The organism is Buchnera aphidicola (Panaphis juglandis) (genome assembly GCF_964059065.1).
Classification (GTDB): domain Bacteria; phylum Pseudomonadota; class Gammaproteobacteria; order Enterobacterales; family Enterobacteriaceae; genus Buchnera_L; species Buchnera_L aphidicola_AM.
Window position 1 is genome coordinate 1 of sequence record NZ_OZ060378.1, and the last position, 115,343, is coordinate 115,343.

At 23.8% G+C, this 115,343-nt stretch carries 104 protein-coding genes, 8 tRNA genes, 1 other RNA gene and 2 pseudogenes (1 of these 115 running past the window's edge); 61 read left to right on the forward strand and 54 right to left on the reverse strand.

The window, feature by feature from the left end:
- Window positions 1–475 precede the first annotated feature (475 nt).
- The 9 genes from mnmG (at window position 476) to atpC (ending at window position 9,003) form a co-directional block, all read left to right on the forward strand.
- The gene (mnmG, locus tag AB4W46_RS00005) at window positions 476–2,353 is read left to right on the forward strand and encodes a tRNA uridine-5-carboxymethylaminomethyl(34) synthesis enzyme MnmG (protein WP_367678511.1); all 1,878 of its coding nucleotides are present in this window, start codon (window positions 476–478) and stop codon (window positions 2,351–2,353) included.
- 133 nt (window positions 2,354–2,486) lie between these two features.
- A complete protein-coding gene (gene atpB, locus AB4W46_RS00010; protein ID WP_367678512.1) occupies window positions 2,487–3,308 on the forward strand; it encodes a F0F1 ATP synthase subunit A in 822 nt (273 codons plus the stop codon).
- A 26-nt stretch (window positions 3,309–3,334) separates the two neighbouring features.
- The gene (atpE, locus tag AB4W46_RS00015; RefSeq protein WP_367678513.1) at window positions 3,335–3,577 is read left to right on the forward strand and encodes a F0F1 ATP synthase subunit C; all 243 of its coding nucleotides are present in this window, start codon (window positions 3,335–3,337) and stop codon (window positions 3,575–3,577) included.
- A 51-nt stretch (window positions 3,578–3,628) separates the two neighbouring features.
- The gene (gene atpF / locus AB4W46_RS00020; protein ID WP_367678514.1) at window positions 3,629–4,099 is read left to right on the forward strand and encodes a F0F1 ATP synthase subunit B; all 471 of its coding nucleotides are present in this window, start codon (window positions 3,629–3,631) and stop codon (window positions 4,097–4,099) included.
- A gap of 14 nt (window positions 4,100–4,113) precedes the next feature.
- Window positions 4,114–4,647, forward strand: a complete 534-nt coding sequence (atpH, locus tag AB4W46_RS00025) for an ATP synthase F1 subunit delta (RefSeq protein ID WP_367678515.1) — start codon at window positions 4,114–4,116, stop codon at window positions 4,645–4,647.
- Window positions 4,648–4,667: 20 nt separating this feature from the next.
- The gene (gene atpA / locus AB4W46_RS00030; RefSeq protein ID WP_367678516.1) at window positions 4,668–6,215 is read left to right on the forward strand and encodes a F0F1 ATP synthase subunit alpha; all 1,548 of its coding nucleotides are present in this window, start codon (window positions 4,668–4,670) and stop codon (window positions 6,213–6,215) included.
- Window positions 6,216–6,259: 44 nt separating this feature from the next.
- Window positions 6,260–7,135, forward strand: a complete 876-nt coding sequence (gene atpG, locus AB4W46_RS00035; protein ID WP_367678517.1) for an ATP synthase F1 subunit gamma — start codon at window positions 6,260–6,262, stop codon at window positions 7,133–7,135.
- Between the two features lie 43 nt (window positions 7,136–7,178).
- The gene (gene atpD, locus AB4W46_RS00040; protein WP_367678518.1) at window positions 7,179–8,573 is read left to right on the forward strand and encodes a F0F1 ATP synthase subunit beta; all 1,395 of its coding nucleotides are present in this window, start codon (window positions 7,179–7,181) and stop codon (window positions 8,571–8,573) included.
- A gap of 19 nt (window positions 8,574–8,592) precedes the next feature.
- Window positions 8,593–9,003 carry an ATP synthase F1 subunit epsilon gene (atpC, locus tag AB4W46_RS00045; protein WP_367678519.1) on the forward strand — a complete coding sequence of 137 codons (411 nt, stop codon included), beginning with the start codon at window positions 8,593–8,595 and terminating at the stop codon, window positions 9,001–9,003.
- Window positions 9,004–9,061: 58 nt separating this feature from the next.
- Here the strand turns inward: atpC and gyrB are convergent, their stop codons facing one another.
- Both gyrB and dnaN read right to left on the reverse strand, forming a co-directional pair.
- A complete protein-coding gene (gene gyrB, locus AB4W46_RS00050; RefSeq protein WP_367678520.1) occupies window positions 9,062–11,476 on the reverse strand; it encodes a DNA topoisomerase (ATP-hydrolyzing) subunit B in 2,415 nt (804 codons plus the stop codon).
- 127 nt (window positions 11,477–11,603) lie between these two features.
- Window positions 11,604–12,704, reverse strand: a complete 1,101-nt coding sequence (gene dnaN / locus AB4W46_RS00055) for a DNA polymerase III subunit beta (RefSeq protein ID WP_367678521.1) — start codon at window positions 12,702–12,704, stop codon at window positions 11,604–11,606.
- Between the two features lie 401 nt (window positions 12,705–13,105).
- Here dnaN and rpmH point away from each other — a divergent pair, with 401 nt between their 5' ends.
- The 4 genes from rpmH to mnmE all read left to right on the forward strand — a co-directional run bounded on the left by rpmH (window position 13,106) and on the right by mnmE (window position 16,696).
- Complete coding sequence (gene rpmH, locus AB4W46_RS00060) at window positions 13,106–13,255, forward strand: 50S ribosomal protein L34 (RefSeq protein WP_367678522.1); 150 nt, start codon at window positions 13,106–13,108, stop codon at window positions 13,253–13,255.
- The gene (rnpA, locus tag AB4W46_RS00065; RefSeq protein WP_367678523.1) at window positions 13,252–13,605 is read left to right on the forward strand and encodes a ribonuclease P protein component; all 354 of its coding nucleotides are present in this window, start codon (window positions 13,252–13,254) and stop codon (window positions 13,603–13,605) included. Before rpmH ends, rnpA begins: the two co-directional genes overlap by 4 nt.
- Window positions 13,606–13,684: 79 nt before the next feature.
- On the forward strand, window positions 13,685–15,301 hold the full coding sequence (yidC, locus tag AB4W46_RS00070; RefSeq protein ID WP_367678524.1) for a membrane protein insertase YidC: 1,617 nt from the start codon (window positions 13,685–13,687) through the stop codon (window positions 15,299–15,301).
- A 33-nt stretch (window positions 15,302–15,334) separates the two neighbouring features.
- Window positions 15,335–16,696, forward strand: coding sequence for a tRNA uridine-5-carboxymethylaminomethyl(34) synthesis GTPase MnmE (gene mnmE / locus AB4W46_RS00075; RefSeq protein WP_367678525.1), 1,362 nt, complete (start codon window positions 15,335–15,337; stop codon window positions 16,694–16,696).
- 34 nt (window positions 16,697–16,730) lie between these two features.
- Here mnmE and AB4W46_RS00080 read toward each other — a convergent pair.
- A tRNA-Phe gene (locus AB4W46_RS00080) sits at window positions 16,731–16,803 on the reverse strand.
- A gap of 240 nt (window positions 16,804–17,043) precedes the next feature.
- On the opposite strand from AB4W46_RS00080, the gene AB4W46_RS00085 reads away from it, so the two are divergent.
- From AB4W46_RS00085 to AB4W46_RS00095, 3 genes are all read left to right on the forward strand, one after another.
- Window positions 17,044–17,337, forward strand: coding sequence for a co-chaperone GroES (locus AB4W46_RS00085; RefSeq protein WP_367678526.1), 294 nt, complete (start codon window positions 17,044–17,046; stop codon window positions 17,335–17,337).
- A 52-nt stretch (window positions 17,338–17,389) separates the two neighbouring features.
- Window positions 17,390–19,033, forward strand: a complete 1,644-nt coding sequence (gene groL, locus AB4W46_RS00090) for a chaperonin GroEL (RefSeq protein WP_367678704.1) — start codon at window positions 17,390–17,392, stop codon at window positions 19,031–19,033.
- 100 nt (window positions 19,034–19,133) lie between these two features.
- Complete coding sequence (locus tag AB4W46_RS00095; protein ID WP_367678527.1) at window positions 19,134–19,709, forward strand: elongation factor P; 576 nt, start codon at window positions 19,134–19,136, stop codon at window positions 19,707–19,709.
- Window positions 19,710–19,723: 14 nt separating this feature from the next.
- Here the strand turns inward: AB4W46_RS00095 and AB4W46_RS00100 are convergent, their stop codons facing one another.
- Together AB4W46_RS00100 and rsmD are read right to left on the reverse strand one after the other, a co-directional pair.
- Window positions 19,724–20,455, reverse strand: a complete 732-nt coding sequence (locus tag AB4W46_RS00100; RefSeq protein ID WP_367678528.1) for an ATP-binding protein — start codon at window positions 20,453–20,455, stop codon at window positions 19,724–19,726.
- Window positions 20,456–20,507: 52 nt separating this feature from the next.
- Window positions 20,508–21,068 carry a 16S rRNA (guanine(966)-N(2))-methyltransferase RsmD gene (rsmD, locus tag AB4W46_RS00105; protein WP_367678529.1) on the reverse strand — a complete coding sequence of 187 codons (561 nt, stop codon included), beginning with the start codon at window positions 21,066–21,068 and terminating at the stop codon, window positions 20,508–20,510.
- A 223-nt stretch (window positions 21,069–21,291) separates the two neighbouring features.
- Between rsmD and ftsY the strand changes: the two genes are divergently transcribed.
- The 3 genes from ftsY to metE all read left to right on the forward strand — a co-directional run bounded on the left by ftsY (window position 21,292) and on the right by metE (window position 25,695).
- Window positions 21,292–22,230, forward strand: a complete 939-nt coding sequence (gene ftsY / locus AB4W46_RS00110; protein WP_367678530.1) for a signal recognition particle-docking protein FtsY — start codon at window positions 21,292–21,294, stop codon at window positions 22,228–22,230.
- A gap of 129 nt (window positions 22,231–22,359) precedes the next feature.
- Window positions 22,360–23,211 (forward strand): RNA polymerase sigma factor RpoH, encoded by an 852-nt coding sequence (gene rpoH / locus AB4W46_RS00115; RefSeq protein WP_367678531.1) that lies wholly within the window; start codon window positions 22,360–22,362, stop codon window positions 23,209–23,211.
- Window positions 23,212–23,418: 207 nt separating this feature from the next.
- Window positions 23,419–25,695 carry a 5-methyltetrahydropteroyltriglutamate--homocysteine S-methyltransferase gene (gene metE / locus AB4W46_RS00120; protein WP_367678532.1) on the forward strand — a complete coding sequence of 759 codons (2,277 nt, stop codon included), beginning with the start codon at window positions 23,419–23,421 and terminating at the stop codon, window positions 25,693–25,695.
- 81 nt (window positions 25,696–25,776) lie between these two features.
- Here the strand turns inward: metE and purH are convergent, their stop codons facing one another.
- Window positions 25,777–27,405, reverse strand: a complete 1,629-nt coding sequence (gene purH / locus AB4W46_RS00125) for a bifunctional phosphoribosylaminoimidazolecarboxamide formyltransferase/IMP cyclohydrolase (protein ID WP_367678533.1) — start codon at window positions 27,403–27,405, stop codon at window positions 25,777–25,779.
- Between the two features lie 124 nt (window positions 27,406–27,529).
- Here purH and AB4W46_RS00130 point away from each other — a divergent pair, with 124 nt between their 5' ends.
- Complete coding sequence (locus tag AB4W46_RS00130; protein ID WP_367678534.1) at window positions 27,530–28,030, forward strand: TIGR00645 family protein; 501 nt, start codon at window positions 27,530–27,532, stop codon at window positions 28,028–28,030.
- Between the two features lie 148 nt (window positions 28,031–28,178).
- Here the strand turns inward: AB4W46_RS00130 and rpoC are convergent.
- From rpoC to AB4W46_RS00190, 12 genes and pseudogenes are all read right to left on the reverse strand, one after another.
- Window positions 28,179–32,300 (reverse strand): annotated as a pseudogene (rpoC, locus tag AB4W46_RS00135) (DNA-directed RNA polymerase subunit beta'); the annotation flags it as partial.
- A gap of 68 nt (window positions 32,301–32,368) precedes the next feature.
- Complete coding sequence (gene rpoB, locus AB4W46_RS00140; RefSeq protein ID WP_367678705.1) at window positions 32,369–36,391, reverse strand: DNA-directed RNA polymerase subunit beta; 4,023 nt, start codon at window positions 36,389–36,391, stop codon at window positions 32,369–32,371.
- 253 nt (window positions 36,392–36,644) lie between these two features.
- Window positions 36,645–37,013, reverse strand: a complete 369-nt coding sequence (gene rplL / locus AB4W46_RS00145; protein WP_367678535.1) for a 50S ribosomal protein L7/L12 — start codon at window positions 37,011–37,013, stop codon at window positions 36,645–36,647.
- A 68-nt stretch (window positions 37,014–37,081) separates the two neighbouring features.
- Window positions 37,082–37,585 carry a 50S ribosomal protein L10 gene (gene rplJ, locus AB4W46_RS00150; protein WP_367678536.1) on the reverse strand — a complete coding sequence of 168 codons (504 nt, stop codon included), beginning with the start codon at window positions 37,583–37,585 and terminating at the stop codon, window positions 37,082–37,084.
- Between the two features lie 62 nt (window positions 37,586–37,647).
- Complete coding sequence (gene rplA / locus AB4W46_RS00155; RefSeq protein ID WP_367678537.1) at window positions 37,648–38,367, reverse strand: 50S ribosomal protein L1; 720 nt, start codon at window positions 38,365–38,367, stop codon at window positions 37,648–37,650.
- Window positions 38,368–38,796 (reverse strand): 50S ribosomal protein L11, encoded by a 429-nt coding sequence (gene rplK / locus AB4W46_RS00160; RefSeq protein ID WP_367678538.1) that lies wholly within the window; start codon window positions 38,794–38,796, stop codon window positions 38,368–38,370.
- Window positions 38,797–38,844: 48 nt separating this feature from the next.
- Complete coding sequence (gene nusG, locus AB4W46_RS00165) at window positions 38,845–39,393, reverse strand: transcription termination/antitermination protein NusG (protein WP_367678539.1); 549 nt, start codon at window positions 39,391–39,393, stop codon at window positions 38,845–38,847.
- A gap of 1 nt (window position 39,394) precedes the next feature.
- Window positions 39,395–39,775, reverse strand: coding sequence for a preprotein translocase subunit SecE (locus tag AB4W46_RS00170; protein ID WP_367678540.1), 381 nt, complete (start codon window positions 39,773–39,775; stop codon window positions 39,395–39,397).
- Between the two features lie 96 nt (window positions 39,776–39,871).
- A tRNA-Thr gene (locus AB4W46_RS00175) sits at window positions 39,872–39,946 on the reverse strand.
- Window positions 39,947–39,960: 14 nt separating this feature from the next.
- A tRNA-Gly gene (locus tag AB4W46_RS00180) sits at window positions 39,961–40,032 on the reverse strand.
- A gap of 24 nt (window positions 40,033–40,056) precedes the next feature.
- A tRNA-Tyr gene (locus AB4W46_RS00185) sits at window positions 40,057–40,139 on the reverse strand.
- Between the two features lie 6 nt (window positions 40,140–40,145).
- A tRNA-Thr gene (locus tag AB4W46_RS00190) sits at window positions 40,146–40,218 on the reverse strand.
- Between the two features lie 185 nt (window positions 40,219–40,403).
- Here AB4W46_RS00190 and AB4W46_RS00195 point away from each other — a divergent pair.
- Window positions 40,404–41,300, forward strand: a complete 897-nt coding sequence (locus tag AB4W46_RS00195; protein WP_367678541.1) for a methylenetetrahydrofolate reductase — start codon at window positions 40,404–40,406, stop codon at window positions 41,298–41,300.
- A gap of 420 nt (window positions 41,301–41,720) precedes the next feature.
- On the opposite strand, the gene AB4W46_RS00200 is transcribed toward AB4W46_RS00195, so the two are convergent.
- The gene (locus AB4W46_RS00200) at window positions 41,721–41,891 is read right to left on the reverse strand and encodes a hypothetical protein (protein WP_367678542.1); all 171 of its coding nucleotides are present in this window, start codon (window positions 41,889–41,891) and stop codon (window positions 41,721–41,723) included.
- A gap of 260 nt (window positions 41,892–42,151) precedes the next feature.
- Here AB4W46_RS00200 and AB4W46_RS00205 point away from each other — a divergent pair, with 260 nt between their 5' ends.
- Complete coding sequence (locus AB4W46_RS00205) at window positions 42,152–43,363, forward strand: argininosuccinate synthase (RefSeq protein ID WP_367678706.1); 1,212 nt, start codon at window positions 42,152–42,154, stop codon at window positions 43,361–43,363.
- Between the two features lie 94 nt (window positions 43,364–43,457).
- Window positions 43,458–44,846 (forward strand): argininosuccinate lyase, encoded by a 1,389-nt coding sequence (gene argH, locus AB4W46_RS00210; RefSeq protein ID WP_367678707.1) that lies wholly within the window; start codon window positions 43,458–43,460, stop codon window positions 44,844–44,846.
- A 94-nt stretch (window positions 44,847–44,940) separates the two neighbouring features.
- On the opposite strand, the gene rpoD is transcribed toward argH, so the two are convergent.
- From rpoD to rpsU, 3 genes are all read right to left on the reverse strand, one after another.
- Entirely contained in the window at window positions 44,941–46,740 is a 1,800-nt protein-coding gene (gene rpoD / locus AB4W46_RS00215) for an RNA polymerase sigma factor RpoD (protein WP_367678543.1), read from the reverse strand.
- Window positions 46,741–46,850: 110 nt separating this feature from the next.
- Complete coding sequence (gene dnaG / locus AB4W46_RS00220; protein ID WP_367678544.1) at window positions 46,851–48,575, reverse strand: DNA primase; 1,725 nt, start codon at window positions 48,573–48,575, stop codon at window positions 46,851–46,853.
- Between the two features lie 95 nt (window positions 48,576–48,670).
- Window positions 48,671–48,886, reverse strand: a complete 216-nt coding sequence (gene rpsU / locus AB4W46_RS00225; protein WP_367678545.1) for a 30S ribosomal protein S21 — start codon at window positions 48,884–48,886, stop codon at window positions 48,671–48,673.
- 106 nt (window positions 48,887–48,992) lie between these two features.
- Between rpsU and tsaD the strand changes: the two genes are divergently transcribed.
- Window positions 48,993–50,036, forward strand: coding sequence for a tRNA (adenosine(37)-N6)-threonylcarbamoyltransferase complex transferase subunit TsaD (gene tsaD / locus AB4W46_RS00230; RefSeq protein WP_367678546.1), 1,044 nt, complete (start codon window positions 48,993–48,995; stop codon window positions 50,034–50,036).
- Here the strand turns inward: tsaD and ribB are convergent.
- The 4 genes from ribB to AB4W46_RS00250 form a co-directional block, all read right to left on the reverse strand.
- On the reverse strand, window positions 50,005–50,649 hold the full coding sequence (gene ribB, locus AB4W46_RS00235) for a 3,4-dihydroxy-2-butanone-4-phosphate synthase (RefSeq protein ID WP_367678547.1): 645 nt from the start codon (window positions 50,647–50,649) through the stop codon (window positions 50,005–50,007). The two genes, tsaD and ribB, sit on opposite strands and share 32 nt — an antisense overlap.
- 206 nt (window positions 50,650–50,855) lie before the next feature.
- Window positions 50,856–51,356: a PTS glucose transporter subunit IIA gene (gene crr / locus AB4W46_RS00240; RefSeq protein WP_367678548.1), complete on the reverse strand. Its 501-nt coding sequence runs from the start codon at window positions 51,354–51,356 to the stop codon at window positions 50,856–50,858.
- Between the two features lie 39 nt (window positions 51,357–51,395).
- On the reverse strand, window positions 51,396–53,114 hold the full coding sequence (ptsI, locus tag AB4W46_RS00245; protein WP_367678549.1) for a phosphoenolpyruvate-protein phosphotransferase PtsI: 1,719 nt from the start codon (window positions 53,112–53,114) through the stop codon (window positions 51,396–51,398).
- 160 nt (window positions 53,115–53,274) lie between these two features.
- A complete protein-coding gene (locus tag AB4W46_RS00250) occupies window positions 53,275–53,532 on the reverse strand; it encodes an HPr family phosphocarrier protein (protein WP_367678550.1) in 258 nt (85 codons plus the stop codon).
- 363 nt (window positions 53,533–53,895) lie between these two features.
- Here AB4W46_RS00250 and ligA point away from each other — a divergent pair, with 363 nt between their 5' ends.
- Window positions 53,896–55,923 (forward strand): NAD-dependent DNA ligase LigA, encoded by a 2,028-nt coding sequence (ligA, locus tag AB4W46_RS00255; RefSeq protein WP_367678551.1) that lies wholly within the window; start codon window positions 53,896–53,898, stop codon window positions 55,921–55,923.
- Between the two features lie 9 nt (window positions 55,924–55,932).
- On the opposite strand, the gene AB4W46_RS00260 is transcribed toward ligA, so the two are convergent.
- Both AB4W46_RS00260 and AB4W46_RS00265 read right to left on the reverse strand, forming a co-directional pair.
- Window positions 55,933–56,005, reverse strand: a tRNA-Lys gene (locus AB4W46_RS00260).
- Window positions 56,006–56,017: 12 nt separating this feature from the next.
- Window positions 56,018–56,090 (reverse strand) — tRNA-Val (locus AB4W46_RS00265).
- A gap of 137 nt (window positions 56,091–56,227) precedes the next feature.
- On the opposite strand from AB4W46_RS00265, the gene gltX reads away from it, so the two are divergent.
- Window positions 56,228–57,637 carry a glutamate--tRNA ligase gene (gene gltX / locus AB4W46_RS00270; protein ID WP_367678552.1) on the forward strand — a complete coding sequence of 470 codons (1,410 nt, stop codon included), beginning with the start codon at window positions 56,228–56,230 and terminating at the stop codon, window positions 57,635–57,637.
- Window positions 57,638–57,660: 23 nt separating this feature from the next.
- Here gltX and AB4W46_RS00275 read toward each other — a convergent pair whose 3' ends face one another.
- Window positions 57,661–57,942 carry a hypothetical protein gene (locus tag AB4W46_RS00275; protein WP_367678553.1) on the reverse strand — a complete coding sequence of 94 codons (282 nt, stop codon included), beginning with the start codon at window positions 57,940–57,942 and terminating at the stop codon, window positions 57,661–57,663.
- Between the two features lie 175 nt (window positions 57,943–58,117).
- Here AB4W46_RS00275 and AB4W46_RS00280 point away from each other — a divergent pair, with 175 nt between their 5' ends.
- From AB4W46_RS00280 to AB4W46_RS00320, 9 genes are all read left to right on the forward strand, one after another.
- Window positions 58,118–59,617: a hypothetical protein gene (locus AB4W46_RS00280; protein ID WP_367678554.1), complete on the forward strand. Its 1,500-nt coding sequence runs from the start codon at window positions 58,118–58,120 to the stop codon at window positions 59,615–59,617.
- Window positions 59,614–60,600, forward strand: coding sequence for a FliG C-terminal domain-containing protein (locus AB4W46_RS00285; protein ID WP_367678555.1), 987 nt, complete (start codon window positions 59,614–59,616; stop codon window positions 60,598–60,600). Before AB4W46_RS00280 ends, AB4W46_RS00285 begins: the two co-directional genes overlap by 4 nt.
- A 1-nt stretch (window position 60,601) precedes the next feature.
- Window positions 60,602–61,246 (forward strand): FliH/SctL family protein, encoded by a 645-nt coding sequence (locus tag AB4W46_RS00290; RefSeq protein ID WP_367678556.1) that lies wholly within the window; start codon window positions 60,602–60,604, stop codon window positions 61,244–61,246.
- Entirely contained in the window at window positions 61,227–62,579 is a 1,353-nt protein-coding gene (locus AB4W46_RS00295) for a FliI/YscN family ATPase (RefSeq protein ID WP_367678557.1), read from the forward strand. The genes AB4W46_RS00290 and AB4W46_RS00295 overlap by 20 nt, the downstream gene beginning before the upstream one ends.
- A gap of 60 nt (window positions 62,580–62,639) precedes the next feature.
- Complete coding sequence (locus tag AB4W46_RS00300) at window positions 62,640–62,876, forward strand: hypothetical protein (RefSeq protein ID WP_367678558.1); 237 nt, start codon at window positions 62,640–62,642, stop codon at window positions 62,874–62,876.
- Window positions 62,877–63,201: 325 nt separating this feature from the next.
- Window positions 63,202–64,485: a FliM/FliN family flagellar motor switch protein gene (locus AB4W46_RS00305; protein ID WP_367678559.1), complete on the forward strand. Its 1,284-nt coding sequence runs from the start codon at window positions 63,202–63,204 to the stop codon at window positions 64,483–64,485.
- 110 nt (window positions 64,486–64,595) lie between these two features.
- On the forward strand, window positions 64,596–65,555 hold the full coding sequence (gene fliP / locus AB4W46_RS00310) for a flagellar type III secretion system pore protein FliP (RefSeq protein WP_367678560.1): 960 nt from the start codon (window positions 64,596–64,598) through the stop codon (window positions 65,553–65,555).
- 32 nt (window positions 65,556–65,587) lie between these two features.
- Window positions 65,588–65,854: a flagellar biosynthetic protein FliQ gene (locus AB4W46_RS00315; protein ID WP_367678561.1), complete on the forward strand. Its 267-nt coding sequence runs from the start codon at window positions 65,588–65,590 to the stop codon at window positions 65,852–65,854.
- 3 nt (window positions 65,855–65,857) lie between these two features.
- Window positions 65,858–66,619: a flagellar biosynthetic protein FliR gene (locus AB4W46_RS00320; protein ID WP_367678562.1), complete on the forward strand. Its 762-nt coding sequence runs from the start codon at window positions 65,858–65,860 to the stop codon at window positions 66,617–66,619.
- A gap of 115 nt (window positions 66,620–66,734) precedes the next feature.
- Here AB4W46_RS00320 and rpmG read toward each other — a convergent pair whose 3' ends face one another.
- The 5 genes from rpmG to rsmI form a co-directional block, all read right to left on the reverse strand.
- Window positions 66,735–66,902, reverse strand: coding sequence for a 50S ribosomal protein L33 (gene rpmG / locus AB4W46_RS00325; RefSeq protein ID WP_367678563.1), 168 nt, complete (start codon window positions 66,900–66,902; stop codon window positions 66,735–66,737).
- 26 nt (window positions 66,903–66,928) lie between these two features.
- The gene (rpmB, locus tag AB4W46_RS00330) at window positions 66,929–67,138 is read right to left on the reverse strand and encodes a 50S ribosomal protein L28 (protein ID WP_367678564.1); all 210 of its coding nucleotides are present in this window, start codon (window positions 67,136–67,138) and stop codon (window positions 66,929–66,931) included.
- Window positions 67,139–67,219: 81 nt separating this feature from the next.
- Window positions 67,220–67,759, reverse strand: a complete 540-nt coding sequence (gene ppa / locus AB4W46_RS00335) for an inorganic diphosphatase (RefSeq protein ID WP_367678565.1) — start codon at window positions 67,757–67,759, stop codon at window positions 67,220–67,222.
- A gap of 749 nt (window positions 67,760–68,508) precedes the next feature.
- An RNA gene (gene rnpB, locus AB4W46_RS00340) (RNase P RNA component class A) lies at window positions 68,509–68,880 on the reverse strand.
- 22 nt (window positions 68,881–68,902) lie between these two features.
- Window positions 68,903–69,748 (reverse strand): 16S rRNA (cytidine(1402)-2'-O)-methyltransferase, encoded by an 846-nt coding sequence (rsmI, locus tag AB4W46_RS00345; protein WP_367678566.1) that lies wholly within the window; start codon window positions 69,746–69,748, stop codon window positions 68,903–68,905.
- 145 nt (window positions 69,749–69,893) lie between these two features.
- Here rsmI and AB4W46_RS00350 point away from each other — a divergent pair, with 145 nt between their 5' ends.
- The 4 genes from AB4W46_RS00350 to dapE all read left to right on the forward strand — a co-directional run bounded on the left by AB4W46_RS00350 (window position 69,894) and on the right by dapE (window position 75,367).
- Entirely contained in the window at window positions 69,894–71,096 is a 1,203-nt protein-coding gene (locus AB4W46_RS00350) for a beta-ketoacyl synthase N-terminal-like domain-containing protein (protein WP_367678567.1), read from the forward strand.
- Window positions 71,097–71,180: 84 nt separating this feature from the next.
- Window positions 71,181–72,131, forward strand: a complete 951-nt coding sequence (gene tal / locus AB4W46_RS00355; protein WP_367678568.1) for a transaldolase — start codon at window positions 71,181–71,183, stop codon at window positions 72,129–72,131.
- A gap of 34 nt (window positions 72,132–72,165) precedes the next feature.
- Complete coding sequence (gene tkt / locus AB4W46_RS00360) at window positions 72,166–74,163, forward strand: transketolase (protein ID WP_367678569.1); 1,998 nt, start codon at window positions 72,166–72,168, stop codon at window positions 74,161–74,163.
- Window positions 74,164–74,233: 70 nt separating this feature from the next.
- Window positions 74,234–75,367 (forward strand): succinyl-diaminopimelate desuccinylase, encoded by a 1,134-nt coding sequence (gene dapE, locus AB4W46_RS00365; protein WP_367678570.1) that lies wholly within the window; start codon window positions 74,234–74,236, stop codon window positions 75,365–75,367.
- Window positions 75,368–75,451: 84 nt separating this feature from the next.
- Here dapE and dapA read toward each other — a convergent pair whose 3' ends face one another.
- Window positions 75,452–76,333, reverse strand: a complete 882-nt coding sequence (gene dapA / locus AB4W46_RS00370; protein WP_367678571.1) for a 4-hydroxy-tetrahydrodipicolinate synthase — start codon at window positions 76,331–76,333, stop codon at window positions 75,452–75,454.
- Window positions 76,334–76,829: 496 nt separating this feature from the next.
- Complete coding sequence (aroC, locus tag AB4W46_RS00375) at window positions 76,830–77,906, reverse strand: chorismate synthase (RefSeq protein WP_367678572.1); 1,077 nt, start codon at window positions 77,904–77,906, stop codon at window positions 76,830–76,832.
- A 258-nt stretch (window positions 77,907–78,164) separates the two neighbouring features.
- On the opposite strand from aroC, the gene smrB reads away from it, so the two are divergent.
- The 11 genes from smrB (at window position 78,165) to metG (ending at window position 89,191) form a co-directional block, all read left to right on the forward strand.
- Window positions 78,165–78,713 (forward strand): endonuclease SmrB, encoded by a 549-nt coding sequence (smrB, locus tag AB4W46_RS00380; RefSeq protein WP_367678573.1) that lies wholly within the window; start codon window positions 78,165–78,167, stop codon window positions 78,711–78,713.
- Window positions 78,714–78,865: 152 nt separating this feature from the next.
- Window positions 78,866–79,765, forward strand: a complete 900-nt coding sequence (hisG, locus tag AB4W46_RS00385; RefSeq protein WP_367678574.1) for an ATP phosphoribosyltransferase — start codon at window positions 78,866–78,868, stop codon at window positions 79,763–79,765.
- A gap of 4 nt (window positions 79,766–79,769) precedes the next feature.
- The gene (hisD, locus tag AB4W46_RS00390) at window positions 79,770–81,083 is read left to right on the forward strand and encodes a histidinol dehydrogenase (protein WP_367678575.1); all 1,314 of its coding nucleotides are present in this window, start codon (window positions 79,770–79,772) and stop codon (window positions 81,081–81,083) included.
- Window positions 81,055–82,143 carry a histidinol-phosphate transaminase gene (gene hisC / locus AB4W46_RS00395; protein ID WP_367678576.1) on the forward strand — a complete coding sequence of 363 codons (1,089 nt, stop codon included), beginning with the start codon at window positions 81,055–81,057 and terminating at the stop codon, window positions 82,141–82,143. Before hisD ends, hisC begins: the two co-directional genes overlap by 29 nt.
- A gap of 24 nt (window positions 82,144–82,167) precedes the next feature.
- Window positions 82,168–83,235 carry a bifunctional histidinol-phosphatase/imidazoleglycerol-phosphate dehydratase HisB gene (hisB, locus tag AB4W46_RS00400; protein WP_367678577.1) on the forward strand — a complete coding sequence of 356 codons (1,068 nt, stop codon included), beginning with the start codon at window positions 82,168–82,170 and terminating at the stop codon, window positions 83,233–83,235.
- Window positions 83,235–83,825 carry an imidazole glycerol phosphate synthase subunit HisH gene (hisH, locus tag AB4W46_RS00405; protein WP_367678578.1) on the forward strand — a complete coding sequence of 197 codons (591 nt, stop codon included), beginning with the start codon at window positions 83,235–83,237 and terminating at the stop codon, window positions 83,823–83,825. The genes hisB and hisH overlap by 1 nt, the downstream gene beginning before the upstream one ends.
- A gap of 4 nt (window positions 83,826–83,829) precedes the next feature.
- On the forward strand, window positions 83,830–84,585 hold the full coding sequence (locus tag AB4W46_RS00410; RefSeq protein ID WP_367678579.1) for a 1-(5-phosphoribosyl)-5-[(5-phosphoribosylamino)methylideneamino] imidazole-4-carboxamide isomerase: 756 nt from the start codon (window positions 83,830–83,832) through the stop codon (window positions 84,583–84,585).
- Window positions 84,549–85,325 (forward strand): imidazole glycerol phosphate synthase subunit HisF, encoded by a 777-nt coding sequence (gene hisF, locus AB4W46_RS00415; RefSeq protein ID WP_367678580.1) that lies wholly within the window; start codon window positions 84,549–84,551, stop codon window positions 85,323–85,325. The genes AB4W46_RS00410 and hisF overlap by 37 nt, the downstream gene beginning before the upstream one ends.
- Window positions 85,319–85,939: a bifunctional phosphoribosyl-AMP cyclohydrolase/phosphoribosyl-ATP diphosphatase HisIE gene (gene hisIE, locus AB4W46_RS00420; RefSeq protein ID WP_367678581.1), complete on the forward strand. Its 621-nt coding sequence runs from the start codon at window positions 85,319–85,321 to the stop codon at window positions 85,937–85,939. Before hisF ends, hisIE begins: the two co-directional genes overlap by 7 nt.
- A 78-nt stretch (window positions 85,940–86,017) precedes the next feature.
- Entirely contained in the window at window positions 86,018–87,421 is a 1,404-nt protein-coding gene (gndA, locus tag AB4W46_RS00425; protein WP_367678582.1) for an NADP-dependent phosphogluconate dehydrogenase, read from the forward strand.
- A gap of 144 nt (window positions 87,422–87,565) precedes the next feature.
- Window positions 87,566–89,191, forward strand: coding sequence for a methionine--tRNA ligase (metG, locus tag AB4W46_RS00430; protein WP_367678583.1), 1,626 nt, complete (start codon window positions 87,566–87,568; stop codon window positions 89,189–89,191).
- On the opposite strand, the gene tilS is transcribed toward metG, so the two are convergent.
- Window positions 89,160–90,488, reverse strand: a complete 1,329-nt coding sequence (gene tilS, locus AB4W46_RS00435; protein ID WP_367678584.1) for a tRNA lysidine(34) synthetase TilS — start codon at window positions 90,486–90,488, stop codon at window positions 89,160–89,162. The two genes, metG and tilS, sit on opposite strands and share 32 nt — an antisense overlap.
- Before the next feature lie 67 nt (window positions 90,489–90,555).
- A tRNA-Val gene (locus AB4W46_RS00440) sits at window positions 90,556–90,629 on the reverse strand.
- Window positions 90,630–90,761: 132 nt separating this feature from the next.
- On the opposite strand from AB4W46_RS00440, the gene AB4W46_RS00445 reads away from it, so the two are divergent.
- A complete protein-coding gene (locus AB4W46_RS00445) occupies window positions 90,762–91,376 on the forward strand; it encodes a riboflavin synthase subunit alpha (RefSeq protein ID WP_367678585.1) in 615 nt (204 codons plus the stop codon).
- 116 nt (window positions 91,377–91,492) lie between these two features.
- Window positions 91,493–92,758, forward strand: a complete 1,266-nt coding sequence (gene tyrS / locus AB4W46_RS00450; protein WP_367678586.1) for a tyrosine--tRNA ligase — start codon at window positions 91,493–91,495, stop codon at window positions 92,756–92,758.
- 13 nt (window positions 92,759–92,771) lie between these two features.
- Here tyrS and AB4W46_RS00455 read toward each other — a convergent pair whose 3' ends face one another.
- Window positions 92,772–93,134: a HesB/IscA family protein gene (locus AB4W46_RS00455; RefSeq protein ID WP_367678587.1), complete on the reverse strand. Its 363-nt coding sequence runs from the start codon at window positions 93,132–93,134 to the stop codon at window positions 92,772–92,774.
- A 390-nt stretch (window positions 93,135–93,524) separates the two neighbouring features.
- On the opposite strand from AB4W46_RS00455, the gene AB4W46_RS00460 reads away from it, so the two are divergent.
- The 7 genes from AB4W46_RS00460 (at window position 93,525) to pheT (ending at window position 101,343) form a co-directional block, all read left to right on the forward strand.
- Window positions 93,525–94,571 carry a 3-deoxy-7-phosphoheptulonate synthase gene (locus AB4W46_RS00460; RefSeq protein WP_367678588.1) on the forward strand — a complete coding sequence of 349 codons (1,047 nt, stop codon included), beginning with the start codon at window positions 93,525–93,527 and terminating at the stop codon, window positions 94,569–94,571.
- 160 nt (window positions 94,572–94,731) lie between these two features.
- On the forward strand, window positions 94,732–96,645 hold the full coding sequence (gene thrS, locus AB4W46_RS00465; protein ID WP_367678589.1) for a threonine--tRNA ligase: 1,914 nt from the start codon (window positions 94,732–94,734) through the stop codon (window positions 96,643–96,645).
- Between the two features lie 22 nt (window positions 96,646–96,667).
- Window positions 96,668–97,207, forward strand: a complete 540-nt coding sequence (gene infC, locus AB4W46_RS00470) for a translation initiation factor IF-3 (RefSeq protein WP_367678682.1) — start codon at window positions 96,668–96,670, stop codon at window positions 97,205–97,207.
- A gap of 31 nt (window positions 97,208–97,238) precedes the next feature.
- Window positions 97,239–97,436 (forward strand): 50S ribosomal protein L35, encoded by a 198-nt coding sequence (rpmI, locus tag AB4W46_RS00475; RefSeq protein ID WP_367678590.1) that lies wholly within the window; start codon window positions 97,239–97,241, stop codon window positions 97,434–97,436.
- Between the two features lie 52 nt (window positions 97,437–97,488).
- Entirely contained in the window at window positions 97,489–97,854 is a 366-nt protein-coding gene (gene rplT / locus AB4W46_RS00480) for a 50S ribosomal protein L20 (protein ID WP_367678591.1), read from the forward strand.
- 97 nt (window positions 97,855–97,951) lie between these two features.
- A complete protein-coding gene (gene pheS / locus AB4W46_RS00485) occupies window positions 97,952–98,956 on the forward strand; it encodes a phenylalanine--tRNA ligase subunit alpha (protein ID WP_367678683.1) in 1,005 nt (334 codons plus the stop codon).
- Entirely contained in the window at window positions 98,956–101,343 is a 2,388-nt protein-coding gene (gene pheT / locus AB4W46_RS00490; protein ID WP_367678592.1) for a phenylalanine--tRNA ligase subunit beta, read from the forward strand. Before pheS ends, pheT begins: the two co-directional genes overlap by 1 nt.
- Before the next feature lie 41 nt (window positions 101,344–101,384).
- On the opposite strand, the gene glyS is transcribed toward pheT, so the two are convergent.
- Window positions 101,385–103,454 carry a glycine--tRNA ligase subunit beta gene (gene glyS, locus AB4W46_RS00495; protein WP_367678593.1) on the reverse strand — a complete coding sequence of 690 codons (2,070 nt, stop codon included), beginning with the start codon at window positions 103,452–103,454 and terminating at the stop codon, window positions 101,385–101,387.
- Between the two features lie 33 nt (window positions 103,455–103,487).
- Entirely contained in the window at window positions 103,488–104,369 is an 882-nt protein-coding gene (locus tag AB4W46_RS00500; RefSeq protein WP_367678594.1) for a glycine--tRNA ligase subunit alpha, read from the reverse strand.
- A gap of 172 nt (window positions 104,370–104,541) precedes the next feature.
- Here AB4W46_RS00500 and rplY point away from each other — a divergent pair, with 172 nt between their 5' ends.
- Window positions 104,542–104,829 carry a 50S ribosomal protein L25 gene (gene rplY / locus AB4W46_RS00505; protein WP_367678595.1) on the forward strand — a complete coding sequence of 96 codons (288 nt, stop codon included), beginning with the start codon at window positions 104,542–104,544 and terminating at the stop codon, window positions 104,827–104,829.
- A gap of 135 nt (window positions 104,830–104,964) precedes the next feature.
- On the opposite strand, the gene AB4W46_RS00510 is transcribed toward rplY, so the two are convergent.
- On the reverse strand, window positions 104,965–105,597 hold the full coding sequence (locus tag AB4W46_RS00510; RefSeq protein ID WP_367678596.1) for a DedA family protein: 633 nt from the start codon (window positions 105,595–105,597) through the stop codon (window positions 104,965–104,967).
- Between the two features lie 138 nt (window positions 105,598–105,735).
- Between AB4W46_RS00510 and rsmA the strand changes: the two genes are divergently transcribed.
- On the forward strand, window positions 105,736–106,545 hold the full coding sequence (gene rsmA, locus AB4W46_RS00515) for a 16S rRNA (adenine(1518)-N(6)/adenine(1519)-N(6))-dimethyltransferase RsmA (protein ID WP_367678597.1): 810 nt from the start codon (window positions 105,736–105,738) through the stop codon (window positions 106,543–106,545).
- A gap of 564 nt (window positions 106,546–107,109) precedes the next feature.
- On the opposite strand, the gene AB4W46_RS00520 is transcribed toward rsmA, so the two are convergent.
- The 12 genes and pseudogenes from AB4W46_RS00520 to ileS form a co-directional block, all read right to left on the reverse strand.
- On the reverse strand, window positions 107,110–107,232 hold the full coding sequence (locus AB4W46_RS00520; protein WP_367678598.1) for a hypothetical protein: 123 nt from the start codon (window positions 107,230–107,232) through the stop codon (window positions 107,110–107,112).
- A gap of 282 nt (window positions 107,233–107,514) precedes the next feature.
- On the reverse strand, window positions 107,515–108,402 hold the full coding sequence (locus AB4W46_RS00525) for an ATP-grasp domain-containing protein (protein WP_367678599.1): 888 nt from the start codon (window positions 108,400–108,402) through the stop codon (window positions 107,515–107,517).
- Window positions 108,374–108,538 (reverse strand): hypothetical protein, encoded by a 165-nt coding sequence (locus AB4W46_RS00530; RefSeq protein ID WP_367678600.1) that lies wholly within the window; start codon window positions 108,536–108,538, stop codon window positions 108,374–108,376. The genes AB4W46_RS00525 and AB4W46_RS00530 overlap by 29 nt, the downstream gene beginning before the upstream one ends.
- A gap of 150 nt (window positions 108,539–108,688) precedes the next feature.
- Entirely contained in the window at window positions 108,689–109,195 is a 507-nt protein-coding gene (locus AB4W46_RS00535; RefSeq protein ID WP_367678601.1) for a hypothetical protein, read from the reverse strand.
- An 80-nt stretch (window positions 109,196–109,275) separates the two neighbouring features.
- The gene (locus AB4W46_RS00540) at window positions 109,276–110,058 is read right to left on the reverse strand and encodes a hypothetical protein (RefSeq protein WP_367678602.1); all 783 of its coding nucleotides are present in this window, start codon (window positions 110,056–110,058) and stop codon (window positions 109,276–109,278) included.
- 24 nt (window positions 110,059–110,082) lie between these two features.
- On the reverse strand, window positions 110,083–110,325 hold the full coding sequence (locus tag AB4W46_RS00545) for a hypothetical protein (protein ID WP_367678603.1): 243 nt from the start codon (window positions 110,323–110,325) through the stop codon (window positions 110,083–110,085).
- Window positions 110,326–110,367: 42 nt separating this feature from the next.
- Window positions 110,368–110,508, reverse strand: a complete 141-nt coding sequence (locus tag AB4W46_RS00550; RefSeq protein ID WP_367678684.1) for a glutamine amidotransferase-related protein — start codon at window positions 110,506–110,508, stop codon at window positions 110,368–110,370.
- 52 nt (window positions 110,509–110,560) lie between these two features.
- Window positions 110,561–110,850 (reverse strand): annotated as a pseudogene (locus AB4W46_RS00555) (hypothetical protein).
- A gap of 223 nt (window positions 110,851–111,073) precedes the next feature.
- Window positions 111,074–111,457, reverse strand: a complete 384-nt coding sequence (locus tag AB4W46_RS00560) for a carbamoyl-phosphate synthase domain-containing protein (RefSeq protein ID WP_367678604.1) — start codon at window positions 111,455–111,457, stop codon at window positions 111,074–111,076.
- 72 nt (window positions 111,458–111,529) lie between these two features.
- The gene (gene dapB / locus AB4W46_RS00565; RefSeq protein WP_367678605.1) at window positions 111,530–112,348 is read right to left on the reverse strand and encodes a 4-hydroxy-tetrahydrodipicolinate reductase; all 819 of its coding nucleotides are present in this window, start codon (window positions 112,346–112,348) and stop codon (window positions 111,530–111,532) included.
- 109 nt (window positions 112,349–112,457) lie between these two features.
- Window positions 112,458–112,898, reverse strand: coding sequence for a signal peptidase II (locus AB4W46_RS00570; protein ID WP_367678606.1), 441 nt, complete (start codon window positions 112,896–112,898; stop codon window positions 112,458–112,460).
- A protein-coding gene (ileS, locus tag AB4W46_RS00575; RefSeq protein WP_367678685.1) for an isoleucine--tRNA ligase crosses the window boundary here: on the reverse strand, window positions 112,873–115,343 show its 3' portion. Its footprint extends 340 nt past the window's final position; only the last 2,471 of its 2,811 coding nucleotides appear in the window; its start codon lies beyond the right edge, outside the window; it ends in the stop codon at window positions 112,873–112,875. Before ileS ends, AB4W46_RS00570 begins: the two co-directional genes overlap by 26 nt.

Consider the following 115,343-nt stretch of genomic DNA (forward strand, 5'->3'; position numbering starts at 1 on the left):
TATTTCCATGCAACTCCGGTGTTACATATAACACAAAAACAACATCTTTGTCAATTTAAGATCTAACAACAATAACTCAAAGGAAAAGCAATCTTATTTCCATGCAACTCCGGTGTTACATATAACACAAAAACAACATCTTTGTCAATTTAAGATCTAACAACAATAACTCAAAGGAAAAGCAATCTTATTTCCATGCAACTCCGGTGTTACATATAACACAAAAACAACATCTTTGTCAATTTAAGATCTAACAACAATAACTCAAAGGAAAAGCAATCTTATTTCCATGAAAATCTAGTTTTGAATATAAAAATATGAAATTTTATTAATTTAATATTTAATATATATTTTAATGAATTTTTATTTTAATGAATTAAATTTTATAATTTAATTTTTTAAGATAATCTTTTATTATATTTAAAAATTTTTTCATTATAATTTATAAATTATAATTGTTAAAAGGTATATTTTTATGTGTACATATCGAGTTTTTTGTGATGTTATTGTAATTGGAGGTGGACATGCTGGTACAGAAGCAGCATTAGCTTCTTCAAGAATGGGATATAATACTTATTTATTAACTCAAAAAATTAATACACTTGGATCTTTATCATGTAATCCATCTATTGGTGGAATTGGAAAAGGTCATTTAGTTAAAGAAATAGATGCTTTAGGTGGAATAATGGCAATTGCATCAGATATTTCTGGTATACATTTTCGTATTTTAAATGCTACTAAAGGTCCTGCAGTTCAATCAACAAGAGTTCAAGTTGATAGAATACTATATAAAAATTTTATTTTTCAAACTTTATTTCAACAAAAAAATTTAAATATTATTGAAGATGAAGCGTATGATTTAATTATAAAAAAAAAAAGTATTATTGGAGTTAAAACAATAAAAAATATTTATTTATACTCTAATTCTGTTGTTCTAGCTACAGGTACTTTCTTAGGTGGTAAAATTTATATAGGAGATAAAAATTATAATGGTGGAAGAATCAATGATTTTTCTTCAATAAAATTGTCGAATACATTAAAAAATCTTTCAATGAAAATAAAAAGACTAAAGACTGGAACACCACCTCGATTAGACATAAAAACTATTGATTTTAGTAGATTAAAAATACAATTAGGAGATAACCCAAGACCTGTTTTTTCTTTTATTCATGGTATTAAAAAATATCCAAAACAAACCTTATGCTATATTACATCAACTAATTATAAAACACATGATATTATTAAAAGAAACCTACATAAAAGTCCAATATTTTCAGGAAAAATATCAGGAATTGGACCGCGTTATTGTCCTTCTATTGAAGATAAAATTGTAAGATTCCCTAATAAAAATAGTCATCAAATATTTGTAGAACCTGAAGGTTTGAATTGTAATGTAATGTATCCTAATGGTATTTCAACAAGTTTACCAATTAATGTTCAACAAGAATTCATTAATACTATTCAAGGTTTTAAATATTCAAAAATTATTCAACCAGGTTATGCAGTAGAATATGATTTTATTGATCCAATAGGATTACAGCCAACATTAGAAAGTAAGATAATTAAAGGTTTATTTTTTGCAGGTCAAATTAATGGAACTACAGGATATGAGGAAGCTGGAGCTCAAGGACTATTAGCAGGATTAAATGCTGGTTTATATTCTTCATCCAGTAATAGTTGGTATCCAACAAGAAATGAAGCATATATAGGTGTATTAGTAGACGATTTATGTACTAAAGGAACAAAAGAACCATATCGAATGTTTACTGCACGTGCTGAACATAGATTAATTTTAAGGGAAGATAATGCTGATCTACGATTAACAAAAATTGCTAAAAAACTTGGTTTAATTGATAAATTAAGATGGTTAATATATAATAAAAAAATTAAACAAATTGAAATAGAAAAAAAAAGAATACAAAAAATTCAGATTAAATATCATTCTAAAGAATGTAATGATTTAAAAAAAATTTTTAATATGAATATAAAAAATGATATTAATGGTGTTGAATTATTAAAAAGAACAGAAATTAATGTAAATAATATTTATCAATCAAAGTTATTATTTCCAAAAAATTCTAATAGAAATGCATTGAAAGAAGTACTTACTCAAATAAAATATGAAGGATATATTATTAAACAGAATAGAGAAATTGAAAAATATCAAAAATATGAAAATATAAGTTTACCAAAAAAATTTGATTATTGTAATATTATTGGATTATCTAATGAAGTCATTATAAAACTTAATCGATATCAACCAGTATCGATTGGTCAAGCATCTAGAATATCTGGAGTAACTCCGGCTGCAATATCAATTTTATTAGTTTTTTTTAAAAAAAAAATATTTTAAATATTTTATAGAAATGATATTTTAATAAATAATTGATTCATTTAAAAATTATTAAATTAAAATAAATTTTTATTACTTTATAACATGAAATATTTTTAATTAGAATTTTATCTATACTAGGATAATAAATAACATGATATTTGAAAAAATATTAAATCCAATAAATTATATTCATCATCATTTGAAACACTTAAAAATCGATATTAGAAATTTTCATTTTATCAATAATAATACTACACCTTCATTTTGGATATTAAATATTGATTCAATAATTTTTTCTTTTATTTTAGGTGTTTCATTTTTATTTTTTTTTTATATAATTTCAAAATCAGTTTCTATAACTCAACCTGGAAAATATCAAATTTTTATTGAATTAATTATAGAATTTGTTAACAATAATGTAAAAGACATATATTGTAAAAAAAATAATTTTATTGCATCATTATCCTTAACCGTTTTTATATGGATATTATTAATGAATTCAATGGATTTAATTCCAATAGATTTTTTACCATATTTTTTTCATTTATGTTTTGGAATTAAATATTTAAGAATTGTTCCATCTGCTGATATTAATGTCACTATTGCAATTTCATTTGTGATTTTTTTATTGGTTATTTTTTATAATATTAAATATAAAGGTATTATTGGATTCATTAAAGAATTTATCATGCATCCTTTTGATCATTATATTTTTTATTTTATAAATTTTTTATTAGAATCAATTTCATTATTATCTAAACCTATTTCTCTGTCATTACGTTTATTTGGTAATATGTATGCAGGTGAAATGATTTTCATTTTAATTTCAGGTTTTTTACCATGGTGGTTGCAATGGATATTGAGTGTTCCTTGGTCTATTTTTCATATCTTGGTGATATTTTTACAAGCATTTATTTTTATGACATTAACCATTGTATATTTATCTCTAGCATCTAAAAAGGTAAATAAATAATAAATATATTAAAAAAAGGATAAGAAATGAATCATATAAATTTAGATATGTTGTATTTATCTGCTGCAATCATGATTGGATTGGCTGCTATTGGTGCGGCAATTGGAATTGGAATTCTTGGTGGTAAATTTTTAGAAGGTGCAGCACGACAACCAGATTTAATTCCAATATTACGTACTCAGTTCTTTGTTGTAATGGGTTTAGTAGATGCGATTCCAATGATTGCTGTTGGTTTAGGTTTATACATGATTTTTTCATTTTCAAAATAATTATTAAATATTTTAGATTAAAATATTTTAATCTTAGGAGGAACAGATCTTATGGATTTAAATGCTACAATATTTGGTCAAAGTATTTCTTTTATTTTATTCATATGGTTTTGCATGAAATATGTTTGGCCTAAATTAATTTCAACTATAGAAATAAGAAAAAAAAAAATTATTCATGAGTTTTGTACAATTGAAAAATCAAAGAAAAAAATTCATTTGATGAAAATAGAATCTCAAAATATTCTTGATATTTCCAAAAAACAAGCATTAGAAATCATTGAAAATGCTAAAAATGAAAAAGCATTAATTCTAGAAAAAGCTAAAATTTTAGCACAAAATGAAAAAAAAAAAATTATTTTACAAGCTCATGAGGATATAAAAATAAAAACTATAAAAATTCGCGATGATTTAATAAAGGAAATTAGTTATTTAGCTTCCATTATGGCTCAAAAATTAATACATGATGCGATAAAAAAAGAAAATACACAATATAATATTGATCACATAATAAATCATTTATAATTTTGAGGTATATTTTGCAAAAAAAAATTAATATAGCACGAATGTATTCAAAATCTATATTTGATATTGCGATACAGCACAATACATTGTGTCAATGGAAAAAAAATTTATTAAAACTTTCTAAGATTTCTAAAATTAATAGTGTTAATGTTTTTTTTAATGATATATATTCTGAAAAAACAGTATTAATGATTTTTAATCTTATTTATGATGGTAAAATTAATCAATATACTAAAAATTTTATTAAAATATTAATTCAAAATAAACGTTTAAGTTTAATAGATATGATTTTAAAATATTTTTTATTATTATATAACAAATATTATAATATTATTGATATAGAATTAATTACTTCAAATGAATTAAATGAACATCAAAAAAAAACCATTTCTATCGAAATGAAAAAAAAAATTAAAAAAAAGATTAATTTTAAATTTAAAGTAGAACAAAAGATTTTGTATGGATTTATTTTACGATTACATGATTTTACAATTGACCATTGTCTTTTGAGTCGGTGTCAAGAATTATATAATTTTATAAGATCTTAAATCAAGAGAAAAAATAATATATGCAATTAAATTCTAATGAAATTAGTGAAATAATAAAAAAAAGAATTGAAGATTTTAATATTTTAAAAAAAATCAATAATGAGGGTATTATTACTTCTGTAAGTGATGGAATCATACGTATTCATGGCATTACGAATGTAATGTTTGGTGAAATGATTTTAATTCAGGATAATTTATACGCATTAGCTTTAAATTTAGAACAAGATATTACCAGTGCGGTTGTATTGGGGAATTATATTAATATTTCTGAAGGAATGCGTGTATATTCTACGGGTAAAATGTTAGAAATTCCAGTAGGAATGCATTTATTGGGTCGAGTTATTAATGCTTTAGGAGAACCTATTGATGGTAAAGGTAAAATTATTAGTGAATCATCATTTCCAATAGAACAAGATGCTCCTGGAGTTATTGAACGCATTTCTGTTACAGAGCCATTATATACTGGTTATAAATCAATAGATGCTATGGTTCCAATTGGTAAAGGACAGAGAGAATTAATTATTGGAGATCGTCAAACAGGGAAAACTACATTGGCGATTGACACAATTATTAATCAAAAAAATTCTAATGTATTTTGTATTTATGTAGCGATTGGTCAAAAACAATCCACAATATTAAATGTAGTACAACAATTGGAGAAATATCAAGCATTATCTAACACAGTGATTGTAAATGCATCAGCTTCAGATGCTCCAGTTATGCAATATTTATCACCATATTCTGGTTGTGCAATTGGTGAATATTTTAGGGATCGTGGAGAGGATGCTTTAATTGTATATGATGATTTATCTAAACACGCAATTGCATATCGTCAAATTTCTTTATTATTACATCGACCACCTGGTAGGGAGGCTTTTCCTGGTGATATTTTTTATTTGCATTCCCGTCTTTTAGAAAGATCTTCTAGAATAAATATTGAAAGTGTAAAAAAAAGAACTAAAGGAAAGATTCATAATAAAACAGGATCATTAACAGCAATTCCAATTATTGAAACACAATCTGGAGATGTTTCATCTTTTATACCTACTAATGTTATTTCTATTACAGATGGTCAGATTTTTCTAGAATCGAATTTATTTAATATGGGTATTAGACCAGCAATTAATCCAGGAATATCTGTATCAAGAGTTGGAAGTGCTGCACAAATAGAAATAATTAAGAAATTATCTTCTACTATTAGAACATCACTAGCTCAATATCATGAATTAGCAGCTTTCTCTCAATTTTCATCTGATTTAGATGATATTACAAAAAAAAAACTTAATTATGGTCATAAAATTACAGAAATTTTAAAACAAAAACCTCATCACCCAATGTCTGTAGCAGAACAAGCTATTGTTTTTTTTTCTGCTGAACACGGTTTTTTTGAAGATGTTGATATTAATAAAATTTCATTATTTGAAAAATCTTTATTAGAATATTTTTATCATCATCATAAAGTTTTTATGAATCAATTGAATTGTTTAAAATCATATGATTTGAATATTAAAAAAAGAATAAAAGAAAAAATTGAGTTATTTAAATCTAATGTATTTATTAATTGTTAATTTTATGTATAAAGATTAATATTTTATATTATAAGGAAGTATGAGTGGCTAATACAAAAGTAATACGGAATAAAATATTGAGTATTACGAATACTAAAAAAATTACAAAAACCATGGAAATGGTTGCAATTTCAAAAATAAAAAAAATAAAATCTCGACTACTAGTTAGTCAACCATATTTATTTCACATAAAAACTTTAATTTCACATTTTTTTAATCGGAAAAAAAAATACTCGCATATTCTTTTGAAAAAAGAACGTGAAATTAAAAATATTGGAATATTGGTTGTTACGTCTAACCGTGGTTTGTGTGGTAATTTAAATCATAATGTTTATAAAAAAATTTTTAACATTATGAAAACAAATCATAAGGATGTTGTTTATCACTTATATATTTTTGGTTTAAAAGGAATAAGTTTTTTTAAACAAAAACGAAATATATATATAAAAAAAATGATTAATACAGATGATAATATTAAATATCAACAATTAATACCGTTTATAAAATTTATAATACAAGAATACGAAGAGAATCGTATTGATAAATTATTGATTGTTAGTAATCATTGTCAAAATCAAATTTTACAAAATTCTCACATTATTCAATTATTACCATTAAAAGAAGAGATTTTTTTTGACCAAAAATATACAAAATATTCTCGATGGGATTACATATATGAATCCAAAGAAAAAATAATTTTAGATACTGTATTTCAAAGTTATATGATTTTTCAAGTTTTTCAATTAATTTTAGAAAATATTCTTAGTGAGCATTCAGCTCGTATGATAACCATGAAAACTGCTTCAGATAATAGTGAAAATATTATTAAAGAATTAGGTTTATTGTATAATAAAACTAGACAGTTTAGTATTACACAAGAACTTACAGAAATCATATCAGGATCACCTGTTTTTTGTTAATATTAATCCAAGTTTATAAAATTTATTCTTGAGGGAAAGAATTATGAAGACAGGTAAAATTGTACAGATTATTGGAGCTATTATAGATGTTCAATTTGAACAACCATATATTCCAAAAATTTATTATGCTTTGGAAGTATTAAATCACAATATGAATGTTGTTTTAGAAGTCCAACAACAATTAGGTTCCGGTATTGTCCGAACTATTGCTCTTGGTTCTTCATATGGTTTAAGAAGGGGTTTAATAGTCACTAATCTTGGTCATTATATTAAAGTACCAGTTGGAGAATGTACACTTGGACGTATTATGAATGTTTTAGGACATCCAATAGATATGAAGGGTCCAATAGGTGGTGAAAAAAAAAATATAGAGCACTGGGAAATTCATCGTAAACCACCTATTTATCAAGAACAATCTACTTCTCAAGAAATATTAGAAACTGGTATTAAAGTTATTGACTTAATATGTCCTTTTTCTAAAGGTGGAAAAATTGGTTTATTTGGAGGAGCTGGGGTTGGAAAAACAGTAAATATGATGGAATTGATTCGTAATATTGCAGTTCAACATTCTGGATATTCAGTATTTACTGGTGTTGGTGAAAGAACAAGAGAAGGTAATGATTTCTATTATGAAATGAAAACATCAAAAGTGTTAGATAAAGTTGCATTAATATATGGTCAAATGAATGAACCACCTGGAAATCGACTACGAGTTGCATTTACTGGATTAACAGTAGCAGAAAAATTTCGAGATTCGGGTAAAGATGTACTATTATTTATTGATAATATATATCGATATGTATTAGCTGGAACGGAAGTTTCTGCATTACTTGGAAGAATTCCATCGGCAGTTGGTTACCAACCAACACTATCTGAAGAAATGGGAATTTTACAGGAGCGAATTACTTCAACAAAAAAGGGTTCTATTACATCCATACAGGCTGTATATGTTCCAGCGGATGATTTGACGGATCCAGCACCAGCAATTACTTTTTCTCATTTAGATGCTACAATTACATTAAGTCGTCAAATTGCTTCTTTAGGGATATATCCCGCAGTTGATCCTTTAAATTCTACAAGTCGACAGTTAGATATTGAAATTATTGGAGAAAAACATTATAATACTGCACGTGGTGTTCAGGCAATATTACAAAAATATGAAGAGTTAAAAGATATTATTGCAATATTAGGTATGGATGAGTTATCTGATCAGGATAAATTATTAGTTTCTAGAGCTAGAAAAATTCAAAGATTTTTATCTCAACCATTTTTTGTTGCTGAAGTATTCACGGGTTTTCCAGGAAAATATGTTTCATTAAAAGAAAATATTCGAGGATTTCAAGGTATCATTGATGGTAAATTTGATGATGTCCCAGAACAAGCATTTTATATGATTGGAACAATTGATGAGGCTATAGAAAAATCTAAAACATTATAAATAACAGGATAAGTAATTTATGTATTGTTTTTTAAATATTGTGACTTATGAAAAGTTATTATTTTCTGATAATGTTAAAAAAATATATATTACGAGTATAAAGGGAGTTTTAAATATTTATCCTGGACATTCTCCATTATTAACTATGATTCATCCAGGACTATTATTGGTACTTAATAAAAAAAATAAAAAAATTCATTTTTATGTTGAAGACGGAATACTAGAAGTACAACCAAAAAAAATTATTGTTCTATCTTCATTTGCAATTTTAGTAAAAGATTTAAACTATAGCGTTTTAATAAAAAAAAAAGAAGAATTAAATATTAAGATTGAACTTTGTAATGATAAAAATAATATTGTTAATTTAAAACATGATCTTTTTTTGGTTATGAAACAATTAAGTATTTTAAAAATGATCCGAAAAAATTAAAATATATTTAAAAATGAAAAATTTAATTTTATGGTTTTTGTTATAGTATTTAAAATTATTAAATATCGATATTTTCTACCATTAATGCGTTTTTTTCAATAAATTTTTTTCTTGGTTCTACTAAGTCACCCATTAATGTATTAAATAATTTATCTGCTGAATAAGCATCCTTAATAGTAACTTGTAGCATATTTCTTGTATTTGGATTCATAGTTGTCTCCCATAATTGTTCTGGGTTCATTTCTCCTAATCCTTTGTATCTTTGTATATGAATTTCTTTTTGTGATTCTTGTAGAAGCCAGTGTATTGTGGATTGTAAATTAATAATGGTTTTGATTTTTTCTCCTTTTTTTATAAAATCTCCTTCACTAATTAAAATATCCCATTGATATTTTAAATATTTAATTTTTTGATATATAGGATGTATTAAAAAATTCTGTGTAATATAGTAAGTTTTGTTTTTTGAATTTAATTTATCATATTCAAAAATAATAGGTTCAAATATTTTTTTTTCAGTACTTTCTTTGATTTTACTAGAATATTGAATATATTTTGAGTATTTATTTAATTTTATGATAATTTTTTGTATCCAATTTTGAACTTTATTCTTGATTTCTAAGTTGTTTAATATAGGTTGATGTATTAGTTCATTTAGAATAATATCAGAAAAATTGAATTGTTGTTGTTTTAATCCAATTTTTATTTTTTGATATTCTAGGATTATTTTTTTAAATTTTTCAGTATGGTTATTTTTTTGATTTTGGTTTTTTTTTTGAAAAATTAAGTTTTTTAAAGAGATTTGTATTTGTTTTTTATACATATCATTTTCATTTTTAATATATATTGAAGATTTTCCTTGTTTGATTCTATATAATGGAGGTTGAGCAATATAAATATGGCCCCTTGATATGATATCACGCATGTGTCGATAAAAAAATGTTAATAATAATGTTCGAATATGTGATCCATCGATATCAGCATCTGTCATAATAATGATGTAATGGTAACGTAATTTTTCTGGATTATATTCTGTTTTTCCAATTCCACATCCTAATGCAGTAATTATTGTTCCAATTTCTTGAGAAGCAATCATTTTTTCGAATGTTGCTTTTTCAACATTCAGGATTTTTCCTTTTAGAGGTAATACAGCTTGGTTTTTACGATTTCTACCTTGTTTTGCTGATCCTCCAGCTGAGTCTCCTTCTACAAGATACAATTCTGAAAGTTTTGGATTTTTTTCTTGACAATCTGATAGTTTTCCTGGTAATCCGTGTACATCAATGGTGTTTTTTTTTTTACTAATGGCTCGGATTTTTTTAGCTGCTTCTCTGATTCGTGCTGCTTGAAGTATTTTATTAATAATGATTTTTGAATCTTTTGGATTTTCTAGTAAAAATTCTGAAAAATATTCTGTAATAATAGATTCTATTGGTGATTTTACTTCTGAAGATACGAGTTTTTCTTTTGTTTGAGATGAAAATCTTGGATTCTGCATTTTAATTGATATAATTGAACTGAGACCTTCACGTGTATCATCTCCAGTAGTTTGCGTTTTATTTTTTTTATTATATCCCTCTTTTTGAATATAACTATTAAGTGTTCGTGTAATTGCCGTTCTAAATCCTGAAAGGTGTGTTCCTCCATCTTTTTGGGGTATGTTATTGGTAAAACAATAAATTTTTTCTTTAAAAGAATTACTCCATTGCATTGCAATTTCTACTGTAATGTTATTTTTTTTAGATTTAAAATATATAATTTGTGTATGCAATGGTTGTTTATTTTTATTTAAAAATTTTATAAATGCTTTAATACCTCCTGAGTATGAATATATATTTTTTAAATTTTTTTCAGTATCTTTTATAGAAATTCTGATGTTAGAGTTTAAGAATGATAGTTCTTGTAATCGTTTTGATAATGTATCATATTGGAAATGAGTAACATTTGTAAAAATTTTATAGCTTGGCCAAAATTGTATTTTTGTTCCTGTTAAATTCGTTTTTCCTGTCATAATTAATGGTTTTTCTGGTTTACCGTTTCTATAAGTTTGTTGGTATATTTTTCCATTTCGATATATTGTTAATTGCAGTTTTTGAGATAAAGCATTAACAACAGATACACCCACACCATGTAATCCACCTGAAATTTTATACGTATTATTATCAAATTTTCCTCCAGAATGTAACATGGTTAAAATTACTTCTGCTGCTGATATTCCAGCTTCAGGATGTATTTCTGTTGGAATTCCCCTTCCATCATCTTGTATAGTAATTGATTGATCGATGTGAATGGTTATTTTAATATTTTTGCAATATCCTGCTAAAGCTTCATCAATTGAGTTATCTACTACTTCAAATACCATATGATGTAAACCACTTCCATCATCTGTGTTTCCAATATACATACCAGGTCTTTTTCGAACTGCATCCAATCCTTTTAAAATTTTAATACTTGATGAATTATACGTATTAGACATGTTTTACCTTATTCAATATTTTCATGTAATGAGTTCATTTTTTAATGCTGAAAAATATTGTACAGTTTTAAAAATTATATACTTTTATATATAGAATGTGGATAATGTGTGATGATTGTTCTTATTTTTATAAAATTAATGGCATAATTATATAAAATGAATGACATTGTTTTAAATGTTGAATATATATACTATCATTTTTTTTGCTGAGTAAGATAGTAATAACATCATTATCAATAACATTGATTACATCTAAAAGATAATTAATATTTATTGTTAATGTTATTGATGGTTCATAGTACTCTATTTCAAATGTTTCTAAAATTTCTTCTTCATATTCGTTTTTAGAGTGTATGTTACATAAACCTTTATGAAATTTTATTCTGACACCCTGAAAGTTTTTATCTGTAATAATCGCAGATCTATTTAAAGCTTGTTTGATTTTTTCTTTTGGTATTTTAATTTTATTATCAAAATCTTGAATCAATAAATTTTTGTAATTTGGAAAATTGTGATCAATCATTCTACTAGAAATAGTATAATTATCTAAAATAAATTTAATACTTTTTTCTCCAAAATTTATTGTTATTTTTTTTTCAACATTGTTTAATAATTTTAATATTTCAAGAATAGTTTTTCTAGGTATAATAATTGATAATTTTTTTTTAAAATTTACATTATTAAATTCAGATATTGCCATTCGATAACCATCGGTAGCAACAGAAATAATTTTATTTTTATTAATTATGATATTTATACCATTTAAATAGTGACGTATATCGTTTTTTGACATTGAAAAATAAGTGTTTTCAATTATTTTTTTTAATATGTTTTGCTGAATATGAATATTATATGTATCTTTTTCAGTGATATATTTTGGAAAAATATTTGATGTAAGTGTTTTTAACATGAAACAAATATTTTTATACTTAATCTTCATGATTTCTTTTATTATTTCAATTTTAATTTCTGTGTTGTTTGGAAAACTTCTGATAACATTTAAAATTTTTTTACCAGATACAAGAATTTTTCCTGGTTTTTCAATTTTTATATTATAAATTGTATCAATTAATTCTAATTCAATATTAGTACTGAAAAATGATGCATGATTTTTATGAATATCTAATAAAATATTTTTAGTTGCTTCATTTTCATGAGTAATCGAAATAATGCTGTTTAATTTTTGTAAAGATTTTAAAAATGTTTTTTTATTTATAGTAAATTTCATGTGTATCACAATTTATACAATATTATAATTAAGTTAAAGATTATTAATCATTTTAAAGATTTTTCAAAAATTTTTTATGATGATTTTTGATATCATTTAAAATTTTATTAATTATTTTGTTAATAATATAGTTTTTATTATTTTAAATAAAATTATTATATTTTATATTTTATAAAATAATTAATATATAAATATGGTTTTATGATGTATAATTAAATATATTTTTATTTGTTTTTTATTTTTTTTGATATCATAATTTTTATATAGAATATTTTTATATTTTAAATATTGCATATAATTTTTTATGTAATATTATGTTTTGTATAATATATGAATTTATATTATGAATATTTTAAATATTGTTTATTTATAATTTAATATTTTATAAATATAAGGAAAATATGAAACGTACTTTTCAACCATCATTAGTGAAGCGTAATAGGAATCATGGTTTTCGATCAAGAATGTCAACTAAATCTGGTCGAGCTATTTTATCACGTCGAAGAAATAAATTAAGAATTCGATTAACGGTTTCTACAAAAATTATATGAATAATAATCAGGTTTTTTGTTTTAAAAAAAAATCACGTCTATTAACATTTCAAGATTTTCATCATGCATTTAGAAATTCTCATAAAAAAAATACATCGTTAGCTATAGTTTTAACAGTAATAAATAAATTATATTATCCTAGGTTAGGAATTATTGTATCTAAAAAAATTTCTCGATACTCTTATAAAAGAAATTTGATTAAAAGAATTATTAGAGAAAGTTTTCGATTAATTAAGACTTATCTTTTAAATTTAGATTTTGTAATTATTGCAAAAATATCGTGTTTAAAAGTATGTAGAAAAAAATTTAGAGATTTTTTAAATATTTTATGGATGAAATATTATCAATAAAATTTTATTATAGTATTTTAATTTGATATAACAATTTTTACTTAATGAAGAAGTTTTGAAAATAAAGAGAATATTTCACATGGGTGTGAGACGTGTTTTATGGATTATTTTATTGGTATTATTTTCATGTATATTATGGAAATGCTGGTATTTAAAAGTACATCATGTAAAAAACATAGAAATAAAAATACAAAATCAACAATATCGTCCTGTATTAAATTCAAAAAAAAATAAAAGATTTTTACATATTAAAAGTGATGTTATTGATTTTACTGTAGATTTATATAGCGGTGAAATATGTGAAAGTAGGTTATTAAAATATCATTCTACTTCACAGTCATTTCAAAAACTTAAGTTGTTAAATTGTAATAATCATCATTATGAGATTATGAGTGGAATAATAAATAATCATAATGATATATTTAAAAATAAAAAACAATTTTTTTATACAACATCGCATTGTAATTTTTTATTATTAAATGGGCAAAAGATATTATTTGTACCTATTGTATCTATAAAAAGTAATGGAATTCGTATTGTAAAAACGTTTATTATTCAAAAAGGATCATATAATATCGGTATTGATTATAAAATTTGTAATTTTAATAAATATTCATCATCATGTTCAATTTTTGGTGCAGTAAAAAAAAGTTTTTATATAAAAAAATCCATTTTTCATATTTATAAAAATGCATTAACGAATCAGTTTTCAAATATTGCATACTCTAATTGTGATAAAAAGTATCATAAACTTTCTTTTTCAGATTTAAAAAAACATCATAATTTTTATTTAAATTCACACTATAGTTGGATTTCTATTTTTCAAAAATATTTTTCTATTTCTTGGATTTTAAATACTTGTGATAAACACATAGTTTATACTCATCTCAACAACAGTAATGCGTTGACTGTAGGTTATATATTAAAATGCACTATACCATCTTACTCTTCAAAAATTATTCGGGTAAATTTATGGATGGGACCTAATATTCCATATAAAATGAAATTAGTAGCTCCTAATTTTGATTTAATAATAGATTATGGTTGGTTTGGATTTATTTCAAGACCATTATTTTGTTTCTTAAAAATATTAAATTTATTATTTAATAATTGGGGTTACTCAATTATCTTTATTACAATTATTATGCGTATCATTACTTATCCTTTACTAAAATCACAGTATATTTCTTCAATTAAATTGAAAATTTTACATCCAAAAATTAATGAAATAAAACAAAAATTTAAAGATAATAAAAAGAAAATTAATTCAGAAACATTGAATTTGTATAAAAAGTATCAAGTTAACCCATTTAGTGGTTTAATTCCTGTATTAATTCAAATGCCGATTTTTATTGCTCTATATTATATGCTAGTTAATACTATTGATTTAAGGCATGCTTCATTTATATTTTGGATTCATGATTTATCCGACAGAGATCCATACTATGTTTTACCAGTATTTATGGCATTAACGATTTTTTTTATGCAAAAAACAGCTGTAGTGCGTTCATTACCTAAATTTATTAATTTAAAATTCATGTATTTAATACCAGTTTTTTGTGTTTTTTTCTTTTTATGGTTTCCATCTGGATTATTATTATATTATTCTTTTAGTAATATTATGACTGCATTGCAACAATTATTTATTCAATATAATATTAAAAAAAATAAAAAATATAAGTTTTTAAATGAATAATAAAGACGGAAAATAAAAAAGATAATTACCATGATGAATGATACAATTATTGCACAAGCGACTCCTTATGGTAGATCTGGAATTGGGGTATTGAGAATATCGGGTACAAAATCTGAATATGTTTCAAAGAAAATTTTAAGTAAAGTTCCAGTAGCAAGATATGCATGTTATACAGATTTTTTAAGTTTTTCTGGAGAAGTTATAGATCATGGAATTGCATTATGGTTTCCAAAACCATTTTCATTTACTGGTGAAGATGTATTAGAATTACATACACATGGAAATCCTGTAATTTTAGATTTAATTATAAAAAATATTTTATTGATTCAAAACGTACGTATTGCACGACCTGGAGAATTTTCTGAGCGTGCGTTTTTAAATGGTAAAATAGATTTAATACAAGCTGAATCTATTATAAAATTAATTAATGCAGATTCTGAATTACACGTAAAATCAGCATTACGGTCTTTAAATGGTTTTTTTTCAAAACAAATTAAAGATATAATTTTTCAAGTTACCTGTATTCGTATTGAAGTTGAAGCATCTTTAAATTTTCCTGAAGATGATATTAATTTTTCTAATCATGATATAGATAGTAAATTAGATAAGATTTTTTTAATTGTAAAAAATATTCTTTGTTCCGCAAAATTAGGATCCATTATTCATGAAAGACCTAAAGTTGTTATTGTTGGTCCAACAAATGTAGGAAAATCTAGTATTTTTAATGCGTTAACATTAAATGATACCGCAATAGTTACTGAAATTCCAGGAACAACGAGAGATATTTTGAATGAATACATTAATATTAATGGAATGATTTTTCAAATTACTGATACCGCTGGTTTTAGAGAAACAAAAAATATTATTGAAAAAATTGGTATTAATAAAACATTAGAACAAATCAATTCTGCACAACATATTTTTTTTGTTCTTGACAGTACTTTTTCTTTATATAAAAAGAAATTTTTGATTTCTAATTTTTTAAAAATTATTAATACAAATACTAAATTTACTATCATTATTAATAAGATTGATCAGACTAAAGAAGAACCAAGAATTAAGAAATACCGAGGTGGAAATACATATATTTTTATATCTGCAAAAACTGGTTTTGGAATTGAAATTTTAAAAAATCATTTATATTTTTATTTTACTGGTAATGATAATTGTAATTCGGAGACGGTTTTTTTATCACGGCGTCGTCATTTAAATATTTTAAATCATGTAAAATTATGCATTCTAGATATTATAAAAAATTGGTCACAAGAAAATAATGTTGAATTTTTAGCAGAAGGTTTAAAAAACGTTCAAAATTTATTAAATGGTATTACAGGTGCAGTAACATCTAAAGAAATTTTAAATTCTATTTTTCAAGAATTTTGTATTGGAAAGTAGAAAATATAAAAAATTAAATATTATCAGAAGAACTTGCCCGAAGGCGGAATTGAACCACCGACACGGGGATTTTCAGTCCCCTGCTCTACCAACTGAGCTATTCGGGCAAGTTTAATTATTATTAAAACATATAATTGATGTTACTGTCAATAATTTTATTTGTAATCAGAATCAATATTTTTTATTTTATTATTAAAAATAAAAATTTTATTTTATTGTTGAAAGTTTTTATATGTATCTTTATAATTAAAATAGAAAGGTATTACTTTTATTTTTATAATACATACATTAATATAAAATTCACTGTTACGAAACTAATTTCAAGGGATTAAAAGGGGTATTATTGTATGAAACTTCGACCATTACATGATCGTGTTATTATTAAAAAAAAAGAAGTTGAATTAAAATCATCAGGCGGTATTTTTCTTACTGGTTCTTCTGCCGGTAAATCAACCCAAGGAACAGTAATTGCTGTTGGAAACGGACGAATTCTAGATAATGGAACAATTAAATCATTAGATGTGAAAGTCGGTGATGTTGTAGTTTTTAATGAAGGTTATGGTGCAAAAATTGAAAAAATAGATAACGAAGAAGTATTAATTTTAACTGAAAGTGACATTTTAGCAATTGTTGAAAAATAATATATTCTTTATAAATTTTTAAAAATATATTTTTATTTTAAGGAATATGAAAATGGCAGCTAAAGATGTAAAGTTCGGTAATGAAGCTAGAGTAAAAATGCTAAGAGGTGTAAACGTATTAGCAGATGCTGTAAAAGTTACTTTAGGTCCTAAAGGTCGAAATGTAATTCTAGATAAATCTTTTGGAGCTCCTAGTATAACTAAAGATGGAGTATCTGTAGCTCGTGAAATTGAATTAGAAGATAAATTCGAAAACATGGGTGCTCAAATGGTTAAAGAAGTTGCATCAAAAGCTAATGATGCTGCTGGAGATGGTACAACAACTGCAACTTTATTAGCTCAAGCAATTGTTAATGAGGGATTAAAAGCGGTTGCTGCTGGTATGAATCCTATGGATTTAAAAAGAGGAATTGATAAAGCAGTAGTAAGTGCTGTAAAAGAGTTAAAAAATATGTCAGTTCCTTGTTCTGATTCTAAAGAAATTACACAAGTTGGAACAATATCAGCGAATGCTGATGAAACAGTTGGTAAGTTAATTTCTGAAGCTATGGAAAAAGTAGGAAATGATGGTGTTATTACAGTGGAAGAAGGAACAGGTTTACAAGATGAGTTAGAAGTTGTAAAAGGTATGCAATTTGATCGTGGATATTTATCTCCTTATTTCATTAATAAATCTGAAACTGGAATTGTAGAATTAGATAATCCTTATATTTTGATGGCTGATAAGAAAATTTCTAATATTCGTGAGCTTTTACCATTATTAGAATCTGTTGCAAAATCTAGTAAGCCTTTAGTAATTATTTCTGAAGATTTAGAAGGCGAAGCGTTAGCAACTTTAGTAGTAAATTCTATGAGAGGGATTGTTAAAGTTGCGGCTGTTAAAGCTCCAGGTTTTGGTGATCGTAGAAAATCTATGTTACAGGATATTGCTATTTTAACTTCTGGTACGGTTATTTCTGAAGAATTAGCAATGGAACTAGAAAAATCAACCTTAGAAGATTTAGGTCAAGCAAAACGTGTTGTCATTACCAAAGATACAACTACAATTATTGGTGGTATTGGAAATAAGAGTGACATTAAAAATCGTATTAAGCAAATTCGTCAACAAATACAAGATGCAACCTCAGAATATGATAAAGAAAAATTAAATGAGCGCTTAGCTAAATTATCTGGTGGTGTTGCGGTATTAAAAGTCGGAGCTGCAACTGAAGTTGAAATGAAAGAAAAAAAAGCTCGTGTTGAAGATGCATTACATGCAACTCGTGCAGCAGTAGAAGAAGGCGTAGTTGCTGGTGGTGGAGTAGCTTTAGTTCGTGTTGCTGGAAGAATTTCTAGTTTATCTGGACAAAATGAAGATCAAAATGTTGGGATCCGTGTTGCATTACGTGCAATGGAAGCTCCTTTACGTCAAATTGTTTCAAATTCTGGTGAAGAACCATCCGTAGTAGCAAATAATGTAAAAGATGGAAAAGGAAATTATGGTTATAATGCTGCTACAGATCAATATGGTGATATGATTAATTTTGGAATATTAGATCCAACTAAAGTTACTCGTTCTGCTTTACAATATGCAGCATCTGTTGCTGGATTAATGATTACTACAGAATGTATGGTTACAGATCTACCAAAAGATGAAAAAACAGATATTACTCCTCCTGCTCCTGGTGGAATGGGTGGAATGGGCGGTATGATGTAGTTGATATTTTTTTGAGAATATTAATAATTACCCTAATGAAACCCAGTGTTATATAACAACATAGGGTAATTATTAAAAAAAGTTATGAAGAATAAAATTTATGATATTATATTATATTAATCAATTTAAATCTGGTTTAAAAGTTTTGCTTGATAAACAACCTTGTGAAATCGAAAATGTTGAATTTGTTAAACCTGGTAAGGGACAGGTGTTTTCGCGAGTTAAATTAAGAAAATTATTAACGGGTCAACTAATTGAAAAAACGTTTCGTTCAACGGATTACTTGTGCAGCACAGATATTATAGATGTTAAAATGATGTATTTGTATTGTGATTTTCAATTTTGGTATTTTATGAAAAGAGATACTTTTGAGCAATTTGAATTAAATAAATATGTTATACAAAATAAAAATAAATGGTTAATAGAGCACAAAGATTATAATGTTACATTATGGAATGATCAACCAATTTCAATATCAGTAGGGAAATTTGTTGATTTAAAAGTTATATCTAATATTTCGAATCTTAAGTGTAATTTTATTATGAGTGATGCACGATTCAAGTTGTGTAAATTAAATACTGGTGTTGTTATGAAAGTTCCTTTATTTATTAAAATTGGTGATATCATAAAAATTAATACCATAACTGGTAAATATCATTCTCGAATTAATAAATAGATTTTAATTTAAATCTAATAGTTTATTTTTTTTCGAAAACTTTTCCAGTTAAAATTCAACCATAAACTATTTCCTGATTTCATTCTATCAATAATTCTCTCCCCAAGTAGTTTTTTGATTTCAAAAAAATTTAAATTAGATAACATACCAGTTGATTTTTTTGAAGAAGATCGTGTTTCAATAATTTGATTAATAATCAAGTTTTCGTATCTTGAATGTTTTTGTATTCCTATTCCATCTAATATTAATAAATCTATTGTTGTGAGATACTGTATAAATTTTTCAACATTATATTTTTTGTCAATACTATTAAATTGTGATTTAATTTTTAACATTAAATCTGAAATCGTTATAAGAAGAACTTTTTTTTCATTTTCTATTAAATGATTGCTAATAGCACATGCTAAATGATTTTTACCAGTTCCTGGTTTTCCTAAAAAAATAAAATTTGATGGATGTTGGTTAAATTTTTTAATGTAATTTTTAGATAATAATAGAACTTGTTCATGACCCTTGTGTTCTATTTGATAGTTTTGAAAAGAACATTTTTTATATAATTCTTTAATTCCAGAGTTTTTTATGATATTTTGAATTTTATTTTTTTTGTTGTTTTTTATTATGTATTTTGAAAATATTTTTTCTTGTTTTTTTTTCCATATTAATAAATCGATTTCATTTTTAAATTTTGGTATAATGTGATTTGGAATAATATTTTTTAGTTTTTGAATAATTTTTATATTTTGCATGATGCAACCTTATTATAAACATATAGTGCACAAAATTTTTAATTTCTATTATTTATTTTAATTGATATTTACATAGATATAATTGATAATGAATGTTAGAAGTATATTTATCCTTTAATAGTAACCAATGTTTTGGACATTGTATTTTGGTATTTCGCTGCATTTCAATATATATATATCCATTATTTTTAATAATTTTATTTTTATTAATTAAAATAATTGTTTTTTGTAAAATATTATCATAATATGGAGGGTCTAAAAAAATTATATCGTACTGATATATCGATTTTTTTATCCATACTAAAGTATTAGTATGTATAATATGAGCATTATTAATTCTTAATCGAAAAATATTTTTTTTTAAATTTTTAATGATAATTCTATTTTTTTCTAAAAATGTTGTTTGTATTGCGTAACGAGAAATAGCTTCAATACCTAAACTACCGCTTCCAGAAAAACTATCAAGACATTTTGAAAATGGTAATTTATTAAATATCCAGTTAAATAGTGTTTCTCTTATTCTATTGGTAGTTGGACGTAAATTTCGATGATTAATGGTTTGAATAATTTGTCCTTTTAAATATCCAGAAATAATTTTTATTTTTTTATTCATTTATTATTTAATGGTATGAAATTGATATTTTTGTTATAATATTTGATTATATAATATTTTTAACCTTACATTTATAGAATAATTTTTTGTAAGGCAATATTTTATTGTTTTAATAATGTTATATTTTATATAAATCTTTTAATATTGTTGTAAATGTAAGAGTTTCATAAATATATTACATCATTAAAACAGTATCACAGATTTTTCTATTAGTATTGTTGATATGAATATTTTTAAAAAAATTGCTTTTGGTTTTAAAAATACTAAAAATAATTTTCTTTATAAAATAAAGAAGATTTTTTATAAAAAAAATATTGATAATGATAGTTTTAAAAAACTAGAAAAAAGATTATTAAAATTTGATTTTGGATTTTTAACCACTAAAAATATCTTGAAATATTTAATTTCTCAAAAAGAAAATAACAAAATTTCTGAAGAAAAAGATATATATTTAGAATTAAAACGTTTTTTATTAAAAATTTTGAATACTCATAATAAAAAGGTTTATAATATTACTTCTAAAATAAATAAGATACCTTACATTATTTTATTAGTTGGTGTCAATGGAGTTGGAAAAACTACAACTGCTTTTAAATTAGCTTATTTATATAAGCAATTAGGAAAATCTGTATTATTATCCGCTAGCGATACTTTTCGATCTGCTGCAATCGAACAATTAAAAACATTAGGTTCAAGAATTTCTGTTCCTGTTTTTCATAAAAATTATGGAGTTGATTCATCTTCTGTAATTTTTGATGCAATTAATTTTTCTCAAAGTAATAATTTTGAAATATTAATTGTTGATACTGCTGGTCGATTACATAATAAGTCTTTTCTTATGGAAGAATTAAAAAAAAATGTTAGAGTGATTAAAAAAAAATGTTCTTATGCTCCAAATGAGGTTTTACTAGTATTAGATGCATGTAATGGTCAAAATTCTATGCAACAAGTTCATGTTTTTCATGAAGAATTAAAAAATTTGACAGGTATTGTTATCACGAAAATGGATGGTACGGCTAAAGGAGGAATTATATTTTCGATTTTAGATCAATTCTCAATTCCTATTCAATACATTGGAATAGGTGAAAATATGAATGATTTACATGATTTTCATTCTGAAGATTTTGTTGAAAATTTATTTTTAGAAAAGTATAAATTATAATTTTATTCATTATTAAATATAGTAAACATTTTCATAAATCGTTAATTATGTATAAATATTTTTATATCATGAATCAATGATGATGTTGAATATATTTTTAAAATGTTGATTGATTTAGGAAAATTAATCATGCATAATATACAGTTTTTGAAGACACTTTCTTTGAAAGATTTGAGTTCTTATATTTATACTGTGAATTCTTGGAAATTATTATCTCATGATGAAGAGCGTATTTTAATAAAAAAAGTGTATTATAAATCTGATTATGAAGCTGCAAAAATGGTTATTTTATCTAATTTAAAATTTGTAATACATATTGCTCGTCATTATTCAGGATATGGATTGTCACAATCAGATATTATTCAAGAAGGTAATTTGGGTTTAATGAAAGCATTACGTCGTTTTAATCCTAATATTAAAGTTCGTTTAATATCATTTGCGGTATATTGGATTAAGTCGGAGATACATGATTACATACTTCGTAATTGGAGAATTGTAAAAGTTGCAACTAACAAGGTTCAAAGGAAATTGTTTTTCAATTTAAGAAAAATAAAAAAAAAATTAGGTTGGTGTAATAGTGATGAATTAGAGATTATTGCTAGAGAGTTAGGTGTTACTAGTCGTGATGTTCAAGATATGGAAAAAAAAATTTTTGTTAGAGATATTCATTTACATAAAGAAGATAAACAGTATCAATTTTTTCCAGTATCGAACAATATTATTTCATTTTTAACAGATGTTAAATCAGATTTTGCATTGAAATTTGAGAATAAAAATTGGAACAAATATCAGATAAATAAATTGCATAATGCAATATTAAATTTAGATGAACGAAGCAGGGATATTATTAAACAACGGTGGTTAAATAAAAATAATAAAGTTACTCTTCAAAATATAGCAAATATATATGGAATTTCTGCAGAGCGTGTTCGTCAATTAGAAAAAATTGCAATTATGAAATTAAAAAAAGAGATTATTTAATAATAACTTATTATTAATTATGATATTTTTTTAAAATTTTTATGAGATTAAATATTATTTATAATTGTATTTAAAGATTTATTGAGATAATTTTTAATATTTATACAATTAATCTTATAAAATTTGATTATAGTATAATTGATATTTATATGATATAATAATTCTAGGATTAGAATAATATTTATTATACATATAGGATATATTTTTATGATTGTTTGTAATCATACATTAGGATTTCCAAGAATAGGTGCTCGTCGAGAGCTAAAAATAGCTCAAGAAGATTATTGGTCTGGTAAAATTTCCAAAGTTCAGTTGTTAAACGTTGGAAGAAAATTACGTTTAAAACACTGGGAACAACAAAAAAAACTTGGAATTGATTTATTACCTGTAGGGGATTTTTCTTGGTATGACCATGTTTTAACAACAAGTATGTTATTAGGAAATATTCCAAATCGACATTATAATAAAAATGATACGATTGATATAGATACTTTATTTTATATTGCTCGTGGTATTTCAAAAAAAAAAAAACCAGTTTTAGCATCTGAAATGACAAAATGGTTTAATACAAATTATCATTATATTGTTCCAGAGTTTGTAGAGGATCAAAGTTTTAGTTTGACATGGAATCAATTATTTGAAGAAATTGACGAAGCTTTAAACCATGGTTATAAAGTTAAACCAGTAATTTTAGGACCAATGACGTATTTATGGTTAGGAAAAACTAAAGGTAAATTATTTAATCGACTAAATTTATTAAAAAAATTATTACCAGTATATAAAGAAATATTATTAAAAATAAAAAAAAAAGGTATTGATTGGATACAAATTGATGAACCAATCCTATCATTAGAATTGCCTGATGAATGGCTAAAATCTTTTCATCAAACGTATGAATATTTATCGAGTGATAATAAAATATTATTAACAACTTTTTTTGAAAGTATTGAAAATAATATAAACACAATTATCAATCTACCAGTTCATGGTTTACATGTTGATGCAGTAGATGGGAAATATGATTTATTAAGATTAAATGAAACAATACCTAAATCGTGGACGCTTTCTTTGGGTATTATCAATGGTCGTAATATATGGAAAACAGATTTAAAATATTGGTTTAATGTTATTTCTCCAATTATGAAGAATCGTGAATTATTATGGATCGGACCATCATGTTCTTTTTTACATTGTCCAGTTGATTTAGATATTGAAACAAAATTAAGCTTAGAAATTAAAAATTGGTTTTCTTTTGCGTTACAAAAATGCTATGAAATTAATTTATTAACGAAGGCTTTAAATAATCATGATTCTTCAATATTAGAGGATTGGAGTAATTTATTATATACGCATTCTTATTCAAATTATGTAAATAATCAAACAGTACAGGATAGAATTAATAATATTAAACATAATGATGATAAGCGTTTAAAACCATATTCTCTAAGATCAAAAATTCAAAAAAATAAATTGAATTTGCCATTATTACCAACTACAACTATCGGTTCATTTCCTCAAACAAATGAAATTAGGAAATTACGTTTAGATTATAAGAATCATAAAATCAGTTTTGATGATTACCAAGTTGCTATTAAAAAACATATTAGTCATATTATTTTACAACAAGAATTGTTGGATATTGATGTTTTAGTGCATGGTGAATCTGAAAGAAATGATATGGTAGAATATTTTGGAGAGAATTTAAATGGATTTATATTTACAGATTTTGGTTGGGTACAAAGTTATGGTTCAAGATGTGTAAAGCCTCCTATCATTGTTGGAGATATTTATCGTTCTAAGATGATTACTGTTGAATGGTTAAAATATGCGCAATCTTTGACAAAGAAACCGGTTAAAGCAATGTTAACTGGACCGATTACAATTTTATCATGGTCTTTTTTAAGAGAAGATTTACCAAAACAAATTATATCTAATCAAATTGCATTGGCACTTCGTGATGAAGTTTCAGATTTGGAAGATTCAGGTATACATGTTATACAAATTGACGAACCAGCACTAAGAGAAGGTTTACCACTCAAAAAATCTCACTGGAGTTCATATTTATCTTGGGCTACTAGAGCATTTAGATTATCATCCTCACATGTAAAGGATATAACACAAATTCATACACATATGTGTTATTGTGAATTTCAAGATATTATGGATGCTATTGTACAATTAGATGCAGATGTAATAACAATTGAAACTGCTAGATCTGATATGGAATTATTAAAGTTTTTTAAACAATTTAAATATCCGAATGAAATTGGTCCTGGAGTTTATGATATTCATTCACCAAATATTCCTAGCGTAGTAGAAATTGAGAAATTATTGATTGAAGCAATAAAATATATATCAATAGATCGTTTATGGGTTAACCCTGATTGTGGTTTAAAAACAAGAAATTGGAATGAGACAAATTTATCATTAACAAATATGGTCACTGCTGCAAAAAATATACGGAAAAAATATATAAAAATATAATTGAAGCTTTTAATGAACAAAAGGGATAAGCATGCCCTTTTGTTGTTCTAAATATTAATTTTAATATTTTACATATTAATTTTAGTGTTTAAAAATTCTTTTTTTTGTAAATATCATACAAATATTATACTGATTTACAGCATCAATAACTTCATTATCTCTAATTGATCCTCCTGGTTGAATAATACAAGAAATTTGATTATTGTTTTTCATACATTCATCAATACTATCTCGAAATGGAAAGAATGCGTCTGAAGTCATAATAATATTTTTATTTTTTATTTTTAATCGATTTACATTTAATTGATATTTTTGATTTGCAATTTTTACTGCTTCTATTCGATTCGTTTGTCCAGATCCAATACTAATTATATTATATTTATGGGTATATACAATTGCATTGGATTTAACAAATTTTGAGATTTTCCAACTAAATTTTGCATATTTTTTTTCTTGTTCTGTTGGTTTTTTTTTACTTACAACTTCCCAATTTTGATATTCTTCTTTTTGATTATTAACTTCTTGTATCAGCAAACTATTATTAATACTCTTTATTTCTATTTTTGAAACATTCTTTTTTTTATAATTTCCGCAAATTAATATTTTTATATTTTTATTTTTTTTAATATAATTTAATGCATCTAGATTAATTTCTGGACCAATAATTAATTCCACAAATTGATTTTTTATGATTTTTATTATAACATCTTTGTTAATTATTTTATTAAAACCAATAATACCTCCAAATGCTGAAACTGGGTCACTATTATATGCATTACTATAAGCATCAGTAATATTATTTGAAATAGAAGCTCCACATGGATTTCCATGTTTAATGATTACACATGATGGCTCATTAAATTGATTTACACAATCATATGCTATATTAGCATCATAAATGTTGTTATATGATAAATCAGTTCCATTCAATTGTTTGAAATTATCAATATTTCTGTTTTTATTATTTTTTTGAAAATATAATGCTGATTTTTGATCCGGGTTTTCTCCATATTTTAAATTTTGTTTTTTATGATATTTTATGTATAGTTTTTTTGGTAATAGATCTTGATTTTTACCTTCTATAGTATTTATTTTTTTATTGAACATTTTTAATGCTAGAAATTCGTAATTTAAAGTATATTCAAAAGCTTTTTTAGCAAATTTTAATCGTTCCATGATAGTAAATGAATGAGTAGTATTTATGACATTTAAAATATAATCGTAATCAGAAATATTAGTTATTATAATTGTGTTCTTATGATTTTTTGCTGCAGCTCGGACCATCGCAGGTCCTCCAATATCAATATTATTTTCAAATTTAATGTGATTTTCTATGTTTTCTAATGGGTAGAAATTAATTACTATCAAGTCAATTATGGGGATATTGTATTGTTTTATGGTGTTATGATTTTCTTTTCTATTTCCTAAAATACCAGCAAATATTTTTGGGTGCAATGTTTTTATTTTGCCATTCAATATTTCTGGATATTTTGTAATTTTTGATACATTAGTTGTGGTAATATTGTTTTTTTTTAAAAAATTTTCAGTGTTATTGGTGGTAAATATTTCTATATTTTTTTTTTGTAACCCTTGAGCAAGTTCTACAATTTTTTTTTTATTATATACACTTATCAGTGCAGTTTTTATTTTTTTATGATCATTTGTCATTTCTTTATTCAGTAAAATATATTGTTCATACCATATGAACATGTTTGTTTAATAAAATTATAATTATAAATATATTTCCATATTATTTAAATTTAATATAGTGTTGTGATTTTTTTAAAAATAATATTTTATGAATATAGTATAGTTTTTATATGAGGTTACAAGTATGGAAGAAAAAATTGAGATTATTATATATTCATCACGATGGTTAATGTTTCCTGTTTATATTGGTTTATCTTTAGGTTTTTTATTATTAACAATAAAATTTTTTCAGCAGATTTTATCTGTTATTCCAGAAATTTTGATTATGTCTGAATCAGGTTTAGTTTTAATAGTGTTATCATTAATTGATATTGCTTTAGTTGGAGGTTTATTGGTTATGGTTATGTTTTCAGGTTATGAAAATTTTATTTCTAAAATGGATGTTAATGATAATAAAAATAGACTAGGTTGGATGGGAACTATGGACGTTAATTCCATTAAAAATAAAGTTGCTTCTTCAATTGTTGCTATTTCTTCTGTTCATTTATTACGATTATTTATGGAAGCAGAAAAAATTTTAGATGATAAAATTATGTGGTGTGTAGTGATTCATTTAACTTTCGTATTATCTGCTTTTGGAATGTCTTATATTGATAAAATGAATAAAAAAAATATTCATATTTAAAAAATTTAAATGCAAATATAATTTTTATATTAAGAATTATCTTTGTGATAGCTTTTTAAGAATATAGTTATCACAAAATTATTATTGATTATTTTTTAAAGGATATAGTTTTATATTAATTTTTTTTTTTTATTTTTTTTTTTAGTTTTTTTTTCTTTAATCGATTTTGATGATATGTATATCCTGTTCCAGATGGAATTAATCTTCCAACAATAACATTTTCTTTCAATCCTCGTAATTCATCTCTTTTACCAGAAATTGCTGCTTCAGTTAATACACGAGTAGTTTCTTGAAATGATGCTGCAGATATGAATGATTCGGTTGCTAATGATGCTTTCGTAATACCTAATAAATTTCTAGAAAAGCTTGCTGGAATTTGTTTGAGTTTTTTTAATTTAATATTATACATTTTAATTCGAGAATATTCAACCTGTTCACCATTTAAAAAATTAGAATGACCAGGATTTATAATTGTTACTTTTCTTAACATTTGTTTTAGGATGACTTCAATGTGTTTGTCATTTATTTTGACTCCTTGTAGTCTATATACTTCTTGTACTTCATTGACAATATATTTTGTCAGTTCTGGTACTCCTTTTAAACGTAAGATATCGTGAGGAGATTCTAAACCATCTGATATTATATCTCCTTTTTTAACTAATTCTCCTTCAAAAATATTAAGCTGTCTCCATTTTGGAATCATTTCTTCATGTTTATTTTTATTATCTTCGGATGTAATAATAAGTCGTATTTTACCTTTTGTTTCTTTTCCAAAAGAGATGAATCCACTTATTTCGGCTAATATTGCTAGTTCTTTTCCGTATCTGGCTTCAAATAAATCCGCAACTCTTGGTAAACCACCTGTAATATCTTTTGTTCCTCCAGTAGCGTGTGGGATTTTAGCAAGAGTATCTCCTGCATTAATTTTATTACTATTATTGATTTGTATAATGGATTTTCCAGGTAAAAAGTATTGTGCTGGTGTATCAGTTCCAGGAATAAAAATATCTTCTTCATTTTCTGTAACAATTTTAATTGTTGGTCTGAGTTCTTTTCCTAGATTTGTTCTTTCGGATGTATTTAATACCACCATAGAAGATAATCCAGTAAGATCATCGTGTTGTTTGATAACACTCTGTCCTTCAATCATATCAATAAATTTTATATATCCTGATACTTCAGTAATGATTGGGATTGTATGAGGATCCCATTGCGCTAGCGTTTCTCCAATATTGACTTGATCTCCATTTTTTTTTTCTAGTACTGCACCATATGGTATTTTATAACTTTCCTTAACTGAACCTGTTTTATCTAATATATTGAGTTCAGATTTTTTAGATATGATTATCCATTTTTTATAAGAATTCATTACGGTTTTTGCGTTATTTAAACTAATAATTCCTGTATTTTGAATTTCAATGCTTGATTCTTTTACTGATCTTGAAGCTGCTCCTCCAATATGAAATGTTCTCATTGTTAATTGCGTTCCTGGTTCACCAATTGATTGAGCTGCTATGACACCAATTGCTTCTCCTTGTTTCACTAATTTCCCTCTTGCTAAATCATATCCATAACAACGAGCACAAACTCCAAAGTTTGTTTCACAATTTACTACAGATCTTACATGCACAGAATCAATTAAATATTTTTCTAATATTGTGCATTCGTATTCGTTTAATAATGTATTATTTGGAATTAATATTTTTTCAGAATTTGGGTATAATATATTTTTTGATGTAACACGACCTAATACTCTGTCTCGGAGAGGTTCTGTGGTTTCACTACCTTCAATAATTGCATGTAGTATGATTCCATTCTGTGTTTGACAATCATTTTCTGTAATGACTAAATCTTGTGCAACGTCAACTAGTCGACGAGTTAGGTATCCAGAATTCGCAGTTTTTAATGCAGTATCAGCTAATCCTTTTCGAGCTCCATGTGTAGAGATAAAATATTGTAATATATTTAATCCCTCACGGAAATTTGCTGTAATTGGTGTTTCAATAATAGATCCATCTGGTTTTGCCATTAAACCTCGCATCCCTGCTAATTGTCTAATTTGTGCTGCAGAGCCTCTTGCTCCAGAATCTGCCATCATGAAAATATTGTTAAATGATTTTTGTTGTTGTTTTTTTCCGTTATTTTTCAATACATCTTCTGTCGATAAATTGTGCATCATAGCTTTTGATACGTTTTCATTAGAATTAGACCATACATCGATAATTTTATTGTATCTTTCACTTGCTGTAACCAATCCTGATTGAAATTGTTCTTGTATTTCTAATACTTCTTTTTCTGCATCAGAAATAATTTTAAATTTTTGTTTTGGTATAATCATGTCATCAATACCAACAGAAACTCCAGATATTGTTGAATATTTAAAACCGGTGTACATGATTTGATCCGCGAATAATACTGTTTCTTTTAAATCTAAGGTGTGAGAGCATATATTTAAAATATTAGTAATGGATTTTTTATTCAACGTTTTATTAATTAATGTAAATGGTAAACCTTTTGGTATAATCATCCATAAAATTGCTCGACCTACACTTGTTTTAGTTGTTTGAGTGGTTTTTTTAAATGTGTTATTTTTTTTTTTTTGATATTCTTTAATTTTTACATATATTATTGCATGTAGATCTATTAATCCCATTTGATATACTTTTTCTACTTCTTTAGGGTTTTTAAAGAGTGATCCCTCTCCTCTGCTGTGAATTTTGGTTCTTGTCATATAATACAAACCTAATATTACATCTTGTGAAGGAATAACAATAGGTTCTCCATTTGCAGGAGATAAAATATTTTTGGTAGACATCATTAAATTACGTGCTTCATATTGTGCTTCAATAGTTAATGGTATATGTATAGCCATTTGGTCGCCGTCAAAATCTGCATTATAAGCAGCACACACAAGTGGATGTAATTGTATTGATTTACCTTCAATTAATATTGGGTCAAAAGCTTGTATTCCTAATCTATGTAATGTAGGTGCTCGATTCAATAAAATTGGATGATTTTGAATCATCTTTTCTAATATATCCCAAACAATTGGTTCTTCTGATTCTACCATTCTTTTAGCAGCTTTTATAGTATTCGCGAATCCTTGCTGTTCAAGTTTTCCAAAAATAAATGGTTTAAAAAGTTCTAGTGCCATTTTTTTTGGTAAACCGCATTGATTTAGTTTTAAATATGGGCCAACAGTAATGACGGATCGTCCAGAATAATCTACACGTTTTCCAAGTAGATTCTGTCTAAATCTACCTTGTTTACCTTTAATCATATCAGCTAATGATTTTAAAGGTCTTTTGTTTGACCCTAAAATAGCTTTTCCTCGTCTTCCATTATCTAATAATGCATCCACTGCTTCTTGTAGCATTCTTTTTTCGTTTCTTACAATAATTTCTGGTGCGTATAATTCTAAAAGTCTTTTTAATCGATTATTACGATTAATAACTCTTCTGTATAAATCATTCAAGTCTGATGTTGCAAATCTACCACCATCTAATGGTACTAATGGTCTTAAATCAGGGGGTAATATTGGTAATACGGTTAAAATCATCCATTCTGGTTTATTTTCTGATAATATGAATGATTCTAACATTTTAATACGTTTTGTGAGTTTTTTTTTTTTATTTTCTGAGTGTGCATCTTTTAATTCAGAATGTAGTTTTTCATGTTCTTCAGATAAATCAATCTCTTTGAGAAGTTTTTGGATAGCTTCAGCTCCCATATGTGCATCAAATTCATCACTAAATTCTTCTAATGCATCTAAATACTGTTCTTCAGTTAATATTTGTTTTTTTTTAAGATTCGTCATTCCTTCTTCTATTACTACATACGATTCAAAATATAGAACTCGTTCTATGTCACGTAATGGAATATCAAGTATTAAACTAATTTTTGAAGGTAAAGATTTTAAAAACCAAATATGTGCTGTTGGTGAAGCCAATTCTACATGACCCATTCTCTCTCTTCGAACTCTTGTTGTTGTAACTTCTACACCGCATTTTTCACATATTACTCCTCGATGTTTTAATCTTTTGTATTTTCCACATAAACATTCATAATCTTTAATTGGTCCAAAGATTTTTGCACAAAATAAACCATCTCTTTCTGGTTTAAAAGTTCGGTAATTTATGGTTTCTGGTTTTTTCACTTCACCAAATGACCATGTACGAATTATATCTGGTGACGCTAATGAAATTTTTATAGAGTTGAAATCTTCGACGTTGCTGTTGTTGTGTTTTAAGAATTGAATGACATCTTTCACAAATACTCCATTGTTTTAAAAATTTTTATTAAATAGTTGTGAAGATAACTATATTATATGATTGATTTTTATTCATCATCTAGTTCAATATTAATACCTAAGGATCGAATTTCACGCAATAGAACATTAAATGATTCAGGCATACCAGGATTCATATGATAGTTACCTTTTATGATATTTTTATACATATTAGTTCTACCATTTACATCATCGGATTTTACTGTTAACATTTCTTGTAATGTATATGATGCACCATAGGCTTCTAGAGCCCATACTTCCATTTCACCAAACCTTTGACCACCAAATTGTGCTTTACCACCAAGAGGTTGTTGTGTAATTAAACTATATGAACCAGTGGAACGTGAATGAATTTTATCATCAACTAAATGGTTTAATTTTAGCATATACATATATCCTACAGTAATTGGTCTTTCAAATTTTTCTCCTGTTCTTCCATCAAATAAATGAATTTTTCCTGATTTTGGAAATCCACTTAAACATAATAAATCTTTTATTTCTTTTTCATTTGCTCCATCAAATACTGGGGTTGAAATTGGTAATCCATTTTTGTAATTTTTAGCTAAAGTTAATATTTCATCATCAGAAAAATTATCAAAATTAATTTTTTGTCTAATATTTTCTCCTAAATTAAATGCTTGTTGTATAAATTTTCTGATATTTTGAATAGATTTTTGTTGTTTAATCATATTATTAATCTTATCTCCTATACCTTTTGCTGCCATTCCTAAGTGCGTTTCTAAAATCTGTCCAATATTCATACGTGATGGTACGCCTAATGGATTTAAAACGATATCGATTGGTATTCCATTTTTATCATATGGCATATCTTCTACGCAATTAATTTTTGATATTACTCCTTTGTTTCCATGTCTTCCTGCTATTTTATCACCTGTTTGGATTTGTCTTTTAACCGCTAAATATACTTTAATAGTTTTAAGAACACCTGGAGCTAAATCATCACCTTGAATTATTTTTTTTGTTTTAAATTCAATGTTTTTTTCTAGTTCTTTTTTTAAAGTTTTATATTGTTTAAATATTTTTGATATTTGTTTATTTTTTTTTGGATTTTTAGTATGAATACTATTCCATGAATCATTTGGAATGCCATTTAAATATGTTTCTAATATGCCTTCAGTAATTAATATACTTTTAATCCTTTCAAATAAATGGTATTTAAATATATTAAATTCTTCAGTGAGTTCTTTAGTTATTTTTTTAATTTGTTCTTCTTCGATTTCTAATGTTCGTGTGTCTTTTTCTACTCCATTTCTAGTAAATATTTGAACATCAATTACTGTTCCTGATATTCCACTAGGAACACGGAGTGAAGAATCTTTAACATCTGATGCTTTTTCTCCAAAAATTGCTCGTAATAATTTTTCTTCTGGAGTTAATTGACTTTCATTTTTTGGTGAAACTTTTCCTACTAATATATCTCCTTCAGTAATTTCTGCTCCAATGTATACAATTCCTGATTCATCTAATTTAGATAGAGAAGATTCGCTAATATTTGGTATATCTGAACTGATTTCCTCTGGTCCTAATTTTGTATCTCTTGCCATACAGGATAATTCTTGAATATGAATGGTTGTAAATTGATCTTTTTGAATCACTTTTTCGGAAATTAATATTGAATCTTCGAAATTATATCCGTTCCATGGCATAAATGCCACTCTCATATTTTGTCCTAGAGCAAGCTCTCCTAAATCTGTTGCTGGTCCATCTGCTAATACGTTATTTTTTTTAATTTTTTCACCTAATTTAATACATGGTACTTGATTTATGCAAGTATTTTGATTAGATCGATTGTATTTTATTAAATTATAAATATCGATTCCAGATTCTTCTACTTCCATATCATTTTCATCAACTTTAACAATAATTCGAGCAGAATCTACATATTGCACTATTCCATTTCTTTTTGCAAGCACAGTGACTCCTGAATCGATTGCTACTGATCTTTCCATTCCAGTACCAACTAATGGTTTTTCAGATTTCATGGTTGGTATCGCTTGTCTTTGCATGTTGGCGCCCATTAGTGCACGGTTTGCATCATCATGTTCTAAAAATGGAATTAATGAAGCCCCTACAGAAACTATTTGTTGAGCAGAAACATCCATATAATGGATTTTATTTTTATGAAATAAATGTGATTCACCTTGATATCTACACATCATTAAATCTTGTATTAATTTTCCTTCTTTATCAATGCTTGTATTGGCTTGTGCAATAATATAATTATTTTCTTCAATTGCTGATAAATAGTTGATTTCGTTTGTTAAAATACCATCCTTTATTTTACGATATGGTGTTTCTAAGAAACCATATTTATTAATTTTTGAATAAATTGCTAGAGAATTAATCAAACCAATATTAGGTCCTTCAGGGGTTTCAATAGGACAGATTCTACCATAATGTGTTGGATGAACATCTCTAACTTCGAATCCTGCTCGTTCTCTTGTTAAACCTCCTAATCCAAGTGCAGAAATTCTTCTTTTATGAGTAATTTCAGATAATGGATTATTTTGATCCATAAATTGTGATAATTGGCTAGATGTAAAAAATTCTTTTACAACCGATGAAATTGGTTTTGAATTGATAATATCCTGAGGCATTAATGTTTCTAAATCCCCTACAGATAATCTTTCTTTTACTGTTCGTTCTACTCTAATTAGTCCAATTCTAAATTGGTTTTCGATCATTTCACCAATAGATCTTATGCGTCTGTTACCAAGATGGTCAATATCGTCGATAGTATCTTGACCATTACGGATTTTAATTAATTTTTTAATTACACAAATGATATCTTTTTTACTTAAAATATTCGAACCCACATTTTTTTTACGATTCATTGATTTATTAAATTTCATTCTTCCAATAAATGATAAATCATATCTATCTTCTGAAAAAAATAGATTAGAGAATAAGTATTCTGAAGCTTCTTTTGTTGGTGGTTCTCCAGGTCTCATGATTCTGTATATTTCTATTAATGCGCTAGTTGTATCTGAGGTAGAATCTATTTTCATTGTTTCAGATATGTATGGTCTATTATCCGAATCATTAATAATAATTGTACTTATATTTTTAATTTGTTTTTTTTGGAATTTTTTTATATGTTCCAATGTTATTTCTTCGTTAGCTGTGATGATTATTTTTTTTTTATCATCAAAATAATCCTTACAGGAAATAGATCCAATTAAGTGATCTATTTTTACTTCTGTGTAATTTATTTTTTTTTTTTTTAATATTTGAATTTTTTGATCAGTAATTTTTTCTCCTTTTTTTGTATACATAATATTATTATGAATAATATCAAAGTTTATTTTTTTATTTTTTAGTTTTTCAGGTATAAAATTAATATAAATTTTATTTTTAATAAATTGATAATGATTTTTTTTAAAAAATAAATTTAAAATTTCTTCTGAATTATATCCTAATGCACGTAAAATAATACTGATTGGTATTTTTCTTCTTCGATCAATACGAGCAAATAGATGGTCTTTATGATCAAATTCAAAATCTAACCATGATCCACGATATGGTATAATTCTTGCATTGTATAGTATTTTTCCAGAAGAATGAGTTTTTCCTTTATCGCTATCGAAAAATACACCTGGACTTCGATGTAACTGAGATACTACTACTCTTTCTGTTCCATTAATTATGAATGTTCCATTATTTGTCATCATGGGAATTTCTCCCATATATACTTCTTGTTCTTTAATTATTTTTATGTTTTTATTAGTATTATCATTTTCATATACTACTAATCTTAATGTAGATTTTATTGACACAGAGTATGTTGCTCCTCTCATGTGACAATCTTTAGCACTTAACGTTGGCTTTCCAATACTATAATTAATATATTGTAGCTCTGCATTATTGTAGCTTTTAATAGGAAAAATGGATTGAAATACTGCTTCTAATCCTCTTTTACCTAATTTATCTTTCTTAATAAATTTATTATAAGAATCTATTTGTACAGAAAGTAAGTATGGGATTTTTAGAATAGTAATATATTTCCCAAAATCTTTCCGGATTCGTTTTTTTTCAGTCTTGGAATACACTATTAAATTCCTAAATTTAATTTAATTAATATATATAAATTAAACAAAATTTAATTGTATATAAGATTAGTTATAAAAAAGTAAAAATTATTTGAAAATAATATTTTTTAATTTTAAATTATTTCTTCACAGATTATATAAAATTATATTAATATATATAATTTTTGTATAATTTTTTAATTATATTCAGCTGGTGATTATATTTTTCACCAGCAGTATATGTTCAATATACCAATAAATATAATAATATCAAACTTTATTTCATTTCTATTATTGCACCAGATTTTTCCAAGAGGTTTTTTAAAGATTCAGCATCTTTTTTGCTAATTTTTTCTTTTAAAATTGTTGGAGCTGATTCTACTAAATCTTTTGATTCTTTTAAACCTAATCCAGTAGCACTACGTACAGCTTTAATGACAGATATCTTATTACTTCCAATTTCTTTTAGAATGATATCAAATTCTGTTTTTTCTTCTTTTTGTTCTTTTTCTGTATTTACATTTTGTGTAATATTTGAAATTGCAGAGACTCCAAATTTTTTTTCCATCATATTGATTAGATCTACAACATCTATCACAGACATTTGTGATACTGCTTCGATTATTTTTTCTTTTGTCATTACCATTATTCAATTTTCCTAACTACAATAATAACTTATATTTCACGTTATTTTTTATTGTACTACAGTCATATTTATTTTTTAAGTGTTTCTTTTTTTTTTTTTATATTTAATAATAATAATAAAAATTTTCCTATTGCTGCATGCTTCATAGTGTACATGAAGCTCATGATTGCTTCTTTTAAAGAAGGTAAATTTGCAAAATAATTAATTTCTTGTTTAGATAAAATCCTTCCTTGATACGCAGCGGTAATAATTTTTATTTTTTTATTATTATTTTTAAAATTTTTAAATATTTTTTCTGCGTTACCTGGATTTTTCATTGAAAATCCAATTAATGCTGGTCCTTTTAATTGATCATTTAAACATGATAAATGTGTATTTTGAAACGATAATTTTAGAAGTGTATTTTTTACAACATGTATTTCTACATTTTCTGATCGGCTATTTTTTCTTAATTGTGTAATATCATTTACACAAATATTATTATTTTCTGCAATAATTGCAGATAATGATGAATTAGCAATTTTATTGATTTTACAAACAATATTTTTTTTTTGTTGTAAATTTAATGCCATATTATATTCCTAATTATTTTATTATAATTATATATGGTATAATAATTTTATAATAAAATTTATTATTTTGGAGATATTTTTTGTTGTATTTTGTTGATATTTTCTATATTAATCATGATTCCAAAACCCATAGTAGTTGACAAAAATATTTTTTTTATAAATGTTCCTTTTGAGTTTTTTGGTTTTAATTTTTTTATTTCATTCATCAGTGCAGAAAAATTATTTTTTAATTGTAAATTTGTGAAATTGATTTTTCCAATAGTAACATGTATGATACCATTTTTATCATTTTTATAACGTACCGGTCCTTTTTTAAATTTTTTTACTGTTTTTGCAATATTTTCTGTTATTGTTCCTGTTTTTGGGTTTGGCATAATTCCTTTTGGACCTAAAATTGGGCCTAATTTACTCACTATATGCATAGTATCTGGTGATGCAATGACAATATCAAAATGATTTTTTTTATTTTTTAATTTTGGTATAATTTCACTTCCTCCAACTATATCTGCTCCATTTTTCATAGCTTGTTCAATATTATCACCTTGTGTAAATACAGCAATTTTGATATTTCGACCAATTCCGTGTGGAAGAACTGTAATTCCTCGGATATTTTGATCAGTTTTTTTAGGATCAATACCAAGATTAATGCACACGTCAACACTTTCATTAAATTTTTTATTTTTATAATGTTTCATTAAATTAATTGCATCTTCAATATTATATTCTTTTTTAAAGTTTATATTTTTTATGATTTGTTGTTTTTTTTTTGTAATTTTAACCATTTAATCCTCTATTGTGATTCCCATGGATTTTGCAGTACCTTTTATACAATTTTTTATTTTTTTAATATTTGATCCGGTCATATCTGTTAATTTAATTCTAGCAATTTCTTCAATATGATGATTTTTAATAATACCAACTTTTTCTGTGTTAGGTTTACTGGATCCTTTTTTAATATTAGAGTATTTTTTTAATAAAAATGATGCTGGTGGAGTTTTAGTAATAAATGTAAAAGATTTATCAGTATATACAGTAATAATAACTGGAATTGGCATACCTTTTTCTAGGTCTTTTGTTTTTTGATTAAAAATTTTACAAAATTCCATAATATTTACACCTTTTTGTCCTAATGCAGGACCAATTGGTGGGCTTGGGTTTGCTAGGCCAGATTGAATTTGTAATTTTATATATGATTGTATTTTTTTAGCCATAATATTTTTACTTTTTTTTTTAATTTTTATAATGTTTTTACATTACTGTTATGTATTTTTTTCAACTTGACTGAAATTTAATTCAACAGGAGTTGATCTACCAAAAATTGATACTGATACTTTAAGTCTGTTTTTACCATAATCTACTTCTTCGACAATTCCATGAAAATCAGAAAATGGTCCATTTTTAACACGTATTTCTTCACCTGTTTTAAATAAAATTTTAGGTCTTGGTATGTGACCTAATGTTTTTATTCTTTTATTAATTTTTTCAATTTCTGAATTACTAATTGCTTTTGGTTGATCTGAAATACTACCTATAAAACCGATAAGCTTTGGTATACTTTTTATTAAGTACCAAGTTTTTTCATTCATGTACATATTTATTAAAATGTATCCAGGGAAAAATTTAAATTCACTATTTTTAGTTTTTCCAAATTTTATTTCTACTACTTTTTCTCCTGGAACCATAATTTTACCAAATAAGTTTCGAATTTCACTAGATTGGATTTTTTCTTTTATTTTTTCTACTATACGATTTTCCAATCCTGAGAAAGTTTGTAGAATATACCAACGTTTTCTTTCAGTATCGTACATTTTAAAACCTTATATGAATAATAGTTGATATTATAAAAAATATTGTTTTATCTAAAATCCATAATACTGTAGATAATATTATACTACTGATAAAAATAAGTGTTGTTATTTTTAATGTTGATTTTTTATTTAACCAATTTATTTTTTTTATTTCTAGGTTTGTTATTTTTTTTTTTTTAATTATTTGAATTAATTTTTTTATTATAAATACATTAAATATTAGAGTAATAATGATAAAAATATAAGCAATATTTATTTTTTTGATATTTATTAAATATAGTATACCAATAGTTATTATCACAATAAATATTTTTAATATGTTTTTTTTGTAAAAATTTATTTTTTTTTTTCTTGTTTTTTTTTTTTTTTTATCGTTTTTCATTTTAAGTTTAAATTATAATATTTTGGTTTTTTATTTTAAAAATATTTTAAGTTTTTTATGAATTCTATAAATTATAACAGAAATTATTTAATCACTTGCTGACACCCAGATTCGAACTGGGGATCTCACCCTTACCAAGGGTGTGCTTTAACCGCACTAAGCCATGTCAGCATTTTTATTTTTTTAGCGGACAGCGGGAATCGAACCCGCATATTTAGCTTGGAAGGCTAAAGTAATAACCTTTATACCATGTCCGCATAATATTTTTGATTCCACATATTTGGTGGAGGAAGGATTCGAACCTTCGAAGTCGTTCGACGGCAAATTTACAGTCTGCTCCCTTTAACCACTCGGGAACTCCACCTATTTTTGCCGGCTACCGGAATCGAACTGGTGACCTACTGATTACAAGTCAGTTGCTCTACCTTCTGAGCTAAGCCGGCGATAAAGTTTTTCTATCTTCTATATTACTTTTAGATAACGAATTATGCAACCTTAAATTTCATTTTTTTTTATTTTTTTTAAGTTTTTTAAATATTTTTATGGTTTTAATTTTAATCATGGTATTATTTATAATATATTTAAATATTTTATTAAATATTTTAGTTATTAATTTGGAAATCTTATTATGAATTCTATTAATCAGTATCATGATCAATTGTATCAAAATATATTTAATATTAAATCTAGAATTAAATTTTCTTTTGAATTTTTTCCTCCTATTAATTATTCTGACCCTCAGGGTAAGTTTTTGTCTTCTATTAAAAAATTAAGTATTTTTAATCCAAATTTTATATCTATTACTTGTACTTCTAAAAACAATATTGAAGATTATACATATCAATCAATTCAAAAAATACCAAAAAAATTAAATTTAAATATTGCTCCACATATGATTTGTGCAAATTTTAGTAAAAAATATATTCGAGATCTTGCTAAAAGATATTGGGATGATGGTATCAAAAGTATTGTTGCATTAAGAGGGGATAGTTTACACAATAAAAATTCTTTAAAATTTTATGCATCTGATTTAGTGTATTTATTAAAACAAGTTGCTGATTTTGATATTTCTGTTGCAGCATATCCCGAGAAGCATCCAGAATCTAAAAATATAAAAGATGATATTAATAATTTGAAAATGAAAATCAATTGTGGTGCAAATAGAGCAATTACACAGTTTTTTTTTGATGTCGATAAATATTTAAAATTTCGAGATAATTGTTTAAAAGTAGGTATTTCAGTAGATATTATTCCAGGGATTTTACCAATTGTTAATTTTCAACAATTAAAAAAGTTTGTGAGTATGACAAATGTTCATATTCCAAAATGGATACATAATATTTTTCAAAACGTTAGTCATGAAGATATATATATAAATAAGATGGTTGGTTTATTAATATGTGTTAATATTATTCAAAAATTGTGTTCAGAAGGAGTATCTAGTTTTCATTTTTATACTTTAAATCACTTTGATACAATTTACACTTTATGTACTCTTTTACAACAAAATTCTAGTTTTGAATAGAAAACAATATTAATTTTTAATAATTAATTGTTTTTAATACATATTAATTGAATATTGACACATGAAAAATATACTGATGATAAAATTCGGTGGAATTTTATTAAGAAGTGATGCTGTTATAAATAAATTTTTTAAAATATTAAATATTTTTCATAAAACTTCTAATCAAAAATAGTAATTATACATGGTGATCAGTTTTGGTTCAGAAGTATCTTTAATGATATATCAATCATATCAAAAGATAAATTTTTATGTAGTATGGAATATTCAAATTATAATAATAATTATTTGAAAATTGGTATTTTCAGTTATTATTAACAATTTTATTTTAAAACACTCAAAATTTAATAATATTAATTCATTTGGTTTATTTTGTAGTGATATGGACATCATTACTTTAAATTTACAAAATACTAAAAATTATTTTAATTCATCTTGTAATTCATTGGGTTTTATTAAATATCTTTCATCAAATAATATGATTCCGATTATTAATTCTTGTGGTATTAATACAGATAATTTATGAATGCATATAGATTCTGATATTATTGCTATATTGTTATCAAAGTCTCTTAATGATCGTTTAATCATATTAACTGATGTAATCGGTGTTTTGATAGAAAAGGAAACATAATTCCTGTATTTAAATATTTTATATTTTAATTAATTACTTAATGAAGGTTTTATTAATAGTGGGATGTTAATTAAAGTTCAAACAGCAATTAGTTTTGCTCAACATTTAAATCAATTATTGAATATTTCTTCTTGTTTAAATTTTAAAAATTAAAAGAAATATTATATGGTGATTATTTACAAACATCTATTATGGGAAAAGGATAAAAATAATGATAATTGTTAATAAACATTCTAAAAAAGTTGTTTTAGCATATTCTGGAGGTTTAGATACTTCAGCAATTATTCCATGGATTAAAGAGAATTATGAAATTGAAGTTGTAGCTTTTGTTGCAGATATTGGACAGTCAAGAAATGATTTAGATGGAATTAAAGAAAAAGCAATGCAATCTGGAGCATGTGATTGCTATATTATGGATTTAAGAAAAGAGTTTATTAAAAATTATGTTTTTCCTGTATTAAGTACCGGGGCATTGTATGAAGGTAATTATCTTTTAGGAACAGCTATGGCTCGTCCATTAATTGCTAAATCACAAATTAAATTAGCTAAAAAAATTAATGCTGTTGCTGTATGTCATGGAGCGACCGGAAAAGGTAATGATCAAGTACGATTTGAGATGGCTTATGCTGCTTTAAATCCAAAATTAAAAGTATTATCACCATGGAGACAATGGAAATTTTCATCTCGTGAAGATTTGATACAATATTTAAAAGATAAGAATATTTCTACAATAATTACAAAAGAAAAAATATATAGTAGAGATGAAAATATTTGGCATATTTCTACAGAAGGAGGAAGATTAGAAAATTTATGGAATGAAACAAATAAAGATTGTTGGTTATGGACGAATGACCCCATTGATGCTCCTGATAAAGCAGAATACGTAACTTTAACTTTTAAAAATGGTTATCCAATATCTTTAAATAATAAAGATATTTGTTTAGTAAAATGTTTGGAAATATTAAATGATTTGGGTTCTAAACATGGAATTGGTCGTGTTGATATTGTTGAAAATAGATTAATAGGAATAAAATCTCGAGGTTGTTATGAAACTCCAGGAGGTACTATTTTGATGGAAGCTATACGATCTATTGAACAATTAGTTTTGGATCGTAATAGTTTTCATTGGAGAGAAAAACTAGGTTTAGAAATGTCTAGAATTGTATATGATGGTTTGTGGTTTTCTCCAATCCGAAAATCTATACAAAATTCTGCTCGAGTATTTTTTGAGATGATTACTGGAAAAGTAGTATTGAAGTTATATAAAGGTAATGTTGTTGTAACACAAAAAAAATCTAAATTTTCTTTATATTCAGAAGAATTTGCTACTTTTGGAGAAGATACTGTTTATGATCATCATGATGCAGAAGGATTTATTAAATTATTTTCGTTATCATCTCGTCTTCGAGCACTTAATAACAACAAGTGATATTATTTTGCATCATCGTATTTATTAAAGAATTTTAGAATTAATATAATTTTATTTTTATAAATATTTTATGGGCTTAATTATGAATTCAAGTATAAAATTATGGGGGGGTAGATTTTTAAAAAAATCTAATCCATTATTTCAGAATTTTAATAATTCTTTGCATACTGATTATCAATTAGTAAAATATGACATCTTAGGTTCAATTTCTTGGTCTAAATCATTATTAGAATGTAAGGTATTAACTATATTTGAACAGAAAAGTATTGAGAATGCATTGAAAATTTTATTAAAAAAGGTTTCTCATAATCCAAAATTGATGTTAAACAGTGATTCAGAAGATATTCATAGCTGGGTGGAGTTTGAGTTGGTAAATATGATTGGTGTTTTAGGTAAAAAATTACATACTGGACGTAGTAGAAATGATCAGGTTTCAAATAGTTTAAAACTTTGGTGTAAAAATATTATTTATAAATTAATTGAAGATTTAAAAAAAATACAATATACACTAGTTTTACAATCTGAAGTTTCTTATAAATGTATTATGCCTGGTTATACTCATTTACAACGTGCTCAACCTATTACTTTTGCATATTGGTGTTTAGCATATATTGAAATGTTTAAAAGAGATGAACAAAGGTTAAAAGATTCTTTATTGAGAATTAATAGCAGCCCACTTGGTTCAGGAGCTTTATCTGGAACATTTTGTAATATTAATCGTAATAAATTAGCTATGGATATGGGTTTTTTAACTGCAACAAATAATAGTTTAGATTCTGTTTCTGATAGAGATTATGTTATTGAATTTTTATCCATTGCATCGATTAGTATGATGCATTTATCTAGATTGTCTGAAGACTTGATTTTTTTTAATTCTGGTGAAGTAAGTTTTGTTGAATTATCTGATTTGTTTACTTCAGGTTCTTCTTTGATGCCTCAAAAGAAAAATCCAGATGCATTAGAATTAATTCGAGGTAAAACTGGTATAGTTTATGGATCTTTAATTAGTATTTTAGTAATATTAAAAGGATTGCCTTTATCGTATAACAAAGATCTTCAAGAGGATAAAGGAGTTTTATTTTCTACGGTTAATATTTGGAGAAATAGTTTGAAAATTGCTGAATTAGTATTAAAAACACTTAGAATACAACGTTTTAATTGTTTAAAATCAGCTTATAAAGGTTATGCTAATGCTACAGAATTAGTTGATTATTTAGTAAATAAAGGTTTAGCATTTCGTGATGCTCATCATATTTCTGGTAAAATTGTTTTAGAAGCGATAAAAAAAAAGTGTTTTTTAGAAAATTTAGATATTAATATTTTTAAAAAATATAGTGATTTATTTGAATTAGATGTTTATAATAAATTAGATATTGTATCTTGTATTGATAACAAGTCATCGAAAGGTGGAGTATCTTTTAATCAGGTACTAAAATCAATTAAAAATATTAAAAATAGTTTATATTTTTCTTGTATTAATTAAAATAATTATATATTTTTAAGATTTATTTATATAAATTAGCTTTCCATTTTAAAGGAAATGCTTTTTTATATAAAAATTTATTTTAATTTTCATATTAGTCGTCTAAAAAATTTTTTAAGATATCAGCACGGCTTGGATGTCGAAGTTTTTTTAATGCTTTTGCTTCTATTTGTCTAATTCGTTCTCTAGTTACAGAGAATTGTTTTCCCACCTCTTCTAGTGTGTGATCAGTATGCATGTCAATCCCAAATCGCATACGTAGTACTTTTGCTTCTCGTGCTGTTAAGGCAGATAAAATGTTACATGTAGCAACTTTTAAGCTTTCAGTTGTTGCTAGATTAATTGGAAGTTCTAGATTAGTATCTTCTATAAAATCACTGAGCTGTGAATCTTCATCATCCCCAACAGGGGTTTCCATGGATATTGGTTCTTTAGCGATTTTTAAAACTTTTCTAATTTTTTCTTCTGGAATGAACATTCGTGTTGATAATTCTTCTGGAGTTGGTTCTCTACCGATTTCTTGTAAAATTTGTCTTGAGATTCTGTTTAATTTATTAATAGTTTCAATCATATGTACTGGAATTCTAATTGTTCTAGCTTGATCTGCAATAGATCTTGTAATTGCTTGTCTAATCCACCATGTTGCATATGTAGAAAATTTATATCCTCTTTGATACTCAAATTTATCTACTGCTTTCATTAATCCGATGTTTCCTTCTTGTATTAAATCCAAGAATTGTAGTCCTCGATTAGTATATTTTTTTGCAATAGAAATTACTAATCTTAAATTTGCTTCAATCATTTCTTTTTTTGCTCGTTTTGCTTGTGTTTCGCCAATTACCATTCTGCGATTGATGTTTTTAATTTCATCAATACTGATTCCTGTTTCTTTTTCAATTTGTATTAATTGTTTTATTATTAAGAATATTTTTGATTGAAATTTATTTAGTTTTTTTGACCATATTTTATTCATGCTTTTAGCAATATAAAACCAATTTTTTTTAGTTGCATTACCCATAAATAATTGTAGAAAAGTTTTTTTTGGAATTTTACATTTTTCAATACATACTTTCATAATTAATCGTTCTTCATTTCTAATTCTTTGAATCACGTTACGCATGTTTTGTATCAGGTATTCAAATTGTTTTGGAACTAATTTGAATTGTTTAAATATTTTAGATAACTTATTAATTTCATTTTTGGAATCTTTATGATGTCTGTGTTTTTGTTGTATAATGCTGTTAGTTTTAATATATTGTTTTTTTAATTTTACAAAAGTTCGTTTTGCGAGTTCGATATCAATATTATATTCTTCTATCAGTAATTGATTATTTTTTTGGTTTATTTGATTTTTTTTTAATTTTTGATTTTTTTTTTTTTTTTTTCTTTTTTTATTAATATTCATGCATCCTGAAATGATATCAGATAATCGAATCTGACCGGATTTTACACGTTCATACTGATTAATAAGATATACAACAGCTTCTGGAAATTCTGAAACCGAAGATTGTATTTGATATAATCCTTCTTCGATTTTTTTTGCTATATTAATTTCTCCTTCTCTTGTTAATAGAGAAACAGTTCCCATTTCACGCATATACATTCGTACAGGATCTGTTGTTCTTCCAAAATCTGTTTCTGATTCAGAAGTAGAAGGATTATTTTCTAATGTGTTTTCTGAATTTATGTGATGGTTTTTTTTTTTAAGTTTTTTGTTTGTTTTATCAATTATTTGAATTCCCATATCATTAATCATTTGAATAATGTCTTCAATTTGTTTAGAATTAATAATTTCTTTAGATAAAAAATTGTGAATATCCATGTAAGTTAAATATCCTTGATTTTTACCGTGTATAATAAGCATTTTAATTTGTAATTGAGAGTTATATTCCATAATATGAATACCATATTTGATTGATTGTGAGTGAATTGTACATGATTTTTCAAATATTATTATACTATAATTATGTGACAATTTTTATTATATTTTTTAATGATATCATACTACATTGATAAAATGATATGAATTTTCCATAACATTTTTTTTTGTTTTAGATTAATTTTTTTAAATCGATAATTCCACATTAATTGATGATACCTGTTATCTAGTATTTTTTTATACATTTTTTCTATTAAATCAATGAATACATATTTTATTTTTTTTTTATCAATCATATTTTCCCAGCATGATAATTTATAAATATTATTTTTATTTTTTTTATTTCGATACAGTTCTAATATTTGTCCAGTATTTATATTTTTATATTTTTGACATAATTGAAAAATTTGTATAAATAAAGATAATCCTTCTATTTTTGATATTTTTAAATCATTTATAGGATATGGAATAATTTTAATTAAATCTGGGTTTTGTATAATTAAACTGATTAAAGTTCGAATATTATTGAGAGAAATATGGTGAGGATTTTTTTTGGGTTTTTTTATTTCAAAAAGTATTTTTTCTAACTGTTTTGTATCATTTATTCCTATGATATATCCAATTTTTTTCTTTAAAAAGTTTTTTTTATATTCACTAGGTATTTTATTTATTAAAGGTATTGCTTTATTGATCATTTGCATTGTTTTTTCTATGCAGGATAATATTTTTATAGGGAATAGAAATTTTATTAAAACATCAAATATATGTATTGATTTTTTTATGCGTTGTTCAAATTTTTTTTTTCCTTCTTTATGAATGATACTATCAGGGTCCTCACCGTTTGTTAAGAATATGAATTTAATACTTTTAGTATCATCCAAATATGATATGATAATTTTAATTGTTCTCCATGCTGCTTTTTTTCCTGCATCGTCTCCATCGTAACAAAAAATAATTTGATTTGTAAATTGAAAAATTGTTTTTATTTGATACTGAGTAATCATTGTTCCTAATGGTGATACTACATTTTTAATTTCATGTTGAGTAAGTGATATTACATCAAAATAACCTTCTACTACTAAAATATATTTTTTTTTTTTATTTTTTTCGAGGTAATTAATACCGTATAATTGATATCCTTTGTTAAAGGTTTCGTTTTTAGATGAGTTAATGTATTTAGGTAATTGTTTATGTATTGATCGACCTCCAAAACCTGTGATATCTCCGAATTGATTAATAATAGGGAAAATAATTCTGTTTTCGAAATAATCGTAATAACCATATGTTGTTTTTTTAATTATTTTAATATCTATTAAATGATTAAAATAATTTTTATCTTCTTTTATGATTTTCATATACCAATATTTGTAGGAAAATCCAATATAAAATTTTTGAATCATATTATTATTAATATTTCTTTTTTTTAGGTATTTTTTAGCCTGATATGAATGATTTAATTGAAGGTTTTTATGATATAATTTTGATGTTTTTTTTGTGAAATTATATATTTTTTGTTTTTTTGTGTATTGAATATATTCAATATTTTGTTCTTTATTTTGTATTTTAATATTAGTAATTTTAGATAATTCATAAATACTTTCTATAAAAGTAATTTGATTATATTTCATTAAAAAATCAATACTATTTCCATGAGTATTACAACCAAAACAATAAAAATATTGTTTTTCTTCGTTTACGAAGAACGAAGCATGATTTTCGTTATGAAAAGGGCATAACGCATAGTATTTGTTTCCTTTTTTCTTTAACTGTATGTATGTTTTGACTATATTAATAATATTTACTTGTTCGAGTATTTTTTTAATGATATTTTTTGGTATAAAAGAATGCATAGTTTTTACTTTATAGTGGATTTTCAATAAATAGAAACGACCGTGATAAAATTTTCATGACGGTCTGTATGTGTTAAGAATACTTTTTATGTTTTTTAATACATTCTTGTACGTCGAGCGTTTTCTCTGGATAATTTTTTAATTAATCTTTTTACAGCTGATGCTTTGGCTCGTTTTCTTTTTGTAGTTGGTTTTTCATAAAATTCTCGTCTTCTAATCTCAGAAAGTATTCCTGCTTTTTCACATGCTCTTTTAAATCTTCGTAATGCAACATCAAATGGTTCGTGATCTTTAATTATAATTATTGGCATGATTCATTTCCCTTTTATTTTATTTAATGATCTTGATACTTATTATATGTATTATATAATTATATTTTCAAGATTAAAAAATAAAAAATAAACCTATGGATTTTTTATGCGTATTTTAGGAATTGAAACATCTTTTGATGACACTGGAGTTGCTATTTATGACAGTGACTTAGGATTATTAATAAATAAATTATTTCATCAGTCCAATATACATTATAAATATGGTGGTGTAGTTCCAGAATTAGCTGCAAGAGAATATGTACATCAAGTAGCTCCATTAATTAAATCTATTTTACAAAAAGAAAATATTTTAAGTAGTATTGATGGAATAGCATACACTGGAGGTCCAGGTTTATCTGGTTCAATTTTAGTTGGAGCTGCAGTAAGTTGTTCCTTGGCTTATTCATGCAATATTCCTTCTATTCCAATCCATCATATGGAAGGTCATTTACTTTCTGTAATGCTAGAAAAACGTAAGCCTCAATTTCCTTTTGTAGCATTGTTGGTATCAGGAAAACATACACAATTAATTGATGTTTGTTCATTTGGTGATTATAAAATTTTAGGAGAAACTTTAGATGATGCTGTGGGTGAAGTTTTTGATAAAGTTGCTCAGAAATTAAATTTAGGATATCCAGGAGGAGCTTTATTATCACAATTTGCTAAAATTGGAAAATTAAGAAATTTAAATTTTCCAAAACCGATGAAATATCATATGAATTTAGACTTTAGTTTTTCTGGATTAAAAACATTTACAATGAATTTAATTCATAAACATTTCAATGATAAAAATATTTTACATGATATTGCTTTTGGTTTTGAAGATTCGGTATTTGATGTATTATCATATAAGTCATTTCAGGCATTAAAATTAACGGGATATAACAAATTAGTAGTTGCTGGTGGTGTAAGTTCAAATCAAAAATTAATTTTTAAATTAAAAAATATGTTAAAAAAATATAATAAAAAACTATATTTTTCACGATCTGAATTTTGTACTGATAATGCAGCAATGATTGCATACGTTGGTATGTTATATCTTAAAAGGGGTTGGCCAATAACAAATAATATTTTTGTAAATCCAAAGTGGTCAATTTTAGATATAAAAAAAACATATTCTAATTTTTATAATGTGTCAGATATTTTATAATATCATCGATTTTTAATATAGGCATATCATATGATTTAGAAAAGTTTATGATATCATTTATTTTTGACATGCTTCCATCTTCATTAGTTAACTCACAAATCACACTTATTGGTTTTAATTTTGCTAAATTCATGATTTCAATAGATGCTTCTGTGTGACCTGGTCTTGATAATACACCACCTGAATGAGCGCACAATGGGAAAATATGACCGGGTTTATTCAAATCAGATTCTTTTACGTGATTTTTAGAAGCAATTTTTATTGTTTTTAATCGGTCTTTTGCTGATACACCTGTTGATATTCCTGAAGCTGCTTCAATACTAATTGTAAATCCAGTTTGATATTTGCTAGTATTTTTTTTTACCATCATTGGTAATTTTAATTGCTGTCTTTTTTTTTCAGTGATACATAAACACACGATTCCACTACCATTACGAATAGTTAGTGCCATTTGTTCTATTGTCATGTGTTCTGCAGAAAATACTAAATCACCTTCATTTTCACGATTTTTATTATCTATAATAATTATTCCTTTTTTTGATTTTATTGCATGAATCGCTTTTTTTATTCTATTCTCAAAGTTTTCAAATTCAGATAATAAATATGGTTTCATAAAATCCTTCATGGAATTATATAAGATTTATTTCTATGTATTTTAATTTTTATTTTTTTATTTTTTTATTTAATATTGTACAATATGTATTGTTTAATTCAATCATATAATTTTTATTTTTATATAAAATATAAGATTTTATTAATATTTTTTATTATTTTATAAAACGGCACTAAATTTACATGTACCGTTTTAAATGTATGAAATTATTTGATGATACTCATAATTTTTGTTTTTCCAGAAAAAACTTTACCAGAATATTTTGTGAGTTTTTTAATATGTTTCATGTTTGAGATTACAATGGGTGTTAATAGAGACTTTGTTTTTTTTTCTAAAAATTTTAAATCATATTTAAGTATTACATCTCCGATTTTAACTTTTTGTTTTTCTTTTGCGTATTGTTTAAAACCTTTACCTTTTAATAGAATTGTATCAATTCCAAAATGTACAAATATTTCTATATTATTTTCTGTTACAATAGAAAATGCATGCATTGTTTTAAATATTTTACCAATTATACCAGAAACAGGAGCAACTATTTTCCCCCCTGATGGTTGAATTGCTACACCATCTCCAATAATTTTTTTTGAAAACACTTCATCAGGAACAGATTCGATATCCACGATTGTTCCAGAAATTGGAGAAATAATTTCAGTAATTTTTGGTGTTTTTTCTTTTTTTTTAAAAAATTTAGAAAATAAATTCATGTTGTATTCCGAATTTTGATTTTTACTTCTTGTTTCATGTTATATTGATGAATTAAATTCATTTAATAAAGTTATGATTTTTTTTGTAGTATTTTGCTTTAAAATTAATTTTGATAATATTTGTGCATCATATAAGTTTGTTTTTCGAATAATATTTTTAATTTTAGGAATGAATGATGGATTCATGCTAAGTTCATCTAATCCCATACCAATTAATAGTACTGTTACTGTTTCATTACTTGCAAGTTCCCCACATATTCCTGTCCATTTATTGTATTCATGTGATGCATCTACTACTTGTTTCATTAATTGTAAAACTGATGGATGTATTGGGTTATATAAATGAGCGATAAGTTTATTTCCACGATCTACCGCTAGTGTGTATTGTGTTAAATCATTTGTTCCAATGCTAAAAAAATCTACTTCTTGTATTAAATGATGAGCAATAATAGCAGAAGAAGGTGTTTCAATCATGATTCCAATTTTGATATCTTGATCAAATGATATTTTTTTTTTTTTTAGTTCATATTTTATTTTTTTTATTTCGTTTTTAAGTTTTTGAATCTCTTCTATTGAAATAATCATTGGAAATAGAATTTTTAATTTTCCAAACGCAGAAGCTCTTAGAATTGCTGTAATTTGCGTTTGAAAAATCTCTTTCTTATCTAAGCTGATTCTGATTGCTCTCCATCCTAAAAAAGGGTTTTCTTCTTTAGGAAAATTCATGTATGGAATTTCTTTATCACCTCCAATATCCATTGTTCTAATGATAACACTTTTATTACTCATCATAAGAGCAGCTTTTTTGTATTCCTGAAATTGCTCTTCTTCAGAAGGTAATTCTGTTCGTTGCATGAATAATAATTCAGTACGATATAATCCGATAGATTCTGCTTTATATTTCTTTGCATTCAATATATCATGAGTATTACTAACGTTTGCACTGATTTCAATTTTATGTTTATCGATTGTGATTGCTGGCAAATGTTTTAGTTTTTTGAGCTGTTTTTGATTTTTTAAGTAAATATTTTTTGTTTTTTGAAAATCATCAATTTTACATTGTGTAGGATTTATTACAATTTGATTTTTTATACCATCAAGTATAATGAAATCTCCATTTTTAACTTTTTTTGTGATGTTTCCTGTTCCAACAATTGCTGGTATTTCTAATGATCTTGCCATGATTGATGTATGTGCTGTTGAACCACCCATGTTTGTAATAAAACCTAATATATATTTAAAATTCATTTGAGCAGTTTCAGATGGTGTTAAATCATGTGCAACTAGTATGACTTTTTCTGTTATATTTTTTAGGTTAATAGTATTAATATTTAGTATATTTTTTAAAAGTCTATTTTTAATATCATGTATATCGATAGCTCGGTTTTTTAAATATTCATTTTTTATGTTTTGAATTTTTTTTATTTGTTTTGATAAAATAAATTCTATGGCATAAGCTGCACTATTTAAGTTATTTGTAATATCGAATATGATTTCTTTTTCAAATTCCGAATCTTCTAAAATCATGATATGACCAATAAATATATTTTCTTCGTTTTTTTTAAATTTTTTTTTAGAATTTTTTTGTATTTTTTGTATTTGTTTTATGGTTTTTTCTTTAGCTTTTATAAATTTGTTTATTTCAGATGGAATATTGTATTGGTAAATTTTTTTCTGATTGATAGAAATGTTTTCTGAATTTAATAATAATATTTTTCCAAAAGCCATTCCTGGTGAAGCTAAAATGCCTGAAATCATAATATGACCTTTAATTTTTTAATATAAGAATATCATTTATTGTAATTTAAGATATATTTCTGGTGTCAGGCAAGTATATTTGTTAATAAAATTATCTTAATTTTTCAGAGATATTTCTATTTAAAGAAATAAATGATAGTGATTTATATTAAATATTTGATTATTTAATATTTTTTAAAAATTTTACAAGGTGTTCTACTGCTTTTTTTTCATCTATTCCGTTTGCAGAAATTGTTAAACATGTGTTCTGTGTTAATTCTAAAGTTTGTAGTTTAAATAAACTTTTTGCATTTTCAGATTGACCATTGGATGTAACATTAATGTCTGAAATAAAATTTTGTGCTTCTTTAACAAATTGCGCTGCTGGTCTAGTATGTAAACCGTTTTTTGTAGTAATAATAATTTTTTTTTGAAACATATTAGTATGCTCATGTTGGGTATGAAGGTGTTAAATATATAATTTATAGATTTTGATTTCTATTTGTTTATATTTTTTAAATCTAATTAATATACTAGATATTATATTAATATTTAATATCATGTAGTAATAATATTTTTATATTGTTACAATGATTATTAAAAATATGGTATTAGTAATAATTATCAATTGTACTTTTTTGATTATTTTTTAAAATTTGTGATGTTTTTAAAACGAAATTAAAAATATTATCAATTTTATTTATATATTTAATATCTACGATAAAGTAATATATAACATGAATTTGATGTTATTTTATTAACATATAGTATTTTTATAATATACAATATTGATATTTATTTTATGAAAAATATTAAAAAAAACTTTTTATATCTTGAACAATTAATTCAATATCATGATTACTTGTATCATGAGTTAGATACACCAGTTATTTCTGATGAAGAATATGATTTTTTATTAAAAAAATATAATATTATTAAAAATAAACATCCTGTTTTGTGTGATGAATTTTATAATAAACCGTTATTTAAACGTAATACTTTTAATAACTTTAAACTACATCGTCATTTTATTCCAATGCTATCTTTAAAAAATACATTTGATGTTAATGGATATATTAATTTTCATAAAAGTATTCAATATAAATTTTCGAATTTAAAACACGTTCGTTTTTTTTGTGAATTGAAGTTTGATGGTTTAGCTTTAAGCTTACTTTATCAAAAAGGAAAATTAATTCGAGCGTTAACAAGAGGTGATGGAGTATTTGGAGAAGATGTCACTATGAATGTTTATATGATTAAAAATATTCCGATAGTGCTTCATGGTTTGAATATTCCAGATTTATTGGAAATAAGAGGCGAAGTTTGTATGTTAAAGAAAGATTTTGAATGTTTGAACTCTAGTTTATTGGAGAATCATCAACAAACTTTTTCTAATACACGAAATGCTGCTTCTGGATCTTTGAGAAATCATAATATTTTAATTTCTAAAAAAAGAAAGTTGTTTTTTTATGGTTATGGGTGTCATGTTATTTCTGATTTTCAATTTTTTTCATCTCATTCTGTTCAAATAAATTTTTTATCTTCTTTAGGTTTTCAGACGAGCCAATATGTATTATTATCTACAAAATTGAATAAAATACTACGATTTTATTATTTAATGAATCATGTACGAGATTTTTTATCTTTTAATTTTGATGGTGTTGTAATTAAGGTTGATGATTTATTTTTACAGAAAAAACTTGGTTTGACTAATAAATTTCCTAGATGGTCTATTGCATTTAAGTTTTTTTCGAAACATATAAAAACAAAATTATTAAGCATTGAGTATCATGTGGGTCGTACTGGTATAATTACTCCAGTAGCACATCTTAAACCCGTATTATTATCTGGTGTAATAGTTAAAAAAGCTTCTTTATATAATATTAATGAAATAAAAAAATTAGATATTTTTTTAAATGATTCAGTAATGATTAGTAGAGTAGGTGATGTGATACCTAAAATACATTCTGTTATTGTCGAAGATCGATTATATGATTCTAATAGAGTTATTTTTCCAAAATATTGTCCATCATGTCGTTCTTTATTAAATATTAATAATAATACTTCAATTGTACAGTGTCTTGCTGGTATTAATTGTAAAGATCAAAAAATAAGAATAATACAACATTTTTTTTCAAAAAATGGTTTATATGCCAAGGGTTTCAATATTGGTGTTATAAAAAAATTAATTGATTATAAATGTATTCGTGATATTTTAGATTGTTTAAAACTCGATTTTTTACAATTATCAAAATTAAAGTTTTTTGGTAAAACTTCTGCAAACAACATTATTTCTTCAATTCAAAAATCTAAATTAACGACATTATATCGTTTTCTATATGCTTTAGGTATTCCAGAAGTTGGTATAGAGGCATCTTTACTACTTTCAAAATATTTTGGTTGTTTAGAAAATTTATTTTTTACCTCCTTAAAAGATTTTATAAAAATTAAAAATATTGGATTGTCAATTGCAAAAAGTGTTTTTTATTTTTTTCAAAATATGAAAAATATTAATCATATTAAAGTATTAATTAATCAAGGAAACATTAAATTTTTTAGTGATACGAAAGTAAAAAAAAAATATTTAAAAAGTTATTTTATGGGTAAAAAAGTAGCTGTAACTGGTAAATTTAAAAATTTTTCTAGGACAGAAATTATAAAAAAAATAAATAATTCTGGAGGTTTTTTTAAAAAAAATGTTTCCAGTAGCGTTGATTTTATTATTATTGGGAGTAAACCAGGTAAGAAGGTTGTTCAGGCTTCAAAATTAAAAATAAAAATTATTTCAGAGTCTGATTTTTATAAATTATATTTTAAAAAATTATCTTAAGGTATATTTTGGGTCGTGCGGGATTCGAACCTGCGACCAATTGATTAAAAGTCAACTGCTCTACCAACTGAGCTAACGACCCAAATTATTGATGTGGGTAATGACGGATTTGAACCGCCGACATCCTCCGTGTAAAGGAGGCGCTCTACCAACTGAGCTAATCACCCAATCATTCAAACTATTATATTATTATAATGATCCAAAAAAACTAGTCAATATATTTATAATAATTATTTTATTTAATAAATATATTCAATTATTTTAGAATATTGAAAATATTTATATATTTTAGGGAGATTTTCATATGAAAGTTAAAACAAGATTTGCTCCAAGTTCAACTGGTTGTTTACATATCGGAAGTATAAGAACTGCGTTATATTCTTGGCTTTTTGCAAAACGTCATCATGGTTCTTTTGTTTTACGTATTGAAGATACAGATATTTCTCGATCAAACTTAGTTTTTATAAAAAATATTACAAAAACTTTACAATGGTTGGGAATTTCTTGGGATGAGGGTCCTTATTTGCAGAGTGATAGAATAAAATTATATAAAGAAAAAATTAATGAAATGTTAGATTTAGGTTATGCATACAGATGTTATTGTTCTGTTGAACGATTAAAAAAGATAAGATTAAAACAAATTTTAAAAGGAGAAAAACCATGTTATGATCGTAAGTGTCGTGATCATAAGGTTTTATCTAAACATGTTAATCATAGTTATGTTGTAAGATTTAAAAATAAAATATCTGGAGAAGTGACATTTAATGATTGTATCAGGGGAAAAATTTCATTTCGTAATTCTGAATTAGATGATTTAGTTATTCAGCGTGCAAATGGTATGCCAACTTATAATTTTTGTGTTGTGATAGATGATATTGAAATGAATATTAGCCATGTTATTCGTGGTGAGGATCATATTAATAATACTCCAAGACAAATCAATATTTTTAAATCTTTAAATTCTTTTATTCCATATTATGCTCATGTTTCAATGATTGTTAATAACAATAAACTTAATTTATCAAAAAGAAAAAATGATTTAAGTATTTTAGAATATAAAAATAATGGATTTTTGAAAGAAGCGATATTAAATTATTTAATTAAATTAGGTTGGTCTTATGGAGATAAAGAAATTTTTAGTATTTTAGAAATGAAAAAATTATTTTCTTTGGATAGGGTAAGTAAATCTTCTAGTGAATTTAATTTAGATAAGTTGTTATGGTTCAACCATTATTATCTAAATACATTACCTGTGGATGATTATTTAGTTTATTCTTTTAAAAAACAGTTAAAAAACCTTCATATTCATTATAATGATAGTGATAATGAAAAAATATTGAAAATAATTAATATTTTTAAAAGCAGATGTAATACTATGAAAGATATTGCTTTATCTTCTATTTATCTTTTTCAAGATATTAATAATGAATATGAAGGTTTAATAAAAAAATACATATTTAAAAAATCTAGTATTATTTTTAATATGATATACAATCATTTATATTTTTTAGAAAATTGGACAGATAAAAAGATATGGATGATATTGAAACATGTTTCTGATAAATTTAATGTACCATTGAAAAATATATGTGTTCCTTTACGTATTGCAATTACTGGATTGCATGCTTCACCAAGTTTAAATGTTATTATGTCTCTATTAGGTAAAAAAAAATCTTTAATTAGAATAAAAAGAATATTATATTATTTTAAATAATATAATTTTTAATGTATATTTTATTATATTCTTATATTTAGGATATCATGGTATGCTTCAGATATTTTATCTTGAATCTGATGGAATATTTTAATAAAAATATTTGATGATTCAGAATCCATGTTTTCATCATCTTTTGAATCATCATTTTTAATATTTTTTGGGTTTTTATCATTTATTGTTGAGCATTTGTTTTCAATATCATTAATGCAATTTAAAAAGTTTGTTTGTTGATTTTCTGAATGTGTTATTTTTTTATTTTGTTCCATTTGGTTTAAAGATATATTTTCTATGTGATTAATCATTATATTTTCCATTTGATTTGAATTTTTATAATTATTATTAATGCATCATATTAATGATATTTTTTTGATTTTTTAAATATAAATGTATTGATTATATAATGTGTTTTTATATACAGGTTTATTATATAATATTTTGAAATAGATTTCAAATACCTTTTTAAGTTGAGTACTTATTATGAATGTTAATACCTTAGATTTTAATAATACCAAAAGTTTTAAAAATAATCATAATAAAATTTCAATTTTTGATAAATCAAATTTTGTATTTATTTTTTTGATTTTTTCTTTTTTTTTAATATGTGTCTTCTTTCTTTTTCCAAGTCAAGAAAAATATCAGTTGGTTTGTAATCATTTAATTGGTGAAGATAGTAGCATGATTATAAAAAATTTAATAAAAATGAAAATTCCATATCATTATAGTTTTTACTCTGGTGATTTATTGATCCCCCAACGTTTTTTAAAGATAGTGAATTTAATGCTATTATCCGAGGGTTTACCTAAACCTCGTAAATTAGGTTTTGAATTATTAGATAATTCTCAATTTGGTATGAGTTCTTTTACTGCTAAAATCAATTATCAAAGAGCTTTAGAAGGTGAATTAGAACAATCAATACAAAAAATTAGTTTTATTAAAAATGCTAAGGTTAATATTGCTTTTTCTCAATCATCAGATATTTTAAAAAATGATTGTATATCTTCTGCATCCGTTATTTTAAGTTTAAATCATCATTATTCTTACAGCATGAAAAATTTTGAATCTATTAAAAATTTTGTAGCTTCTAGTGTTCCGAATTTAAAATCAAAAGATGTAATAATATTGGATGATTATGGTAATGATTTAACTTTTTTTTGTAAATCAAAAAATATAAATACTTATGAAAAATATTATGATGATGATCAAATTTTAAAAAATGATTGCTTTCATCGTATTCAAGTTTTATTAGAAACAATTTTTAAATCGGATGATTTTCGTATTCAAATATTTATGAATCATGGAGATCAATGTAATCATAATACATTATTATTAAATTCTTCTTTATTTAATAATACTTATAGAGATAAAAAAAATGTTTTTGAAAATATAAAATGTCTCTTATCATCCATGTTATTTAATAATAATATTAATCATGTTTTTAAAAAAACACGTTTAAAAAGATGCATATCTGTTATTATATTAATAAATTATATAAAAGATGCTAGTGGTCAATCTGTACCTTTAAATTCATTAAAAATTAATGAAATTAAACGTTTAGTATCAAATGTTTTAGATTATTCTAATTGTAATTTTGATAATATTAAAATTATTAATTATCAATTTATTAAGAATAATTACTTGATTAATAAAAATCGAATTTTTCGTACTGTTTTATTTCATATTCATAATTTTTTTGTTTTTTATATTATTATATTTGTTATATTTTTATTTTTATTGTATTATATATTAAAAAATTATAGTATTATAAAAAAAAAGAATCATAATGAAAGTGATTATTTAAAAAATAATTTTGATAATGATTTTCATAAAAAAATTAAAAATTATTCATCAAAAGTTACAAAAAATATCTCATCTAGTAAAAATTATAAATTATTAGTAAAAAATATATTAGAAATAGTTAAAAAAAATCCACGATTAGTTTCAAAAATTATTAAAAATTGGATAAATGAAACCAAATGATTTTAAATGGTATATTTAAAAGTGCAATTTTATTAATTTTGATTGGCTCAGAACAATCATTAAAAATATTTAAATTTTTTAGTGAAATTGAAAAACAGCATTTGTTAGATGCAATTCTTGAAATTCAAATTGTAACAGAACAAGATGTAAATAATTTATATCATCATTTTATAGAACTATATCATAAAAATGTTAATGATATTAATTTAGATAGCAAAAATTATATAAAAAATTTAATTTCAAATGTTTATCAAAAAAGTAATGAAAAATTATATTTAGAAAATTTCATTAAAAAAAAATTATTTTTTGAAAAAATACATCAATTAAATGATATTTCTAGTAAGTTAATTTATCGTTTATTAAAAAATGAAAATTTGAATATTATTTCAACAATATTGTTTTTTTTAGATCATCATCATACTGCAGAAATTATTTCTTATTTCAGTAATGAAAATCAGTCTGAAATAATTTGTTTAATTTCAAATTTTTCCGGTTTAAAACCATCAAGAATTAATGATTTTATTAAAATTATCGATTTATTACTATTAAATCAATATGAATCATATTATCAAAATATTAATACTAAAAGAGTATTGAATATCATTAATTATCTTGATAAAAATCGTAATATGAATACTGTTGATAAAATTTATCGATATAATAAAAATATTAGATATAAAATATTATATAAAATATTTTCTTTTCAAAATGTTATATATTTAACTGATATTAGTATTCTTACAATTGTAAAAAATATTGATCGAAATCATTTAATGATTGCTTTATATAAAGCAGATGATACTGTTAAGAGGAAGTTTTTTAAAAATGTATCGTATTTAGAAGACATGATGAAACAATTAGAATTTGATAAAGATCGATACATTTCTAATGATGTAATTTTTAATTCTCAAAATATTATTGTTACGAAAATCAGAAAATTATTAAAAAAAAAAAAAATTTCTATGATTAATGTAGATTCATAAAATGTCTAAAAATATTAAAAATGATATTTGGAAATTATGGTTTCCACCTCTGATAAAAAAGAAATATAAACCATATTATTATGATAAAATAAAAGAAAATAATAGTTATCAGTTATTATTTGAAAAATATTTTAAAATTGGAGTTAAGAAAGGTTTTAAAATAGGATACAAAACATATATTAAAGATCAGGACATACAATTAAAAAAAAAAAAAATAATAATTGTAAATAAAATGAATATTTTATTAAAAAATTTTGATTTTTCTTTAAAAAATATGGATGATGCAATATCAAATAAGTTAGTGAATATAATTTTTAAAGTAGTTTCAAAATTATTTATGAAAACAATACATTTTAATAAACAAAATATATTAATTAGTGTTCGAAAATTGATTCAAGAAGAAATTTTATCTAAGGATATTATTTTAAAAATTAATATAAAAGATAAAATTATTGTTGAAAAGTATTTTAAAAAATTATTATTATCATATAATTATATCATTAAGTATCGTAAATATGTTCGACAAGGAGAATGTGTTATCGAGTTTGGAAGAGGTATATTAGATACTACACTGCATTCAAAATGGAAGGCATTATTACAATTAATGTTCCAAAAGGACTGTGATAATGAACATCAGATTCAATAACTGGAAAAAAAAATTAGAATCATTAGAAAAAAATATTGATAACATTAAAACCATTATGAGATATGGTTATGTTTTTAGATTAGTTGGAATTTCTATACATGTAGTTGGTTTGAGTATTCCAATAAATTCAATTTGTATGATTGAATGTGGAAGTTCGGAAAAATTTTTTTATGTAGAAGCTATTGTTATTGGTTTTTCTGGAAAATATGTATTTTTGACTTTATTCCAATTACAATATGATGATATTTTTCCTGGTGCTCGTGTTTTCCCTAAAAATTATAAAAAATATTATTTTCATAAATGGCCAATAGGGAGATCTTTATTAGGTCGTATACTAGATGGACGAGGTTATCCTATTGATCATAAACCATTACTAAATGTTAGTTTTATAAATACATTAAGTAATCGAATTATTCATCCTTTGAATCGATCACCTGTGAATAAAATATTTGATACTGGTATCAGATCTATTAATGCTTTGTTAACTTTAGGTCAAGGTCAAAAAGTTGGATTATTTTCCCAATCCGGTCTTGGTAAAAGTGTTTTGATTGGTATGATGTCTAAACATTCAGAAGCAGATGTAACAGTTATTGGTTTAATTGGAGAACGAAATCGAGAAGTTCAAGAATTTATTCAAAATTCATTAGGTAAAAAAGGATTAAATCGTTCTGTTTTGATCATTGTACCATCAAATTCTTCACCAATATTAAAAATACAAGGTGCAATGTATGCGATGCGTATTGCAGAATATTTTAGAGATGAAAACCAGAATGTTTTATTAATTATTGATTCATTAACACGTTATGCTATGTCGGAACGTGAAATATCTTTATCTATGGGTGAAATTCCATTACGTCAAGGTTATCCATCTTCTATCTTTTCAAAATTACCTCATTTTATAGAAAGATCTGGTAATAATGATAATAATTGTGGTTCAATTACTGCATTGTATACTGTTTTAATAGAAAATGAAGATAATGATGTTATTTTGGAAATTTCTAAATCTATACTAGATGGTCACATTATATTATCAAAATTTTATGCCGATTCTGGTCATTATCCTGCTATTGATATTTCAGAATCATTAAGCAGAGTGATGGTAAATATTGTTCAAAAAAATCATTATGAAAAATCTAAATATTTAAAAAAATTGGTTTCAGAATATCATAAATGTCAAGATTTGATTAATGTTGGAGCTTATATTAATGGTAGCAATGTAATTTTAGATGAATCAATAAAAAAATGGGAATTAATAAAAAACTTTTTAAAACAAGATATTTCTGATTATATTTCATACCATAAATCTGTTGATGATTTAAATAAAATTATATAGTATATTAATTATTTACTCTTAATTTATTTAATAATGATGTTAAAAAAAAATATTTATATTTTGAAAAAAATAAGCAAAATAAAATTAAGTAGTACCGTATTACATATTAGTGATTTGAATAAAAAGTATAATATGGAATGCGATAGTTTAAATTTATTACTTAAATCTTATGTAAATTTTAATAATAAAATTACTGAAGAATGTGATACTGGTATTCGGATGATACAATTAAATAAATTTTATGAATCTATTTTATATTTGGAATTTAAAATATCTAAAAAAAAAAAAAAATTTTAAATTATAAAAAAAAAATTCATAATCAAAAAATTTTATATAAAATATATAAAAAAAAAAATAAGATTTGGAAAATTTTATATGATAAATTAATAAAAATAAATTATAAAAAATATCAAATGGTTAATCAAAATAGATATGATGAAATTTTACAGTATCAAATATTAAGAAAAGATTTTTTCTATGATTTTTATTATGAGATATTTAAATAATTATAAAATATAATATCATATATTTTATTAAAATATTATGGATATTTATTTTAATAATGTATTGTATTAAAATAATGATTGTATTTTTATGATACATTTTATGTAATGGTAATATTATGATCATTAAATGTAATAAAAAAAAATTTTTTTTTAACGAATATTGTATCCAAAAAGGTTTTAAATATACAAAAAATTTTTTTAAAATACAAAATGAAACCTGTTCTTCTTTAAGAAAGAAGTTATTCCAATTAACTAAAATAAAATTCAATATGAATATTGAATATAATAATTTTGATATCTTAAGTATTAATGATACTTTTTTAAAATACTATATCATTCAGATTGAAACGATTGATTCTAAAGATAGTATATTTGTTTTTTTATCACATATTCATATTAATACTTTTGTTGAACTTATTTTTGGTAAAAATATAGTTAAATTCAATGATAACCCAGACCATTTATTTGTTTCTTCTAAGAAATATATTATTAATGAAATTATTATAGGATTAATACAATTATATAATCATCTTTTTAATAATATTTTTTGTTTTGATAAAAAATATAAAATTTTTAAAAAAAAGATAGATTTTAGTACATTGGATGTATTTTTAAATAATATATTTTTTACAATTAATCATATTTTTAAATCTGAATTTTTAGAATTATCATGCATGATAATTTTTTCTATTGAATATCTTAAGGTTTTTGAAAAAAAATTTCATAGTGTTTCATGTGTTAAATCAAACAGCGTTGTTTTTAAAACACAAAAAATTTTATTAAAACATATTCATAATATTAAATTAAAATTATTAGTAAAATTAGAAAAAAATACTATTTTTTTAAAAAAAATTTTAAATTTAAAATTATATGATATTGTAAATATAAAAAAACCAAATATGTTAATTGTTCAGACAAAAGATAGTATTCCAATTTTACGTGGTAAATATTATTCTGATGAGTATAGATCAATGATATATGTTAAGGAGAATTTTCTGAATATTTCGGATAACCATAATAAAACAATTGTTTCTGTTAATGAAACAGATGATACTAATCATAGTAATATAAATTTATTAAAATCATCAACAGTCAATTCTGAAATTAATAACATTTGTTTAGAGGATCGATCATTTTTTTCTTTTGATATAGAAAAATTAAAAAATAGTATTTTATCTAATGTTAAGTTAGATGTTGAAATGATGATTGGTAATTTTGAGATGAAAATTCAAGATCTTATAAAAATTAAAACAGGTTCTGTAATATATTTAGATATTTTAAATCATATACAAGTAAATATTGTTGTGAACAATATTTTAATTGCTAAAGGTGAGTTTGTATATTTAAATGATAAATATGGAGTTCGAATTATTAAAATTTTTCAAAATATAAATTCATGATAATGCAAAAGTTTTTTTTATTTTTTTCAAAAGATAGTTATGTTTATATTAAGGTATTTGTATTAATATTTTTATGTATAGTATTACTTAAATCGATTTTTTATATAAGTATGTTAAATAAAACGTCAAAGATTAAAATTATTTCTAGAGTTTTTTTGGATAACAATAATAAAATTTTCATTGTAAATATATTAGATCGCCAATTAATACTAGGTGTTACTCCTCATTCGATGACAATATTACGTATCTCTTCTTTATCTAAAAATTTAAAGATAAAATTTCGATGGTATAATCACATGATCTTTTTTTTATTTGACAATTTTTCTTTATATAAATTTTTTTTTAGGTTTATTTTTTTTTTATTTTTTTTATTTTTTAGTGTTAATGCATATGGACTAGAATATTCAGGATTAACAAATCATATTTTAATGAATAATATAAAAAATTGGTCTTTTCCATTACAAATATCATTATTGTTAGCATGTCTTACTTTTTTATCCACATTTATTTTAGTTGCTACAAGTTTTACTCGTATTATTATTGTTTTAAGTTTATTAAGAAATGCTTTGGGTATTCCATCATTACCTCCAAATCAAATTTTAATTAGTATGTCATTACTATTAACATTTTTTATTATGAATCCTACTATTCATAGAATATATGAGGAATCATATTTACCTTTATGCGATAATAATATTAAATTTGATACAGCGTTAGTAAATGGTATAAAGCCTATCTATGATTTTATGAGACATCAAACATATTATTCTGATATTTCTATGTTTTCAAAATTAGCACATACTAGATATGTTAGTACAACAGATGTGGTTTCTATGAAGGTATTATTACCGTCATTTATTACAAGTGAGCTTAAAACTGCATTTAGAATTGGATTTACTATATTTTTACCTTTTTTAATTATAGATATTATAGTTGCTAGCATATTAATGTCTTTAGGTATGTTAATGGTATCACCATCTAGTATTTCGTTACCAATAAAATTGATACTATTTGTTTTGGTAGATGGTTGGCAGTTATTATTTTCATCTTTAGTAAAAAGTTTTTATTAAGATAATATAAACTTTTATATTGAGGGATAGTGATGCATTATAATTTTATAGAGGCAATGTTTTATTCATCTGTAAAAGTAATGTTATTTGTATTAGGACCAATATTATTATGCGTGTTGTTTGTTGGTTTTTGCATTAATATTATTCAATCTGCTTTACAAATTAATGAACAAACTTTATCTTTTATTCCAAAATTAATATCAATAATATTAATATTTATTTGTTTTGGTTCATGGATGTTAAATTTGATATTGGAATACATAAAATCTATTTTTTCTAATATCATGGATAGATATTGATTTATGTTGAGCATATTGCATTCAGGTGGATTAATATTTATTAATAATTTTATTTTTATTAGTATTCGTATATTATCAATGATACTTTTTGTTCCAATTTTTGGTCATTCGTTTGTACATAAAAAAATAAAGTGTATTTTATCGATAATGATCAGTATTTTTATTATACCTTATGTTCCTCATGTTCATTCTAATTTATTATTTTTTGAAAGTATTTTAATTATTATGCAACAGATTGTTTTTGGAGTGATTTTTGGTAGTTTAGTTCATTTATTATTTTTCTTTGTTATTGTTTCTGGAGAAATTATAGGTTTACAAGTTGGTTTATCTTTTATTAATAATTTCGACGTTACCGCTTATATGGATATTTCATTAATATCAAAATTTTTATATACTTATTTGATATTAATGTTTTTATTTTTTGATGGTCATATCTGGATAATTAATTTTTTTGTAGAAAGTTTTTATGTTTTTCCTATTAATAGTACAATATTTAATTTTAATATTTTTACGTTCTTTATTAAAAATATAACTTCAGTTTTTTTAAATGGAATTATGCTATCTTTACCTTTAATAATTATATTATTAATATTAAATATATTAATAGGGGTTTTGAATTGTTTTTTTAAACAGATGTCTATATTTTCATTTGGTTTTTCTTTATTTGTTTTATCCATGTTATTATTTTTTTTTACATCACATGCAGTATTTATTTTATCCATAAGATATTTATTAAAAGATTTATTACAAAATTTATTTTTTTAGGATTTATGTTATATATAAATAAATATACTATATTTTTTATTTTTCAAAATTATGTTCATTATATAGAATAATATATAATTAATATAGTATATTTGATATGTTTTTTAATGATTTTCTACTTTATTTTTTTTTCATGATATAATACATGTTTTCTAATAATGGGATCATATTTTTTTAATGAAAGTTTTTCTTGATTTGATCTTTTATTTTTAGTAGTTGTATAATAGTGTTTAGTTTTTGCAGATGATAACATTTTAATTTTTTCTCTAGAATTTTTTGCCATTTTTATTTTCCATATTTAAGAATAGTTTATTTAAAAAATTTTTTTGTTCCAAATTTATCAATTGTTTTTATACCTTTAGTGGATATTTTAACTTTAATGAATCTTTTTTTTTCAGATACCCAGATTTTTTTATATTGTATGTTTGGTAAAAATTTTCTTTTGGTTGCATTGAGAGAATGTGATCGATTATTTCCAAATATTGGTTTTTTTTTTGTAATATAACATAATTTAGACATTATAATCTCGATATAGTTGTTTTATATGATATTTGAATATTAAATATATATATATATGATAAATATTTATTTAATATGGTTTCATATGTGATATTTGTTTTTGAATTTTTGATAAGATTTCATAATATTTTTTTTTGCGCTTTCTGATCCCTCTAATTCAAGAATTTTTACCCATTTATTTTTTTCTAAATCTTTATAATGTTGGAAAAAGTGTATGATTTTTTGTTTTAATGTTTCAGAAATATCTGATATATCATTAATGTTTTTATATTCATTACAAATGTTATGGTGTGGAAAAGCGATGATCTTTGAATCTTCTCCTGACTCATCTATCATTTTTAATATTCCAATTGGTTTACATTGTATAATAGAGTGGTAATGTAATTTGTATGAAATTGGAATTAATACATCAAGTGGATCTCCATCTTCTGATAGAGTTTGATTAATATAACCATAATTGCATGGATATAACATTGAAGTTGGAATAAAACGATCAACAAAAAGAGCATTTGTTTTTTTATCGGTTTCATATTTTATAGGATGTGAGTGATATGGAATTTCAATGATTACATATATATCATTTGGGATGTTTATACCTGGTTTTATGTTTTTTACACTCATATTATGTTTATGATGTTATATTCATGATATTAATACTATAAGTATTAATTATACAAATATCAATTATTATGTTATATATCATAATGATATTTCAATTGATCAAATGATAATTTATATTGTTGATGATTTAATTACTGATTATCATATTTTAATTTTATAATTTTAATATGATAATACTTGTTATTTATTATTTTTATAATAAATAATTTTTTATAAATATTTTTAATAAAATATTATTGTTTTTTTATATTGTATCCATAGCCAATTTAATATTTATTTTCATTAATATTAATTTTATAATAACTTTTAAATTCAATGGATAATATTATTTGCAAATTTATTTGTAATTAAATACATGAATACATATTTTATGATTCAATTTTTATAATTTTGAGATCTTGAAATAAAAATACTAATTTTAAGATTTTTAATTATTTTTAAAATATAATATTATTATGATTTTATTTTTTTGAGTCATAAAAATTTTTAACATTGATAATAATTATTATATTTATTAAAGAATAAAATTTATGAACGTTAATTTTATACGTATTGATTTATATTTTTTAGAAATATAATGTATTTAAAATTCATAATTATATTTTATAGGTTATAATTTTTTAATTACTTTTATTTTATTTTTATATTGATTTTTTCGATACTATGAATTTTTTATAAAATTTAAATTTATGATACATATTTTATTTTTATAATGGATTTATTTTAATACCATTTTTCATGAGAAAAAATTTTTAAGTTGACCGATAAGCCGGGTTCTGTTTTTGACAGTCATTTATCTAGACTAATAATCACTTATTAGTTCAAGCGGTTTACCTGAATTTTTATACGAGCAGTATTATTTATTCATTTTAACCTTGCTCCGAGTGGAAGTTTACATTGCCAATACTTATTACTAAGTATGCGGTGTGCTCTTAACACGCCTTTTCAACCTTGCTATAGATTTTTGAATAGTTCTAAAAATCATATTTAGCGGTATATTTTCTGTTGCACTAGTCGTCAGAAATTAATTCTGCCCAGATGTTATCTGGCACTCTTGCTCTTTGGAGCCCGGACTTTCCTCTTATTAATTTTCATTAATCAGCGACTGTCTGGTCAACTCATATAATTATTATAATCGATATTTTATTTTTTGTCATGTTGAAAATTATTTATAACATGCTTATATAATTCGTTTTTTTGAATTTTATAAATTTTTTTAGTGATTTTTATTGCTGTGTTTATTGACGTGTGCTTTATCAATAAAGATAATGTATTATGTATTTTAAGAGATATTTTTGGTTTTTTTTTTTTAATTCCTTCAATAATTATTACTAATTCTCCTTTTTTTCGAGATGGTTTTTCTAACAACCATGATAGTATATTTTTAGATTTATCGTATTTAATTTTTTCCCATTTTTTTGTCATTTCTTTTGCTAATGTAATATTTCGATCTTCACCCAGTACTTTTACTATATCTTTGATACTTTGTAAGATTCTATGACATGATTCATAAAAAATAAATGTAATATTTTTTTTGTAAATATCGTTTAATATTTTTATTCGTTTAGAAGTTTTTTTAGGAAAAAAACCTTTATAATAAAATTCATGACTCGGTATTCCCGAAGCACTTAATGCGGTAATGATAGCACATGGTCCAGGTAATGGAATAATTTTAATATTATTTTGATGACATGATTTAATTAATTGATAACCAGGATCGTTAATGGTTGGTGTTCCAGAATCAGATACTAAAGCGATTTTCATTTTTTTTAATAAAATTAATATTTCTTTGGTTTTTTTTTCTTCATTATGTTTATTTAAAGAAATATTTTTTTTATAAATATTAAATCTTTTGAGTAAATTATTAGTGTGTTTTATATTTTCTGATACTATTAATTCCACTATTGTTAGTGTATGTATTGCTCGATAACTAATATCATTCATATTTCCAATAGGAGTTGGTACTATATATAATATTCCATTATTCATTTTTATTATTATTATACATATTAATTCATTTTTAAATGATAATAAATATTTATTATTATAATTATTAATAATATTAAAATTAAAAATTTTCAATTTGAAATATATTTTTATATTTTTTAATATTATATTTTTAGGAAAAAAATTTGTGAAACGTGTCGTTATTACTGGTATAGGAATTATTTCTAGTTTGGGTAATACTTTAGAAAATGTTTTGTTATCCTTAAAAACATTAAAATCTGGTATTGTATTTTCTCCAAGTATGAAAAATTTTGGAATGAAAAGTCAGGTTTGTGGTCATATTGAATGTGATGACCATGTTGATCGATCCTTATTAAAATTTATGAATATTTCTTCATTTTACTCATACGTTGCTATGAAGGATGCGATTCAAGATTCTGATTTAAAAAAAAAAACATATCAAAAAAATCATCGTGTTGGTATTATTGTAGGTGTTGGTTGTAATTCTTTTTATAGCGATATTAATGATTATTATAAAATGAAAATTAATCCAAATTTATTAATTAAAAATATGTTTTCTAATGTTTCTTCATGCTTATCAACGTTTTATAAGATTTTTGGTATTAGTTATTCCATGAGTACTGCTTGTGCAACTTCATCTAGTTGTATACATAATGCTGTAGAATTAATTCAATGTGGTAAACAGGATATTATTTTTGCTGGAGGATCTGAAGAATTAAACTGTATTTTATCATATCAATTTGATATTATGAAATTATTATCCGTAAAATATAATCATATTCCTCAAAAATCTTCTAGAGCATATGATTTATATCGTGATGGGTTTGTTATTTCTGGAGGATCTGGTATAATAGTTTTAGAAGAATTACAACATGCATTAAATAGAAAAGCAAAAATTTATGCTGAGATTGTTAGTTGTGGTATGGCTTCAGATGGTATGAATATGATAAAACCGTCTGGTTTTGGTTTGCAGAGAGCAATGAGTATTGCAATTAAAAAATCACGTTTTTTGTGTATTGAATATATAAATACTCATGGAACATCGACAAAAATTGGTGATGTGATAGAATTAGAATCTATTCATAATGTTTTTAAAAATCATATTCCTTATATTTCATCTACAAAATCCATTACTGGTCATGCTTTAGGTGCTTCTGGAGTTCAAGAAGTTATTTATACAATTTTAATGTTAAATAATAATTTTATTGCTCCTAGTATTAATATTGATACTTTAGATCCTTTTGCAAGAAATATGAACATTGTTAAGAATGATATTAAGGAATTAGTGTTTTCTGTTGCAATGTCTAATAGTTGTGGTTTTGGGGGTTCTAATGTTTCAATTATTATAAAAAAATATTGTAATATTTAAATATAAAATAATTTAAAAAAAGTTGTATTATAGTTGATGTTTTTATTTTTGTAATATTTGTATTAATAATATTTAAGGAAAATAATGAACCAATTATCTGGATTAAAACAATTTACAACGATTGTTGCTGATACTGGTGATGTGAATCAAATTCGAAAATATCAACCAATGGATGCTACAACGAATCCTTCTTTAATTTTAAATACTATAAATATCCCAGAGTATCAAGATTTAGTTTCGGAAGCTATACAGTATGGTAAAAAAAAAAGTAGTATCAGGAAACAACAAGTTATTCATGCTAGTGATAGAATTCTAGTCAATATTGGTATGGAAATATTGAAATATATTCCTGGTTATATTTCTAGTGAAGTGGATGCTAGACTATCTTTTAATACAGATTTATGTATTTTAAAAGCACAAAATATTGTCAAGTTGTATGAAGAATTAGGAATAGAACGATCAAGAATATTAATTAAATTAGCTGCAACATGGCAATGTATTCAAGCTGCTCGAGAATTACAAAAATATAATATTAAATGTAATTTAACACTGTTATTTTCCTTTGCTCAATCAAAAGCATGCGCAGAAGCGAATGTATTTTTAGTATCTCCATTTGTTGGAAGGATTTATGATTGGTATCATGATAAAAATTTAATACATAATTATGATGCTAAAAATGATCCAGGGGTACTTTCTGTAAAAAAAATATATAAATATTATAAAAAATATAACTATAGTACGATCATTATGGGTGCTAGTTTTCGTAATATTGAACAAATTTTAGAACTTTCTGGTTGTGATCGTTTAACAATTTCTCCAAATCTTTTAGAACAATTAAAAAATAATTCTAGTTTAGTATCTAGAAATTTATTTTTTTCAGATAGTATTTTACCTAAACCTACATCATTAAATGAGTCAGAATTTCTTTGGGAACATAATGAAAATCAAATGGCTGTAGAAAAACTATCAGATGGAATACGTCAATTTAGTAGAGATCAAGAGAAATTAGAAATAATATTGAATTCAAAATTTTAAATTTTACTTTTTATTTTATGATTAGGCATACGATATGTGTTCAAGAAAAGAACTCGCTAATGCGATTCGAGTGTTAAGTATTGATGCAATTCAAAGATCTAATTCTGGGCATCCTGGTGCTCCAATGGGGATGGCAGATATTGCTGAAGTTTTATGGCGTAGCTTTTTAAAACATAATCCTAAAAATCCTTACTGGGATAATCGTGATCGTTTTATTCTTTCCAATGGTCATGCTTCGATGTTACTGTATAGTATACTACATCTTACAGGATATGATGTATCAATAGAAGATTTACAAAAATTTAGAACATTGCATTCTAAAACACCTGGTCATCCGGAAACAGATTGTACACCAGGAATTGAAATTACTACTGGTCCCTTAGGTCAAGGATTGGCGTCAGGGGTTGGTATGGCTCTTGCAGAAAAAATACTTTCATCATATTTTAATCGTCATCAATATAACATTGTGGATCATTATACCTGGGTTTTTGTTGGTGATGGATGTTTGATGGAGGGTATTTCTCATGAAGTTTGTTCTTTAGCTGGTACTTGGAAATTAGGTAAATTAATTATATTATACGATAGTAATAATATATCTATTGATGGTAACATTAAAAATTGGTTTAATGAAAATGTTTCTGAAAGATTTAAATCATATCATTGGCATGTAATTGAAAATGTTGATGGACATGATTGTAATTCTATTTTTGAAGCGTTAGAATGTGCAAAAAATGTTCATGATCAACCATCAATTATTATTTTTAATACCATTATTGGTTTTGGTTCACCCAATAAATCAGGCAATTCTGAAGTTCATGGTTCACCATTAGGAAATCAAGAAGTAAAATTGACAAGACAGCAATTAAATTGGAAACATCCTCCATTTTATATTCCTGATAGTGTTTATGAAAAATGGGATGCGAAATGTTCTGGTGAAAAATTAGAAAAAGAATGGCAAGAATTATTTTTTCGGTATAAAAAAGATTATCCAGATTTATCAAAAGAATATACACGTCGCATGTCTGGTTTATTACCAAAAGACTGGTTAAAGAAAATATTTATTTTTATTAATGATATGAATAATAAAAATTTAAATTTTGCGACTAGACAATCTTCACAGAATGTAATTGAATACTTTGGTAAAATTTTACCAGAATTATTAGGAGGTTCAGCAGATCTATCACCAAGTAACCTAACTATGTGGTCTGGATCAGTGCCATTTCATGAAAATACCTCTTCGAATTATATTCATTATGGTGTTCGTGAGTTTGGTATGACTGCTATTGCAAATGGAATAGCACAACATGGTGGTTTTATTCCATATACGGCTACTTTTTTAGTTTTTTCAGATTATGCAAGAAATGCAATTCGTATGGCTTCATTAATGAAAACTCGACATATCATGTTATATACGCATGATTCTATTGGTTTAGGAGAAGATGGTCCAACACATCAACCTATAGAACAATTATCTAGTTTACGATCTATACCCTATATGAGTGTTTGGAGACCAAGTAATACGGTTGAAACAATTATTGCTTGGAAATTTGCAATAGAACGTTATCATGGACCAACAGCGTTAATATTATCACGTCATAATTTAAATACTATTAAATATAATGAAGTACAATTAAATAATATTACACGTGGTGGATATATTTTACATGATTTTGGAGATACGATTGATATAATTTTTATCTCTACTGGATCTGAAGTACATTTATCATATGAAGCTGCAAAAAATCTTCATAAATTGGGATATGGAGTACGAATAGTATCAATGCCATCTGTTGATATTTTTGAAACTCAAGATCAGGAATATAAATTATCAGTATTACCAACTGAAGTTAAGAAAAGGATAGTTATTGAAGCTGGAAAATCTGATTTTTGGTATAAATATACCGGATGTGATGGTTATATTATTGGTATTGATGTTTTTGGAGAATCAGCACCTGCAGATATTTTGTTTAAAAAATTTGGTTTTACAGAAAAAAATATTATTTTTCATGCAAAACGTTTATTAATGTCTTAATATTATTTATTATATTTATGTAAATCTGTTACATGTAGTATTATATATACATTTTAGAGTGTACCATAATATGGTTTGTCCTGTTTTAAATTTAGCAAAACAGTTGGTTTCTATTCCATCTATTAGCCCATTAGATTTTGGTTGTCAAAATGTTATTGCAAGCAGATTACTTAATGTTGGTTTTAATGTTATGTTATTTAGAAATAATGATACTAATAATCTATGGGCGTATCATGGAATTGATGGTATTAAATTATCATTTGCTGGACATACAGATGTTGTTCCAGCTGGTGATAAAAATAATTGGTATATGTCACAACCATTTGTTCCATATGTTAAAAATGGATACTTATTTGGTAGAGGTTCCTCAGACATGAAAGGATCTTTGGCGGCAATGGTTGTGGCTGCTGAAAGATTTGTTACTTTATATCCTCATCATCCTGGACAATTATCGTTTTTAATTACCTCTGATGAGGAATCAGATGCAGTTAATGGGACTATTCGAATTATAGAATATTTAAAATTCATTAATTTCCATATTAATTATTGTATTATTGGTGAACCTACTAGTAAAAATATTTTTGGTGATACCATTAAAATTGGTAGGCGTGGATCATTACATGCTCATTTATTTATTTATGGTAAACAAGGTCATATTGCTTATCCTCAATTTTCTATAAATCCTATTCATCAAATTATTCCTTTTTTAAATGAATTAATGTTGATAAAATGGAGTATTGGTAATAGTTTTTTTAAACCAACTAGTATGCAAATTTCTAATATAAATTCTGGATTAAATAGTGATAATGTTACTCCAGAACAGTTATCTTTAAAGTTTAATTTTCGTTTTGGTACAGATATTTTAGTTAAAGATATTAAAAAACAGGTTTTATTTTTGTTAGAGAAATATAATTTGAATTACTCTATTAAATGGAAATTATCCGGGATGCCTTTTTTAACATCATCAAAAATTTTAGTTAATTTTATAAAAAATTCATTACAAAAATATGGATTCATAAATCCTACATTATCCACTTCTGGAGGTACTTCTGATGGTCGTTTCATTAAAAATATTTCTTCTGAAATTTTAGAGTTTGGTCCAATTAATAAAACTATACATCAGGTGAATGAATGCATTAAAATTCGTGATTTGAAATTTTTGAGTTTAGTTTATGAAGATGTTATGAAAAATATATTATGTTAAAATAATAATATTCAGAGTACCGTAATGATACTCTGTTTATGGTTTATATTTTAAGTATGATTATTTATAATTTTTAATGAATATTTATAATATTTTTTTAGATTGATTTAAAATTGTTTTTAATAAAATTTGTGAATTATATGATAATGGGGTTAATGGTAAACGTAAAGTATGTTCTTTAATTAAACCCAATTTCCATGCAGCCCATTTTATTGGTATAGGATTTGGTTCTATGAATAATATGTTATGTAAAGGCATTAGTTCATTATTAATTAATTTTGCTTTTTTGAAATCTTTTTCTAAAGCATATTTACACATTTCATACATTTTTTTTGCTGCTATGTTTGCAGTTACTGAAATGACACCATTACCTCCTAGGTGCATAAATTCTAATGCTGTACTATCATCACCACTAAGTAATAAAAAGTTTTTTTTAGTATGTTTTTGAATTTGATACACACGTTTCAGATCACCAGTAGCTTCTTTAATACCTATTATATTTTTTAATTTTGAGAGTTTAATTACTGTTTTAGGTAACATGTCACAACCAGTTCTACTGGGTACATTATATAATATTTGTGGAATATCAGTATTTTCTGAAATTTTTTTAAAGTGCTGATATAATCCATTTTGTGTTGGTTTATTATAATATGGCACGACACTTAAACAGGCATAAATTCCTGAATTTTCTAAATTTTTTGTTAATGTAATTGCTTCTATTGTTGAATTAGCTCCTGTTCCTGCTATCACCGGTATTTTACCATCTGCAAATTCTATAGTTGATAAAATTACGTCTTTATGTTCTTTTTTATTTAAAGTTGATGATTCTCCAGTTGTTCCAACAGAAACAATTGCATTAGTTTGGTTTTTTATATGATATTGTACTATTTTTTTTAAACTTGTTCGGCAAATTTGTCCTTTTTCATTCATTGGTGTAATAATTGCAACAATGCTTCCTTTTAGCATTTTTTTCTCCCATAAAAAATTGATTTTATATTTTTCAATATTAGAATCAATTTTTTTGGATAAAATTATATAAAAAAATTGAATAATATTAAAATTTTGTTTTTTTGATGATATATATTAAATATTTTAATATTGTATTAAAATTTTTATTATCGTTTTTAAATATATTAATATGATGAATATGATGGTGATTTATATAAAATATTATTAATTTAAATAATTGAAATGTATTTCTAAAGATATGGATTATAGTGATGATTTTATAATTTATTTTATCATATTTTTTATAATATTCCAGATTTTGTTTTATTAAAACAATATTAAGAAAATAATATTTATATTTTAATCATATGATATTAATAAAAAATTATAATGATTTTATTTTTATAATTTTAATTTATATTTTATATATGGATTTATTTTATATTTTTTAAGATTTATACTACTAATTATTTTAGTAGTATACATTCATTAATAATAAATAATTAATTTTATGTTATAATGTGTTGTTTATTTTTCCGCATTGAGCTTGAAATCTTAAAATATGATCCATGATAGTAATTGCAAACATTGCTTCTGCTATAGGTACAGCTCGAATTCCTACACATGGATCATGTCTTCCATGAATTTTAATTTTGGTGTTTTCTCCAGTTGTAGTGATAGTTTGAGTTGGTATTTTAATACTAGAAGTTGGTTTTAATGCAATTTTGGCAACTATGGGTTGCCCATTACTGATTCCTCCTAATATTCCTCCAGAATGGTTGCTTAAAAAATGATTATCAAACATTTCATCACGATTTTCACTTCCTAGTTGTTTTATTACAGAAAATCCATCACCAATTTCAACTCCTTTTACAGCGTTAATGCTCATTAAGGAATGAGCTAAATCAGCATCTAGTCTGTCAAAAACTGGTTCTCCTAAACCTACAGGAATATTTTCAGATATAATGGTAATTTTAGCTCCAATAGAATTTCCGTTTTTTTTTAAAAACTTTATTTTTTTTTCTAATTTTGGTAATTGATCCGGATCAGGACAAAAAAATGGGTTATTATTTACTTCGTTCCATGATTTTAATTGACATTTAATAGAACCTAATTGTGATAAGTATCCTTTAATATTAATATTATATATGTTTTTTAAGTATTGTTTTGCAATTGATCCTGCTGCTACTCTCATTGCAGTTTCTCGTGCTGAAGATCTTCCTCCTCCTCTTGGATCTCGAATTCCATATTTCATATGATATGTATAATCTGCATGACCAGGTCGAAAAGTATTTTGGATATTATCGTAATCTTGTGATCTTTGATCAGTATTTTTAATAGTTAAACCAATACTTGTTCCTGTAGTAGTACCATTATATATTCCGGAAAGAATTTTAATTTTATCTAATTCTCGTCTTTGTGTTGTGTATTGTGAGGTTCCTGGTTTTCTTCGGTCAAGTTCGTGTTGTAAATATTTTTTAGAGATTTTTATTCCTGGAGGCATTCCATCTATGATGCATCCTAATGCTATTCCATGTGATTCTCCGAATGTATGTACTCGAAAAATTTTACCAATTGTATTTCCTGGCATATGATATTCCTTATATAGTTTTTAAAATAAACATATATATTTTTATTTTGATTATTATATATTTTAAATTTTTGTAATATATAATTTGTGTACAGAAGTATTTTTATTGAACATTTGATTAAAATATGTACAATAAATTATTAATATTAATATTAAAATGATAATATTTATCAATCAATGTATTGTATTAAATATTTAAATATTTATTATAGATATTAATAATGTAATTATAAATATGATTTTTATTGGATAATATATATGAAAAGAAATAAACCTATAGTATGTAATGACTATAAATATTTTTATGAAGAATGCAAAGATATTAAAAGAATAAAACAAGATACAGTTTTTCATAATCAATCTTATAAATTATATAAAAAACGTTATGAAAAACGTAATATTTGTAAGCAAGAGGTACAGAGTCAATTTTTTAATTATATTAGTTCAGGAAAAAATATTATGAAAAATCCAGTTTCATATGTTCGTGAAAAATGTTTAATGAATGAATTAAAAAAACTTAAAAATAATATATATATTCCAGATGTGTGGTTAGATGTCCATGGTTTAAATCTTAATCAAGTAAAAAAAGAAATAGGAAAATGTTTAGTATTTTGTAGTGAAAAAAAAATTTTTTGTTTTGCAATTATACATGGACATGGTAAAAATATATTAAAAAATCAAATTCCAATCTGGTTATCTAATCATCCTGACGTGATTGCATTTTATCAATCACCAAAAATGTTTGGTAAAAATACTACATTATTTGTTTTAATGGATTTTCGTACTATGAATCGTTATAATAATTAAAATTACATCGATAATTTTAAATTATAATTCATATATACAATATTTTTAAAAATTATTTTATAATATATTATTATAAATCATTTAAAATAGTTTTTAATTTCATTAAAAATTCAATATATTAAATATTTTTATTATGTGACGAAGGCATTTTAATGTTGAATAAAAACCGGTTACGTATTGCAATTCAAAAATCTGGTCGTTTAAGCACAGAATCTATTCAATTATTAAAAAAATGTGGTATAAAAATTAATTTGAAACAACAACAATTAATTTCATTTTCTGAAAATATGCCCATTGATGTTGTTCGCGTACGAGATGACGATATTCCAGGATTAGTGATGGATAAAGTTGTAGACTTAGGAATTATTGGAGAAAATGTAATAGAAGAAGAATCATTAAAACGTAAAATTACTACTAAAAATAAAATTTATACTATTGTTCAACGTTTAGATTTTGGTATATGTAGATTATCTTTGGCGATTCCAATAAATCAAGAATATGTAAGGATTCAAGATTTTTGCAATATGAGAATTGCTACCTCTTATCCTTATTTATTAAAAAGATATTTTGATGAAAAATTTATTCAATGTAATTGTTTTATATTAAATGGATCTGTTGAAGTTGCTCCCAGTGCTGGTTTATCTGATGCAATTTGTGATCTAATTTCTACTGGTGCAACTTTAGAAGCAAACGGTTTGAAGGAAGTAGAAACGATTTATTCTTCTACAGCATGTTTAGTATCTCATGTTGGAGGAATTTCTAAAATTAAAAAAATACTGATGGATAAATTAATTACTCGTATTAAAGGGGTAATTAAAGCACGAGAATCAAAATATATCATGCTTCATGCACCATATTCCAAATTACAATCTGTGATATCTTTATTGCATGGTGCAGAACATCCAACAATATTACAACTAGCGGGTGAAACAGACAAAGTAGCGATTCATATGGTAAGTAGTGAGAATTTATTTTGGGAAACCATGGAAAAATTAAAAATATTAGGTGCGAGTTCGATTTTAGTTCTACCAATTGAAAAAATGATGGAATAAATATATGTTGTTATGTGATGTTATTACTTATTGGGATAAGTTAAGTGAATTACAAAAATATAATATTTTATTAAGACCAAAAATGTTACATGAAAATAACTTAGAAAGTATGATAAAATCAATTTTATTGAATGTTAAAAAATTTGGAGACGATGCTTTATTTCAGTATACTGAAAAATTTGATAATATTTCATTGAATTGCTTTCATGTTTCTAGAACAAGGATTAATGAATCGGAATATTTTTTAAGTTCTGAGATTAAAAATGCTATTTTAGTAGCAAAAAAAAATATTGAGTTTTTTCATCAACAACAAAAATTACCAATGATTGATATTCATACTCAAGTCGGTATAAATTGTCGACAGATATCTTTACCAATAGAATCAGTAGGATTATATGTTCCTGGAGGAACTGCTCCTTTATTATCTACTGCTTTAATGTTATCAATACCTGCTTGTATTGCAAAATGTAAAAATATTGTATTGTGTTCTTCACCACCTATTTCAAATGAAATTTTATATGTTTCAAAAATTTGTGGTATTCATCAGGTATTTGAAATTGGAGGTGCTCAAGCTATTGCGGCTCTTGGTTTTGGTACTAAAATGATTCCTAAGGTAAATAAGATATTTGGACCAGGAAACATGTATGTTACCGAAGCTAAAAAACAATTACTACAATTAATACCTAATATATCAATTGATATGATTGCTGGTCCATCAGAATTATTAATTATTTCTGATGAAAGTTCTAATCCTGTATTTATTGCATCAGATGTATTATCTCAATTGGAACATGGTACAGATTCTCAAGTTATTGTTGTTTCAAATACAAAAAAAATTTTAGAATTAATAATATTTCATATTAATCAACAGTTACCAAATTTATTAAGAAAAAAAATTATTCATAAATCTTTACTAAATAGCCGTTTTATTTTTGTGAAAGATTTTTCAGATTGTGTTATAATTTCTAATCTTTATGCTCCAGAACATTTAATAATTCAAAGTAAATATCCAGATAGGGTTTTAAAATATATTACTAATGCTGGTTCTATATTTTTAGGAAATTGGTCCCCGGAATCTGTTGGTGATTATGCATCCGGTACTAATCATGTTTTACCCACCCATGGTAGTTCTGTATCTTTTTCAGGATTAAGTGTATTAGATTTTCAAAAAAGAATTACTGTTCAGGAATTGACTCCATTTGGTTTAAGAAATATTGCTGATACTGTTAAATTGTTATCTTTATCTGAAAAGATGGATGCTCACAGTAATGCAGTTACAGTTCGTATTAATGATATTAGGTCAAAATATGGAAAATAGTATTTATAAATTATCTCGTCAGGATATTATTCATTTAAAAGGTTATCAATCTGCTCGTATGATTGGGGATCAGGGTCATGTTTGGTTAAATGCAAATGAGTCTCCTTATGAATTTATTTTTAATATAAAAAATTTGAAATATAATCGTTATCCTGAATTTCAACCAAAAAAATTAATTGAAAAATATTCTATTTATTCTAATACTAGTATAGAAAATATTTTAGTAAGTCGCGGTTCTGATGAAGCTATTGAATTATTGATAAGGGTTTTTTGTAGATATAAGAAAGATTATATTATTATTTGTCCTCCTACTTATGCAATGTATTCTAAAATATCTGAAATATATGGAATTCATAATATTTTTATTCCAATGTTTAAAAATTGTTCTTTGAATGTGAAAAAAATTAAATTATTTTCTTTAAATTCAAAATTAATATACATTTGTCGACCAAATAATCCAACTGGTCATATAATAGATGTATTAGATATTATTGATATATTAGAATATACTTCTCGTACTACTATTGTGGTGATTGATGAAGCGTATATTGAATTTTGTATTAATGATAATTTAATATATCTATTAAAACAATATCATAATTTAGTAATTTTGAGAACTTTATCTAAAGCATTTGGTTTAGCTGGAATTAGATGTGGTTTTGCTGTTGCAAATGTTAAAATCATTAAATTATTAAAAAAAGTGATTACACCGTATCCATTACCCGTTCCTTCTATATATATTGCTAATAAAGCATTAAATAAAAAAGGAATATTACGTATGCAAAGTCAAGTTAAATTATTAAATAATAATAAATCTTGGTTAATAAAAGAAATTAATAAAATTAGTTTTGTTGAATACGTATATCCTAGTAGTACGAATTATATATTAGTTCAATTTAAATCTTCAGATTATGTATTTCGTAAATTATTAGATCAAGGTATTGTATTAAGAGACCAAAGTCATATAAAAGGATTATTAAATTGTATTAGGATATCTATTGGTTCTTATGAAGAATGTGTATACCTTATAAATGCTTTAAGAAGTATATCATCATGTTGATTATTATGATTTAAGGAAATTATTGTGCAAGAAAAAATATTATTTATTGATCGTGATGGTACTTTAATTGATGAGCCAAAGGATAATTTTCAGATAGATAAAATTGAAAAATTAATCTTCGAACCATTTGTTATTCATACTTTATATAAACTAAGTCAATTGAATTTTAAATTTGTTTTAGTGAGTAATCAAGATGGTTTATATACTGATCAGTTTTCTTATAATAGTTTTATTGTACCTCATAAGTGTATGGTGGATGTATTTTCTTCACAAGGGATATTTTTTGATTACATTTTAATTTGTCCTCATTTTCCAGAAGATGATTGTAATTGTAGAAAACCAAATATTGAGTTAGTAAAACCTTGGTTAATGAATAAAAATTTAGATGTTAATAATAGTTATGTTATTGGTGATCGTATTACAGATATTGAATTATCAGAAAAAATGGGAATTCAAGGTATTTTATATCATCGAGAAGATAAAAACTGGAATGATATTTATGATATTATTTCTAAAAAACAAAGATATTTTAAAATTGTTCGCAATACTAATGAAACAAAAATTACAATAGAAATTTGGTTAGAAAAAAAAGGGAAAAGTAAAATCAATACTGGTATTGGTTTTTTTGATCATATGTTAGAACAAATTTCTATTCATTCAAATATATTAATGAATATCAATGTTGTTGGTGATTTGTTTGTTGATGACCATCATGTGATTGAAGATACTGGAATTGTTTTGGGTAATGCTATTTTAAAATGTTTAGGTGATAAAATAGGTATTCATCGTTTTGGTTTTCATGTTCCAATGGATGAAAGTTGTTCACATTGTATATTGGATTTATCTGGTCGCGGTTATTTAAAGTTTATTGGTAATTTTAGTAATCAATTTGTTGGTGATTTCAGTACTGATATGGTAGAACATTTTTTTCAATCATTGTCAAATAGTATGAAAACTACAGTTCATATAGTCGTTTTTGGTAAAAATGATCATCATAAAATTGAAGGTATTTTTAAATCTTTTGGTAGATCTTTAAGAGCTGCAATACAAGTTTCTGGTAATGTTCTTCCTACTTCAAAAGGAATATTATAATGAGTATAGTAATTTTAGATACTAAGTGTTCTAATTTATTATCTGTGAAATTATCTATTGAAAAATTAGGTTATAATCCTATTATTACAAATGATACTAAAATTATTTTAAAAGCTAAGAAATTATTTTTACCTGGAGTTGGTAGTGCATCAGAAATTATGAAAATATTATCCAGTAAAAAATTAATTGATGTTATTAAAAATATTAAATGTCCTACATTAGGAATTTGTCTTGGTATGCAATTATTATCTTCTTTTAGCGAAGAATCTAATGGAATAAATATGTTAGGAATCTTAGATTCATGCGTATCATTGTTAAATACAAATGATTTACCATTGCCACATACTGGATGGAATCAAATATTTTTTGATAATTATAATCCTTTATTTAAAAATATTTCTTCAGGATCATGGTTTTATTTCATTCATAGTTATGCTTTTTCTTTGAATAAATATACAATTTCTAAAACTTTGTATAATATATATTTTAGTTCTTCTGTTCAAAAGGATAACTTTTTTGGAGTTCAATTTCATCCAGAAAAATCTGGGTGTATTGGTGAAAAATTACTATTAAATTTTTTAGAGATGTAAATTTATGATTATTCCATCAATAGATATAATAAATAATAAAATTGTACGATTATATCAAGGTGATTATGGTTTAGTAAAATATTATCATGATGATATATACAATATATTAAGTAAATATATTTTTTATGGTTCAAAAGTTATACATATAGTAGATCTTGATTCTGCTAGAAGTTCTGAAAAAAAAAGAAGTAAAATTTTTTATAAAATTATTAATACTTTTAAAAATTTTATACAAATTGCTGGTGGAATTTGTACAGAAAAGGAAATAGAATATTTTTTATCTATTGGAGCTAAACGAATTGTTATTGGATCAGCTGTTATTAACAATATTAAAAAAGTAAAAAATTGGATTCAATATTATGGTAATGATTATATTGTAGCAGCACTAGATATTCGAATAACTGAAAAAAATATAAAAAATGTTTGTATCCATGGTTGGGAAACTAAAACTAATATTCAATTAGAAGATGTTTTATATGATTTATCTTCTGTAAATATTAAACATGTTCTTTGTACAGACATATCTCGAGATGGTACTTTAATGGGACCAAATTTAGATTTATATCAAGATTTGGTAGCACAATTTCCAAGTATTCATTTTCAATCTTCTGGTGGAATTTGTCAGTTGAGTGATATTGAGAAATTAAAAAAAATTGGTGTCAGAGACATTATTATTGGAAAAAGTTTATTAGAGAAAAAATTTACTATTTTGGAGGCAGTACAATGTTGGCAAAAAGGATCATTCCTTGCCTCGATGTGAGAAACGGATGCGTAGTAAAGGGAATACAGTTTCGTAATCATGTGATTATTGGGGACATAATATCTCTTTCTAAAAAGTATGTTTCAGATGGTGCAGATGAGTTAGTTTTTTATGATATTCATGCTTCTGCAAATCATGAATTAGTTGACAGAAAATGGATACATAAAATTGCACAAGTAATCGATATTCCTTTTTGTGTAGCAGGTGGTATTAAAAATATTACTGATGTAAAAAATATTTTGTCTTCTGGTGCAGATAAAATTTCAATTAATTCTCCTGCATTGAGTGATCCTAATTTAATTACTCGTATTTCTGATCGTTTTGGTTCACAATGTGTGGTAGTTGGAATTGATTCTTGGTTCGATAAGGATTCTAACGATTATTTTGTTTATCAATATACTGGTTGTCAAGAAATGACAAAAAAAACCATGTGGCGTACTGTAGATTGGATAAAAGAAGTTCAAAAAAAAGGTGCTGGGGAAATTGTATTAAATATGATGAATCAAGATGGTGTGTGTTGTGGTTATGATTTAAAACAATTAAAAATTATGAAAAAAGTTTGTCATGTTCCATTAATTGCTTCTGGTGGAGCAGGTATTATGAAAGATTTTTATAATGTATTTAAAAATACCAATGTTGATGGAGCATTGGCTGCATCAGTATTTCATAAAAATATGTTTAGTATTCAAGAATTAAAAAATTTTTTATTTTTAAAAGGAATTAATATAAGAAAATGTTAAATCATCATGAGTTAAGTAGTATTAATTGGAATAAAGTAAATGGTTTAATTCCATGTATTATACAAAACTTTTCTTCTTCAGAAGTTCTCATGCACGGATATATGAATGAACTGGCATTACAGTGTACTCAAAAAACAAAATTTGTTACATTTTATTCACGTACGAAAAAGAGATTATGGAAAAAAGGTGAAACATCTGGTAATTATTTAAAAGTATTAAACATAGTTTTAGATTGTGATCATGATAGTATATTAATTTTAGTAGATTCAATAGGTAAGACATGTCATCTTAACAATACAAGTTGTTTTGATGGATATAAGACACAATACACTAATTTTTTTTATTTAGAAAAGAAGATCAAAGATAAAAAAAAACATTATTTTAATGATTCATACACATCATATTTGCATAAACTTGGCGTGAATAGAATTGCACAAAAATTAGGAGAAGAGTCTATTGAAACAGTAATTGCTTCTATTAATAATAATACACAAGAATTTGTAAATGAAGCTACTGATTTAATATACCATCTTTTAGTATTACTACATAATCAAAATTTGAGTTTTAGCCATATAATTAAAAATTTAGAAATTCGAAATAAAAAAATTAAATAATTATTAAAATTTTACAATATTTCCTGTATTTCAGATTTTATAATTTTTTTTATTTTTAATTTTTATTGGAGTTTTAACATGAAAAAAAATGATATTGGTGTAATTGGTATGGCAGTAATGGGAAGAAATTTAGCTTTAAATATTGCAAAATCTGGTTATAATGTTGCAATTTTTAATCGAACAATAAATAAAACAAAGGATGTAATGTTAAAATGTTCAGAAAAAAATATATCACCTTATTTTTTGATTCAAGATTTTCTGAGATCTTTAAAAAAACCTAGACGTATTTTGTTAATGGTTCAATCAGGACAAGCAACAGATGATATTATTAATGTTCTAACTCCTTATTTAAATTCTGGAGACATCATTATTGATGGAGGAAATTCTTTTTATAAAGATACTATAAGAAGATCAAAGGATTTACTGAAAAATAATGTTAGTTTTCTTGGTGTAGGTATTTCTGGTGGTGAATATGGTGCGTTAAATGGTCCATCAATCATGCCAGGAGGACAAAAAAGTGCATATGATATTGTAAAACCGATTTTCAAATCTATTGCATCAAAATTTAAAAATCAACCTTGTGTTGCTTATATTGGTCCAAATGGTTCTGGTCATTATGTAAAAATGGTTCATAATGGTATTGAGTATGCTGATATGCAATTAATATCAGAAGTGTATATTATTTTAAAAAATATAGTTAATTATAGTAATAAAGAAATTTCTGATGTTTTTGATATATGGAATCAAGGAGAATTAAATAGTTATTTAATAGATATTACTAAAAATATTCTTCGTAAAAAAGATCATAATGGTGATTTAATAGATTATGTTTTAGATGAAGCAGTAAATAAAGGAACTGGAAAATGGACGTGTCAAGATGCATTAGATTTACATGAATCATTAAATGTTATTACTGAATCTGTTTTTGCGAGGTATGTATCTTCTCTAAAATCACAAAGAATGTTAGCATCAAAAATATTATCTGGACCTAATGTTTCTTTAGTTTCATCACATAAAGATGATTTTATTGAAGATCTTCGTAAAGCGTTGTATTTATCAAAAATTATAGCTTATTCTCAAGGATTTTCACAACTTGGTTCTGCTTCTAAAAAATATTATTGGAATTTAAAATGTCACGAAATTGCAAGCATATTCCGATCAGGTTGTATCATTCAAGCAGATTTTTTAAATCAACTTGTTGAAATATATAAATATGATAATATTATTATTAATTTATTATTATCTCCCTATTTTCAAGATATTTCAAAACAATATCAAAGTTCTCTTCGTAAAATAGTATCATACGTTGTTAAACAAGGTATTGCAATTCCTGCATTAGTATCCTCTTTGACATATTATGATAGTTATAGAACTTCACAGTCTTCAGCGAATTTAATACAAGCTCAAAGAGATTGTTTTGGTGCACATACATATAAAAGGAATGATAAATCAGGTGTTTATCATACGAATTGGTTAGAATAATTATTATTGATATCAAAATTTTATTTTAAATAGATTAATTAATTTTATTTTATTAATTTTAGTCTATTTAAAATATTTTATTTTTTGAAATATTTTTATTGTATTCATGATATTTGTTTTTTATAATCATTACATTGTAAATCTATGAAAAAAAAAATTTTAGTTACTTGTGCATTACCATATTCTAATGGAGATTTGCATATTGGTCATATGTTAGAGCATATTCAGGCAGATATTTGGGTTCGTTATTATAAAATGAGAAAAAGGGAAGTATGGTTTGTTTGTTCTGATGATACACATGGTACTGCAATTATGCTAAAGGCTCGTGAACTCAATGTATCTCCAAAATTATTAATATTAAATACTTTTAAAGAACATGTCTTTGATTTTCAGTCTTTTAATATTAATTATGACTATTATTCTTCTACACATCACATACAAAATTTTTATTGGACAAAAAAATTATATTATCGATTAAAATTAAGAAATTTATTACAAATAAAAAATATTGACCAATTATATGATACTGATAAAGATATTTTTTTACCTGATCGATTTGTAAAAGGTACTTGTCCAGTGTGTTATTCAAAAAATCAATATGGAGATCATTGTGAATCATGTGGTAGTATTTATAAAGCAAGTATGTTAATTAGTCCGATTTCTAATATTTCTAATACTATACCAATTATAAAAAATTCAAAACATATATTTTTAGATTTATCTATTTTACAAAAAAAACTTTATCAATGGATAATATCTGGAGTTGTAAATAAAAACGTTGTTAATAAAATTAAAGAGTGGTTTTTAAAAGATTTACATTCATGGAATATTTCTAGAGATTATCCTTATTTTGGTTTTAAAATACCTGATTTTTATGATAAATATTTTTATGTTTGGTTAGATGCCCCGATGTCTTATATTAGTACATTTAAATGTTTATGTAATTATAATTCATTATTGAATTTTGATGAATTTTGGAAAAAAAATTCTCATACTGAGTTATATCATTTTATCGGTAAAGATATAACATATTTTCATGTGTTATTTTGGCCATTAATGTTAGAGGTTCTTGGTTTTAGGAAGCCAACTAAAATTTTTGTTCATGGTCATTTAACATTTCAAGGGAAAAAAATATCTAAATCTAAAAACTCATTTATTACTGCTAAAAAATGGTTAAAATATTTTGATTCTGATAGTTTAAGATATTATTATGCTTCTAAATTATCTTCTAAAATTGAAGATATCGAGATGAATTTAAAAGATTTTGAGAATAAAATTAATTCTGATATTGTAAATAAAGTTGTGAATCTAGCATCACGCAGTTCAAGTTTTCTGAGTAAATATTTTAATAATATTTTATCTAAAAAAATACAAAATATGCATTTATATCAACAGTTTACTGATGCATCTTTTGAAATAGGAAGATTATTTGAGAATCGTGAGTTTAGTTTAGTTATTAAAAAGATTATTTTTTTAACAGACATAGCGAATCAGTATTTTAATGAACAAAAGCCTTGGAAGTTATTATTAACAACTCATAAAACTTTATTACATGAAATTTGTACTATGGGAATTAATTTGTTTCGTATAATTATGACATTTTTAAAACCTATTATTCCTGATTTAGCTAAAAGATCTGAATCTTTTTTATTAATTCATTTGTCATGGAATAATATAGATACTCCTTTATTGAATCATCGTATTTCTATTTTTAGAGTTTTATATCATAGAATTAAAGTTAGTGATTTAAATAATGATTTGAATCATTAAAAATATCGATCCAGGAGATGTTCCATTTATTTACATCATGATTTTTTTTTTTAAAGTGAGGGATAATTAATACCCCCATTATTGCAATCAATTGATCATTATAAAATAATGCTGGTATTTGATTGCGATACCATGGCGGTATTTTATTTTTTTGCCAAATATTTTTCATGTTTTTTATTTTTGAATCATTCAATAATGTTTTTTTGTTTATTGTAAAGCGTATACTAACCAAATCAGAATTTTTTGGATACGGTACTTGAATTCCTTTTTTTTCTGGAATTATATATCCTAATTTATTTATTAATTTTAATGGTTTTTTAGTATTATGCCAAAAAATAATGGTGTTTTTTAAAGATTTAAATTTTTTAATTTGAAATATATAATTTTTATAGCGTCTAATTTCATATTTTTTAATAGTTATGATGTATTTTGTATTTTTTTTATTTTGAATAATTTTATAATAAATTTCTTGTGTTTGAATGTATGAAATTACATTTTTTGTATATAAAAATATCCATCTTCTAATTAATGATTTTTGTACTACTTTAGGATAATTATGAAAAGTTTCTATTGGTATAGCATTATCTATTGTTTTTATTTTTAATAAAATCTCATCTAAGAAATAATTTAAAGCTATTGTTTGATTATCACATAATTTCATACTTTTTACACAATTTTTAATAAAAAAATTCCATCTTTTTTCGATCAAATTTATAATATTATTTCTAATAAAATTTCTGTCATATTTATCGATTAAGTTGCTATCATCATCAATCCACTGGATTTTGTTTAATAATGCCCATTCTAAAAGTTCGTTTTTGCTTTTTTTTAGAAGAGGACGGATAATGTATTTATCATGACCTAAGGATTGAATTTCAGGTATTCCAGATAAACCTGATGGACCACTACCTCTTTTTAGAGCTAAAAATAACGTTTCACACTGATCATTTAAGTGATGGCTAGTTAGTAATATTTCTCCTTTAATCATGTGTTTTTTTATAATTTTATATCGTATGTTTCTTGCAGTTTCTTGCACGTTATTTTTAATTTTTAATTTATTTTTTTTTATTACTAATTCAATTTGATTTTTTTTACAAATTTTTTTACAGTGTTGACTCCATAATAAGGCATTTTTTTCAATGTTGTGATTTATATGAATTGCTCGAATTTTCAAGAATGGGTATTTTTTAGTAAATGGTATTAATTGATACAATAATACTGTTGAGTCTAATCCACCACTATATGATATTAATATTCTTTGATTTTTTTTTATTTTTTTAATAAATTTATTAATCAATTTTTTATAACCTAAATTTATTTATTAATTTTAAAATAATATGTAGTATATGAATTACTATTATTAATGCGTTCGAGTGGATTTGAACCACTGGCTTTCACCATGTCATGGTGACACTCTAACCAACTGAGTTACGAACGCTAAATATGAATAATAAAATTTGATTTTATATAAAATATATTAAATATTATGAGTTTTTTATGATATTTTGAATCATTATAGATATTATAATTAATATAATTTTATAATCAATGTTTTATTAAGGATATTTTAATGTTTACTGGAATTATTCAAGGTTTAGCAGTTGTTATGATGATTCATAAAAATCATCAATTATATACATTGCAATTAAAGTTTCCTTTATTGTTATTAAATAATTTAAAAATTGGTGCATCTGTTTCTAATAATGGATGTTGTTTAACAGTTACAAAAATCCAAAAAGATAATGTTTATTTTGATATTATACAAGAAACTTTGAAACTTACTAATTTATCTATTTTAAGAATTGGTTCTACAGTAAATATTGAACGTTCGTTATGTTTTGGTGATGAAATTGGTGGGCATTTGTTATCTGGTCATATTATAACAACTGCTACTATACATAATGTAATTCATTTTAAAAGTCAAAAACGTTTTTTTTTAAATATAGATGATATTCGTATTATGAAGTATATATTCCGAAAAGGTTTTATTGCAATTGATGGCATCAGTTTGACAATTAATACAGTTTTTAAGAATACTATTTGTGTTGATTTGATACCTGAGACTATATCTTGTACTAATATTGGTTCAAGAAAGATTGGTGAAAAAGTAAATATTGAAGTAGATTACTACACGCATATTATGATTGATAATATGAAGAGGATTTTAAATAAAAAATTTATTTAATTATATTAAATTATTTTATATTACAATAAATTTCGTGATTCGTATTTAATATGTATTTTTTTATATGATTTTTAAGTTTGATTGAATATTTTTAATATTTTGAGTGAATAAAACGAATGGATACATTGATTTTATTAGATGAATTAAAGAATAGGGGTTTTATTTCTAAAGTTAGTGATGAATCTAATTTAGAAAGCATTTTATTAAATTCTGATATTACAGTTTATTGTGGTTTTGATCCTACATCAAATAGTTTGCATGTTGGTCATTTATTACCTTTGTTGTGTTTACAGTGGTTTCAAAAATATGGTCATAAAATTGTGATTTTAGTTGGTTATGCTACAAGTTTAATTGGTGATCCGAGTTTTAAATCTCAAGAACGGAAATTAGGTATACCAACTCATATGTTAAATTGGAGTTCACAAATTTCACAGCAGATTGTTGATTTTTTTGAAAAAAATAATTTGTGTAGTCCAATTATTGTCAATAATTATGATTGGTTTAAAAAAATTAATGTAATTGATTTTTTACGAGATATTGGAAAATTTTTTTCAATTAATAAAATGATTAGTCGAAAATCAGTAGAGATGCGTATTAATAGAGCAGGTCAAGGTATATCATTTACTGAATTTTCTTATAATCTTTTACAATCTTATGATTTTTTACAGTTATATAAAAAACATCAAGTTATGTTACAGATTGGAGGTTCTGATCAATGGGGTAATATTTCTTCTGGTATTAATTTAGTTCGTAGGATTTTTCATAAGCAGGTTTTTGGTTTAACTGTTCCATTATTAACTCAAGACAATGGTATTAAATTTGGTAAAACAGAAAATAATAAAATTATCTGGTTAGATAGTAATCGTACAACACCATATGCTTTTTTTCAATTTTGGTTAAATATTAGTGATACTCAAGTTTATAGTTTTTTAAAGTTATTTACTTTTTTAAAGATATCAGAAATTGATCAATTAAAGCGTTCATTAGAGAATATTAATGATGCAAAATTATTACTTGCAGAATTAATTACAAAAATGGTGCATGGAATAAATCAGGTAAATGCAGTGAAAAGAATTACTCAGAGTCTTTTTGGTGGAAATATAATGGATTTAACGAAATCGGATTTTTTGCAATTAAAAAAAGATGGTATTCCATATTTTAATTTAAATTCTGGAATTAATTTTTTAAAACATATATTGGTTCAATCTCATTTGTGTAGTTCTATAAGTGAATCTAAACGTGTAATCTCTGGATTCGGGATTAAAATTAATGGTAAAAAAGTAATGAATCCAGAATATTTATTCTGCAAAGATGATCAAATTTTTAGTAAATATACTATATTATCTAAAGGAAAAAAAAATCATTTGTTACTGTGTTGGTAGTTTTTATTAAATTTTAAATAGTAATGTGAAAACTTTCACCACATCCACAAAATGTATCTATTTTTTTGTTTTTAAAAATTATACTAAAATTAATACCATCATTTTTTAATAAATCTATTTCTGTTCCGTCAATTAATTTAATATTTTTTTTAATTACATAAATATTAATATCTTTTATATGATATATATAAAATTGATCTTTATCTTTTATATCTTCTTTTTTTATTAAATATAAATGATATTTCCAACCAGCACAACCTGATTTTTTAATTTTTATTTCTATTCCTATACTATTATTTTTTTTTTTTATTAATTTATTAAGATATTTTTGTGCGTTTTCTGTAATAAAAATACCTTTTTTATTGATTTTTTTCATTTTTATTTTTTTCCATGAATATAATGTGTATTAATAGTTTAATTACAAATTATACATTTTAAATATATTTTATAACATTTGATTTATTTAATTGTGATTATTCATAATTTTTTTAATTATGACATCTTTATTCTTTATTTAGAATTTATATTAATATTTTTATTTTATTTATTTTATTAAATAAAATACAGATTTATTGAAAATTGGATTATTTTTATATTTTTATATTTTTATTAAATTTTTATGTTCTTTATTTTTACAATGGTTTTTCATGTTATATACTTAAATTTTATTTGAATGGATAAAATATTTTTTTATATAATATTTATTTCATATGTACACGTATATTTTGATTTTTATTATATAATACAACATTATTTTGAGATGATTATGAAAAAAACAGATGAACTGCGTACTACAAGAATTGATCCATTAGTAACTCCATACGATCTAGCACAGCGTTATTCCTTAACCTCTAATATTATTGATAATGTTATTACTGCGAGAAAAAATATTGCTAACATTTTAACCGGCAAAGACTCTCGTTTATTAGTAGTTGTTGGCCCATGTTCAGTACATGATACTGTTGCAGCTGTAGAATATGCTCATCGATTAAATATATTACGTAAAAAATATTCTTCTCGTCTTGAAATTATTATGCGTACATATTTTGAGAAACCTAGAACTGTGGTTGGATGGAAGGGTTTGATTTCAGATCCTGATCTTGATAATAGTTTCAAAGTAAATGATGGGTTATCTGTAGCACGTAAATTGCTTTTAGATATTAATACAATAGGAATGCCAGCAGCTACAGAATTTTTAGATATGGTTATTGGACAATTCATTGCAGATTTAATTAGCTGGGGAGCAATTGGAGCACGTACTACCGAGAGCCAAATACATCGAGAAATGGCTTCTGCTTTATCATGTCCTGTTGGTTTTAAAAATGGAACAGATGGTAATATTAATATTGCCATTGATGCTATTCGAGCAGCTCAAGTAAAGCATTTATTTCTTGCTCCTAATAAAAATGGACAAATGACAATTAATCATACTAGTGGTAATCCTTTTGGTCATATTATTATGAGAGGGGGTAAACGTCCTAATTATCATCCTGATGATATTAAAAAAGCAGTAAAGAAATTAAATTTTTTTCATTTACCAGAATATTTAATGATTGATTGTAGTCATGGAAATTGTCTAAAACAACATCGAATACAGTGCAAAGTTGCTGAAGCAATTTGTAAACAAATTAAAGATGGTTCGAAAAATATTACAGGTGTTATGATTGAAAGTTTTTTACAGGAAGGATCGCAGAATATTGCCCCAAAAAATAAATTAATATATGGAAAATCTATTACCGATCCGTGTTTAGGCTGGGATGATAGTGTTTTAATTATTGATCAATTGGCAAAATCCGTTGATAGTCGATTTTAAAAATAGTACCAGTCAGAATGACTGGTATTTTTTTGAATGTGTTTGTAATATTAGTTAGTATAATATTGATATTATAGTATTTATTTTTATAAATAAAATATTAAACATTATTATTGTATAATGATAATACTTTTTTAAATTTTAATATAAGGATGTAGTTATGCCTGTTATTACATTACTTAATGGAAAAAAAAGGACATATGAATCTAATATTTCATTAGTAAATGTAGCAGAAGATATTAGAGTTGGATTTTCTAGGTATTGTACTGGAGCTGTCGTTAATGGTCAATTAAAAAATATGTATTTCTTGATTCAAGAAGATTCTAATGTTCACATTTTAACTATGAAGGATCATCAAACTATTGATTTACTTAAGTATTCATGCATTCATCTATTATCATATGCATGTAAAATAATATGGAAGGATTCTAAATCTGGTATTGGAGGTATTATTGATGATAAGTTTTATTATGATTTTGATTTTGATGGTTCTATTTCAGAAAAAGATATATTGCGATTAGAACAAATTATGAAATCATTTATTAAAAAAAAATATGATATTATTTTTCAAAAAATATTGTATTCTGATTTGAAAAAATCATTATTATTAAACGGAGAATTTTATAATTCGAAATATATTGAGAAATATTTTTTTAATCATAAATTTGTTCCTGTATACTTTCATCAGAGATATTTTAGTATTGATTTAGGTCCTCAAGTTCCGAATGTTAGATTTTGTAAATATTTTAAATTACAAAATATTTCAGGTGCATACTGGAATGGTAATAAAAATAACAAGATGTTAAAACGTATTTATGGTATTGTTGGTCTTAATAAAATTTATATTTCAGATTTTTTAAAAAAAATAAAAATTAATCAAGAAAAAGATCATAGAATTATTAATAAAAAAATGAAGCTGTATCATAAACAAAAAGAATCTCCTGGAATGATTTTTTGGCATAAAAATGGATGGACTATTTTTCAAGAATTGAAAAAGTTTATTCGTTTACAACTCCAAATTTGGAAATATGATGAGGTACAAACACCATTAATTATAAATGAATCACTTTGGAAGAAAAGTGGACATATTGATAATTTTCGTGAATCAATGTTTTTTACTATTTCTGAAAATGATAGTTATTGTATTAAGCCTATGAATTGTCCTGCACACATACAAATATTTAATAAACATATTCAATCATATAGGGATTTACCGGTACGTATAGCAGAATTTGGTATTTGTCATCGTAAAGAAACTTCAGGTTCTTTATATGGATTATTACGTCTAAAACATTTTACACAAGATGATGCGCATATATTTTGTACGGAAGAACAAGTTCAACAAGAAATTGTAAATTGTATTAAGATGATATATAGTTCATATGAGGTTTTTGGTTTTAAAGAAATATATATTAATTTTTCTACAAGACCAAAAAAAAGAATTGGTAATGATGATATTTGGAATAAAGCAGAATTAAGTTTAAAAAATGCATTATTATCTAGTAATGTTGATTTTGAATATAAAGTCGGTGAAGGTGCTTTTTATGGTCCAAAAATTGAATTTATTTTAAAAGATTGTTTAAATAGATTGTGGCAATGTGGTACAATACAACTTGATTTTTATTTACCTCAGAGATTTAATTCATTTTATGTTTCTAGTAATAATGAAAAGAAAGTTCCAATTATGATTCATAGAGCAATTTTAGGTTCTATAGAACGTTTCATTGGTATTTTATTAGAACAGTATTCAGGTTATTTACCAATTTGGTTATCTCCAGTTCAAGTTGTTGTAATTAGTATTCATCATCAACATCATCAATATGTTTTAGAAATACAAAAAAAAATTTCTTTATTAGGTATTAGAAATAAAATTGACATAAATAATGAAAAAATAAGTTTTAAGGTTAGAAAATATATTTTAGAGCGTGTTCCTTATATATTAATTTGTGGTGATACAGAAGTAAATAATCATCAAGTCAATGTTCGTAGTATAAAAAATAATTTTTTACAATTGATGAGTATTGATGCATTTATAGAAAAAATAAAATATGAAATTCAGTTTCGTACATTTTGAATTTTGTTTGGAGGAATTCATTATTAAATCTAGCAAACGTATGACATCAATAAAACATAATCGTATTAATGATGAAATTAAAGTACATGAAGTTAGGTTAATTGGGGTAAATAATGAATTAATTGGTATTGTTACCATTAATCAAGCATTGCAGTATGCAAAACGATTAAAACTAGATTTAGTAGAAATTAGTCCTAATGCTATTCCTAGTGTTTGTCGTATCATGGATCATGGTAAATTTTTATATCAGAAAAATAAAAATCTTAAAGAACAAAGAAAAAAACAAAAAGTAATACAGATTAAAGAAGTAAAATTTCGACCTAATACTGATAAAGGTGATTATCAAGTTAAATTAAAGAATTTATCTCGTTTTTTAAAACAAGGTAATAAAGTAAAAGTTACATTAAGATTTAGAGGTCGTGAAATGACGTACCAACATATTGGAGTTGATGTGTTAAAAAGAATTAAAAATGATTTGAATGATATATGTGTCATTGAATCATTTCCATTGAAAATTGAAGGTCGTCAAATGGTAATGATGTTGTCTCCTAAAAAAACATAAATTTTGTATTATTGACGTTAGGTAACATGTGATGCCAAAATTGAAAACATTAAAAAGCGCTTCAAAGAGGTTTAAAAAAACTGCATCTCATCAATTTAAATATAAACAATCGAATTTGCGTCATATTTTAACTAAAAAAACTACTAAAAAAAAAAGACATCTTAGAAAAAAAATGATAGTTTCACAATCTAATAAAATGAAAATTCGATCTTTTTTTCCATATTTATAATATAAATATTTATTTTATAAAAATTATTTCAATATTTTATAATGAGGTTTCAATGGCTCGTGTTAAACGCGGTGTAATTACTCACGCGAAACATAAAAAAATTTTAAAACAAGCAAAAGGGTATTATGGTGCTCGATCTCGTTCATATCGCGTAGCAAAGCAAGCAGTGATTAAAGCTGGTCAGTACGCTTATCGTGATAGAAGAACGAAAAAAAGAAATTTTAGAAAACTATGGATTACACGTATTAATGCATCTGTACGTCAGCATGATATTTCATATAGTCGTTTTATATATGGTTTAAAAAAAATGAATATTATTATTAATCGTAAGATGTTATCAAATATTTCTATTTTACATCATGGTGAATTTAATTTATTAATAAAAAAAGTACAAGATCATTTAAAATCAATGGATTGATATTTTATAACATTTTTATACTTGATAATATAAGCTTCCTTATTTGGAAGCTTTTTAAAAGTATGTATGTTTAGGAAAAAAAATGAATACATCAAGTATGATTTTTAATAAATCTAAATTTTTAAGTTTTTTCAATGTTGAATTAAAAAAAATTAAGAATATTCAGGATTTGGAAAGATTACGAGTTAAATATCTTGGTAAACAAGGAATTATTGTTGTTGAAATTAAAAAAATCAAATATTTACAATTATCAGATCGAAAACATATAGGTAAAATGATTAATGATATTAAAAATATGATTAATAAAAATATTATCAATAAAAAATTGCAACTTGATAAATATAAGATTAAAAAAAATATTGATATTGATAAAATAGATGTATCTCTACCTGGTCGAAGAAAAAATATTGGTACAATGCATCCTATTACTAAAGTAATTTATCAAATAGAATCTATTTTTTGTAATTTAGGTTTTAATATAATTAATAAAAATCTGGAAATTGAAAACCAATACTATAATTTTGATGCTTTAAATATTCCTATATTTCATCCAGCGAGAAATATACAAGATACATTTTGGTTTGATTCAAACCGTTTATTAAGAACACAAACCTCGAATATGCAAATTCATGAAATAGAAAAAAAAATATTGCCAATTAAAATTATTATACCTGGAAAGGTATATCGAAGAGATTATGATCAAACACATAGTCCAATGTTTCATCAAGTTGAAGGTTTAGTAATTGATAAAAATATTACATTTTCAAATTTAAAATGGGTAATTGTAAATTTTTTAAATATTTTTTTTAATCAACATATGAAAATCAGATTTCGTTCTTCATATTTTCCTTTTACTGTTTTATCATCAGAAGTTGATATTATGAGTAATAAAAATAATTGGTTAGAGGTTTTAGGTTGTGGTATGGTTCATCCAAATATTTTACATAGATTTGGTATTGATACTGATGTGTATTCCGGTTTTGCTTTTGGTTTAGGTGTAGAAAGAATGGTTATGTTGTATTATGGAATTAATGATTTACGAGTACTGTTAAAAAATGATTTAAAATTTCTTCAACAATTTAAAAGAAGTAGGTATTTTTAATGAAAATTAGTGAACATTCTTTAAGAAGTTGGATTAATATAGATTGGGATTTGAAAAAAATTTGTGAAAAAATTACTTTTTCTGGTTTAGAAGTTGAAGAGATAGAAGAATTTTATTGTTCTTTTCCAGGTATTATTGTTGGTGAAATTATTTCTATTAGTTCTCATTTATCTTTTAAAAAAATGAATATAATTCAAGTGGATATTGGAAAAAATTTTCTGATAAATATTTTATGTGATATAAAATATTCCATTTTTAAAAAAATGAAGGTTTTAGTTGCTACAATTGATTCAGGATTGTTAAATATGAATACAATAAAAAATTTATATATAAAATATGGGATTTTTTTAGGTGGAATATTATGTTCATATGATGATTTAAAATGGTTTGGTGGTGATAATATTGTTGAGTTACCTGTTTGTGCTCCTATTGGAATAAATCTTAAAAATTATTATTCATATTTCGATAAATTCATTAAAATTAATGTTACTCCTAATCGAATAGATGCATGTAGTATTTTTGGTATTGTTCGAGATATATGCATTTTGAAGAATTTAGATTTACCAAAAATATTTCATGGTTTTATTCCTTCAAAAAGTTCAAAAAAGTGTAAGATTCATGTTCAAATTAATAATGTAATTCATAAATGTCTTGGAAGATTAATTAATAATATTGATTTGAAAACCCCAACTCCAATTTGGATGAAAGAAAAGTTAAGAAAATATAAAATACTTTCTGTAAATATTGTTATAGATATTATGAATTATGCTTCTATTCATTTTGGTCAATCTTTGTATATATTTAGTTTTTTAAAAGATTTTAATGATATATCTTTAAAATTTTATAATGGAAATATAAATTTTAAAAATTATCAAAAAAATATTATTCTTAATGATCGAATCTTGATTTTGCAACATAAATCTGATTTATTAGCAATATTGGGTCATATAGATTTTAATTATTTTAATATAGATACACAGCATACAAATTTATTTATTGGATCTTTTTTTTTTGATCAAAATTCATTAAATCAATCAATATATCAGTTTAAAAAAAATAATAAAAGTCAATGTAATGAATATTTTGTAGATCCTAGTAATCAAAAACAGGTTATAGAATATGTAACAAATTTATTTTTAAAAATTTGTGGTGGAATTTCAGGATCAGTTACTAGTATTCAATCAGAAGAGTATTACAATTATCAAAATCGAAAAATTAAATTCCATGTGAATATGGTGAAAAATATAACTGGTTGTATGATTGATTATGAGATTATTAAAAGTATTTTAATAAGATTGGGTTATCATTTAAGTACTCATCCTCATATTTTATATGTAGTTCCTCCAAAATGGCGTATTGATATTGCTATTTCTGAAGATGTTGTATCTGATATTATGAGGATTTATAATTATAGTTTTATTCCTGAATTACCTTTAAATAATAATATTGTTATTTCAAAATATGATTCATCAGAATTTTTTTTAAAAAGAGTAAAATATAGTTTAATAGATCGTGGATATAATGAAGTTGTAACTTATAGTTTTGTTAATTCTGATAAACAAAGAGTTTTTTATCCCAAAGAAAAATTTTTATATCTATTAAATCCTATTTCTCAAGATATGTCATGTATGCGTCATTCATTATGGATAGGTTTGATAGAAACTTTATTATATCATCAAAATCGTCAATTTGAAGAATTGAGATTTTTTGAGAGTGGTTTATGTTTTTATAAAAATAGTGAAAAAGAATTAGGGGTTGATCAGATATTTCATGTATCAGGGATTATTGGTAATACGAAATATAAATATCATTGGGATGTTTCAGCAAGAAATTTTGATTTTTATGATATTAAGGGTGATGTAGAGTGTATTTTTGAAACCCTAGGATATTTAGAAAATATTAATTTTATACCATATAAATATTCTGGATTACATCCCAATAAAAGTGTAAAAATATTATTTAATAATAAATTAATTGGTGGAATGGGTGAATTGGATCCATATATATTAAAAAAATTTAATTTAAAATATTCTGTATTTTTATTCGAAGTTTTTTGGGATTATTTGATTTTTAAAGATAATACTCGTATAAAACGTATTTCAGAATTTCCTTTGAGTCAAAGAGATGCATCAATCATAATCAGTAATGAAATTTTAGTAAATGATATTGTTATATTATGTAAAAATCATTTTAAAGATAAGTTGCTTGATATTAAAATTTCAGATATATATCAAGGTCCATCAATTCCTTATGGAAAAAAAAGTATCACTTTAACTTTTGTTTTTCAAAGTGCAGTGACTACATTATGTGATCGGGATATTGAAGAAATGATGTGTTGGTATATGAAATATTTAAATATTCATTTTCAAGCGATATTACGTAATTAAAAATTTGTTTCATATTATATTCTGTAGTATTGATGTTAATTTTATAATTCATTAAAATTTATTACTTTTAAAAATATTTTTTTTATTTTTATTAATAATGATATTCTATTAATAGTAACATTTTTAATTTTATGTTCTACATAATGATTATCTAAAAAACTATTGATAAATTTTTGTAATATTGATAATATTATTAAATTTTTTTTATATTTTTTTTTTTTTATTAAATATTCAATCATATCATTACTTTTTTTTATTTTTATAAAAAATAGTTGTTCTTTTTTATTTTGAAATAGTTTTTCGTTAATTTGGTATACACTTGTTTTTTTTATTTTGTTTTTTTTAATTAAATTATTAATTCTTTTATATGTTGTGATGATATCGATGAAACATTTTTTTTTTTGTAATTTATTTAAATATTTTATATTATTATCCATATCTAATAAATTATTTTTATAATATTCGAATATTGAATTAATAATCTTAGTATCATATTTTTTTTTATAGAATGAGTATAACCTATATAATATGAATTGAAAGATATTATCATTAATGTTTTGTGGTATATTTTGAAAATTGTAACTTGAAATTGATATATTAATTATTTTTTTTAAATTGATATTAATTTTTTTTTCAATAATTATTCGTATGATACCAATTGATAGTCTTCTTAAAAAGAATGGATCTTTATCTTGTTTGGGTTTAATGTTAATTAAAAATAATCCAACCAATGTATCAATTTTATCAGTCAAAGATAATGTACAACCTAAGATACTAGATGGTAATTGATCCCCTAAAAAATTAGGTTGATACTGTTCTTTTAATGCAATTGATATGTTCTGAGGTTCATTATGATATAATGAGTAATACATACCAATTATTCCTTTTAATTTAGGAAACTCATATACCATGTAGGTTTTTAAATCACATTTTGATAAATATGCACACCTAATGCTATCATTAATATTTGATTTTGTGTATTGAATAACATTTTTAATAAGTATAATATTTCTTTTTGTCTTATCAAATAAATTTCCTAATTTTTCATAAAATATTATTTTTTTTAATAATGGAAGATATTCTTGTAATTTTAATTTATAATCTTGATTAAGAAAAAATAATACATCAGATAATTTTGCTGTTAGAACCCTTTCGTTTCCATAGATAATATTTTTAGTTTCTATAGAATTAGTATTTGCAACAATAATAAAATATGGTTGCAGTTGTTCAGTATAAATGTTATATATTGGTAAATATTTTTGCATAGATTCCATAACATATATTAAAATTTCTTTTGGGATTTTTAAAAAAATTTTTTTAAATTTTCCGTATAATATTTTTGGATATTCTACTAAACATGATATTTCATTTAATAAAGAAGGATTTAATTTAATTTTTCCATTGAGTTGATATGCTAATTTTTCTGATTGGTACTGAATTTTTTTTTTTCTTAATGAGAATTTAGCTATTACTTTTCCATATTTATACAGTATATGTTCGTATTCTTTAGCATGGTTAATTTTTATTTTTTTAAAAATTGTGAATATATTTCCATATAAATATTTTTTTATTGAGAATCCAAATTTATTAAAAGGAATAATTTGGTCATCTAATAATATAATTATATTTCTAATTGGTCGAATGAATTTTATGTTGTGTTCATTCCATGACATTTCTGTTAATGTTTTTATATTTTTTAAAGTCAACAAAAAAATTTTCATTAAAATAGATTTTAAAGATATTATTTCATATTTTTTATATATTAACCATTTTCCTTTTTTAGTTTTTAGTATCGTTGTGTCTTTTATTTGAATATTTAGTTTTTTTAACCATGATGATGCTGGTATTTTTAAATTTCCATGATGATCAAATGAATTTTCAACAGAAGGTCCTTTTAAACAGTAGTTTTTTTTAATTGATAGTGTACTAATTTTATTGATTTGTAATGCGATTCTTCTTGGAGAATCAAAAAGATTTATTTTTGAAAAATGAATTTTATTTTGATTTAATTGATTTAAAAAATTTTCGTAAAAATTTTTTGCAATTTCTCTAATATATTGAGCTGGTATTTCTTCGGTTTGTAGTTCTATTAAAAATGTTTTATAATTCATGTGATATATTTACCAGTGAAGTAATTGAAAATTTTATTTTGATTGATCTTTATGATAATATTGAGCAATGATTTTCACAATAGATCGTATTTTTAATATTAGATTTGTTCGTTCAGTATTAGAAATTATTTGTCTTGCATCTAATAAGTTAAAATTATGTGTGGCATGCAAGATGTGTTCGTATGCAGGTAATAAAAGTGGTTTTTGAAATGATAATAATCTTTTTGATTCAGACAAATGTTCGTAAAATAGTTTTTTTAAAAATTTAATGTTCGAATGTTGAAAATTATATAGTGATTGTTCGATTTCATTTTTATAAAATAGTTGTTTATATGATAGACAATACGATTCATTTTGATCCCAAATGATATCATATATATTTTTTTTTTTTTGAATATGCATTGCTGTTCTTTCTATTCCATATGTTATTTCCACTGCTGTTGGTTGACACGTCAATGATCCCATTTTTTGAAAATATGTAAATTGCGTTATTTCCATACCATTTAACCATATTTCCCATCCAAGACCACATGCACCTAATGTTGGATTTTCCCAATTGTCTTCTATGAATCTGATGTCATTATTTTCAATATTAATATCTATAAATTGTAAAGATTGTAAATATAGTTTTTGAATGTTATGTGGAACAGGCTTCATGGTAACTTGAAATTGATAGTATTGTTGTAATCGATTTGGATTTTCTCCATATCTTCCGTCAGTTGGCCTTCTTGATATTTGTAAATAAGCAGTTTTATAAAATTTTTTTCCTATTACTTGAAAAAATGTGCATTGATGAAATGTACCTGCACCAACTGTGATATCGATTGGTTGTATAATAATGCAACCATGTTTTGACCAAAAATTTTTTAATTGTAGAATAATGTTATGACATGTAAAATTGTTTTTTGTTTTCATATTTAATATTTTTAATGTATATGATATTATTTTATTGAAATATACTAATAACATTATAATATTTTTAAATATATTAAATTTTTTTATTTTTTTAATGCAATAATTATAATATTTAATAATATTTCGTAAAATTATACATAATATTTATAATTTTTAATCATGAAGGTAATTTATGTTGGTGATATATGGTGAAGAACGTGTGAAATTAGGTAAAAGCGCCAGTAGAAAATTAAGAAAATGTGATAATAAAATACCAAGTGTGATTTATGGGCTTAATAAACCAATATTATACATATCATTAGATCACCATGCTATATTTAATATTCAATTGAATAAAAGATTTTATGTGAATAATATTATTTTAAATGTTTCTCATAGAGAATATGTAGTTTGTGTGAAGTCTGTTCAAAAACATCCTTTTAAAAATAAATTAATACATATTGATTTTTTATATAAATAAGTTATTATAATTTTCGGTACGTAAAGATATGATCGAAATTTTAATTCAAAATAATCCTTATGATTTTGAATTTTTGCGTACCGATTATGTAATATTATTAATATTATTATTTTATTTTTTTGATTTTTTAAAGTATTAATGATTATTTATTTTTTTTATTAGGTATTTTTTATATTTCCAAAAAATATATATTAATAATATTATTATAAAAATTATTAATGATATTAAAAAATGATGTGAAAATAATTTTTTAGTATAATGAGGATCTTTTATCATCATTCCTGTTATTATACCAGGCATAAAATATAATATTGGCCATATTGTGCATCCCATGAAACTTGGGAAAATAAATTTTTTTATTGGTATTTGCAACATTCCTGACATCATCGGTATTAGGGGTCTAGTAGGTCCAATAAATTTTCCGAATAATATGGTAAAAGTGCTGTATTTATTTAATGTATACTGGATTTTATGAAATAAATGAATATTTTTTTTAAAAATTTTAATCCGATATATTATTTTTTTAAATTTCCAACCAATATAATACGATATATAATCTCCTATGGAACATGCTATAATACTGGTAATCCAAGATGTAAAAAAGGATATTTGTCCTTTTCCAATTAATGTACCTATTGTTGACATTAATACAATTCCAGGAAGAAATAATCCAATCATTGCTAATGATTCTAAAAATGTAATGATCATTACTAATATTAATGGATGTGATGTAAAATGTATCATTAAAATAGATAGCCAATGTTTCATATTTTGTCTTTTGATATTTGATGAACATTATAAAATATTAATATATTTTACAGTATCTTACATAATATTTATTTAGTTATATAATTTTCTATTTTTTAATATATTTTATAATAGTATCATTATTTGAGATTGTAACATATGAAAAAATTTTTTCTTTTTAAATATTTTCCTCAGAAATCTCTTGGTCAACATTTTTTACATGACAAAAAAATAGTAAAAAAAATTGTTGATTTTATCCATCCGAACTATAATGATTTTTTAGTAGAAATTGGTCCTGGTTTAGCTGCATTAACTGATCCGATATGCGCTCTTGTAAAACATTTAAGTGTTATAGAAATAGATATGAAATTATTATTATTATTAAAAAAATTTAATTTTTATAAGAAATTATTCATATATAAATCAAATGTTTTAAATTTTAATTTTAAAAATTTATTTATTAAACACAATAAGTTATTAAGAATATTTGGAAACATACCATACAATATTTCAGTGCCTTTAATATTAAAATTATTGTATTGTTCAGAATTCATATATGATATAAATTTTATGGTTCAAAAAGAAGTAGCAAATCGTTTAACTGCAGAACCTGGAGATAAATCCTATGGAAGATTAAGTATTATTACACAATGTTACTATGATATTAGTATTGGTTTTAATATTTTACCAGAATCTTTTTTTCCGATCCCTAAAGTAGATTCCAGCTTTATTAGAATGGTTCCCAAAATAATTCCACTGTACCCGTTAAATAAAATTAGTAATTTAGAAAAGATAACATTTTTGGCTTTTAAAACACGAAGAAAAATATTAAAAAATAATTTTTCCAAGATATTACATAAAGATGATTTTTTAAAATTAAACATTAATTCTCATTTGCGTGCAGAGAATTTATCGATAAAAGAGTATTGTAATCTTTCTGATTATCTCTTAAATCATTCAGTGAAATAAACTTATATTATGATTTATTATGGATATTAAATATATTTAATGTAATGATTTTTTAAATTGATAGTAAAAATTTTAATTATTAAAATATTTTATAATATTATATAAAAGATTATTATAATTAATAGATAATATGTTAATATGAATTAATCATTATAGTATTTCAATAGTTTATTTTTATATTTATAAATTATTATTACTTTTTTAAGTTTTTAGTATTATTTTATTGATTTATTTTAAGTATATCTTATTTTTAATTTGAAATATAAATAAATTAATATTTAATATTATGATTTTATGATGTTTAATTTTTATTTAATTTATAGAAATTAATTTTTAATAACAATTTTTTATTTTTATTATAATCATATAATGTCAATATTTTCATATATTAAATTGTATAAGTTTTAATTATACATTTTATAATTTTTATGTGATTTATTATTTATTAAAGAATATTAATATAATAATTTTTATAAAAAAAAGATGTATTTTATGATTTATTATTTAATAATAATTAAGAATTGATTTTACCATTATATTTCATTATATATTTTAAATATACGTTTATTTTTGTTTTTTATGAATATCTTGTAAACGTGTAACTGTTTTATATGGATCTATTTTTAATGACATAATAGTAGCAAATGCAGCATTAATTGTTGTATCATAGTAAATGTGATTTTCCAATTATAAAAATCTGATACAATAATTTTTCTTGTTATATTTATTTTTTTTTTTGATGTTGTATCTATAATGCATGAATATTCATTTTTTTTATATTATCTTTAATTTTTGGTAATTCCTGATTTATATACACTAGTCTTGATGATATTCCCAATTTTTTAGGAATTTATGTATTTTTTCGTTGTATCAATTTTATATCCTATTTGTTTTAATATAATGGATAAATTAACAATTTTTTGTCTTTTATATCAATAAATAATAATACTCGATCTATTTTTCTAATGTTTATTTGCGAACTAAAAATTTTTTTGAAAAAGTTGAATAAAATGTTTTTCCAATACCCATTACTTCTCCTGTTGAACGCATTTCTGGACCTAATATTGGATCAATACCTAAAAATTTATTAAATGGTAATATAGATTCTTTTACAAAGAAGTGTGATAATTTTATTTTTATATCATGAAATTTTTGTTGTTTTAAAGATTTTCCAATCATTACTTTAGCTGCAATTTTTGCTAATGGTATACTAGTGATTTTTGATATAAAAGGTATTGTTCGTGATGCTCTAGGGTTTATTTCAATAATGTATATATTTTGGTTTTGAATTGCAATTTGAACATTCATTAAACCCTTTATGCATAAAGTTAGTGCTAATTTTATAGTTTGATTCTTGATATTTTCTTTAATTTTATTATTTATTGTATATGTAGGTAATGTACAAGATGAATTACCAGATTGAATTCCTGCTGGTTCTATATGTTCCATAATCCCACCAATTAAAACATGTTTCATATTACAAACAAGATCTACATCAATTTCTATTGAATTTTCTAAATATTTGTCGATTAATATTGGGTTATTTATAGATGGTATGCATGTATTATGAAAATATTCATTTAAATCATTTTCATAATATATAATTTTCATACTTTGTCCATCTGAAACATATGATGGTCTTACCATAATCGGATACTGAATGATTTTTGATTTTTCCAATTCATCTTTTGTTGTTGTAATGGAAGTACTATCAGGTTTTTTAAGTTTTAATAATGATACAATTTTTTGAAATTGATTTCGATCTTCAGTAATGTCAATAGTTTTTGAATTTGTTCCTATTATGGGTATATTAAATTTTTTTAATTTTTTATCTAATTTTAGAGGGGGTTTGTCCACCAAATTGAATTATTATTCTTTTAGGTTTTTCAATTCTCACAATTTCTAGTATATTTTCCAAAGTTATGGGTTCAAAATATAAACGATCAGATACATTATAATTCGTAGATACAGTTTCAGGATTACAGTTTATCATGATGGTTTTATATCCTTCACTTCTTAAGGATTGTACAGTATGTACGCAACAATAATCAAATTCTATTCCTTGTCCAATTCGATTTGGACAACTTCTTAAAATTATAATTTTTTTATTTGAGTTATCTATTGGATTGGATTCGCATTATTTTTACCAAGTGGAATACATATATAGTGTTTCAGTATGAAATTCTGTTGAACAAGTATCAATTTTTTTATAAACAGGATGTAAGTTTAAATTATAACGAATGGAATGTATATTATCTTCAGATTCATGCATTAAAATTGCAATTTTTTTATTAGAAAATCTTTTTTTAATTTCTTTAAAAAATTCATTATCAATATTATATATTGATGTAGACTGAATTTTTTCAATTGTTATTATATCTTGTATTTGTGATAGATACCATTTATCAATCGATGTTAATTTATGAATTTGAGATATGGATAATCCAATTCGTATTACGTCTGCAGTATACCATAATCTTTCTGATCCAGGGTATTTTAATTCATATTTTATTTTTTCTAGATTTTTCATATCATTTTTATTAATTTTTGAATCAAATCCACCGGATTCTATTTCTAATCCTTGTATTGTTTTTTGTATTGATTCTTGAAATTTTCTTTCAATAGCCATAACTTTTCCAAAAAATTTCATTTGATTTGTTAATTTATTATTACAGCCAGGAAATTTATCAAAATTAAATCTTGGTATTTTAGTAACAACATAATCTAGTGTTAATTCAAAAGAATCAGGAATATTAGAATTTGTAATATCATTTTTAGTTCTTCTAAAGAATATCCAATAGTTAATTTTGCAGCAATTTTTTCAATAGGAAATCCAGTTGCTTTAGATGCTAAAGCTGATGATCTAGAAACTCGTGGATTAATTTCAACTACAATCATATTATCATTTTTTGGATGTAAAGCAAATTGTGCATTTGCCTCTCTTGTTTCTACTCCTATTTCTTCTAGGATTTTAATGGATTCATTTCTCATTCTTTGATATTCTTTATCAGTTAAAGTTTGTGCAGAAGCTACTGTAATTGAATCTCCTGTATGTATTCCCATAGGATCAATATTTTCAATACTACATATTATGATGCAATTATTTTGATAATTTCTTATTACTTCCATTTCGTATTCTTTCCAATCTAAAAGAGATTCATCTATTAATATTTCTTTTGTTGGTGATAGTTTAAAACCTGAACTACATATTTTTTTGAATTCATCATCATTGTATGCAATACCACCACCAGATCCACCTATTGTGAATGATGGTCTAATAATGCATGGAAAACCAATATTTTCTAATATTATCACTGCTTCTTTCATATTATGTGCAATATTACATTGAGAAGCTTTTAAACCTATATTTTTCATAGATTTTTTTAATAATTCTCGATTTTCTGATTTTTTAATAGATTTTATGTTTGAACCTATTATTTGAATTTTGTATTTTGAAAGTACATTTTTTTCATATAATTTTAGTATACAATTTAAAGCAATTTGTACACCCATAGTAGGTAATATTGCATCTAGTCTTTATTTTTCTATGATTGCTTCTAGATTTTTCCAGTGAATAGGTTCAATGTAAGTAGAGTGAGCGATATCAGGATCTGTCATGATTGTTGCAGGATTGGAGTTGATTAAGATAATTCTATATCCTTCTTCTTTTAATGCTGAACATGACTGAGTTCCATAGTAATCAAATTCACAAGATTGACCAATTATTATGAGTCCTGCTACAATGGTTAAAATCGATTCAATATCAGTACGTTTTGGCATATTAACTTCTATTTAAACTTCTTTTATAATTTTCTATTTTTTTTATAAATTTATGAAAAAAATTTTTTCATCTTGAGGTCCAGGACTAGCTTCCGGATGTCTTTGAAAACCAAAAAAATTGGTATTTGTAATTTTAATATCTTGGATTGTATCATCAAATAAAGATTGTTGTGTAATTTGAATGTTGTATGGTAAATTTTTTTATCAATAGTAAAATTGTGATTTTGTGTGGTAATCATAACCTTTTTTGTTTTAAGGTTTTTACAGGATGATTACTTCCATGATTTCCAAATTTCATTTTTATAATTTTTACATTATTTGATAAAGCTAATATTTGATGACCTAAACAAATTCCAAATATTGGTACTTTTTTCTTAATAATTTTTTAACATTTTTTAATTGTTTAGTATATGATCTAGGTTCTTCAGGACCATTGGATAATAAAATACCACCTAGATTTAATGATAATATTTTTTTATATTCAGTATGTAATAGAACAATAGTTAAGTAACATCCGTAATTCACTAATATTCTTAATATATTTTCTTTAACACCAAAATCATAAATTACAACATGAAATATTGGTTTTTTATTTTTAAAGTTTTATGATTTATATTTTCATTATCAATGTTTCAATTATAAGTTTTATTTTTTTTATTTTTTATGTCATTATTTTTATGGTTCATTTTTTTATATTTTCAAATGTATTATCAATAATGATTGTAGAAATACTTGATATGAATTCGTATTAATTACCTTTTATTCTCAAGGTATGTGTAAGTTTCCTTGTATCAATATTTGCAATTCCAACAATATTATTATCTTTTAAATACTGTTCGAAACTAGTTGTATTTTTATAATTACTATATATTAATGATAAGTTTTTTATAATGATACCTTGAATTTTGATACTACGAGATTCGTTATCGTGGTTATTGATTCCTGTATTACCAATATTTGGATATGTGAATGTAATAATTTGATTTTTATATGAAGTATCAGTTATTATCTTTTGGTAATCGGTCATAGAAGTATTAAATACTACTTCACTAAAAGTAGTTCCATGCAATCCAATTGCTGTTTCTTTAAAGAAACTTCCATCTTCTAAAGTTAAACATGCATCTTCTTTCAATTTTTTCTCCGATTTTTTAACTAATTTTTACATTTTATTTTTAATAATTTTACATATTGAACTTTTTTATTTTTATGATTCATCATTGTTTTTATGATCTAATTCAATATCGTTTATAACGTCCATCATATTGAATAATCCTGATTTTTTTTTTATTAACCAGATTGCAGATTTTATTGCTCCAATTGAAAATGTATCTCTATTATATGCTTGATGAGAAATTGTGATTTTTTCTCCAGAGTTAATGAACATGATTTTATGATTTCCAACAATATTACCTCCACGTATTATGGAAAATCCAATTTTTTTTTTTTGACGAGCTTGATTTAATTGGTTTTTTCTGTACTCTTGACAAGAATTAAAATCCCATTTCTTATTTTTAGCAATAATTTTTCCTAATGTTAATGCTGTTCCTGATGGTGAATCTAGTTTTTTATTATGATGCTCTTCTAAAATTTCAATATCATATGAATCATCAAAAAGTTGCGCAGAAGATTTTAATATCTGAGCAATGATATTAATTCCCATACTAAAATTAGAAGAAAGTATAATTCCAATATCATTAGAATATTTTTTAATTTGATATAATTCTTTTTTTTTGAAACCTGTGGTTCCAATAACAATATTTTTATTATTTTTATGGCAAATTTTTAGATATCTTAAAGATGATTGTGGTGTACTGAAATCTATTAGTACATCAAATTGATTCATATGTTTTTCTATTTCATTTGATATAATTATGTTATTATTGTTGATAATTTTTTGATCTGTATTGTTAATTATTAAAAGTTTTAATACTATGTTATTAAACTTTTTAATATTTTTTATTAAATGTGATCCCATGCGTCCATAGGCTCCAGTAATTGCAATGCGTATTATTTTTTTTTTCATAATGTTATAATTTTTTATATAATTGATGTTGTTTTAAATTACTAATACATAATAATTTTAATATTATTAATTCTTGTTATATAGGTAATATTTAATTTTAAATTTATACTTAATTATATATTATCATGATTGATCCAATAATAATGCTGATATCTGCAATATTAAAAATAATAATATGATGCATATTGATTTGAATATCTATAAAATCAATTATGAATCCACAGTATATTTTATTAATAATATTACTTAATGCACCACTTAATATTAAAGTATAACTCAGATTTTTTTTTTTTATATTCTTTTGAAAAAGAATAGTAATTATAATGAAACTTATAATAATTAATGATAATTTTTCTATTTTTGTGCTATTACTAAAAATATTAAATATTATTCCATAATTTTTTAAATAAAAAAAATTTATTATAAAAAATATTTTTTTATATGAATATAAAGTATAGTATTTTGAAACTAGAAATTTACTTAAAAAATCTATCGCACATACTGTAAATATTATGTACAATTTTTTATACAAAATAACGTTTTTCTCCATTTTTATGAACGTTAGTGTTGCATCGATTGCAAATGTTGTGATCTATATTTTTGATTTTGACTTTATTAAAAATATTCCAACATCTTGGACATTTTACACCTATAAAGTTTGTTATTAATATTTTTAAACCATTGATTGAATCATCATTATTAATATTTTTTGGGGCAAGAAAATATTCTTTTACGCATGCCGAAGATACCATTAAAAAAAATTTTAATTCATTTTTTAAAATAATAATGATATCATATAATTCTTTTTTTGCATAAAGTATAATTTTTGTTTTTGTTTTATTTTCTATTTTTTGTTTTTTTATTTTATTTTCAATAATTTTATTGGTGATATTTTTTATTTTAAATAGTATTTTCCAATGCTCATAGTTGAGGATTTCTATTTCAGGAAGTTTATTTAATTTATTAAACCATTTTTTTGTAAAAATGCATTCATTATTTGAATTAGGAATATGATTCCATATTTCATGGGTTGTAAATGGTAAAATAGGTGTTATCCAACTAATTAAAGAATGTAATATGTAATGCATTGCTGTTTGACAGCTTCTTCTTTCTAAACTATTTTTTTGTGTTGTATATTGTCTATCTTTAATAATATCAAAATAGTATGATCCTAAATCTATGGAACAGAATTTAATGAGTATTTTTACAATTTCGTAAAATTTATAATTTTTATATAATTCTATAATTTTTTTTTGTATTTTTTTTGTTCGATGTAGAATCCATTTATCTAAAATAATCATTTTAGAAAAATTTATCATATTATCCTGTAGATTAAAATCAGAAATATTACTTAATAAAAATCTTATTGTGTTTCTAATTCTTCGATATTGTTCAGATGTTTGTTTAAAAGTATCTTCCAATATAGTAATGTCATTAGTATAATTTGTAGATGCCACCCATAATCTTAATACATCTGCTCCAAATTTATTGATGATTGAATCAGGTGTAATAACATTACCAATTGATTTTGACATCTTTTTTCCAGAATTATCAATAATGAAACCGTGTGTTAAAATAGTGTGAGATGGAACAGGTTTATTAATAGCTTCAGAAATTATTAATGATGACATGAACCAACCTCGGTATTGATCACAACCTTCTAAATACATATTAGAAGTATTTTTTAATTCATTTGTATTATATAATTTTAAATGATGTATGCATCCTGATTCAAACCAAACATCTAAGATATCTCTTGATTGATGATATTTTTTATAATCATCTCCTAGTATTTCTTTTTTATTGATCTTCCACCATATTTCTGATCCATGATCTTCTACTAATTTAGAAATTTTTTTTATTATTTGTATTGTTTTTGGGTGTATTTTCCCAGTTTTTTTATGTGTAAAAATAGTTATTGGTACACCCCATGTTCTTTGTCTAGAAATACACCAATCTGGTCTATTTTTAATCATATTATACATATAATTATAACTACATTCTGGAATCCATTTAATTTTCTTAATTGTTTCTATTGCTTTATTTTTTAATTGTGAATTATTTATTTTTATGAACCATTGTTTTGTTGTTCTATAAAATATTGGTGTTTTATGTCTCCAACAATGTGGATAAGAATGTTCAATTATGTTTTTATGTAATAGCTTTTTATTATTTTTTAAAATTTGAATGATAATCTCATTACTATTAAAAATTGTATTATTTTTTAATTCATGACATATATTTTCATTATAATATCCTTTTTCGTTAATAATATTAGTTAATGGAATATTATATTTCTTACTAACGATATAGTCGTCTTCTCCGTGATCTGGGGCAATATGAACAATACCTGTTCCTGTATCTAATTTAACGTGTTCAGATAGTATAATTGGGATATTGAATATTAAAAATGGATGCATACATTTTATATTTTCTAAATTTTTTCCATAAAATGTTTGAATTATTTTCCAGTTTTGAATGTTAATTTTATTCATGACACTTTTTACTGTATCTTTTGCTAAAATAATATGGTATTTTTCTAATTGAATCAATTGATATTTTAATTCTGGATGTACTGCAATTGCTCGATTTGCTGGAAGACTCCATGGAGTTGTTGTCCAGATAATTATGTATATTGGATTTTTATTAGGTAATTTAAACATTCTATTAATAATTTGATGATTTAAAATTTTGAACATGACTATTATTGATTCTGTTTTTTGATTATAGTATTCTACTTCAGCTTCTGCTAAAGCTGATTGGCATTTTGTACACCAATGTACTGGTTTTAATCCTTGATATAAATATTTATTTTCAATAATTTTTCCTAGTATACGAATAACATTAGCTTCTAGTTTTGGATTCATAGTTAATTGTGAATTTTCCCAGTCTCCGAAAACTCCTAATCTAATAAAGTCAGATTTTTGTTGTTTAAATTGAGTATTAACGTATTTACGACATAAACTTCGAAATTTATCTTTTTTAATATTTTTTT

Excerpts from the sequence above, each read along its gene's own strand:
- mnmG (WP_367678511.1), top strand. The coding sequence starts at position 476 with ATGTGTACATATCGAGTTTTTTGTGATGTTATTGTAATTGGAGGTGGA.
- atpB (WP_367678512.1), top strand. The coding sequence starts at position 2,487 with ATGATATTTGAAAAAATATTAAATCCAATAAATTATATTCATCATCAT.
- atpE (WP_367678513.1), top strand. The coding sequence starts at position 3,335 with ATGAATCATATAAATTTAGATATGTTGTATTTATCTGCTGCAATCATG.
- atpF (WP_367678514.1), top strand. The coding sequence starts at position 3,629 with ATGGATTTAAATGCTACAATATTTGGTCAAAGTATTTCTTTTATTTTA.
- atpA (WP_367678516.1), top strand. The coding sequence starts at position 4,668 with ATGCAATTAAATTCTAATGAAATTAGTGAAATAATAAAAAAAAGAATT.
- atpD (WP_367678518.1), top strand. The coding sequence starts at position 7,179 with ATGAAGACAGGTAAAATTGTACAGATTATTGGAGCTATTATAGATGTT.
- atpC (WP_367678519.1), top strand. The coding sequence starts at position 8,593 with ATGTATTGTTTTTTAAATATTGTGACTTATGAAAAGTTATTATTTTCT.
- gyrB (WP_367678520.1), bottom strand. The coding sequence starts at position 11,476 with ATGTCTAATACGTATAATTCATCAAGTATTAAAATTTTAAAAGGATTG.
- dnaN (WP_367678521.1), bottom strand. The coding sequence starts at position 12,704 with ATGAAATTTACTATAAATAAAAAAACATTTTTAAAATCTTTACAAAAA.
- rpmH (WP_367678522.1), top strand. The coding sequence starts at position 13,106 with ATGAAACGTACTTTTCAACCATCATTAGTGAAGCGTAATAGGAATCAT.
- rnpA (WP_367678523.1), top strand. The coding sequence starts at position 13,252 with ATGAATAATAATCAGGTTTTTTGTTTTAAAAAAAAATCACGTCTATTA.
- yidC (WP_367678524.1), top strand. The coding sequence starts at position 13,685 with ATGGGTGTGAGACGTGTTTTATGGATTATTTTATTGGTATTATTTTCA.
- mnmE (WP_367678525.1), top strand. The coding sequence starts at position 15,335 with ATGAATGATACAATTATTGCACAAGCGACTCCTTATGGTAGATCTGGA.
- AB4W46_RS00085 (WP_367678526.1), top strand. The coding sequence starts at position 17,044 with ATGAAACTTCGACCATTACATGATCGTGTTATTATTAAAAAAAAAGAA.
- groL (WP_367678704.1), top strand. The coding sequence starts at position 17,390 with ATGGCAGCTAAAGATGTAAAGTTCGGTAATGAAGCTAGAGTAAAAATG.
- AB4W46_RS00095 (WP_367678527.1), top strand. The coding sequence starts at position 19,134 with ATGATATTATATTATATTAATCAATTTAAATCTGGTTTAAAAGTTTTG.
- AB4W46_RS00100 (WP_367678528.1), bottom strand. The coding sequence starts at position 20,455 with ATGCAAAATATAAAAATTATTCAAAAACTAAAAAATATTATTCCAAAT.
- rsmD (WP_367678529.1), bottom strand. The coding sequence starts at position 21,068 with ATGAATAAAAAAATAAAAATTATTTCTGGATATTTAAAAGGACAAATT.
- ftsY (WP_367678530.1), top strand. The coding sequence starts at position 21,292 with ATGAATATTTTTAAAAAAATTGCTTTTGGTTTTAAAAATACTAAAAAT.
- rpoH (WP_367678531.1), top strand. The coding sequence starts at position 22,360 with ATGCATAATATACAGTTTTTGAAGACACTTTCTTTGAAAGATTTGAGT.
- metE (WP_367678532.1), top strand. The coding sequence starts at position 23,419 with ATGATTGTTTGTAATCATACATTAGGATTTCCAAGAATAGGTGCTCGT.
- purH (WP_367678533.1), bottom strand. The coding sequence starts at position 27,405 with ATGTTCATATGGTATGAACAATATATTTTACTGAATAAAGAAATGACA.
- AB4W46_RS00130 (WP_367678534.1), top strand. The coding sequence starts at position 27,530 with ATGGAAGAAAAAATTGAGATTATTATATATTCATCACGATGGTTAATG.
- rplL (WP_367678535.1), bottom strand. The coding sequence starts at position 37,013 with ATGGTAATGACAAAAGAAAAAATAATCGAAGCAGTATCACAAATGTCT.
- rplJ (WP_367678536.1), bottom strand. The coding sequence starts at position 37,585 with ATGGCATTAAATTTACAACAAAAAAAAAATATTGTTTGTAAAATCAAT.
- rplA (WP_367678537.1), bottom strand. The coding sequence starts at position 38,367 with ATGGTTAAAATTACAAAAAAAAAACAACAAATCATAAAAAATATAAAC.
- rplK (WP_367678538.1), bottom strand. The coding sequence starts at position 38,796 with ATGGCTAAAAAAATACAATCATATATAAAATTACAAATTCAATCTGGC.
- nusG (WP_367678539.1), bottom strand. The coding sequence starts at position 39,393 with ATGTACGATACTGAAAGAAAACGTTGGTATATTCTACAAACTTTCTCA.
- AB4W46_RS00170 (WP_367678540.1), bottom strand. The coding sequence starts at position 39,775 with ATGAAAAACGATAAAAAAAAAAAAAAAACAAGAAAAAAAAAAATAAAT.
- AB4W46_RS00195 (WP_367678541.1), top strand. The coding sequence starts at position 40,404 with ATGAATTCTATTAATCAGTATCATGATCAATTGTATCAAAATATATTT.
- AB4W46_RS00200 (WP_367678542.1), bottom strand. The coding sequence starts at position 41,891 with ATGATTAAACGATCATTAAGAGACTTTGATAACAATATAGCAATAATA.
- rpoD (WP_367678543.1), bottom strand. The coding sequence starts at position 46,740 with ATGGAATATAACTCTCAATTACAAATTAAAATGCTTATTATACACGGT.
- dnaG (WP_367678544.1), bottom strand. The coding sequence starts at position 48,575 with ATGCATTCTTTTATACCAAAAAATATCATTAAAAAAATACTCGAACAA.
- rpsU (WP_367678545.1), bottom strand. The coding sequence starts at position 48,886 with ATGCCAATAATTATAATTAAAGATCACGAACCATTTGATGTTGCATTA.
- tsaD (WP_367678546.1), top strand. The coding sequence starts at position 48,993 with ATGCGTATTTTAGGAATTGAAACATCTTTTGATGACACTGGAGTTGCT.
- ribB (WP_367678547.1), bottom strand. The coding sequence starts at position 50,649 with ATGAAACCATATTTATTATCTGAATTTGAAAACTTTGAGAATAGAATA.
- crr (WP_367678548.1), bottom strand. The coding sequence starts at position 51,356 with ATGAATTTATTTTCTAAATTTTTTAAAAAAAAAGAAAAAACACCAAAA.
- ptsI (WP_367678549.1), bottom strand. The coding sequence starts at position 53,114 with ATGATTTCAGGCATTTTAGCTTCACCAGGAATGGCTTTTGGAAAAATA.
- AB4W46_RS00250 (WP_367678550.1), bottom strand. The coding sequence starts at position 53,532 with ATGTTTCAAAAAAAAATTATTATTACTACAAAAAACGGTTTACATACT.
- ligA (WP_367678551.1), top strand. The coding sequence starts at position 53,896 with ATGAAAAATATTAAAAAAAACTTTTTATATCTTGAACAATTAATTCAA.
- gltX (WP_367678552.1), top strand. The coding sequence starts at position 56,228 with ATGAAAGTTAAAACAAGATTTGCTCCAAGTTCAACTGGTTGTTTACAT.
- AB4W46_RS00275 (WP_367678553.1), bottom strand. The coding sequence starts at position 57,942 with ATGATTAATCACATAGAAAATATATCTTTAAACCAAATGGAACAAAAT.
- AB4W46_RS00280 (WP_367678554.1), top strand. The coding sequence starts at position 58,118 with ATGAATGTTAATACCTTAGATTTTAATAATACCAAAAGTTTTAAAAAT.
- AB4W46_RS00285 (WP_367678555.1), top strand. The coding sequence starts at position 59,614 with ATGATTTTAAATGGTATATTTAAAAGTGCAATTTTATTAATTTTGATT.
- AB4W46_RS00290 (WP_367678556.1), top strand. The coding sequence starts at position 60,602 with ATGTCTAAAAATATTAAAAATGATATTTGGAAATTATGGTTTCCACCT.
- AB4W46_RS00295 (WP_367678557.1), top strand. The coding sequence starts at position 61,227 with ATGAACATCAGATTCAATAACTGGAAAAAAAAATTAGAATCATTAGAA.
- AB4W46_RS00305 (WP_367678559.1), top strand. The coding sequence starts at position 63,202 with ATGATCATTAAATGTAATAAAAAAAAATTTTTTTTTAACGAATATTGT.
- fliP (WP_367678560.1), top strand. The coding sequence starts at position 64,596 with ATGTTAAATAAAACGTCAAAGATTAAAATTATTTCTAGAGTTTTTTTG.
- AB4W46_RS00315 (WP_367678561.1), top strand. The coding sequence starts at position 65,588 with ATGCATTATAATTTTATAGAGGCAATGTTTTATTCATCTGTAAAAGTA.
- AB4W46_RS00320 (WP_367678562.1), top strand. The coding sequence starts at position 65,858 with ATGTTGAGCATATTGCATTCAGGTGGATTAATATTTATTAATAATTTT.
- rpmG (WP_367678563.1), bottom strand. The coding sequence starts at position 66,902 with ATGGCAAAAAATTCTAGAGAAAAAATTAAAATGTTATCATCTGCAAAA.
- rpmB (WP_367678564.1), bottom strand. The coding sequence starts at position 67,138 with ATGTCTAAATTATGTTATATTACAAAAAAAAAACCAATATTTGGAAAT.
- ppa (WP_367678565.1), bottom strand. The coding sequence starts at position 67,759 with ATGAGTGTAAAAAACATAAAACCAGGTATAAACATCCCAAATGATATA.
- rsmI (WP_367678566.1), bottom strand. The coding sequence starts at position 69,748 with ATGAATAATGGAATATTATATATAGTACCAACTCCTATTGGAAATATG.
- tal (WP_367678568.1), top strand. The coding sequence starts at position 71,181 with ATGAACCAATTATCTGGATTAAAACAATTTACAACGATTGTTGCTGAT.
- tkt (WP_367678569.1), top strand. The coding sequence starts at position 72,166 with ATGTGTTCAAGAAAAGAACTCGCTAATGCGATTCGAGTGTTAAGTATT.
- dapE (WP_367678570.1), top strand. The coding sequence starts at position 74,234 with ATGGTTTGTCCTGTTTTAAATTTAGCAAAACAGTTGGTTTCTATTCCA.
- dapA (WP_367678571.1), bottom strand. The coding sequence starts at position 76,333 with ATGCTAAAAGGAAGCATTGTTGCAATTATTACACCAATGAATGAAAAA.
- aroC (WP_367678572.1), bottom strand. The coding sequence starts at position 77,906 with ATGCCAGGAAATACAATTGGTAAAATTTTTCGAGTACATACATTCGGA.
- smrB (WP_367678573.1), top strand. The coding sequence starts at position 78,165 with ATGAAAAGAAATAAACCTATAGTATGTAATGACTATAAATATTTTTAT.
- hisG (WP_367678574.1), top strand. The coding sequence starts at position 78,866 with ATGTTGAATAAAAACCGGTTACGTATTGCAATTCAAAAATCTGGTCGT.
- hisD (WP_367678575.1), top strand. The coding sequence starts at position 79,770 with ATGTTGTTATGTGATGTTATTACTTATTGGGATAAGTTAAGTGAATTA.
- hisC (WP_367678576.1), top strand. The coding sequence starts at position 81,055 with ATGATATTAGGTCAAAATATGGAAAATAGTATTTATAAATTATCTCGT.
- hisH (WP_367678578.1), top strand. The coding sequence starts at position 83,235 with ATGAGTATAGTAATTTTAGATACTAAGTGTTCTAATTTATTATCTGTG.
- AB4W46_RS00410 (WP_367678579.1), top strand. The coding sequence starts at position 83,830 with ATGATTATTCCATCAATAGATATAATAAATAATAAAATTGTACGATTA.
- hisF (WP_367678580.1), top strand. The coding sequence starts at position 84,549 with ATGTTGGCAAAAAGGATCATTCCTTGCCTCGATGTGAGAAACGGATGC.
- hisIE (WP_367678581.1), top strand. The coding sequence starts at position 85,319 with ATGTTAAATCATCATGAGTTAAGTAGTATTAATTGGAATAAAGTAAAT.
- gndA (WP_367678582.1), top strand. The coding sequence starts at position 86,018 with ATGAAAAAAAATGATATTGGTGTAATTGGTATGGCAGTAATGGGAAGA.
- metG (WP_367678583.1), top strand. The coding sequence starts at position 87,566 with ATGAAAAAAAAAATTTTAGTTACTTGTGCATTACCATATTCTAATGGA.
- AB4W46_RS00445 (WP_367678585.1), top strand. The coding sequence starts at position 90,762 with ATGTTTACTGGAATTATTCAAGGTTTAGCAGTTGTTATGATGATTCAT.
- tyrS (WP_367678586.1), top strand. The coding sequence starts at position 91,493 with ATGGATACATTGATTTTATTAGATGAATTAAAGAATAGGGGTTTTATT.
- AB4W46_RS00455 (WP_367678587.1), bottom strand. The coding sequence starts at position 93,134 with ATGAAAAAAATCAATAAAAAAGGTATTTTTATTACAGAAAACGCACAA.
- AB4W46_RS00460 (WP_367678588.1), top strand. The coding sequence starts at position 93,525 with ATGAAAAAAACAGATGAACTGCGTACTACAAGAATTGATCCATTAGTA.
- thrS (WP_367678589.1), top strand. The coding sequence starts at position 94,732 with ATGCCTGTTATTACATTACTTAATGGAAAAAAAAGGACATATGAATCT.
- rpmI (WP_367678590.1), top strand. The coding sequence starts at position 97,239 with ATGCCAAAATTGAAAACATTAAAAAGCGCTTCAAAGAGGTTTAAAAAA.
- rplT (WP_367678591.1), top strand. The coding sequence starts at position 97,489 with ATGGCTCGTGTTAAACGCGGTGTAATTACTCACGCGAAACATAAAAAA.
- pheS (WP_367678683.1), top strand. The coding sequence starts at position 97,952 with ATGATTTTTAATAAATCTAAATTTTTAAGTTTTTTCAATGTTGAATTA.
- pheT (WP_367678592.1), top strand. The coding sequence starts at position 98,956 with ATGAAAATTAGTGAACATTCTTTAAGAAGTTGGATTAATATAGATTGG.
- glyS (WP_367678593.1), bottom strand. The coding sequence starts at position 103,454 with ATGAATTATAAAACATTTTTAATAGAACTACAAACCGAAGAAATACCA.
- AB4W46_RS00500 (WP_367678594.1), bottom strand. The coding sequence starts at position 104,369 with ATGAAAACAAAAAACAATTTTACATGTCATAACATTATTCTACAATTA.
- rplY (WP_367678595.1), top strand. The coding sequence starts at position 104,542 with ATGTTGGTGATATATGGTGAAGAACGTGTGAAATTAGGTAAAAGCGCC.
- AB4W46_RS00510 (WP_367678596.1), bottom strand. The coding sequence starts at position 105,597 with ATGAAACATTGGCTATCTATTTTAATGATACATTTTACATCACATCCA.
- rsmA (WP_367678597.1), top strand. The coding sequence starts at position 105,736 with ATGAAAAAATTTTTTCTTTTTAAATATTTTCCTCAGAAATCTCTTGGT.
- AB4W46_RS00530 (WP_367678600.1), bottom strand. The coding sequence starts at position 108,538 with ATGATAAACTGTAATCCTGAAACTGTATCTACGAATTATAATGTATCT.
- AB4W46_RS00535 (WP_367678601.1), bottom strand. The coding sequence starts at position 109,195 with ATGAAATTTTTTGGAAAAGTTATGGCTATTGAAAGAAAATTTCAAGAA.
- AB4W46_RS00540 (WP_367678602.1), bottom strand. The coding sequence starts at position 110,058 with ATGGGTGTACAAATTGCTTTAAATTGTATACTAAAATTATATGAAAAA.
- AB4W46_RS00545 (WP_367678603.1), bottom strand. The coding sequence starts at position 110,325 with ATGCCAAAACGTACTGATATTGAATCGATTTTAACCATTGTAGCAGGA.
- dapB (WP_367678605.1), bottom strand. The coding sequence starts at position 112,348 with ATGAAAAAAAAAATAATACGCATTGCAATTACTGGAGCCTATGGACGC.
- AB4W46_RS00570 (WP_367678606.1), bottom strand. The coding sequence starts at position 112,898 with ATGGAGAAAAACGTTATTTTGTATAAAAAATTGTACATAATATTTACA.